This is a genomic window from Candidatus Pseudomonas phytovorans (genome assembly GCA_029202525.1).
GTDB lineage: Bacteria > Pseudomonadota > Gammaproteobacteria > Pseudomonadales > Pseudomonadaceae > Aquipseudomonas > Aquipseudomonas phytovorans.
Genome location: CP119325.1, coordinates 609,870 through 723,495, shown reverse-complemented (window position 1 = coordinate 723,495; position 113,626 = coordinate 609,870). Strand labels below are relative to the sequence as shown.

At 62.8% G+C, this 113,626-nt stretch carries 105 protein-coding genes and 1 other RNA gene (2 of these 106 only partly in view); 54 read left to right on the top strand and 52 right to left on the bottom strand.

From position 1 onward, the window contains the following. The 3 genes in view from ubiH to P0Y58_03195 are tightly spaced (at most 21 nt apart) and all read right to left on the bottom strand, a layout consistent with a single transcriptional unit that may run on beyond the window. Nucleotides 1–70, bottom strand: the 5' end (the start) of a protein-coding gene (gene ubiH / locus P0Y58_03205) for a 2-octaprenyl-6-methoxyphenyl hydroxylase (GenBank protein WEK31214.1). It extends 1,130 nt beyond the left edge of the window; 70 of the gene's 1,200 nt are visible here — the first part of the coding sequence; the start codon lies at nt 68–70; the stop codon falls past the left edge of the window. Continuing rightward, complete coding sequence (gene pepP / locus P0Y58_03200; protein ID WEK31213.1) at nt 67–1,401, bottom strand: Xaa-Pro aminopeptidase; 1,335 nt, start codon at nt 1,399–1,401, stop codon at nt 67–69. The genes ubiH and pepP overlap by 4 nt, the downstream gene beginning before the upstream one ends. Before the next feature lie 21 nt (nt 1,402–1,422). Next, a complete protein-coding gene (locus P0Y58_03195) occupies nt 1,423–1,977 on the bottom strand; it encodes a YecA family protein (GenBank protein ID WEK31212.1) in 555 nt (184 codons plus the stop codon). A gap of 181 nt (nt 1,978–2,158) precedes the next feature. Here P0Y58_03195 and P0Y58_03190 point away from each other — a divergent pair, with 181 nt between their 5' ends. The 4 genes from P0Y58_03190 (at nt 2,159) to P0Y58_03175 (ending at nt 3,544) form a co-directional block, all read left to right on the top strand. Continuing rightward, nucleotides 2,159–2,341 carry a TIGR02449 family protein gene (locus P0Y58_03190; protein ID WEK33264.1) on the top strand — a complete coding sequence of 61 codons (183 nt, stop codon included), beginning with the start codon at nt 2,159–2,161 and terminating at the stop codon, nt 2,339–2,341. Then, nucleotides 2,338–2,658 carry a cell division protein ZapA gene (locus tag P0Y58_03185; GenBank protein WEK31211.1) on the top strand — a complete coding sequence of 107 codons (321 nt, stop codon included), beginning with the start codon at nt 2,338–2,340 and terminating at the stop codon, nt 2,656–2,658. The genes P0Y58_03190 and P0Y58_03185 overlap by 4 nt, the downstream gene beginning before the upstream one ends. A 17-nt stretch (nt 2,659–2,675) precedes the next feature. Beyond that, a non-coding RNA gene (gene ssrS / locus P0Y58_03180) (6S RNA) lies at nt 2,676–2,855 on the top strand. 80 nt (nt 2,856–2,935) lie between these two features. Continuing rightward, nucleotides 2,936–3,544 carry a 5-formyltetrahydrofolate cyclo-ligase gene (locus tag P0Y58_03175; GenBank protein ID WEK31210.1) on the top strand — a complete coding sequence of 203 codons (609 nt, stop codon included), beginning with the start codon at nt 2,936–2,938 and terminating at the stop codon, nt 3,542–3,544. 18 nt (nt 3,545–3,562) lie between these two features. On the opposite strand, the gene P0Y58_03170 is transcribed toward P0Y58_03175, so the two are convergent. Beyond that, the gene (locus tag P0Y58_03170) at nt 3,563–3,715 is read right to left on the bottom strand and encodes a hypothetical protein (protein WEK31209.1); all 153 of its coding nucleotides are present in this window, start codon (nt 3,713–3,715) and stop codon (nt 3,563–3,565) included. A gap of 179 nt (nt 3,716–3,894) precedes the next feature. Between P0Y58_03170 and P0Y58_03165 the strand changes: the two genes are divergently transcribed. The 4 genes from P0Y58_03165 (at nt 3,895) to P0Y58_03150 (ending at nt 9,230) form a co-directional block, all read left to right on the top strand. After that, nucleotides 3,895–4,344, top strand: coding sequence for an EVE domain-containing protein (locus P0Y58_03165; GenBank protein ID WEK31208.1), 450 nt, complete (start codon nt 3,895–3,897; stop codon nt 4,342–4,344). A 95-nt stretch (nt 4,345–4,439) separates the two neighbouring features. Beyond that, a complete protein-coding gene (locus tag P0Y58_03160) occupies nt 4,440–5,399 on the top strand; it encodes an HlyD family efflux transporter periplasmic adaptor subunit (GenBank protein ID WEK33263.1) in 960 nt (319 codons plus the stop codon). After that, complete coding sequence (rbbA, locus tag P0Y58_03155; protein ID WEK31207.1) at nt 5,396–8,116, top strand: ribosome-associated ATPase/putative transporter RbbA; 2,721 nt, start codon at nt 5,396–5,398, stop codon at nt 8,114–8,116. Before P0Y58_03160 ends, rbbA begins: the two co-directional genes overlap by 4 nt. 1 nt (nt 8,117) lies before the next feature. After that, nucleotides 8,118–9,230, top strand: a complete 1,113-nt coding sequence (locus P0Y58_03150) for an ABC transporter permease (GenBank protein ID WEK31206.1) — start codon at nt 8,118–8,120, stop codon at nt 9,228–9,230. A gap of 180 nt (nt 9,231–9,410) precedes the next feature. Here P0Y58_03150 and P0Y58_03145 read toward each other — a convergent pair whose 3' ends face one another. Together P0Y58_03145 and P0Y58_03140 are read right to left on the bottom strand one after the other, a co-directional pair. After that, nucleotides 9,411–9,848 carry a type II toxin-antitoxin system PemK/MazF family toxin gene (locus P0Y58_03145; protein ID WEK31205.1) on the bottom strand — a complete coding sequence of 146 codons (438 nt, stop codon included), beginning with the start codon at nt 9,846–9,848 and terminating at the stop codon, nt 9,411–9,413. Between the two features lie 163 nt (nt 9,849–10,011). Next, nucleotides 10,012–10,416: a flagellar basal body-associated protein FliL gene (locus P0Y58_03140; protein ID WEK31204.1), complete on the bottom strand. Its 405-nt coding sequence runs from the start codon at nt 10,414–10,416 to the stop codon at nt 10,012–10,014. A 169-nt stretch (nt 10,417–10,585) separates the two neighbouring features. Between P0Y58_03140 and P0Y58_03135 the strand changes: the two genes are divergently transcribed. Then, a complete protein-coding gene (locus tag P0Y58_03135) occupies nt 10,586–11,563 on the top strand; it encodes an NADPH:quinone oxidoreductase family protein (GenBank protein ID WEK31203.1) in 978 nt (325 codons plus the stop codon). A 112-nt stretch (nt 11,564–11,675) separates the two neighbouring features. Here the strand turns inward: P0Y58_03135 and P0Y58_03130 are convergent, their stop codons facing one another. The 5 genes from P0Y58_03130 to trxA all read right to left on the bottom strand — a co-directional run bounded on the left by P0Y58_03130 (nt 11,676) and on the right by trxA (nt 17,047). After that, nucleotides 11,676–12,326 carry a gamma-glutamylcyclotransferase gene (locus tag P0Y58_03130; GenBank protein WEK31202.1) on the bottom strand — a complete coding sequence of 217 codons (651 nt, stop codon included), beginning with the start codon at nt 12,324–12,326 and terminating at the stop codon, nt 11,676–11,678. A gap of 245 nt (nt 12,327–12,571) precedes the next feature. Next, complete coding sequence (locus P0Y58_03125) at nt 12,572–13,540, bottom strand: CDP-6-deoxy-delta-3,4-glucoseen reductase (GenBank protein ID WEK31201.1); 969 nt, start codon at nt 13,538–13,540, stop codon at nt 12,572–12,574. Then, a complete protein-coding gene (gene ubiD / locus P0Y58_03120; protein ID WEK31200.1) occupies nt 13,540–15,006 on the bottom strand; it encodes a 4-hydroxy-3-polyprenylbenzoate decarboxylase in 1,467 nt (488 codons plus the stop codon). Before ubiD ends, P0Y58_03125 begins: the two co-directional genes overlap by 1 nt. Nucleotides 15,007–15,129: 123 nt before the next feature. Further along, a complete protein-coding gene (rho, locus tag P0Y58_03115; protein WEK31199.1) occupies nt 15,130–16,389 on the bottom strand; it encodes a transcription termination factor Rho in 1,260 nt (419 codons plus the stop codon). Between the two features lie 328 nt (nt 16,390–16,717). Then, complete coding sequence (gene trxA, locus P0Y58_03110) at nt 16,718–17,047, bottom strand: thioredoxin TrxA (protein ID WEK31198.1); 330 nt, start codon at nt 17,045–17,047, stop codon at nt 16,718–16,720. Between the two features lie 253 nt (nt 17,048–17,300). Here trxA and ppx point away from each other — a divergent pair, with 253 nt between their 5' ends. Then, entirely contained in the window at nt 17,301–18,803 is a 1,503-nt protein-coding gene (ppx, locus tag P0Y58_03105; GenBank protein WEK31197.1) for an exopolyphosphatase, read from the top strand. Here ppx and ppk1 read toward each other — a convergent pair. Next, nucleotides 18,790–21,045: a polyphosphate kinase 1 gene (ppk1, locus tag P0Y58_03100; protein WEK31196.1), complete on the bottom strand. Its 2,256-nt coding sequence runs from the start codon at nt 21,043–21,045 to the stop codon at nt 18,790–18,792. The genes ppx and ppk1 overlap by 14 nt on opposite strands. 213 nt (nt 21,046–21,258) lie before the next feature. Here ppk1 and P0Y58_03095 point away from each other — a divergent pair, with 213 nt between their 5' ends. Both P0Y58_03095 and elbB read left to right on the top strand, forming a co-directional pair. Continuing rightward, nucleotides 21,259–21,843: a DedA family protein gene (locus P0Y58_03095; GenBank protein ID WEK31195.1), complete on the top strand. Its 585-nt coding sequence runs from the start codon at nt 21,259–21,261 to the stop codon at nt 21,841–21,843. A 102-nt stretch (nt 21,844–21,945) separates the two neighbouring features. Further along, a complete protein-coding gene (gene elbB, locus P0Y58_03090) occupies nt 21,946–22,614 on the top strand; it encodes an isoprenoid biosynthesis glyoxalase ElbB (protein WEK31194.1) in 669 nt (222 codons plus the stop codon). Nucleotides 22,615–22,642: 28 nt separating this feature from the next. Here the strand turns inward: elbB and P0Y58_03085 are convergent, their stop codons facing one another. Beyond that, nucleotides 22,643–23,095, bottom strand: a complete 453-nt coding sequence (locus P0Y58_03085) for a YaiI/YqxD family protein (protein ID WEK31193.1) — start codon at nt 23,093–23,095, stop codon at nt 22,643–22,645. 167 nt (nt 23,096–23,262) lie between these two features. On the opposite strand from P0Y58_03085, the gene P0Y58_03080 reads away from it, so the two are divergent. Further along, on the top strand, nt 23,263–26,112 hold the full coding sequence (locus P0Y58_03080) for a class I adenylate cyclase (GenBank protein WEK31192.1): 2,850 nt from the start codon (nt 23,263–23,265) through the stop codon (nt 26,110–26,112). A 163-nt stretch (nt 26,113–26,275) separates the two neighbouring features. Here the strand turns inward: P0Y58_03080 and rnk are convergent, their stop codons facing one another. The 3 genes from rnk to cyaY form a co-directional block, all read right to left on the bottom strand. Continuing rightward, complete coding sequence (gene rnk / locus P0Y58_03075) at nt 26,276–26,686, bottom strand: nucleoside diphosphate kinase regulator (GenBank protein ID WEK31191.1); 411 nt, start codon at nt 26,684–26,686, stop codon at nt 26,276–26,278. A 146-nt stretch (nt 26,687–26,832) separates the two neighbouring features. Continuing rightward, the gene (locus tag P0Y58_03070; GenBank protein ID WEK31190.1) at nt 26,833–27,057 is read right to left on the bottom strand and encodes a DUF1289 domain-containing protein; all 225 of its coding nucleotides are present in this window, start codon (nt 27,055–27,057) and stop codon (nt 26,833–26,835) included. A gap of 1 nt (nt 27,058) precedes the next feature. Next, on the bottom strand, nt 27,059–27,391 hold the full coding sequence (cyaY, locus tag P0Y58_03065; protein WEK31189.1) for an iron donor protein CyaY: 333 nt from the start codon (nt 27,389–27,391) through the stop codon (nt 27,059–27,061). A 190-nt stretch (nt 27,392–27,581) separates the two neighbouring features. Between cyaY and P0Y58_03060 the strand changes: the two genes are divergently transcribed. The 6 genes from P0Y58_03060 to P0Y58_03035 all read left to right on the top strand — a co-directional run bounded on the left by P0Y58_03060 (nt 27,582) and on the right by P0Y58_03035 (nt 32,344). Further along, nucleotides 27,582–27,794, top strand: coding sequence for a lipoprotein (locus P0Y58_03060; GenBank protein ID WEK31188.1), 213 nt, complete (start codon nt 27,582–27,584; stop codon nt 27,792–27,794). Between the two features lie 9 nt (nt 27,795–27,803). Beyond that, nucleotides 27,804–29,051 carry a diaminopimelate decarboxylase gene (gene lysA, locus P0Y58_03055; protein WEK31187.1) on the top strand — a complete coding sequence of 416 codons (1,248 nt, stop codon included), beginning with the start codon at nt 27,804–27,806 and terminating at the stop codon, nt 29,049–29,051. A 4-nt stretch (nt 29,052–29,055) separates the two neighbouring features. After that, on the top strand, nt 29,056–29,886 hold the full coding sequence (dapF, locus tag P0Y58_03050; protein WEK31186.1) for a diaminopimelate epimerase: 831 nt from the start codon (nt 29,056–29,058) through the stop codon (nt 29,884–29,886). A gap of 156 nt (nt 29,887–30,042) precedes the next feature. Further along, on the top strand, nt 30,043–30,753 hold the full coding sequence (locus tag P0Y58_03045; protein WEK31185.1) for a DUF484 family protein: 711 nt from the start codon (nt 30,043–30,045) through the stop codon (nt 30,751–30,753). After that, nucleotides 30,753–31,652 carry a tyrosine recombinase XerC gene (gene xerC / locus P0Y58_03040; GenBank protein ID WEK31184.1) on the top strand — a complete coding sequence of 300 codons (900 nt, stop codon included), beginning with the start codon at nt 30,753–30,755 and terminating at the stop codon, nt 31,650–31,652. Before P0Y58_03045 ends, xerC begins: the two co-directional genes overlap by 1 nt. Further along, a complete protein-coding gene (locus tag P0Y58_03035; protein WEK31183.1) occupies nt 31,649–32,344 on the top strand; it encodes an HAD family hydrolase in 696 nt (231 codons plus the stop codon). Before xerC ends, P0Y58_03035 begins: the two co-directional genes overlap by 4 nt. Before the next feature lie 179 nt (nt 32,345–32,523). On the opposite strand, the gene sutA is transcribed toward P0Y58_03035, so the two are convergent. From sutA to glnK, 3 genes are all read right to left on the bottom strand, one after another. Further along, nucleotides 32,524–32,853 (bottom strand): transcriptional regulator SutA, encoded by a 330-nt coding sequence (gene sutA, locus P0Y58_03030; GenBank protein WEK31182.1) that lies wholly within the window; start codon nt 32,851–32,853, stop codon nt 32,524–32,526. Between the two features lie 430 nt (nt 32,854–33,283). Continuing rightward, nucleotides 33,284–34,615, bottom strand: coding sequence for an ammonium transporter (locus P0Y58_03025; GenBank protein WEK31181.1), 1,332 nt, complete (start codon nt 34,613–34,615; stop codon nt 33,284–33,286). A gap of 46 nt (nt 34,616–34,661) precedes the next feature. Continuing rightward, nucleotides 34,662–35,000 carry a P-II family nitrogen regulator gene (gene glnK, locus P0Y58_03020; GenBank protein WEK31180.1) on the bottom strand — a complete coding sequence of 113 codons (339 nt, stop codon included), beginning with the start codon at nt 34,998–35,000 and terminating at the stop codon, nt 34,662–34,664. A gap of 373 nt (nt 35,001–35,373) precedes the next feature. On the opposite strand from glnK, the gene P0Y58_03015 reads away from it, so the two are divergent. Further along, nucleotides 35,374–35,637: an accessory factor UbiK family protein gene (locus P0Y58_03015; GenBank protein ID WEK31179.1), complete on the top strand. Its 264-nt coding sequence runs from the start codon at nt 35,374–35,376 to the stop codon at nt 35,635–35,637. A gap of 123 nt (nt 35,638–35,760) precedes the next feature. Here P0Y58_03015 and P0Y58_03010 read toward each other — a convergent pair whose 3' ends face one another. Continuing rightward, nucleotides 35,761–37,755, bottom strand: a complete 1,995-nt coding sequence (locus P0Y58_03010) for a DUF4034 domain-containing protein (GenBank protein WEK31178.1) — start codon at nt 37,753–37,755, stop codon at nt 35,761–35,763. Between the two features lie 256 nt (nt 37,756–38,011). Between P0Y58_03010 and P0Y58_03005 the strand changes: the two genes are divergently transcribed. Continuing rightward, nucleotides 38,012–39,502 (top strand): YifB family Mg chelatase-like AAA ATPase, encoded by a 1,491-nt coding sequence (locus P0Y58_03005; GenBank protein WEK31177.1) that lies wholly within the window; start codon nt 38,012–38,014, stop codon nt 39,500–39,502. 43 nt (nt 39,503–39,545) lie between these two features. Here the strand turns inward: P0Y58_03005 and P0Y58_03000 are convergent, their stop codons facing one another. Beyond that, nucleotides 39,546–39,914 carry a response regulator gene (locus P0Y58_03000; protein ID WEK31176.1) on the bottom strand — a complete coding sequence of 123 codons (369 nt, stop codon included), beginning with the start codon at nt 39,912–39,914 and terminating at the stop codon, nt 39,546–39,548. Further along, a complete protein-coding gene (locus P0Y58_02995; protein ID WEK31175.1) occupies nt 39,911–40,903 on the bottom strand; it encodes a response regulator in 993 nt (330 codons plus the stop codon). The genes P0Y58_03000 and P0Y58_02995 overlap by 4 nt, the downstream gene beginning before the upstream one ends. Nucleotides 40,904–41,143: 240 nt before the next feature. On the opposite strand from P0Y58_02995, the gene P0Y58_02990 reads away from it, so the two are divergent. After that, nucleotides 41,144–46,192, top strand: a complete 5,049-nt coding sequence (locus tag P0Y58_02990; protein WEK31174.1) for an AAA family ATPase — start codon at nt 41,144–41,146, stop codon at nt 46,190–46,192. A 116-nt stretch (nt 46,193–46,308) separates the two neighbouring features. Here P0Y58_02990 and ycaC (P0Y58_02985) read toward each other — a convergent pair whose 3' ends face one another. Both ycaC (P0Y58_02985) and P0Y58_02980 read right to left on the bottom strand, forming a co-directional pair. Continuing rightward, on the bottom strand, nt 46,309–46,935 hold the full coding sequence (gene ycaC / locus P0Y58_02985) for an isochorismate family cysteine hydrolase YcaC (GenBank protein ID WEK31173.1): 627 nt from the start codon (nt 46,933–46,935) through the stop codon (nt 46,309–46,311). A 72-nt stretch (nt 46,936–47,007) separates the two neighbouring features. Further along, the gene (locus P0Y58_02980) at nt 47,008–47,370 is read right to left on the bottom strand and encodes an AraC family transcriptional regulator (GenBank protein WEK31172.1); all 363 of its coding nucleotides are present in this window, start codon (nt 47,368–47,370) and stop codon (nt 47,008–47,010) included. Between the two features lie 137 nt (nt 47,371–47,507). Between P0Y58_02980 and P0Y58_02975 the strand changes: the two genes are divergently transcribed. The 3 genes from P0Y58_02975 (at nt 47,508) to P0Y58_02965 (ending at nt 51,465) form a co-directional block, all read left to right on the top strand. After that, complete coding sequence (locus P0Y58_02975) at nt 47,508–48,482, top strand: GlxA family transcriptional regulator (GenBank protein WEK31171.1); 975 nt, start codon at nt 47,508–47,510, stop codon at nt 48,480–48,482. Between the two features lie 237 nt (nt 48,483–48,719). Beyond that, on the top strand, nt 48,720–50,507 hold the full coding sequence (locus P0Y58_02970) for a monovalent cation:proton antiporter-2 (CPA2) family protein (GenBank protein ID WEK31170.1): 1,788 nt from the start codon (nt 48,720–48,722) through the stop codon (nt 50,505–50,507). Between the two features lie 664 nt (nt 50,508–51,171). Beyond that, the gene (locus tag P0Y58_02965) at nt 51,172–51,465 is read left to right on the top strand and encodes a hypothetical protein (protein ID WEK31169.1); all 294 of its coding nucleotides are present in this window, start codon (nt 51,172–51,174) and stop codon (nt 51,463–51,465) included. Nucleotides 51,466–51,815: 350 nt separating this feature from the next. On the opposite strand, the gene ycaC (P0Y58_02960) is transcribed toward P0Y58_02965, so the two are convergent. Further along, nucleotides 51,816–52,445 carry an isochorismate family cysteine hydrolase YcaC gene (gene ycaC / locus P0Y58_02960; GenBank protein ID WEK31168.1) on the bottom strand — a complete coding sequence of 210 codons (630 nt, stop codon included), beginning with the start codon at nt 52,443–52,445 and terminating at the stop codon, nt 51,816–51,818. A gap of 135 nt (nt 52,446–52,580) precedes the next feature. Between ycaC (P0Y58_02960) and P0Y58_02955 the strand changes: the two genes are divergently transcribed. Together P0Y58_02955 and P0Y58_02950 are read left to right on the top strand one after the other, a co-directional pair. After that, complete coding sequence (locus P0Y58_02955) at nt 52,581–53,492, top strand: LysR substrate-binding domain-containing protein (GenBank protein WEK31167.1); 912 nt, start codon at nt 52,581–52,583, stop codon at nt 53,490–53,492. A gap of 197 nt (nt 53,493–53,689) precedes the next feature. Beyond that, the gene (locus P0Y58_02950) at nt 53,690–54,952 is read left to right on the top strand and encodes an OprD family porin (protein WEK31166.1); all 1,263 of its coding nucleotides are present in this window, start codon (nt 53,690–53,692) and stop codon (nt 54,950–54,952) included. 161 nt (nt 54,953–55,113) lie between these two features. Here the strand turns inward: P0Y58_02950 and P0Y58_02945 are convergent, their stop codons facing one another. The 4 genes from P0Y58_02945 to ycaC (P0Y58_02930) form a co-directional block, all read right to left on the bottom strand. Then, the gene (locus P0Y58_02945) at nt 55,114–56,955 is read right to left on the bottom strand and encodes an amidohydrolase (protein WEK33262.1); all 1,842 of its coding nucleotides are present in this window, start codon (nt 56,953–56,955) and stop codon (nt 55,114–55,116) included. A 392-nt stretch (nt 56,956–57,347) separates the two neighbouring features. Further along, nucleotides 57,348–58,166, bottom strand: coding sequence for an alpha/beta hydrolase (locus P0Y58_02940; protein WEK31165.1), 819 nt, complete (start codon nt 58,164–58,166; stop codon nt 57,348–57,350). 39 nt (nt 58,167–58,205) lie between these two features. Further along, entirely contained in the window at nt 58,206–58,772 is a 567-nt protein-coding gene (locus P0Y58_02935) for an antibiotic biosynthesis monooxygenase (protein ID WEK31164.1), read from the bottom strand. A gap of 117 nt (nt 58,773–58,889) precedes the next feature. Further along, nucleotides 58,890–59,519, bottom strand: a complete 630-nt coding sequence (ycaC, locus tag P0Y58_02930) for an isochorismate family cysteine hydrolase YcaC (GenBank protein WEK31163.1) — start codon at nt 59,517–59,519, stop codon at nt 58,890–58,892. Between the two features lie 321 nt (nt 59,520–59,840). On the opposite strand from ycaC (P0Y58_02930), the gene P0Y58_02925 reads away from it, so the two are divergent. Next, nucleotides 59,841–61,268, top strand: a complete 1,428-nt coding sequence (locus P0Y58_02925) for a mechanosensitive ion channel family protein (GenBank protein WEK31162.1) — start codon at nt 59,841–59,843, stop codon at nt 61,266–61,268. Nucleotides 61,269–61,391: 123 nt separating this feature from the next. Here P0Y58_02925 and P0Y58_02920 read toward each other — a convergent pair whose 3' ends face one another. The 3 genes from P0Y58_02920 to P0Y58_02910 form a co-directional block, all read right to left on the bottom strand. Next, nucleotides 61,392–62,285 (bottom strand): RHS repeat-associated core domain-containing protein, encoded by an 894-nt coding sequence (locus tag P0Y58_02920; GenBank protein ID WEK31161.1) that lies wholly within the window; start codon nt 62,283–62,285, stop codon nt 61,392–61,394. A 151-nt stretch (nt 62,286–62,436) separates the two neighbouring features. Further along, nucleotides 62,437–63,723, bottom strand: a complete 1,287-nt coding sequence (locus P0Y58_02915; GenBank protein WEK31160.1) for an FAD-binding oxidoreductase — start codon at nt 63,721–63,723, stop codon at nt 62,437–62,439. Between the two features lie 166 nt (nt 63,724–63,889). Next, the gene (locus tag P0Y58_02910; protein WEK31159.1) at nt 63,890–65,380 is read right to left on the bottom strand and encodes an aldehyde dehydrogenase family protein; all 1,491 of its coding nucleotides are present in this window, start codon (nt 65,378–65,380) and stop codon (nt 63,890–63,892) included. 135 nt (nt 65,381–65,515) lie between these two features. Between P0Y58_02910 and P0Y58_02905 the strand changes: the two genes are divergently transcribed. Together P0Y58_02905 and P0Y58_02900 are read left to right on the top strand one after the other, a co-directional pair. After that, nucleotides 65,516–66,406 carry a LysR family transcriptional regulator gene (locus P0Y58_02905; protein WEK31158.1) on the top strand — a complete coding sequence of 297 codons (891 nt, stop codon included), beginning with the start codon at nt 65,516–65,518 and terminating at the stop codon, nt 66,404–66,406. A gap of 203 nt (nt 66,407–66,609) precedes the next feature. Continuing rightward, nucleotides 66,610–68,004, top strand: a complete 1,395-nt coding sequence (locus tag P0Y58_02900; GenBank protein WEK31157.1) for a VOC family protein — start codon at nt 66,610–66,612, stop codon at nt 68,002–68,004. Nucleotides 68,005–68,116: 112 nt separating this feature from the next. Here P0Y58_02900 and P0Y58_02895 read toward each other — a convergent pair whose 3' ends face one another. Next, complete coding sequence (locus tag P0Y58_02895; protein ID WEK31156.1) at nt 68,117–69,043, bottom strand: LysR substrate-binding domain-containing protein; 927 nt, start codon at nt 69,041–69,043, stop codon at nt 68,117–68,119. A gap of 157 nt (nt 69,044–69,200) precedes the next feature. On the opposite strand from P0Y58_02895, the gene P0Y58_02890 reads away from it, so the two are divergent. After that, nucleotides 69,201–70,589, top strand: a complete 1,389-nt coding sequence (locus P0Y58_02890; protein WEK31155.1) for a NorM family multidrug efflux MATE transporter — start codon at nt 69,201–69,203, stop codon at nt 70,587–70,589. A gap of 100 nt (nt 70,590–70,689) precedes the next feature. Here P0Y58_02890 and P0Y58_02885 read toward each other — a convergent pair whose 3' ends face one another. Next, nucleotides 70,690–72,357 (bottom strand): bifunctional diguanylate cyclase/phosphodiesterase, encoded by a 1,668-nt coding sequence (locus tag P0Y58_02885; protein ID WEK31154.1) that lies wholly within the window; start codon nt 72,355–72,357, stop codon nt 70,690–70,692. 293 nt (nt 72,358–72,650) lie between these two features. Here P0Y58_02885 and rep point away from each other — a divergent pair, with 293 nt between their 5' ends. Both rep and xpt read left to right on the top strand, forming a co-directional pair. After that, nucleotides 72,651–74,660 carry a DNA helicase Rep gene (rep, locus tag P0Y58_02880; GenBank protein ID WEK31153.1) on the top strand — a complete coding sequence of 670 codons (2,010 nt, stop codon included), beginning with the start codon at nt 72,651–72,653 and terminating at the stop codon, nt 74,658–74,660. Nucleotides 74,661–74,724: 64 nt separating this feature from the next. Next, a complete protein-coding gene (gene xpt, locus P0Y58_02875; protein WEK31152.1) occupies nt 74,725–75,297 on the top strand; it encodes a xanthine phosphoribosyltransferase in 573 nt (190 codons plus the stop codon). Between the two features lie 124 nt (nt 75,298–75,421). Here the strand turns inward: xpt and P0Y58_02870 are convergent, their stop codons facing one another. From P0Y58_02870 to dadA, 5 genes are all read right to left on the bottom strand, one after another. Then, nucleotides 75,422–77,278, bottom strand: a complete 1,857-nt coding sequence (locus tag P0Y58_02870; protein ID WEK31151.1) for an acetyl-CoA hydrolase/transferase C-terminal domain-containing protein — start codon at nt 77,276–77,278, stop codon at nt 75,422–75,424. A 145-nt stretch (nt 77,279–77,423) separates the two neighbouring features. After that, nucleotides 77,424–77,828, bottom strand: coding sequence for a c-type cytochrome (locus P0Y58_02865; protein WEK33261.1), 405 nt, complete (start codon nt 77,826–77,828; stop codon nt 77,424–77,426). A gap of 154 nt (nt 77,829–77,982) precedes the next feature. Next, a complete protein-coding gene (locus tag P0Y58_02860) occupies nt 77,983–78,531 on the bottom strand; it encodes a cupin domain-containing protein (protein WEK31150.1) in 549 nt (182 codons plus the stop codon). Nucleotides 78,532–78,640: 109 nt separating this feature from the next. Further along, a complete protein-coding gene (alr, locus tag P0Y58_02855) occupies nt 78,641–79,714 on the bottom strand; it encodes an alanine racemase (protein WEK31149.1) in 1,074 nt (357 codons plus the stop codon). A 145-nt stretch (nt 79,715–79,859) separates the two neighbouring features. Then, entirely contained in the window at nt 79,860–81,164 is a 1,305-nt protein-coding gene (gene dadA / locus P0Y58_02850; protein ID WEK31148.1) for a D-amino acid dehydrogenase, read from the bottom strand. A gap of 156 nt (nt 81,165–81,320) precedes the next feature. Between dadA and dadR the strand changes: the two genes are divergently transcribed. Next, a complete protein-coding gene (gene dadR / locus P0Y58_02845) occupies nt 81,321–81,809 on the top strand; it encodes a transcriptional regulator DadR (GenBank protein ID WEK31147.1) in 489 nt (162 codons plus the stop codon). A gap of 2 nt (nt 81,810–81,811) precedes the next feature. Here dadR and P0Y58_02840 read toward each other — a convergent pair whose 3' ends face one another. Continuing rightward, the gene (locus tag P0Y58_02840; GenBank protein ID WEK31146.1) at nt 81,812–82,165 is read right to left on the bottom strand and encodes a YkgJ family cysteine cluster protein; all 354 of its coding nucleotides are present in this window, start codon (nt 82,163–82,165) and stop codon (nt 81,812–81,814) included. A gap of 130 nt (nt 82,166–82,295) precedes the next feature. On the opposite strand from P0Y58_02840, the gene P0Y58_02835 reads away from it, so the two are divergent. Beyond that, on the top strand, nt 82,296–83,588 hold the full coding sequence (locus P0Y58_02835; protein WEK31145.1) for an FAD-binding oxidoreductase: 1,293 nt from the start codon (nt 82,296–82,298) through the stop codon (nt 83,586–83,588). A 46-nt stretch (nt 83,589–83,634) separates the two neighbouring features. Here the strand turns inward: P0Y58_02835 and P0Y58_02830 are convergent, their stop codons facing one another. Next, nucleotides 83,635–83,865, bottom strand: coding sequence for a DUF1127 domain-containing protein (locus tag P0Y58_02830; GenBank protein WEK31144.1), 231 nt, complete (start codon nt 83,863–83,865; stop codon nt 83,635–83,637). Between the two features lie 178 nt (nt 83,866–84,043). Here P0Y58_02830 and P0Y58_02825 point away from each other — a divergent pair, with 178 nt between their 5' ends. Beyond that, entirely contained in the window at nt 84,044–85,474 is a 1,431-nt protein-coding gene (locus P0Y58_02825) for a PLP-dependent aminotransferase family protein (GenBank protein ID WEK31143.1), read from the top strand. 60 nt (nt 85,475–85,534) lie between these two features. Beyond that, nucleotides 85,535–87,085 carry a phospholipase D family protein gene (locus tag P0Y58_02820; GenBank protein ID WEK31142.1) on the top strand — a complete coding sequence of 517 codons (1,551 nt, stop codon included), beginning with the start codon at nt 85,535–85,537 and terminating at the stop codon, nt 87,083–87,085. Nucleotides 87,086–87,204: 119 nt separating this feature from the next. Here P0Y58_02820 and P0Y58_02815 read toward each other — a convergent pair whose 3' ends face one another. Together P0Y58_02815 and P0Y58_02810 are read right to left on the bottom strand one after the other, a co-directional pair. Further along, nucleotides 87,205–88,344, bottom strand: coding sequence for an MFS transporter (locus P0Y58_02815; GenBank protein ID WEK31141.1), 1,140 nt, complete (start codon nt 88,342–88,344; stop codon nt 87,205–87,207). Between the two features lie 140 nt (nt 88,345–88,484). Beyond that, nucleotides 88,485–89,978 (bottom strand): aldehyde dehydrogenase, encoded by a 1,494-nt coding sequence (locus P0Y58_02810; protein ID WEK31140.1) that lies wholly within the window; start codon nt 89,976–89,978, stop codon nt 88,485–88,487. A 196-nt stretch (nt 89,979–90,174) separates the two neighbouring features. Here P0Y58_02810 and P0Y58_02805 point away from each other — a divergent pair, with 196 nt between their 5' ends. Continuing rightward, entirely contained in the window at nt 90,175–90,534 is a 360-nt protein-coding gene (locus P0Y58_02805) for a cupin domain-containing protein (protein WEK31139.1), read from the top strand. A gap of 72 nt (nt 90,535–90,606) precedes the next feature. Here P0Y58_02805 and rpmG read toward each other — a convergent pair whose 3' ends face one another. Then, the gene (gene rpmG / locus P0Y58_02800) at nt 90,607–90,762 is read right to left on the bottom strand and encodes a 50S ribosomal protein L33 (GenBank protein WEK31138.1); all 156 of its coding nucleotides are present in this window, start codon (nt 90,760–90,762) and stop codon (nt 90,607–90,609) included. Between the two features lie 11 nt (nt 90,763–90,773). Next, a complete protein-coding gene (rpmB, locus tag P0Y58_02795) occupies nt 90,774–91,010 on the bottom strand; it encodes a 50S ribosomal protein L28 (protein ID WEK31137.1) in 237 nt (78 codons plus the stop codon). 361 nt (nt 91,011–91,371) lie between these two features. Here rpmB and P0Y58_02790 point away from each other — a divergent pair, with 361 nt between their 5' ends. Continuing rightward, nucleotides 91,372–92,961 carry an ABC transporter substrate-binding protein gene (locus P0Y58_02790; GenBank protein ID WEK31136.1) on the top strand — a complete coding sequence of 530 codons (1,590 nt, stop codon included), beginning with the start codon at nt 91,372–91,374 and terminating at the stop codon, nt 92,959–92,961. 123 nt (nt 92,962–93,084) lie between these two features. On the opposite strand, the gene radC is transcribed toward P0Y58_02790, so the two are convergent. Continuing rightward, nucleotides 93,085–93,765, bottom strand: a complete 681-nt coding sequence (radC, locus tag P0Y58_02785; GenBank protein WEK31135.1) for a DNA repair protein RadC — start codon at nt 93,763–93,765, stop codon at nt 93,085–93,087. A 128-nt stretch (nt 93,766–93,893) separates the two neighbouring features. Between radC and coaBC the strand changes: the two genes are divergently transcribed. From coaBC to P0Y58_02750, 7 genes are all read left to right on the top strand, one after another. Then, nucleotides 93,894–95,105, top strand: a complete 1,212-nt coding sequence (gene coaBC / locus P0Y58_02780; GenBank protein ID WEK31134.1) for a bifunctional phosphopantothenoylcysteine decarboxylase/phosphopantothenate--cysteine ligase CoaBC — start codon at nt 93,894–93,896, stop codon at nt 95,103–95,105. A gap of 5 nt (nt 95,106–95,110) precedes the next feature. Then, entirely contained in the window at nt 95,111–95,566 is a 456-nt protein-coding gene (dut, locus tag P0Y58_02775) for a dUTP diphosphatase (GenBank protein WEK31133.1), read from the top strand. Nucleotides 95,567–95,677: 111 nt separating this feature from the next. After that, nucleotides 95,678–97,078, top strand: coding sequence for a phosphomannomutase/phosphoglucomutase (locus tag P0Y58_02770; protein WEK31132.1), 1,401 nt, complete (start codon nt 95,678–95,680; stop codon nt 97,076–97,078). A 30-nt stretch (nt 97,079–97,108) separates the two neighbouring features. After that, the gene (argB, locus tag P0Y58_02765; protein ID WEK31131.1) at nt 97,109–98,014 is read left to right on the top strand and encodes an acetylglutamate kinase; all 906 of its coding nucleotides are present in this window, start codon (nt 97,109–97,111) and stop codon (nt 98,012–98,014) included. Nucleotides 98,015–98,093: 79 nt separating this feature from the next. Continuing rightward, nucleotides 98,094–98,774, top strand: a complete 681-nt coding sequence (locus P0Y58_02760; GenBank protein WEK31130.1) for a CsgG/HfaB family protein — start codon at nt 98,094–98,096, stop codon at nt 98,772–98,774. A 27-nt stretch (nt 98,775–98,801) separates the two neighbouring features. Next, nucleotides 98,802–99,170 (top strand): DUF4810 domain-containing protein, encoded by a 369-nt coding sequence (locus P0Y58_02755; GenBank protein ID WEK31129.1) that lies wholly within the window; start codon nt 98,802–98,804, stop codon nt 99,168–99,170. After that, complete coding sequence (locus P0Y58_02750) at nt 99,167–99,826, top strand: DUF799 domain-containing protein (protein ID WEK31128.1); 660 nt, start codon at nt 99,167–99,169, stop codon at nt 99,824–99,826. The genes P0Y58_02755 and P0Y58_02750 overlap by 4 nt, the downstream gene beginning before the upstream one ends. Nucleotides 99,827–99,895: 69 nt before the next feature. On the opposite strand, the gene pyrE is transcribed toward P0Y58_02750, so the two are convergent. After that, nucleotides 99,896–100,537, bottom strand: a complete 642-nt coding sequence (gene pyrE, locus P0Y58_02745) for an orotate phosphoribosyltransferase (GenBank protein ID WEK31127.1) — start codon at nt 100,535–100,537, stop codon at nt 99,896–99,898. An 80-nt stretch (nt 100,538–100,617) separates the two neighbouring features. On the opposite strand from pyrE, the gene P0Y58_02740 reads away from it, so the two are divergent. Beyond that, nucleotides 100,618–101,397, top strand: a complete 780-nt coding sequence (locus tag P0Y58_02740) for an exodeoxyribonuclease III (GenBank protein ID WEK31126.1) — start codon at nt 100,618–100,620, stop codon at nt 101,395–101,397. Between the two features lie 59 nt (nt 101,398–101,456). Here the strand turns inward: P0Y58_02740 and rph are convergent, their stop codons facing one another. Next, nucleotides 101,457–102,179, bottom strand: a complete 723-nt coding sequence (gene rph, locus P0Y58_02735) for a ribonuclease PH (GenBank protein ID WEK31125.1) — start codon at nt 102,177–102,179, stop codon at nt 101,457–101,459. Between the two features lie 228 nt (nt 102,180–102,407). Here rph and P0Y58_02730 point away from each other — a divergent pair, with 228 nt between their 5' ends. Then, entirely contained in the window at nt 102,408–103,271 is an 864-nt protein-coding gene (locus P0Y58_02730) for a YicC family protein (protein WEK31124.1), read from the top strand. A 13-nt stretch (nt 103,272–103,284) separates the two neighbouring features. Beyond that, nucleotides 103,285–103,905 (top strand): guanylate kinase, encoded by a 621-nt coding sequence (gene gmk / locus P0Y58_02725; GenBank protein ID WEK31123.1) that lies wholly within the window; start codon nt 103,285–103,287, stop codon nt 103,903–103,905. Between the two features lie 135 nt (nt 103,906–104,040). Here gmk and P0Y58_02720 read toward each other — a convergent pair whose 3' ends face one another. The 3 genes from P0Y58_02720 to P0Y58_02710 all read right to left on the bottom strand — a co-directional run bounded on the left by P0Y58_02720 (nt 104,041) and on the right by P0Y58_02710 (nt 107,856). Beyond that, the gene (locus P0Y58_02720) at nt 104,041–105,582 is read right to left on the bottom strand and encodes an APC family permease (protein WEK31122.1); all 1,542 of its coding nucleotides are present in this window, start codon (nt 105,580–105,582) and stop codon (nt 104,041–104,043) included. 113 nt (nt 105,583–105,695) lie between these two features. Next, nucleotides 105,696–106,469, bottom strand: coding sequence for a gamma-glutamyl-gamma-aminobutyrate hydrolase family protein (locus tag P0Y58_02715; protein WEK31121.1), 774 nt, complete (start codon nt 106,467–106,469; stop codon nt 105,696–105,698). A 4-nt stretch (nt 106,470–106,473) separates the two neighbouring features. After that, on the bottom strand, nt 106,474–107,856 hold the full coding sequence (locus P0Y58_02710; protein ID WEK31120.1) for a glutamine synthetase family protein: 1,383 nt from the start codon (nt 107,854–107,856) through the stop codon (nt 106,474–106,476). Nucleotides 107,857–108,062: 206 nt separating this feature from the next. Between P0Y58_02710 and P0Y58_02705 the strand changes: the two genes are divergently transcribed. The 5 genes from P0Y58_02705 to P0Y58_02685 all read left to right on the top strand — a co-directional run bounded on the left by P0Y58_02705 (nt 108,063) and on the right by P0Y58_02685 (nt 112,767). Continuing rightward, entirely contained in the window at nt 108,063–108,935 is an 873-nt protein-coding gene (locus P0Y58_02705; protein WEK31119.1) for a LysR family transcriptional regulator, read from the top strand. Between the two features lie 205 nt (nt 108,936–109,140). Beyond that, nucleotides 109,141–109,404: a DNA-directed RNA polymerase subunit omega gene (gene rpoZ, locus P0Y58_02700; GenBank protein WEK31118.1), complete on the top strand. Its 264-nt coding sequence runs from the start codon at nt 109,141–109,143 to the stop codon at nt 109,402–109,404. Nucleotides 109,405–109,463: 59 nt separating this feature from the next. Beyond that, on the top strand, nt 109,464–111,572 hold the full coding sequence (gene spoT, locus P0Y58_02695; GenBank protein WEK31117.1) for a bifunctional GTP diphosphokinase/guanosine-3',5'-bis pyrophosphate 3'-pyrophosphohydrolase: 2,109 nt from the start codon (nt 109,464–109,466) through the stop codon (nt 111,570–111,572). A gap of 23 nt (nt 111,573–111,595) precedes the next feature. After that, the gene (locus tag P0Y58_02690) at nt 111,596–111,976 is read left to right on the top strand and encodes a RidA family protein (GenBank protein ID WEK31116.1); all 381 of its coding nucleotides are present in this window, start codon (nt 111,596–111,598) and stop codon (nt 111,974–111,976) included. A gap of 59 nt (nt 111,977–112,035) precedes the next feature. Further along, nucleotides 112,036–112,767 (top strand): hypothetical protein, encoded by a 732-nt coding sequence (locus P0Y58_02685; protein WEK31115.1) that lies wholly within the window; start codon nt 112,036–112,038, stop codon nt 112,765–112,767. Between the two features lie 126 nt (nt 112,768–112,893). Here P0Y58_02685 and P0Y58_02680 read toward each other — a convergent pair whose 3' ends face one another. After that, nucleotides 112,894–113,626 carry the 3' portion of an SDR family oxidoreductase gene (locus P0Y58_02680; GenBank protein ID WEK31114.1) on the bottom strand. Its footprint extends 137 nt past the window's final position, so 733 of the gene's 870 nt are visible here — the last part of the coding sequence; the start codon falls outside the window, past its right edge — the gene reads right to left on this strand; its stop codon occupies nt 112,894–112,896.

The window sequence follows — 113,626 nt, the reverse complement described above, 5'->3', positions numbered from 1 at the left end:
CCTGCAGGATCAACGCCAGGCTTGCGCCCACCAGGCCGCCGCCAATGATCGCCAGGTTCACGCGGTTCATGCGGCGTCCTTGCGAGCGGCCTGCATCAGCGCCTCGATCTCGGCGACCGTGCGTGGCACGCCCGACGTGAGGATTTCACAACCTTGCCTGGTGACCACTACGTCGTCCTCGATCCTTACACCAATGCCGCGCCATTTTTTGGCCACGGCCTGATTGTCGGCGCCTATGTAGATACCCGGCTCGACGGTCAGCGCCATGCCGGGCTCCAGCACCCGCCACTCGCCGCCCACCTTGTACTCGCCCACGTCGTGTACATCCATGCCCAGCCAGTGTCCGGCACGGTGCATGTAGAAGGCGCGATAGGCCTCGCTGTCGATCAGCGCCTGCACCTCGCCACTAAGCAGGCCCAGTTCCACCAGGCCTTCGGTAATCACCTTCACGGTCGCCTCGTGAGCGTGGTTCCAGTGCTTGCCCGGGGCGATTTCGGCAAACGCTGCGGCCTGGGCCTTGAGCACCAGCTCGTAGATGGCCTTCTGCTCGGGCGAAAAACGCCCGCTGACCGGGAAGGTACGGGTGATATCGCTGGCGTAGCAGTCGATTTCGCAACCGGCGTCGATCAGTACCAGGTCGCCATCCTTGAGCGAGGCGTCGTTCTGCTGATAGTGCAGGATGCAACCATTGCGCCCGGCCGCGACGATCGAGCCGTAGGCCGGCATCTTCGCACCGCCCTTGCGGAACTCGTAGTCCAGCTCGGCTTCCAGGCTGTATTCGTGCAGCCCGGCCCGGCAGGCCTGCATGGCCCGCACATGAGCCTGTGCAGAAATGGCTGCGGCCGCGCGCATCACCTTCACTTCCGCTGCCGATTTATACAGGCGCATGTCGTGCAGCAGATGATCCAGCGCAACGAACTCATTCGGTGGCTGGGCGCCCAGGCGGGCCTTGGAGCGGATCACGTTGATCCAGTCCATCAGCCGCCGGTCGAAATCGGGGTTGCTGCCCATGGCGCTGTACACCCGCTCGCGGCCCTCGATAAGGCCCGGCAGGATCTCGTCGATGTCGGTGATGGGGAAGGCATCGTCGGCGCCAAAATCGCTCACCGCGCCTTCCTGGCCTGCGCGCAGGCCGTCCCACAGTTCACGCTCGGGGTTGCGTTCACGGCAGAACAGCACGTACTCGCCATGCTCGCGCCCGGGGATCAGCGCGATCACTGCCTCGGGCTCCGGGAAGCCGCTGAGGTACTGGAAGTCGCTGTCCTGGCGGTATACGTGCTCGACGTCGCGGTTGCGGATGGCAACTGCGGCGGCGGGCAGGATGGCGATGCTGTTGGGGACCATCTGCGCCATCAGCGCCTTGCGCCGACGGGCATACTCGCCCTTGGGAATGTGGCTCATGGGCAGACTACCCCCGGTTGATCAGTGCAGCGATGGCTTGGACGCGGGTGCGGCCGGCTTGGCCAGCTCGGAGAACAGCAGCAGCGGCGCCACGCGCAGGTATTCCATGACTTCCATGTAGTCGCTCTCGCCGTCTTCGGACTCTTCGAGGGCTTCCTGTACCTGGGAAATGGCTACCAGGTCCTCCAGCACTTCCTTGGCTTCGGTGGACAGGTCCTTGCCGCCGACGTTCAGGCCGAAACCGGTAATGAAGCCCTGGCACCACTGGCCCAGCGCGGTGGCTCGGTCGGTCAGGGCGGCGTCGTCGGTAGGCAGCAGCAGGACGATGGCCATGTCGTCGCTGGTCAGCTCACCCTTGACCATTTCCTGCAGGCCGATCAGGGCGTTGCGCACGGGGTCGCCGGGCTCGGTTTCCAGCAGCTGGGCGGCATCGGCCAGCCAGGCATCGGCGTCGAAACCGGCACCGGCGCAGCTGCGGCCGATCAGCAGGCCGTGCAGTTCGGCCGGGGTGACAGGGTGACCATTGCTCGAGAGCAGCATGGCGAAGGCGATGTAAGGCGATTGGGTATTGGGCATGGGCTGCTAGGCGCCAGACGGCGCAATGACTAGAATGGAGACCTTGTATCCTAGCACCGGCAGGCGCGCCAAGACCATCGGCACTGGCCGTCGTGGGCCAGGGAGAGGCATCATCGCCAGGTGACTCAACGACGGAGCGAATCGAGTGCAACCCACGCAAGAGAACGACCTTCAGGCACTGATGAGCCGATTCGAGTTGCTGATCGAACGCGTCGAGCAACTAAAACGGCAAAATGCACTCCTAGTAGCTCAGGAAAAATCCTGGCGCGAAGAGCGCGCCCACCTCATCGAAAAGAACGAGATCGCCAAGCGCAAGGTCGAGTCGATGATCTTACGCCTCAAGGCTCTGGAGCAAGACTCATGAGTTCAAGCAATAGCGTCACCGTGCAGATCCTCGACAAGGAATATTCGATCATCTGCCCGCCGGAAGAGCGCAACAACCTGGTCAGCGCCGCGCGCTACCTCGACGGCAAGATGCGCGAGATCCGCAGCAGCGGCAAGGTGATTGGCGCCGACCGGATCGCGGTCATGGCGGCATTGAACATTACCCACGAGATGCTGCATCGCCAGGAAGACCGCAGCGAGGCCCCGGCCAGCGGCACCAACCGCGAACAGGTGCGCGACTTGCTGGATCGGGTAGATAAGGCTTTGTCCGACGACACGGATACCAAAATCGGTTGAGATTGGTATACTGGCGCCACTCCCTGGTGGATGCGCCAGTCGGTTATGTCCCTGAGCCGATACGCACAACCACGGGGGTTGCACGCTGGGGCCGGTGTGCATGTCCGCCCGACGGAAAGCCTTAACGCCCCCTGCAATCTCCACCTTGAACTTTCGGGTTCAAGGGCTACACCGACAGCGGTCTGATCGGGGAGCCTGAATTCTCTTGCCCGCCCCTCTGGCGGGCAATTCGTTTTGGCCGACAATGTCGGCCAGTACACCTGGGATCGCCCGTGCCATGACCGACACCGCGCCGCTCACCCGCCCCCAGCTTCGTCGCCTGCTTCGCAATGCACGCCGCGCCCTTACCCCTGCCCAGCAACGCCAGGCCACCCTTGGCCTGTACCGTCAGCTTGCGCAGCACCCGCTGTTCCGCCGCGCCCGGCACATTGCCCTGTACCTGCCCAACGACGGCGAAATCGACCCTTGCCTGTTACTGCGCGAAGCCCAGCGCCGCGGCAAGCGCACCTACCTGCCGGTGCTGCACGCCTGGCCGCGCACGCGCATGGTGTTCCAGCGGTTCGAGCAAGGCGAAAAGCTCAAGCCCAACCGTTTCCGTATTCCTGAGCCTATTACTGAACGCAAACGCCAACGGCCAATCTGGGCACTGGACCTGATCCTGCTGCCGTTGGTCGGTTTTGACGAAGTGGGCGGGCGCCTGGGAATGGGCGGTGGCTTCTATGACCGCAGCCTGGCCTACCAGGCGCGTCGAAAAACCTGGAAGAAGCCTTTGCTGCTGGGGCTGGCGCATGAATGCCAGAAGGTCGAGCGGCTGGCCCAGGCCAGTTGGGATGTACCGCTGCAGGGCACGGTATCGGACCGTGACTGGTACCTGGCGCCGCGTTAAGCGGCGCCAGCGGGGGCATCAACGTTGTGGCTGGCTGGCGTCGACCGGCATCTGATAGGCGTTGTCCAGCTTGCGCTCCCAGAACCCCTGCGCATAACCGGTAGTGACCACACCCAGGCCAAAAATGAACACCAGGATCCACAGCAGATCCGGCTTTTTGCGTTGATTCATTGAAGATTGCCCCCCAGGCAAACTGTTCAGTGCCCGGCGATTTTCTGGGTATCGCCAGCGCATTGCGCTTTAAACGGGGCGCATTTTCCGACAACCTGCGTCCACACGCAAACCTTGACGCCAACCGGCTGTCGGTTTCGTGCAACAGGTTATTTCAAACCTTTTCAGGAGCAGCATCCATGGCCTACTGGCTGATGAAATCCGAGCCCGATGAGCTCTCCATCGAAGCCCTCGGCCGCTTGGGCGAAACGCGCTGGGACGGGGTGCGCAACTATCAGGCGCGCAATTTCCTGCGGGCCATGAACGTGGGTGACGAGTTCTTCTTCTACCACTCCAGTTGCCCGCAGCCCGGTATTGCCGGCATCGGCAAAATCATCCGCGCGGCTTACCCGGACCCGACCGCACTGGACCCACAAAGCCACTACTACGATGCCAAGGCCACAGCCGAGAAGAACCCGTGGAGCGCGGTGGATGTGGCCCATGTGCAAACCCTGCCACGGGTTCTGGAACTGGGCAGGCTGAAGCAGCAGTCCGGCCTGGCCGAGTTGCCGCTGGTGCAAAAGGGCAGCCGCCTGTCGGTGATGCCGGTGACCCCCGAACAATGGGCAGTGATTGTCGCGCTGCGTTGAAACAGTGGCTAAGGTCAAGGGTTTGACCGATATCAACACGCCACGCATGGCCCCACGCCATGATGTGGTGTGCAAGACCGCAAGGATGCAGAATGATGAATCAATTCGCCCCCAGAATATTCGCCACCGCGCTGATCGCCCTGCTCGCTGCTGCCGGAGGGCTGGGGTACTGGAAGTCACTCCACGACCAGTTGCCCGAAGGCCTGAGCATGGGCAACGGCCGCCTCGAAGCCACCGAAGTCCAGATCGCCAGTAAAATCCCCGGTCGCTTGGCCGAAGTGCTGGTCGACGAAGGTGACAAGGTTACCCGCGGCCAACTGCTGGCGCGCATCGACACCCGCACCATGGAAGCCCAGCGTGCCCAGGCTGAAGCCGAAGTGGTGCGCGCCCGGGAAAACTACGCCGCCGCCCAGGCCAGTGTGCAGCTACGCCAAAGCGAACTGTTGCTGGCCAGCCAGGAACTCAAGCGCGTGCGTGAGATTTTCCAGCGCAAATACGCCAGCCAGCAGTTGCTTGACCAACAGCAGGCGCGCTTCGACACGGCCAATGCCGCGGTAGTCGCCTCTCGCGCCCAATTGGCGGCAATCAAGGCCGCCATCGGTGCCGCCGAAGCCCAGGTAGCCCAGCTCACCAGCGAAATCGACGACAGCAGCCTGCGTGCCCCCATCGACGGCATCATCCAGCTGCGCCTGGCCGAGCCTGGCGAAGTGCTGGGTGCCGGCGGCCGCGTGCTGATGCTGATCGACCCCAGCGACCAATACATGAACCTGTACCTACCGGCCTCCACCAGCGGCCGGCTGACCGTGGGCGACCAGGCGCGTATCGTGCTCGACGCTTTGCCCGAACGCGCCCTGCCAGCCAAGGTGGCGTTTGTCGCGGCCAAGGCCCAGTTCACCCCCAAACAGGTAGAAACCCGCGACGAGCGGCAAAAGCTGGTGTTTCGGGTCAAGCTGCGCCTCAGCGACCCAGGTAATGTTCCGCAAGCCAAACCAGGCATGCCAGGCGCCGGCTATGTGCGCACGGCTGAGGTGGACTGGCCGGCCAACCTGCAATGAACGCCCCGGCACTGCTGGCCGAGGGTATCAGCCACCGCTACGGCGACCTGGTGGCCCTGCACACCCTCGGCTTCAGCCTGCCTGCGGGCACCCGCTGCGCGCTCATCGGCCCAGACGGCGCCGGCAAATCGACCTTGCTGGGGTTGATCGCAGGCGTCAAACGCCTGCAAAAGGGCGATCTCCAGGTGCTGGGTGGCTCGATCAGCCAGCGACGCCACCGCGCGGCGCTGTACCCGAAAGTCGCGTTCATGCCACAGGGGCTGGGCAACAACCTGTACCCGGAGCTGTCGATCAGCGAAAACATTCGCTTCTTCGCCACCCTGTTCGGCCTGGGCCGCCGCGAGTGCGAGCAGCGCATGGCCAACCTGCTGCAGGCCACCGACCTGCAACGCTTTGCCGAACGCCCGGCCGGCAAGCTGTCGGGCGGCATGAAGCAGAAGCTGGGCCTGTGTTGCGCACTGATCCACGAACCGGACCTGCTGATCCTCGACGAACCCACCACCGGCGTCGACCCGCTGTCGCGGCGGCGCTTCTGGGAGCTGGTCGAACAGGTTCGCGCACAGCGCCCGCAACTGACCTTGCTGGTGGCTACCGCCTACATGGAAGAGGCCGAACAGTTCGAGCACTGCCTGATGCTCGATGGCGGCCACCTGCTGGCCGCAGGCCCCAGCCACGAACTGGCTGCGGTCACCCCCAGCGGCAAGCTGGACGACGCCTTCACCCACTACCAGGGCGCGGGCAAGGCCCAGCATCAACCCCTGCGCATTCCACCGCGCCCGGCCACGGACGGCCCGGTGGCCATCGAGGCCCACGACCTGACCCTGCGCTTTGGCGATTTCACGGCGGTAAACAAGGTCAGTTTCGCCATTGGCCGTGGCGAGATCTTCGGCTTCCTCGGCTCGAACGGCTGCGGCAAGACCACCACCATGAAAGTGCTCACCGGCCTGATGCCGGCCAGCGAGGGCAGCGCCAGCCTGCTGGGGCGCCCGGTGGATGCCAGTGACCTGGCCACGCGCAAGCGGGTCGGTTTCATGTCGCAAAGCTTCTCGCTGTATGGCGAACTCAGCACCCGGCAGAACCTGGCCTTGCATGCCCGCCTGTTCGACCTGCCCAAGGCAGAAAGCGCCCAGCGCATTGATGAGCTGATCGAGCGCTTCGACCTTGCCGCTATCGCCGACCAGCCGTCCGGCGCCCTGCCCCTTGGCCTGCGTCAACGCCTGTCGCTGGCGGTAGCAGTGCTGCATCGCCCGGAAGTATTGATTCTCGATGAACCGACCTCCGGGGTTGACCCCGCAGCCCGCGACGATTTCTGGCGCCTGTTGGTGGAATTGTCACGCGAACAGGGCGTGACCATTTTCCTCTCCACCCATTTCATGAACGAAGCCCAACGCTGCGACCGCATCTCGCTGATGCATGCCGGGCGGGTTCTGGCCTGCGACACACCGGATGCCCTGCAGCGCCAGTACCAGGGCGACACCCTGGAGGACGCGTTCGTGCGCTGCCTGGAGCAGGCCCAGGAGCTTGCGCCGCAAGCTACGGAGAACGCCGTGCTGGAGCAGGCAGCCACGGCCACCCCGCCCCTGCGCCAGGGCTTCAGCCTGCGCCGCCTGCTGGCGGTGGCCAGCCGTGAGGGCAAGGAGTTGCTGCGCGACAAGGTGCGCCTGGCCTTTGCCCTGCTGGGCGCGCTGTTCATGATGGTGATTTTTGGCTATGGCATTTCGCTGGATGTGGAAAACCTTGCCTTCGCCGTGCACGATCAGGACCAGAGCCCGCAAAGCCGGGCCTACCTCGAAGCCTTCCGTGGCTCACGCTATTTTGCTGAACAGGCGCCGATTACTGACAGCCGCCAGATGCACCAGCGCCTGCAACGCTCGGATATCAAGCTGGCGCTGGAGATTCCGCCCGGGTTTGGCCGCGACCTGTACGCCGGGCGCCAACCGGTGGTGGCGGCCTGGCTCGACGGCGGCATGCCGTTTCGTGCAGAAACCAGCCGCAACTACGTTGAGGCCGTGCACCAGGCCAACCTTGAGCAGCTGGCAAAGGCGAGCCCACAGCCGCAGCCGCGCCAGGACCTTGTGCGCCTGGAAACGCGTTTTCGTTACAACCAGGACGTGGTCAGCGTGAATGCCATCGGCCCGGGCGTGATGGCGCTGATCCTGGCCTTCATCCCGGCCATGCTCACCGCGTTGGGCATTGTCCGCGAGAAAGAACTCGGCTCCATCACCAACTTCTACGCCACCCCCCTCACTCGCCTGGAGTTCCTGCTGGGCAAGCAGATACCTTACCTGGCTGTGAGCCTGGTCAACCTGGCGCTGCTGGTGGCAATGAATCGCTGGCTGTTCGCCGTGCCGCTCAAGGGCAGTGTGCTGGCCCTGGCTTGTGGTGGCGTGGCCTACCTGCTGGCCACCACCAGCCTGGGCTTGCTGATTTCGGCGTTCACCCGCACCCAGATCGCGGCCATTCTGGGCACCATGATCATCACCAGCCTGCCGACCATCCAGTTCTCTGGCCTGATCGTGCCCCGCTCATCGCTGGACGGTGCGGCGGCAGTGATGGGCCAGCTGTTCCCGGCGGGCTACTTTCTCGATATCGCGGTCGGCACCTTCACCAAGGCGCTGGGGCTACGCGAGCTATGGCCGCAATGCTTGATCCTGCTGGGCTTCTTTGCGGCGTTTACCGGCCTGAGCCTGGCCATGCTGAAAAAGCAGGAGGCCTGAGATGTCGCGCCTGAACCACACCCTGCGCCTGGGCCTGAAAGAACTGACCAGCCTGCGCCATGACAGCGTGCTGCTGTTGTTCCTGCTGTATGCCTTCAGCGTGGCGATCTACATGCCGGCAGCCGGCTCGGTGATCGGCGTGCACAACGCCAGCGTCGCGGTGGTGGACGAAGACCGCAGCCTGCTGTCACGCAAGCTGACCGAAGCCCTGCAACCGCCCGAGTTCCAGCCCGCCGTGGCGCTGGCCGCGGAGCACCTGGACCAGGCCATGGACAGCGGCCAGTACACGTTCGTGATCAACGTGCCGGTGAACTTCCAGAGCGACTTGCTGGCCGGGCGCTCACCAGAACTCCAGATAAACGTCGACGCCACAGCCATGAGCCAGGCGTTCATGGGTGCCGGCTACATCGGCCGCATCTTCGAGCGTGAGCTGCTCGATTACAGCCAGCGTGGCAACGCGCAAAGCCCGGTGCTGATCAACCCCAAGGCGCTATTCAACCCCAACCTTGAAGGGGGCTGGTTCCTGGCCGTGATCCAGATCGTCAACAACATCACCATCCTGGCGATCATCCTCACCGGCACCGCGCTGCTGCGCGAGCGTGAACATGGCACGCTCGACCACCTGCTGGTGCTGCCGCTGACCGCACTGGAAATCATGCTGGCGAAGATCGGCAGCAACGCGCTGGTGGTGGTGATCTGCACCTGGATTTCGCTGGTGGTGGTAGTGAAAGGCGCACTGGGCGTGCCACTGTCCGGCTCGATGGGGCTGTTTCTGGCCGTGACTGCGCTGTATCTGTTCGCCAGTACGGCCCTGGGCATTTTCCTCGCCACCCTGGCGCGCTCGACGCCGCAGTTCGGCCTGCTGGCGATTCCGGTGATCATCCCCATGCTGTTGCTGTCTGGCGGCAGCACACCGCTGGACAGCATGCCGCAGTGGTTGCAATGGGTAATGCAGGGATCGCCGTCGACGCACTTTGTCAGCCTGGGGACCGCGATTCTGTTCCGCGATGCCGGATGGACAGTGGTATGGCCGGATATCCTGGCGCTGGCGTTGATCGGGCTGGTGTTTTTCAGCGTGGCCCTGGCGCGGTTTCGCCGTAGCCTGGCGTCATAAGGGAGCGAGACATCATTCCGCCCAGGAAATTGCAAAAGTAGCACAAAGACAAAGGGCGCCTTTCGGCGCCCTAATCACAGACAGGTTGGCTTGTCATCGCCACATACCTGCCCGGCTCTGTAATTGCTGGCTGAGCCAGGATCCACAGAGTCTCGCAAGTCCCTTACGGGAACAGAGCGATTATTGCGTATCCAGCGCACCACTGACAACAGCCGGCACTGTTGCCGGATATGTGAAGCCCAGGCTGAAGCCAACAGCAGCCCTCACGGCCGCGAAATGCTCAGGCCTCATAGTGAAGGTGAGGAATTCCCGACCACCACCATGTCGCGACTTGACCTGACACCTGTCCAGTCTGTTGATCGCAACCGTGTAGATCATGTCGCATTTGGCCCAACATATGAGGGCCGGTCCTGGCAGATAACTCGGCAGCTCAACGTGATGCTTGGCCAAGCGATCAGGTGCTGTGGTGCTCAAAGGAATTATCGTCACCAACTGGCGATTTTGAATGTGCTTGCGAAGGACGACGACGGGCCGCACCTTGATCATCTCAGGCACCTGGAAGCCCGAAAAGTCGCACATCAGCACAGTCGCCGCTTTCGGCTGGTACTTCAAAGGCATTGCCAACACTCTCGAGCAACTGTAGACAAGGCACAATTTAGCTTGGCCATGGCCGCAGAAACCGAAAACTGGCAGGCTTACAGGAAAGACAGAAAGGTCTTACAACCGAGGTAAGCCTGACTTCAGTCATGCTTACCAACGATCGACTTCACCCGGTTTCAGCTCACTGCACAATCAGGTTGTTGAACAGCAAGTCCTCGACAATCGGCTTGCCCTCTTCCGCTTCCAGCACCTGCTGCACCTGCTTCAGCGCTTCTTGGCGAAGGTGTTCCTTGGCCTCGACGTTGCTCATGCTGTCCACGGTCTGTTGGGTGAACAGTGCCACCAGCTGGTTGCGGATAAGCGGCTCGTGGTGCTGCACCGCCTTGGCAGCTTCATCACCGGTTACGCGCAGGGCCACGTCGGCCTTGAACACGCGCAGCCGTGGGCCGCCGTCGAGGGCATAGTTGCCGACAAAGGGCGGGCTCAGGCTGATGTAGGCGACCTTGGGCACCCCTTCCTTGGCTTCTTCGGCCATGGCCGCAGCCGGCAGCAACAGTGCCAGCACCATCAAGATCCACGCTTTCACGAATTCGCTCCTCAATACAGTTGGCGCCAGCTTACCTAGCACGCCGCTCAAACCCAAGCCCGGGCTTGTGCCGCCACTTATGCCTACACATCAGGGCGGACCATGCTCGTTGACCCGGCAAACGGCCCTCCTACACTTATCGGCCATTACCCGCAAAGGAATAGCCCCGATGAAAGCTGTGTTGTGCAAAACCCTGGGTCCGGCGCGCGATCTGGTACTGGAAGACGTGGCCAGCCCGCTGCCGAAGAAAAACGAGATCTTGCTGGATGTGCAGGCCGCCGGTGTCAACTTCCCCGACACCCTTATCATCGAAGGCAAATACCAGTTCCAACCACCGCTGCCGTTCTCGCCAGGCGGCGAAGCAGCGGGAGTGGTGACCGCAGTCGGAGAAAAAGCTGGCGCGTTCAAAGTCGGCGACCGGGTCATGGCACTCACCGGCTGGGGTGCGTTCGCCGAACAGGTAGCAGTGCCGTTCTACAACGTGCTGCCGATCCCGGCGAGCATGGACTTCACCACCGCTGCGGCATTTGGCATGACCTATGGCACCTCGATGCACGCCCTGCGCCAGCGCGGCCAACTGCAAGCAGGCGAGACGCTGCTGGTACTGGGCGCATCCGGCGGGGTCGGTCTGGCGGCGGTGGAAATCGGCAAGGCCCTGGGCGCGCGGGTGATCGCCGCGGCCAGCAGCACCGAGAAACTGGCCGTGGCCAAGGCTGCCGGGGCAGATGAGCTGATCGACTACAGCCAGGCAAGCCTGCGCGAAGAAATCAAGCGCCTGACCGGCGGCCAGGGCGTGGACGTGATCTACGACCCGGTCGGCGGCGAGCTGTTCGAGCAGGCTGTGCGCGGGTTGGCCTGGAATGGCCGGCTACTGGTGGTGGGTTTTGCCAGTGGCAGCATTCCACAGCTGGCGGCCAATCTGGTGCTGCTCAAGGGTGCAGCGGTGCTGGGGGTGTTCTGGGGTGCATTTGCCCAACGTCAGCCGCAAGACAATGCGGCTAACTTCAAGCAGCTGTTTGCCTGGCATGCCGAAGGCAAGCTGAAACCGCTGGTTTCGCAGACTTATCCACTGGCCGAGGCCGGGGCCGCTATTGAACGGCTGGCACAGCGGCAGGCTGTGGGTAAGTTGGTGGTTCTGCCTCATTGATTTTGGGTCTGCTGCGCAGCCCATCGCGACACAAGGCCGCTCCTACAGGATTATGCGTTCCCCTGTAGGAGCGGCCTTGTGTCGCGATGGGCTGCGCAGCAGACCCAAGAACTCAAACTTCACGCAGGTTATGGCAGCGCCTGAACCGTGCCTCCAGGTTACGATCGGGCATCTGGTGGCTACGCAGGGCATTCAAGGTCTGCTCGACATAGTCCCGCGTGGTGCCATAGCGCCCCTTGGCACTGGCAAGAATCTGGCTGAGCAGGGTATCTGGCAGGTTCCCGGCATAGCACGGCAAATGGCGCTCCAGCACAAAGCCCAACGCCTGCACTTTGGTGCCATCGTCCAGCCGGCAGCTGAGCCAGTGCGGCCGGTATGCCGGGTACGGCATCTCCCGTTGCCACAGGGCCATCAACGAGTCATCCAGGCTGCTTTCATCCAACCGATAGGCAAAGCCGCTGCATGAGCCACCACGGTCAAGGCCGAACACCAGCCCAGGCGTTTCCGGGGTGCCGCGGTGTTCGTGCGACCACAGGTACAAGCCGCGGTGATAACCATGCACTCGCGCCCGCTGGCGTTCCACAGAGCTGCACTCCGGGCGCCAGATCAGGGAGCCATAAGCAAACAGCCACACGGGCCCGCCCTGATGCAGGGACATGGTCGTCTTCATGGAGTTGAACAACTGGTCGCGCGTATGTTGCTGACCGAAGTCGAGCGACGGAGGATATGAAACTTCCCAGGACATACTTTCAAGTGCCGACATAAGCTGCCGCCATTATCCCTATGAACTACGGACGTAGCGAGATCCGATTGTGATAAGCCCCAGGCCGCTGTAGCAAGGGCACTTGCAGTAACCATAGGCCAGAACTGCAGGAATACTCAAGCCCTCGCGTCATTGTTTCATGCGCGGTTCCGACGACTGGGAAGTACTGTTTCGGCAACTGTGAAAGTTAGTGGCCAAGGCGGTAACAATTACCGCCTTATACCCACTCGTTCAAACTTCGGTTATTAACCGCGTGGCGCGTAGGCAAACACATCCGCACGCATGCGATGTGCATCCATACCAGCTTCGACCAGGGCGTCGAGGGTGGCATAGATCATGTTCGGTGAACCGCTGGCATACACATGCACGGTGTTGAGGTCGGCGATGTCCTCGCAGACCGCCTCATGCAGCATGCCGCAGCGGCCCTCCCAGCCGCACAGGTCACTGACGACCTGGTGCAGGAACAGGTTAGGCAGGCGCTGCCATTCGTCCCAGTGCTCGATCTGGTAGAAGTCTTCGGGCCGGCGCACGCCCCAGTACAGATGTACCGGGTGCTTGAAGCCGTTGGCCCGGCAATGCTCAAGCAAGCTGTGCATCTGGCCCATGCCGGTGCCGGCGGCAATCAGCACCAGCGGCCCGTCGGGCAGCTCGGCCAGGTGGGTGTCGCCAAATGGCATCTCGATGCGAGCCAGGCCGTCACGCTTCAGTTGGTCAATCAGTTGTACTGCACTGGGCTCACGCGCCAGCACGTGCAGCTCCAGCACGCGCCCGCCGTGGGGTGCGGAGGCCAGCGAGAACGCGGCCGGCTTGCCGCCTTCGCGCTCGATCATCAGGTACTGCCCGGCGTGGTAACGCAGTGGCTTGCCGGCCGGCGCACGCAGTCGCACCCGCCAGACGTCGCCACCAACGTCGACACATTCAATGACGCTGCACGCCAGTTTGCGCACCGGCAGCTCGCCCAAGGCGAGCACACCATCCCAGAGCAACACACAGTCCTCCAGCGGCTCGGCAATGCAGGTGAACAGCTCGCCATGGTCGCGGACTTCGCCGTCCTGGCGTACCCGGCCTTCGACCAACAACGCGGCGCAGACATGGCAATTGCCATTGCGGCAGCTGTTCGGGCAGTCATAGCCCAACCGCCGCGCTCCATCCAGGATCCGTTCCCCGGGTTCAAGCGCCAGCACCGCCCCGGACGGCTGCAACGTTACCTGCATCAATCTATTCCCAACTGATCCCACAGCTCATCGATACGGCGGGTGACGGCTTCGTCCTTGACGATGACCCGCCCCCATTCGCGTGTAGTCTCGCCCGGCCACTTGTGCGTGGCGTCCAGGCCCATCTTCGACCCCAGCCCCGACACCGGCGACGCGAAGTCCAGGTAGTCGATCGGGGTGTTGTCGATCATCACCGTATCACGCTTGGGGTCCATGCGTGTGGTGATGGCCCAGATCACATCGTTCCAGTCACGGGCGTTGATATCGTCATCTGTGACAATAACGAACTTGGTGTACATGAACTGTCGCAGGAACGACCACACACCCAGCATCACGCGCTTGGCGTGGCCCGGGTACTGCTTTTTCATGGTCACTACCGCCATGCGGTAAGAGCAGCCTTCCGGCGGCAGGTAGAAGTCGGTGATTTCCGGGAACTGCTTCTGCAGGATCGGCACGAACACTTCGTTCAGTGCCACGCCGAGAATCGCTGGCTCATCTGGCGGCCGGCCGGTGTAGGTGCTGTGATAGATCGGCTTGTGCCGGTGGGTGATGCGCTCGACGGTGAACACCGGGAAGCTGTCCACTTCGTTGTAGTAGCCGGTGTGGTCGCCGTATGGGCCTTCCGGGGCCATCTCGCCCGGGTGGATCACGCCTTCCAGGATGATCTCGGCGGTGGCCGGCACCTGCAGGTTGCTGCCACGGCACTTGACCAGCTCGGTGCGGTTACCGCGCAGCAGGCCGGCGAAGGCATATTCGGAGAGGCTATCCGGCACCGGCGTCACGGCGCCGAGGATGGTCGCCGGGTCAGCGCCCAGGGCCACGGCCACCGGGAACGGCTGGCCGGGGTTTTTCTCGCACCACTCACGGTAGTCGAGGGCCCCGCCACGGTGGCTCAGCCAACGCATAATGACCTTGTTGCGGCCGATGACCTGCTGGCGGTAGATGCCCAGGTTCTGGCGGTCCTTGTTCGGGCCGCGGGTCACGGTAAGGCCCCAGGTGATCAGCGGCGCCACATCGCCTGGCCAGCAATGCTGGATCGGCAGTGCGCCAAGGTCGACATCGTCACCCTCGACCACCACTTCCTGGCACACCGCGTCCTTGACCACTTTCGGGGCCATCGACACGACTTTCTTGAAGATCGGCAGCTTGGACCAGGCGTCTTTCAGGCCCTTGGGTGGCTCGGGCTCCTTGAGGAAGGCCAGCAGCTTGCCGATTTCACGCAGCTCTTCGACCGACTCGGCGCCCATGCCCATGGCCACGCGCTCTGGCGTACCAAACAGGTTACCGAGCACCGGAATGTCGAAACCGGTGGGCTTTTCGAACAGCAATGCAGGGCCTTTGGCACGCAGGGTGCGGTCACAGACCTCGGTCATTTCCAGGACAGGGGAGATCGGAACCTGGATGCGCTTGAGCTCGCCGCGCTGTTCCAGGCCACGGATGAAGTCGCGCAAGTCGCGATACTGCATGCAAAAGCCTCGTGTTGGCCGTATCGGTCGGGGGTGCAGAGTGTAGCGCCGATAGGGTCGCAATAGCCAAAGTACAGATAGCAAAAAGCCGGGTTTCCCCGGCTTTTGCGTGGTACGACGATCTTACTTGCGCTTCATCGACAAGAAGAACTCGTCGTTGGTCTTGGTCTGCTTGAGCTTGTCGACCAGGAACTCGATGGCGGCGATTTCGTCCATCGGGTGCAGCAGCTTGCGCAGAATCCACATGCGCTGCAGTTCGTCGTCGGCGGTCAGCAACTCTTCGCGGCGGGTACCGGAACGGTTGATGTTGATGGCCGGGAACACGCGCTTCTCGGCGATGCGGCGGTCCAGCGGCAGTTCCATGTTGCCGGTGCCCTTGAACTCTTCGTAGATCACTTCGTCCATCTTCGAGCCGGTTTCAACCAGCGCGGTGGCGATGATGGTCAGCGAACCGCCTTCCTCGATGTTACGCGCAGCGCCGAAGAAGCGCTTCGGCTTCTCCAGGGCGTGGGCGTCGACACCACCGGTCAGCACCTTGCCGGAGCTCGGGATCACGGTGTTGTAGGCACGCGCCAAGCGGGTGATGGAGTCCAGCAGGATGACCACGTCCTTCTTGTGCTCGACCAGGCGCTTGGCCTTCTCGATCACCATTTCGGCAACCTGCACGTGGCGGGTTGGCGGCTCGTCGAAGGTGGAGGCAACCACTTCGCCGCGCACGGTGCGCTGCATTTCGGTCACTTCTTCCGGGCGCTCGTCGATCAGCAGGACGATCAGGTGGCACTCGGGGTTGTTACGGGTGATGTTGGCCGCGATGTTCTGCAGCATGATGGTCTTGCCCGCTTTCGGCGGGGCGACGATCAGGCCACGCTGGCCTTTGCCGATCGGGGCGCACAGGTCGATGACGCGGCCGGTCAGGTCTTCGGTGGAGCCGTTACCAGCCTCCATCTTCAGGCGCTTGTTCGGGAACAGCGGCGTCAGATTTTCGAACAAGATCTTGTTCTTCGCGTTTTCCGGACGGTCGAAGTTGATGGTATCAACCTTCAGCAGGGCGAAGTAACGCTCCCCTTCCTTCGGCGGGCGGATCTTGCCGACGATGGTGTCGCCGGTACGCAGGTTGAAACGGCGGATCTGGCTAGGCGAGACGTAGATGTCGTCCGGGCCGGCCAGGTAAGACGCGTCAGCCGAGCGCAGGAAACCGAAACCATCCTGGAGAATCTCCAGCACGCCGTCACCCGAGATCTCTTCGCCGCTCTTCGCGTGCTTTTTCAGCAGGGCGAAAATCACGTCCTGTTTGCGCGAACGGGCCATGTTTTCGATGCCCATCTGTTCGGCCATTTCCAACAGATCGGTAATCGGCTTTTGCTTGAGTTCAGTCAGGTTCATAAGGGGAGTGACGTAATCATGTAAGAAGGGAGAATTAAGCTTCTGGCTTAATGAGGCCGCGCCGCTAGATGGCGACAGGATCGCGTACTGATTCGAATTAGAGATGCTTCGGCGACGGCGTGTGGAGGGCACTGGAAAAGCAGTGCGAGGCCGAATGTAACACTTGCTTTTTTCGACGTCTAGTGGTTTTGACGGGGTAAATCGTACCCTGTGGGAGCGGGTTTACCCGCGAAGGCGGCAGTGGGTTCACATTGGAGCTCGCGGTTGAACCCGCACCCACGGGCGCCCGTGGCCCAAAAAAAACCCCGCATTTGCGGGGCTTTTCACATCACAGATTGGCGTCGATGAACGCGGCCAGTTGCGATTTTGACAGAGCGCCGACCTTGGTAGCCTCGACATTGCCGTTTTTGAACAGCATCAGCGTAGGGATACCACGCACGCCGTGCTTGGCTGGGGTTTCCTGGTTGTCGTCGATGTTCAGCTTGGCGATGGTCAGCTTGCCCTGGTAGGTGCCAGCGATGTCGTCCAGAACCGGAGCGATCATCTTGCATGGGCCGCACCACTCAGCCCAGTAGTCGACCAGCACTGGGCCTTCGGCCTTGAGGACTTCGGCTTCAAAGGTAGCATCGGTGACGTGTTTGATCAGGTCGCTGCTCATGGATATCTCCAGGGTCATATGCAAAAAACGTGGCCCATCATAGCCGCACCCGCCGTCTACAGGAAGCCGCGGACGATTGAGTGTAACTATAGTTGTGCAAGACGCCGCGAATCGAAACTGTCATACAGCCGTCATAGAATCGAATGGCACATTGCCTTGCATCAAGGCCAGCACATCGGCTGCGTGTCACGCGTTGGCGACAGCCTGCTATCGTGGCACGATTGCCGGGTTAACGACCGAGAACAACCAGATCATGCCGCATACCATCGCGAAGAACCTGTCCCTGATCGCCGCCATCGACCTTGGCTCCAACAGTTTTCACATGGTCGTGGCCAAGGCCCACCATACAGAAATCCGCATTCTCGAGCGGCTCGGCGAGAAAGTTCAGCTTGCCGCCGGCATCGACGAAGAGCGCAAACTCAGCGAAGAGGCAATGGAACGAGGCCTGGATTGCCTCAAGCGCTTTTCCCAGCTGATCAACGGCATGCCGGCAGGCTCCGTGCGTATCGTCGGTACCAACGCCTTGCGCGAGGCGCGCAACCGTAACGATTTCATCCAGCGCGCCGAAGCCATCCTCGGCCACCCGGTAGAGGTCATCTCCGGCCGCGAAGAAGCGCGCCTGATCTACCTGGGTGTCTCGCACACCCTGGCCGACACCCCCGGCAAGCGCCTGGTGGCCGACATCGGCGGCGGCAGTACCGAGTTCATCATCGGCCAGCGCTTCGAGCCACTGCTGCGCGAAAGCCTGCAGATGGGCTGCGTCAGCTTCACCCAGCGCTACTTCCGCGACGGCAAGATAACCCCGGCCCGCTACGCCCAGGCCTACACGGCTGCGCGCCTGGAGCTGATGAGCATCGAGCATGCCCTGCACCGCCTGACCTGGGATGAAGCCATCGGCTCGTCCGGCACCATCCGCGCCATCGGCGCCGCCATCAAGGCTGGCGGCCTGGGCAATGGTGAGGTCAACGCTGAAGGTCTGGCCTGGGTCAAGCGCAAGATGTTCAAGCTGGGTGAGGTCGACAAGATCGACTTCGACGGCATCAAGCCGGACCGCCGTACGATCTTCCCGGCGGGCATGGCCATTCTTGAAGCGATCTTCGACGCGCTGGAGCTGCAGCGCATGGATCACTGTGACGGCGCCTTGCGCGAAGGCGTGCTGTTCGACCTGCTCGGCCGCCACCACCACGAAGACGTGCGTGAGCGCACACTCAACTCGCTGATGGAGCGCTACCACGTTGACCAGGGCCAGGCTGCACGCGTGGAGCGCAAGGCACTGCATGCTTTCGACCAAGTGGCCGACGCCTGGGGGCTGAAAGATGGAAACTGGCGCGACCTGCTGGGTTGGGCGGCGAAAGTGCACGAAGTCGGCCTTGATATCGCCCACTATCACTACCACAAGCACGGCGCCTACCTGATCGAGCACTCTGACCTGTCGGGCTTCTCGCGCGAGGACCAGCAGATGATGGCCTTGCTGGTGCGCGGCCACCGCCGCAACATCCCCAAGGACAAATTCGCCGAGCTGGGTGACGAGGGCATCAAGCTGCTGCGCCTGTGCGTGCTGCTGCGCTTCGCCATTCTGTTCCACCACATCCGTGGCAACCAGCAGATGCCGAAGGTAGTGCTCAAAGCTGGCGATGAAAGCCTTGATGTTGCCTTCCCTGAAGGCTGGCTGGAGCAGAACCAGCTGACCCAGGCCGACTTCGCCAACGAGGCGGAGTGGCTGGCCCGGGTCGGCTTCGTCCTCAGCGTACGTTGAGGACCGGATTGCTCAGGCGATCCAGCAGGGTCGCCTGGGCACTGCGCGGGTTCTGGTTGCCGGTCGGGGTGCTGCGCACGTAGCGCCCGTCTGGCTGCAAGGTCCAAGCGTGAGTGTTGTCGGTCAGGTAGCTTTCCAGCTCCTTCTTCACCCGCAGCAGCAGCTTTTTGCCTTCTACCGGGAAGCAGGTCTCGACGCGCTTGTCGAGGTTGCGCTCCATCCAGTCGGCACTGGACAGGTAGATCTGCTCCTCGCCGCCATTGAGGAAGTAGAACACCCGCGTGTGCTCGAGGAAGCGGCCGATGATCGAGCGCACCTGGATATTGTGCGAAACCCCCGGAATGCCTGGGCGCAGGCAGCACATGCCACGCACCACCAGGTCAATTTTCACACCCGACTGGCTGGCCTTGTAGAGTGCCTTGATGACCTTGGCATCGGTCAGCGAGTTGAACTTGGCAATGATGTGCGCTGGCTTGCCTTCGAGGGCGAACTGGGTTTCCCGCGCAATCATGTCGAGCATGCCCTTCTTCAGGGTAAACGGCGCGTGCAGCAGCTTTTTCATGCGCAGCGTCTTGCCCATGCCGATCAGCTGGCTGAACAGTTTGCCAACGTCCTCTGTAAGGGCGTCGTCAGAGGTCAGCAGGCTGTAGTCGGTGTACAGGCGGGCGTTGCCGGCGTGGTAGTTGCCGGTCCCCAGGTGGGCATAACGCACGATCTCGCCCTGCTCGCGGCGCAGGATCAACATCATCTTGGCGTGCGTCTTGAAGCCGACCACACCGTAGATAACCACCGCACCGGCCGCTTGCAGGCGGCTGGCCATCTGCAGGTTGGACTCTTCGTCGAAGCGCGCGCGCAATTCGATCACCGCGGTGACCTCCTTGCCGTTACGCGCCGCGTCCACCAGGGCATCGACAATTTCCGAGTTGGCCCCGGAACGGTACAGGGTCTGGCGCACGGCAAGCACGTGCGGGTCCTTGGCGGCCTGGCGCAGCAGGTCGACCACCGGGGTGAAGGACTCGAACGGGTGCATCAGCAGAATGTCCTGCTTGCTGATCACGCTGAAAATGTTGTCGGCGTTCACCAGCAGCTTGGGGATCGCCGGGGTGAACGGCGTGTACTGCAGCTCCGGGTGGCTGTCCAGGCCGGTAATGCTGAACAGGCGGGTGAGGTTGACCGGGCCATTGACCTGGTACAGCTCACTTTCGCTGAGGCTGAACTGCTTGAGCAGGTAGTCCGACAGGTGTTTCGGGCAGGTGTCGGCCACTTCCAGGCGCACGGCGTCACCGTAACGGCGCGAGAACAGCTCGCCGCGCAGCGCGCGGGCCAGGTCGTCAACCTCTTCAGAGTCCAGCGCCAGGTCGGCGTTACGGGTCAGGCGGAACTGGTAGCAGCCCTTCACCTTCATGCCCTGGAACAGGTCGTCGGCGTGTGCGTGGATCATCGACGACAGGAACACGTAGTTGGCACCCGGGCCACCCACCTCTTCAGGCACGCGGATGACCCGCGGCAGCAGGCGTGGGGCCGGGATGATCGCCAGGCCCGAGTCACGGCCGAAGGCGTCGACCCCTTCCAGCTCGACAATGAAGTTGAGGCTCTTGTTCACCAGCAGCGGGAACGGGTGGGTCGGGTCCAGGCCGATCGGGGTGATGATCGGGGCGATTTCGTCGCGGAAATAGCGACGCACCCAGGTCTTGAGCTTAGGCGTCCAGTAACGGCGGCGGATGAAGCGGATCTGGTGCTTTTCCAGCTCCGGCAGCAGTACGTCGTTGAGGATCGCGTACTGGCGGTCCACCTCGATGTGCACCAGCTCGCTGATGCGCGCCAGCGCTTGGTGCGGCTGCAGGCCGTCGGCACCGGCCTGTTCACGGGCGAAATTGATCTGCTTCTTCAGGCCGGCAACGCGGATCTCGAAGAATTCGTCGAGGTTGCTGGAGAAAATCAACAGGAACTTGAGGCGTTCAAGCAGTGGGTAGTTCTCGTCCAGCGCCTGTTCCAGCACGCGGATGTTGAACTGCAGCTGCGAAAGTTCGCGATGAATGTACAGGCTGCTGTCGTCCAGGCCTGGGACGTTGATTGCCGGGGCCGGTGCGGGCGTGGGCGCCGCGGCCACAGGCTCGGCCACCTGCTCCTCTACCGATTCCTCTACGGCCTCGGGCGGCAGGTCTGGCGGGGTCTGCACCAACTCTTCCGGGAGCTCCTGGGCATCCTTGATCGCGACAGGGCTGAGCACTTCATTATTCATCTGGCGTTCCTGAGGACGTTAACGCCCTATCATCTATTGAGCGGCAAGATAAGCGCCCATTATGACGCCTGTGTTACACACCAGGGCAAGCCATGGCGCATGGCCTCTGGCATTGTCTGTGTAGGAATTGTTCACGTCGAGACACATTTGGACACTTTCACGAATGCGCGCGAAGGGGTAGGCTGCGCGTTCATTTCGCCAGCACCTCAGAAAATGCTTCAACAATTCCTGCAGGATTTCGGCTACTTCGCCCTTTTTCTAGGCACCTTCTTTGAAGGCGAGACCATCCTGGTGCTTGCGGGTTTCCTTGCGTTCCGTGGGTACATGGACATCAAGCTGGTGTGCCTGGTGGCGTTTTTCGGCAGTTATGCCGGCGACCAGCTGTGGTACTTCATGGGCCGCCGCCATGGGCGCAGGATCCTGGCGCGCAAACCGCGCTGGCAAGCAATGGGTGACCGGGCGCTGGACCACATCCGCCGCCACCCCGACATCTGGGTGCTGAGTTTCCGCTTCGTTTACGGCCTGCGTACGGTCATGCCGGTGGCCATTGGCCTGTCGGGCTACCCTCCACGCCGCTACCTGCTGCTCAACGGCATTGGCGCCGCCATCTGGGCAATTGCCCTGGGCGCGGCCGCGTACCACTTCGGCGCCATCCTCGAAGGCCTGCTGGGTAACGTGAAGCGTTACGAGCTATGGGTGCTCGGTGGCCTGCTGGGGCTGGGCGTCCTGTTGTGGCTGCGGCGGCGCTTTCGCACCTTGCGCGCCGAGCGCAAGGCGGCCAGAGAACCCCAAGACTGAACACCCCGCCCCGTTCGCTATCCAATCAAGCAAGACTGTCACCCGCCGAGCAGTACTGCCAGACTGACGGGTATTGAGCGCTTCGACCCTGGAGTAATGAACATGACAAAAAAAGTAGCGGTGATTCTTTCCGGCTGTGGCGTGTATGACGGCGCCGAAATCCACGAAAGCGTGATCACCCTGCTGCGCCTCGACCAGCGCGGAGCGCAGGTACAGTGCTTTGCGCCGGACATCGCGCAGATGCATGTCATCAACCACCTGACGGGCGAGGAAATGCCCGAGTCGCGCAATGTTCTGGTGGAGTCGGCGCGCATTGCCCGCGGCGAGGTCAAGGACATCCGCGAAGCCAAGGCAGAAGACTTCGATGCGCTGATCGTGCCGGGCGGTTTCGGGGCGGCAAAAAACCTGTCCAACTTTGCCGTGGAAGGCGCCAACTGCAGCGTCAACCCGGACGTTCTGGCCTTGGCCGAAGCCTTTGCCGACGCCTGCAAGCCGGTTGGCCTGATCTGCATTTCACCTGCCCTGGCGGCGAAGATCTACGGGCCGGGGGTGGTTTGCACCATCGGTAGCGACGCAGGCACTGCAGCGGCCGTGGTGAAAATGGGTGGCACCCATGAAGAGTGCGACGTGCACGATATTGTCGAAGATATTCAGCGCAAGCTGGTGACCACCCCGGCGTACATGGAGGCCAAGTCGATCAGCGAGGCTGCCGGTGGTATCTACAAGCTGGTGGACCGGGTGCTGGAGCTGACCCACGCCGACGACAAGTAGCACTTTGGGGCTGCTAAGCAGCCCCGCTTCAGGGTTTGGAAAGTCGGGCAATGATCCGGTCCAGCGCATTGGCAAACGCCTGTTTGTCGCGCTCGCCATAGGCCGCCTGCCCTCCCCCCACCTGGCCCTGCTCACGGAGGTCGGTGAACAGATTACGCGCCGCCAGCCGGTCACCCATGTTGCGCTCATCAAATTCGCGCCCGCGCGGGTCCAGCACTGCCACGCCCTTTTTAACCAGGCGGTCAGCCAGCGGCACATCACTGCAGATCACCAGTTCGCCAGGCACGGCGTATTCAACCAGGTAGTCGTCGGCTGCGTCCATGCCGCTGGGTACCACGATCAGGCGCACGATCGCGAACGCCGGTTTGGCCACGGCCTGCCCCGCCACCATCACCACTTCGAACTTGCGCTTGAGGGCGAACTTGACGATCAGATCCTTGGCCGCCTTGGGGCAGGCGTCGGCATCGATCCATACACGCATCGGAAACTCTCTACATGAACTCAGTGCGCCCATCATGCCTGAAGCGCAGCGAAAGCTGGAGCAGCCCTGCGCCGGGGAAATGGCGCCAAAAAATCCAATTAGCGCTTATCCGACCCCGTCACTCAGGCTAAACTCGCCACAGCTTCACTGGCCTGCCCGAGCGCGCAATGAACCACCCTCACGAAATCCGCCCTGACCTGGACGAAGGCATCGACCGCAAGGTCCTGGCGACATTGCGTGCGCGCTTCCTGCAGCTCAACCAGGGCCGCCTGCAGCGGGCAATGGAAGGCCTGTCGACGCGCCAGCAACAGGTGCTGACACTGCTGCCATTGCTGTTCCATGTGAACCACCCGCTATTGCCGGGCTACGTCTCTGGCAGCACCCCCGCAGGTGTGTCGGGTTACGAACCAGGCGCCGAGCTGGTAGCAGAAGCCCAGCGCCTGGCACGCTCGTTCACCTACAAGGCCCGCCATGGCAACCCGCCACGCCCGATCCACGGCCTGTTCCTGATGGGCAGCCTGGGCTCGCTGGCCCAGGCCGAACACAGCGATATGGACATGTGGGTGTGCCATGTACCCGGCTTGCACGCTCAACAGCTGGAAGAGCTGCGCCGCAAGTGCCAATTGCTGGAGGACTGGGCGGCGAGCCTGGGCGCTGAGGCGCACTTCTTCCTGATCGACACACAAGGCTTTGCCCAAGGCCAGCGCGACGGCCAACTGGGCTCCGACGACTGCGGCACCACCCAGCACTACCTGCTGCTGGACGAGTTTTATCGCACCACCCTCTGGCTGGCAGGGCGTACACCCCTGTGGTGGCTGGTACCCGTCTACCAGGAACACAACTACCACGCCTACACCCAGACCCTGCTGACCAAACGCTTCATTCGCAGCCAGGACGCCCTCGACCTCGGTAACCTGGCGCATATTCCCCCCGGCGAGTTTGTCGGTGCCGGCCTGTGGCAGCTGTTCAAGGGCATCGATTCGCCCTACAAGTCGCTACTCAAGCTGCTGCTGACCGAGGCCTACGCCAGTGAACACCCCGCCGTGCGCTGCCTGAGCCTGGATTACAAGCAGGCGGTGTTCGCCAACCAGCTCGACCTCGACGAGCTGGACCCGTACGTGATGGTGTACCGACGCATCGAACGCTACCTGCTGCAACGTGGCGAGCCGGCACGCCTGGAGCTGGTCAGGCGCAGCCTGTACCTGAAGGTGAACAAGAAACTCAGCGACCAGGGCCGTGCCAGCGGCTGGCAGCGCCGGCTGTTGCATCGCCTGGCAGACGAGTGGGGCTGGGATGAGCGTCAGCTGGCCCTGCTGGACAGCCGCAGCCAATGGAAAGTGCAGCAGGTCGCTGTCGAACGCCGCGAGCTGGTGGCCGAGCTTAACCACAGCTACCGTTTCCTCAGCCAGTTCGCCAGCTCCCAGAACGCCAGCAGCCGTGCCGAACAGCGCGACCTCAACGTGCTGGGTCGGCGCTTGTATGCGGCTTTTGAGCGCCGCGCGGGCAAGGTCGAGGTGATCAACCCCGGCATCGCCCCGGACCTTGCCGAAGGCACTCTGACCCTGGTCCATGCGCCCAACCGCAAGGCGCCCGGCAGCCATCACTGGGAGCTGTACAGCGGCAACCTGAGTACCTCCGAGGTGGAGCACTTCAGCCCGATAAAACGTTGCCGCGAGCTGCTTGAGCTGCTGGCCTGGGCCCATCGCAATGGCGTGACCGACAACAGCACCCGCCTGGCGCTGCACCCGGGCGCCAGCGACCTCAGTGAGTTCGAGCTGTTCAACCTGATGGGTTGCCTGCAGCACAGTATTCCCCTGCCCCTGCCAGTCGTCAGCGAAGTGCGCCTGCTGCAGCCCAGTGTTGCCGACGAGGTATTGTTGCTGGTCAACGTCGCCATCGACCCGCTGCGCCATCACCGCGACCTGAACATCCTGATGACCACCGAGCGTACCGACTCGTTGAGCTACGCAGGCGTGCGCGAAAACCTGGTGCTGACCCTGGACCAGGTCACCCTGAACAGCTGGAACGAGGTGCTGGTCCAGCGCTACGACGGTGAACATGCGCTGGTGCGCTGCCTGCGCGACTTCCTCAACAGCCCGGTACTGCGCGGCCACCGGCCACGGGTGCAGGTGCGCTGCTTTTGCCAGAGCCGCGCGCAGGCCATCAGCCAGCGCGTGGAGGAAATTTTCGACACCGTGCAGCTGCTGCTGGACCAGGGCTTGCACCACCGCTACCTGCTGCAGGTCGCCGAACACACCCATGTGCTGGAACTGCTGCCAGAGCATGTCAGCCTGACCACCCTGGCCGAGCACGAGGCACTGTTGACTTATCTGGGCGAAGAGCGCAGTGCCTACAGCCCGTTGTATCTGGACGCCCACGCTCTGCACGACCATGACCTTCGCCTGGTGCTGGAGCAGGGCCGCCCGGCTTGCATCCAGGTGTTCTACCGCCTGCAAGGTGGTTGGGCCGAGTTGTATGTGCTGGATGAATCCAATGCCCTGTGGCAGCAGCGCCTGCCCCTGCATGACGAAGCTCACCTGCTGCTGCCGCTGCAGCGGTTCCTGCGTTCGGTGGTGATGCGCCGTGACGCTCGGCTGCCGCTGGATACCCAGCGCCCTGCCTCACTGGACATCCACTACGCACAACTGTTGCCTTCCGGCACTGGCAAGGCGCGTGGCATCGAACCGCGCCTTGCCCCGATCGAAGGTAGCGACCAGCCTTACTATGAGGTACAGGCCATCATTCAGGCCGGAGTAGCGGGTGCGGCGCATGTGACGCTGTACTGCGACCAGCAAGAGTTTTCGGAGCTGGAGCATGGGGCGCAGCTGTATACGGTGGTGGCCAGGCAGATCATTGGCCAGCGGCGCGGGGCCGGGCAGTACCGGTGCTACATCACAGACCTGGATCTGTCCGAGTTGCTGGATGACCGGCTTGGGGCGACGCAGGTGTACCTGAGCTATAAGCGGGTGCTGGAGCAGGCGTTGAATGAGGGGTTGGAGCAGGTGCTAAGCGAATGACCGTGACTGCCCCCATCTGGGTTACACAGGGCTAGAGGCCAGCGCAGTACCTGTGGGAGCGGGCGTGCCCGCGAACACCGGCAAAGCCGGTGCCAGTCACCGCGTTGGATTCTTCGCGGGCACGCCCGCTCCCACAGGTGAAGCAAAGCAGCCCCGTTGGGAATTACAGGTCGAAATTGCCGGCGGCTTCCGGCTGGTATTCCACTTCCAGCAGCTTGAGCTTGAGGGTCTTGCCCCCCGGCGCCGGCCAGTCGATCTGCTCGCCCACCGACAGCCCCAGCAACGCGCAGCCAATCGGCGCAAGGACCGAGACATTGCCTTCCGGCCCGGCATCTTTCGGATAGACCAACGTCAGGTGGTAGTCCTTGCCGCTGGCTTCTTCACGGCAATGCACGCGCGAGTTCATGGTCACCACGCCCGCCGGCACTTCCTCGTGACCGACCACCTTTTCGGCGCGGTCCAGCTCGGCCTGCAGAGCGAGCACGCCCGGCGTACTCTCGTCGAGGCTGTCGATCAGACGCTCCAGACGCTGTACGTCCAATCGGGTGAGGGTGAGGGAAGGCTTGGTGCTCATGATCCAGTCAGACTCCTTTGAACAGGCAATTTTCAATGTGCAGATAAAGCAAAACCCCGCCCAAGGGCGGGGTTTGTGAAGGCATTGGCGTCACCGACGCAGAACCCGACACTACCACAGCCGGGTAAATACTCAAGCCCCTGCTATCAGTGTGCCTTCGCCTGGTCGCGTAGGGCCTGGGCCTCGCGGCAGATCTGCCGACGCCGTTCGTCATCGGCTGAGCGCCATTCGCGGATGTGCTCCACATGCCGCTGGCAGCCGGTGCATACCCGCTGTTCGTCCAGCCGGCAAACGCTGATGCACGGCGATGGCACGGCTGGGCTAATGTTGCTGTAGAGCGGCTTGGGCGGCCGGGCCTGGGTGCTGCTCATGTCAGATCTCGTCGAAGTCCAGCTTCTCGCCGGCCCGCTCCCAGACGATGCGCTCGAGCATTTCGCCCAGCAGTTCGTCAGTCTTTTCGCAGGTCCACTTCTTGTTTTCTTCGTCATAATCAAAGTGGAAACCACCTGACTTGTCCGCCAGCCACAACTGGCGCAGCGGCTCCTGTCGGCTGAAAATCAGCGTGCTGCCGTTGTCGAACTTGATGGTCAGTACACCGGCGGAGTTCTCCATGTCCAGGTCCATGCCGCTCTCGTCGAACAGGTCTTCCAGGGCCTGTTGGGTCGCGTCGACCAGGTCATGGAAACGCGCTTCACTCAAACTCATTGCAGGAACCTCGAAATTGGCTGCATTACAGGCAAGCCGGGCAAGATACGGGCGCTTGGCGCCGAATGCAAAGATTAGCCATTGAAGGCGGTAAGAATAGCCCGCCCGGCGGACCGGCCCTTGCATAGGCAAGCCGCCGGTCGCTCGGTATACTCGGGCGCAATACTGCATTTTTCTAAGGATTTCACCCATGAAGCGCCTGATTTCCTCCTTCGCGGCGCTGGTCGCTGTTGCCTGCCTCGTTTCGGCCTGCGGCCAGAAAGGCCCGTTGTATCTGCCTGAAGACGGCGATAACGGCAAAGCGCAGAAGTCGCACCAGCACCAGCCAAAAGCCAAGCCGGCCCCGGCGCAAGCGCAGCAGCCCGAGCTGCAGTCCGAGCCCGAGCAGTCGCCTGCGCAGTAAGGAAACCAGATGAACGCTTTCAACTACCGCGACGGTCAGCTGTTCGCGGAAGGGGTGGCCCTGTCGGCCGTCGCCGAACGTTTCGGCACCCCCACCTACGTGTACTCGCGCGCCCACATCGAGGCCCAGTACCGCAGCTACGCCGACGCCCTGCAAGGCACCGAGCACCTGGTGTGCTTTGCGGTCAAGGCCAACTCCAACCTTGGCGTGCTGAACGTGCTGGCGCGCCTGGGCGCAGGTTTCGACATTGTCTCTGGCGGCGAGCTGGAGCGCGTGCTGGCCGCTGGCGGGCGTGCCGACCGCGTGGTGTTCTCCGGCGTGGGCAAAACCCGCGAAGACATGCGCCGCGCCCTGGAAGTAGGTGTGCACTGCTTCAACGTCGAGTCCGCCGACGAGCTGGAGCGCCTGCAAGTGGTGGCCGCCGAAATGGGCAAGGTTGCCCCTGTGTCGCTGCGGGTCAACCCGGATGTAGACGCCGGTACCCACCCGTACATCTCCACCGGCCTTAAGGAAAACAAATTCGGCATCGCCATCGCCGACGCCGAGGCCATCTACGTACGTGCCGCGCAGTTGCCGAACCTGGAAGTGGTTGGCGTCGACTGCCACATCGGCTCGCAGCTGACCACCGTGGAACCCTTCCTCGATGCCCTCGACCGCCTGCTGGAGCTGGTCGATCGCCTCGCCGACTGCGGTATCCACCTGCGCCATCTGGACCTGGGTGGTGGCGTTGGCGTGCGCTATCGCGACGAAGAACCCCCGTTGGTGGCCGACTACATCAAGGCTATCCGCGAACGTGTGGGCAAGCGCGACCTGGCGCTGGTGTTCGAGCCGGGCCGCTACATCGTGGCCAACGCCGGCGTGCTGCTGACCCGCGTGGAATACCTCAAGCACACCGAACACAAGGACTTCGCCATCATCGATGCGGCGATGAATGACCTGATTCGCCCTGCCCTTTACCAGGCCTGGATGGGCGTCAGCGCGGTCGTGCCACGCGAGGGCGAAGGCCGTGCCTACGACCTGGTCGGCCCGATCTGCGAGACCGGCGACTTCCTCGGCAAGGACCGTGTGCTGAACCTGGCCGAAGGCGACCTGCTGGCCGTGCAGTCCGCAGGCGCCTATGGTTTTGTCATGAGCTCCAACTACAACACCCGTGGCCGTTGCGCTGAAATCCTGGTCGACGGCGACCAGGCGTTCGAAGTACGCCGCCGCGAGACCATCGCCGAACTGTACGCTGGCGAAAGCCTGCTGCCGGAGTAAGCCCATGCTGCTGCGTTTTACCAAGATGCACGGCCTGGGCAACGACTTCATGGTCCTCGACCTGGTCAGCCAGCACGCGCACATCCAGCCCAAGCACGCCAAGCAATGGGGTGACCGCCATACCGGCATCGGCTTCGACCAGTTGCTGATCGTCGAGGCGCCGAACAACCCGGAAGTGGACTTCCGCTACCGCATCTTCAATGCCGACGGTTCCGAAGTGGAGCAATGCGGCAATGGTGCGCGCTGCTTCGCCCGCTTTGTACTGGACAAGCGCCTGACCGCGAAAAAGCGTATTCGCGTGGAAACCAAAAGCGGCATCATCGTGCTGGACGTGCAGAACGACGGCCAGGTGAGTGTCGACATGGGTCCACCGCGCTTGATCCCTGCCGAAATTCCCTTCGTCGCTGATGCGCAGGCGCTGAACTACCCACTGGAAGTCGACGGTCGGCTGCATTCCATTGCTGCCGTGTCCATGGGTAACCCGCATGCCGTGCTGCGCGTCGACGACGTGCATACTGCACCGGTGCATGAGCTGGGCCCGAAAATCGAAAACCACCCACGCTTCCCGCAGCGGGTGAATGCCGGTTTCCTCCAGGTCATCGACCGCCACCGTGCCAACCTGCGTGTGTGGGAACGCGGCGCGGGCGAAACCCAGGCCTGCGGCACCGGCGCTTGCGCCGCGGCCGTGGCAGCGATCAGCCAAGGCTGGATGGATTCCCCGGTATCCCTCGACCTGCCCGGTGGCCGCCTGCACATCGAATGGGCCGGCCCCGGCAAGCCTGTGTTGATGACCGGCCCGGCCGTACGCGTCTACGAAGGACAGGTTCGTCTCTAGGGTCTGTAGGAAAAGTCTTGAGACGAAGGTCAGGCAAGGCGAAAACAGCCGAGGAAGCGGAGTTTACGGGTTGTAAATGAGCATTCCGAGGCTGTTTTCAACGCAGCATCACCGAGTATCAAGGCTTTTCGTACAGAGCCTAAGCGAGTAACCGCCATGAAAGATCAGCCCAAGGTTGTACCCCAGCAGTCCGCCGAGCTCGATGCCGAAGCGGTGGTCGCCTACCTGCGCGCCCACCCTACCTTCTTCGCCGAGCACGACGAGTTGTTGCTCGAACAGCGCATTCCCCATCAGCGTGGCGACAGCGTGTCGCTGGTGGAGCGCCAGCTCAAGCTGTTGCGCGACCGTAACATCGAGATGCGCCATCGCCTGTCGCAACTGATGGACGTGGCCCGCGACAACGACCGGCTGTTCGACAAGACCCGCCGGCTGATCCTCGACCTGCTCGATGCCGGCACCCTGGAAGAAGTGGTGATGGCGGTCGAAGACAGCCTGCGCCAGGAATTCCAGGTGCCCTTCGTCAGCCTTATCCTGTTCGGCGACAACGTCGCGCCGGTCGGGCGCTGGGTCAGCAACGCCGAGGCGCAACAGGCCATCGGTGCCCTGCTGGGCGGCGGCAAGACGGTCAGTGGCAACCTGCGTGAGCATGAACTGGCCTTCCTGTTTGGCGAAGAACAGCGCCGGGAAGTGGGTTCCAGCGCCGTGGCCGCCCTCGATTACCAAGGGCTACATGGAGTGCTGGCGATAGGCAGCCGCGACCCGCAACACTACAAGAGCAGCGTCGGCACCCTGTTCCTCGGCTACATCGCCGAAGTGCTCGGCCGCGTGGTACCACGCGTTACCCAGACTTTGCGCTCGGTACGCTGATGAAAACCCAGCTGGAGGCTTATTGCGCCCACCTGCGCAACGAGCGCCAGGTGTCGGAGCACACCTTGCTGGGTTACCGTCGTGACTTGGACAAGGTCATCGCCTACTGCAATGAACACGGTATTACCGGTTGGCAGGCGCTGCAGATCCAGCAGCTGCGCCAGCTGATCGCCCGGCTACACCACCATGGCCAGTCCTCGCGCAGCCTGGCTCGGCTGCTGTCGGCGGTGCGCGGCCTGTACCGCTACCTCAACCGCGAAGGCCTGTGCCAGCACGACCCGGCCACAGGTTTGAGTGCACCCAAAGGTGAGCGTCGGCTGCCCAAGGTGCTGGACACCGACCGCGCCCTGCAACTGCTTGATGGCGGCGTCGACGACGACTTTATCGCCCGCCGTGACCAGGCCATGCTCGAACTGTTCTATTCGTCAGGCCTGCGCCTGTCCGAGCTGACCAACCTTGACCTCGATCACCTCGACCTTGCTGCCGGCCTGGTGCAGGTGCTGGGCAAAGGTGGCAAAGCCCGCGTGCTGCCGGTTGGCCGCAAGGCCCGCGAGGCGCTGCAAGCCTGGTACCGCCTGCGCGGGATCGGCAATCCGCGCGACCGCGCGGTGTTCATCACCCGCCAGGGCAACCGCATCACGCCACGGGCTGTGCAGCAACGGGTCAAGAAGGCGGGTGAGCGCGAACTGGGCCAGCACCTGCACCCGCACATGCTTCGCCATTCCTTCGCCAGCCATGTGCTGGAATCGTCCCAGGACCTGCGGGCAGTGCAGGAGATGCTCGGCCATGCCGACATCAGCACCACGCAAATCTACACCCACCTGGACTTCCAGCACCTGGCCGCGGTGTACGACAGCGCCCACCCTCGGGCCAAACGCAGCAAAGGCACAGACTCATGAGCATCAAGCTGATCACATTCGACCTCGACGACACCCTGTGGGACACCGCGCCGGTCATCGCCAGCGCAGAAGTCGTGCTGCGCGACTGGCTCCAAGCCAACGCCCCGGTCCTCGGCGGCGTGCCGGTGGAGCACCTGTTCGCCATCCGCGAGCGCCTGGTACAGGCTGAGCCCGGCCTCAAGCACCGCATCAGCGCCTTGCGTCGTCGGGTGTTGTTCCATGCACTGGAAGCAGTCGGCTACAGCGAAAAGCATGCGCAGGAGCTGGCCAATGAAGGCTTTGAAGTGTTCCTGCATGCCCGCCACCAGGTGGAGATATTCCCCGAGGTACAGCCGGTGCTGGAGCTCTTGCGCCATCAATACATTCTGGGCGTGGTCACCAACGGTAATGCCGACGTGAGCCGGCTGGGGCTGGCGGATTACTTCCGGTTTGCCCTGTGTGCGGAGGATCTGGGGATTGGCAAGCCGGACCCGGCGCCGTTTCTTGAAGCGCTACGCCGAGGTGAGGTGGACGCCAGCGCGGCGGTGCATATCGGTGACCATCCCGGTGACGACGTTGCCGGTGCCCAGCGTGCCGGCTTGCGCGCAGTGTGGTTCAACCCGCAGGGCAAGCCCTGGGCAGGTGAGCAGACCCCGGATGCCGAGATCCAGCGCCTGTCGCAGTTGCCCGACGTGCTCGCGCGCTGGCGCTGACAGGGGCCGCTTTGCGGCCCATTCGCGGGCACGCCCGCTCCCACAGGGACCGTGCAGGGCTCAGCCTGGGGTGATCCTGTGGGAGCGGGCATGCCCGCGAAGAGGCCGGCAAGGGCAACACAAAACCCACAGGCACAAAAAAGCCCGCAGCGACGGCGGGCTTTTTTGTGTTCAGCCACTCAGATAGGGCGGCTGCCGTACTTGTTGTCCGGCTTCTTGGGCGGGTCGGCGACCACGTTGGCCTCGACTTCCTGCACCCTGCCACCGCGCGAAAGGAAATCTTCCATCGCCTTGGCCAGCGCATCACGCTCTTTCTGCTTGGCTTCCATGCTCGGCATCTCGTCTACCGAGACCGCCGCCTTGGATTTGCCTTTGGCAGCGGGTGCCGGGCTGCTGTCGTCATCGCCAGAGTCTTCGGCGCCATCGTCAGCCGCAGCCTCAAGGCCTTCATCACCCTCGTCTTCGTCGCCTACTTCGAGGTCGTCGTTTTCCAGATCATCGTCGCTCATGTTCTACCTCATGACTTGCGAAAAGCAGGTTAGTTATAGACCAGTGCAGCCGTAGACCGGCAGCCACCGGTGAAAATTCAACTGGCCGTGGGTTAGGCCACTGCCCTTGGGTTGGCGCTCCTCATGGGAGGCGGCCCCCAGCAGGCCCTGCTCCTGGCACGGCCTGACAAAAATCATTGAACCCTGCTGGCCACACGCTATTGGCAAGCCTAGCAAAGGCTGGGGAAGTGTGTGGACTCCTCGTCAAACACTCTTCGGCGCGCATTCTAGCGCGCCCGTGGAAAAAGCAAAGCTCCATAAACGCCCTACGACTTGTAAGTTTTTTACCTACGCCGCGAACGTGCCGGATAAACCGTTTGCCAAGCGCGAAAAGCTGAAAATCTGGCAAAAAAATGCCCGGCAAGCCGGGCAAGTTTTTACCGCGTCGCAGTTACAGGTTGTAGCCGCGTTCGTTGTGCTGAGCCAGGTCGAGGCCGACCGACTCTTCTTCTTCGTTGACCCGCAGGCCCATCACCACATCCAGCACCTTGAGGATCACGTAGGTGACGATGGCGGTGTAGACCACGGTGAAAATCACGCCTTTGGCCTGGATCCAGACCTGCATGCCAATGTCGGTGACAGTGCCGAAGCCGCCCAGGGCCGGGGCTGCAAACACACCGGTAAGGATGGCGCCGATGATGCCGCCGATACCGTGCACACCGAAGGCATCCAGCGAGTCGTCGTAGCCCAGCTTGCGCTTGAGGGTGGTGGCGCAGAAGTAGCAGATCACACCCGAAGCCAGACCGATCACCAGGGCGCCCATCGGCCCCACGGTGCCTGCAGCCGGGGTAATGGCGACCAGGCCGGCAACCACACCCGAAGCAATGCCCAGGGCACTTGGCTTACCGTGGCCAATCCACTCGGCGAACATCCAGCCCAAGGCTGCTGCTGCGGTGGCGATCTGGGTGACCAGCATGGCCATACCAGCGGTGCCGTTGGCGGCAGCGGCGGAGCCTGCGTTGAAGCCGAACCAGCCGATCCACAGCATGGCCGCGCCGATCAGGGTGTAGCCCAGGTTGTGCGGGGCCATCGGGGTGGTCGGGTAGCCCTTGCGCTTGCCCAGCACCAGGCAGCAGACCAGGCCTGCGATACCAGCGTTGATGTGCACCACGGTGCCGCCCGCGAAGTCCAGTACGCCCCAGTCCCACATCAGTGCACCGTCACCGCTCCACACCATGTGCGCGATCGGCGCATACACCAGAGTGAACCAAATACCCATGAACACCAGCATCGCAGAGAACTTCATGCGCTCGGCGAAGGCACCCACGATCAGTGCCGGGGTGATAATGGCGAAGGTCATCTGGAAGGTGATGAATACCGCTTCAGGGAAGAGTGCGGTGGCCGACGTCAGGTTCTCGGGCGTGACGCCGCTGAGGAAGGCCTTGGAGAAGCCGCCGACGAAGGAGTTGAAGTTGAGCACGCCCTTTTCCATACCGGTGGTATCGAAGGCCATGCTGTAACCGTAGACGACCCAGAGAATGCTAATCAGGCCGGTGATTGCAAAGCACTGCATCATCACCGACAGCACGTTCTTGGAACGCACCATGCCGCCATAGAACAGGGCCAGGCCCGGGATAGTCATGAACAGCACCAGCGCCGTTGCGGTCAGCATCCAGGCGGTGTCGCCGGAGTTCAGCGCTGGGGCAGCTTCCTCTGCCAGGGCAAGCCCGGGCATTACGAGGGACAAAAGGGCTCCTAGCCCTGCGATCTTACGCAGAGTCATGTTGTTTTCTCCTGGGGCGTTGGGTTTGGTGAGGCTTTTTTGCTGCTTAGATCGCGTCGGTATCGGTTTCGCCGGTACGGATGCGGATCGCCTGCTCCAGATTCACCACGAAAATCTTGCCGTCACCGATCTTGCCGGTGTTGGCTGCCTTGGTGATGGCTTCGATTACCCGATCAAGGTCCTTGTCATCGATGGCGACATCGATCTTTACCTTGGGCAGAAAATCGACCACATATTCAGCACCGCGATACAGCTCGGTGTGGCCCTTCTGCCGGCCGAAGCCTTTGACTTCAGTAACAGTGATGCCCTGCACGCCGATTTCCGACAGCGACTCGCGCACGTCGTCCAGCTTGAACGGCTTGATGATGGCTGTGACTAGCTTCATGAAACTCTCTCCCGATTTGGTGGACTTGCCCCAGGAAAACAAACCCGTCTCAAGTCTAAGCGCAGCGGTTGGCTTTGTAACGCGTCGTCGGTATCCGGCTCCGCGTGCGCACTGCTTGGTCACAAGGAACTGCATCAGTGCATGGCTCGTACAGGTCTTTGCAGAAACCTTGCCAGGTCCGGCAAAGCACCGGAAAACAGCGAGTTATGTGAAAGGGTCGGGATTGGCCAGTCGCCAGCATTGAAAACATGCACAGTTTCGGTGCGCACAAGCAGGGCGCATTGCGCGAAAAATGTGCAATCGCTCGCCGTCTGGGGGTCTGAATTGCCCGTGCTACACTGCGGGCCATTTCTCCGTTTCAGTGGACAGCCCCATGCTCGCGCCCAAAGCCCTTCTCGATGCCCTGAGCGACCAGGCCTCACGCCTGTTCAGCAGCGATACCGCCCAGCCCCGTGCAGAACTGGAAAGCCAGTTCAAGGTGCTGATGCAAGGTGCCTTCAGCAAGCTGGACCTGGTCAGCCGTGACGAATTCGACAGCCAGATGGTCGTGCTGGCGCGCACCCGCGCCCGCCTTGAGGCGCTGGAAAAACAAGTCGCCGAGCTGGAAGCACGCATGGCGCCCGGCGCGCAGGAATAACAACCGCTTGAAGGTTAACCTGTGGGAGCGGGCATGCCCGCGAACACCGGCGCAGCCGGTGCCATCCACCGCGTTGCCTGCTTCGCGGGCTTGCCCGCTCCCACAGGGATTCGCGCAAGCCTGCTAGCTCGCGCAGAGCTGTTTCGGCGGCAACTCGCTGGCATGCAAGGTGCCGCGAAACAGGGCTGCACCACACTGGGTAACCAGCGTCTTCATCCGGTTGTGTGAGTTGAGGATCTCGGCCTGGATATCTTCAATGGCCGGATCCCCCGGCTGCAAGGTAACCGCACGATTGGCCCATTCGATGGCTGCAAACCGGCTCTGCTTGCGGGTGCCGCGCCCCTGCATCCAGGCCAGCCCCAGTTCGGCGCTGGCGCGCCCGGCAACCCACGCGTCCGGGTGCTCGACCAGGCTCGACAGGTAGGCGACCGCTTCGGCCCGCTCCTGCGCTTCACCAAACTGGCGCAATAGAATCCCCAGGTGCAAACGCGCGCGGGCATTGGTCTGCGCATTGCCCAACGCGTCGACCAGCAGGCGCCTGACCGCCAGCATGGCGCTTCGCTCATTCAGGTCCTCATCGCCATCCATGCGCAGGCAGGCGAGGTTGTACTTGGCCTGCCTGCTGCCCGCTTCCACTGCACGTTGCAGCCAATACCCCGCCGCCTCGTCATCCAGATAATGCGACGGGGTATTGCCCAGGCCGCCGCTGTGCAGCTCGTACAGGCCGAGGGCAGCCCCAGGCAGGCTCATCTCGGCACAGCGCTCATACAGGTAACACGCCACCTCGTGCCTGTTGGCAGCCCACAGCAGCCGCGCCACCGCGAGCACCTCGAAGCCTGGGGCCTGCCGCGCGCGCTGGCGCGTCACCGCCATCTGCGACCATAGCCTGGCCTGCTCGGCCGAGCGTGGCAGCCCCCACAGGCCGAAGCGGTGCCCGGCAGCTCGCATTGCACAGGCCCCAGCATGCGAGCCGCCTTCACACAGGCGCTCGATGGCAGTGCGCAGCAGTTGAAGGTCATCTGCCATGCCATCGCGCAGTATCAACCCGACCAAACAGCGAAACGGCTCGCCCATCGCAGGGATGGCGCCGTGATCAGCGTTACATGCCATGCTTGCGGCGAAATCGCGCATACCACCGGCATGGTCTTGCAAGGCACTGCTACGTAGCGCGCCTCGCCAAGCCAGCACGACAGCGCTTTCCCTGGGCCTTAGCGGGCGCTGCAACCAGGTATCGAACAGTTGCTGCCAATCGACAACGGCCTGCAACTGGTCGGCATGCGGCAGCTTCAGCCGTTCTTCGACGGCCATCCAGCGCAACGCATTGCGCAACGCTTCGTCCCACGTCTCGCACAACGGCCCATTGGCCAGCAGCTCTAGCGCATCGAAGCTGGCGCCCCAACGGGGCAGCAGGTAAACCGCGAGCGCCTGGATGGCTTCAAAGCAACCGGGGCGGGCCACGAGTGCATGGCGCAACCAGTAATAGCGTGGTGCTGCGTTTTCGTGGTCGACACGCCTGCTCAGGCACGCCGGCAACGCCTGGGGCAGCTCAGCCAGCGGCAACAGCCCGTGCCGGACCAGTAATGGCGCTGCAGCTTCCTGTACCTCCACATCGGCATGGGCACTGGGCCTGAAGCGCGCAGGCTGCCCCTCAAACAGTTCGTTCAACCAGCCAGGCTCGCGCAACTGCGCACTGACACGCAGCATGCCAATGGCCGCTGCCACGGGTTGTGCGCAGCGGTCCATTGCGCGCAAAAGGTGTGCGGTCGCGGTTTCACACATTTGCTCGACGGCCAGCAAGCGCGCCGCGTTGTGTGGGCCACCAGCCTGCACCTGACAGGCCCGGTGCAAGCAGTGCATGCCCATTACCACCTGTGGGTGGTAAGCCTTGGGGCAGGCGTCAATCCAGGCTTTGAGCACCTGGCTCAGGGCCCTGTCATTCTGGTTTTCGAAGTCAACCAGCATGTGCCCTTCGATGGCTGCCAGGTAGGCCGGAAACTCCCCGGGCGGGGCTTGGCGCCATTGCACCTCAAGGCAGTCGAAAAAGCGGGTGAGCTCAATGAAAGAATTGGCCTGCACCAGTTCGCGAATGATCTGGCGCGTGCGGGTGAGCGTTTGCACGGCGCAATACCTCAAGTCCATTTGAAAGAAGACGCGGTGCCATCCCATGGCAACTGCGGTTGCCCAATAACACTAAGCCATGGCAGGTACCTGCGCAAAGTTAATTGGATCCAGTTGTTGTCGAAATTCACAGAAAAACAGGGAAAAACCCTGCGCTGAAAAACCCCGACGCACACTTCTTGCGCCCGCCTTGGCCGCGCTGGCTATTCTGACCCAGCCGCATGAAGCGGCCCTTTCCAGCGACAACGGAGCGTCCATGTCCCTAGCCCTCGTTCACAGCCGCGCCCAGGTGGGTGTACAGGCACCGGCGGTCAGCGTCGAAACTCACCTGGCCAACGGCCTGCCCCATCTCACCCTGGTCGGCCTGCCAGAAACCACGGTCAAGGAAAGCAAGGACCGGGTACGCAGTGCCATCGTCAATTCCGGGCTGAACTACCCACAACGGCGCATTACCCAGAACCTGGCCCCCGCCGACTTGCCCAAGGATGGCGGGCGCTATGACCTGGCCATCGCTCTGGGCATACTTGCCGCCGACGGCCAGGTGCCAGCGGCCAGCCTCGCCGAGGTCGAGTGCCTGGGCGAACTGGCGTTGTCTGGCAAATTGCGTGCGGTGCAGGGCGTACTGCCGGCGGCACTGGCGGCACGGGAGGCGGGCCGGTCGCTGGTGGTTCCACGTGAGAACGCCGAGGAGGCCAGCCTGGCCGGCGGGCTGGTGGTGTATGCAGCAGGGCACCTGCTGGAGCTGGTCGCCCACCTGAACGGCCAGGTGCCGCTACCGCCATACGCTGCCAACGGTTTGATCCTGCATCAACGCCCCTACCCTGACCTGAGCGAGGTGCAGGGCCAAATTGCGGCCAAGCGCGCATTGATGCTGGCGGCGGCTGGGGCGCACAACTTGCTGTTCACCGGGCCACCCGGCACCGGCAAGACCTTGCTCGCCAGCCGCCTGCCCGGGCTGCTGCCACCGCTGGACGAGCACGAGGCGCTGGAAGTGGCGGCGATCCAGTCGGTCAGCGGGCATACACCGCTGAGCAGCTGGCCGCAGCGACCGTTTCGCCACCCCCACCACTCTGCGTCCGGGCCGGCCCTGGTCGGGGGCAGCAGCCGGCCACAACCGGGCGAAATCACCTTGGCCCACCATGGCGTTCTGTTTCTGGATGAATTGCCAGAGTTTGAACGGCGTGTGCTGGAAGTGCTGCGCGAACCGTTGGAATCGGGCGAGATCGTGATTGCCAGGGCCCGCGACAAGGTGCGCTTTCCGGCGCGCTTTCAGCTGGTGGCGGCGATGAACCCATGCCCTTGCGGTTACCTGGGCGACCCTACTGGCCGCTGCCGCTGCAGCACCGAGCAGATCGCGCGGTACCGCAACAAGCTGTCGGGGCCGCTGCTGGACCGCATCGACCTGCACCTGACCGTGGCCCGCGAAAGCACCACGCTGAACAACCAGCCCTGTGGTGAGACCAGTGCCGATGTGGCAGCCCGGGTGGCGCAGGCGCGTGAAGTACAGCAGCGTCGCCAGGGGTGTGTGAATGCGTTTCTCGACCTTGAGGGGTTACGCCGCCATTGCCCATTGGCGGCGGCGGACCAGGCGTGGCTGGAGAACGCTTGCGAGCGGTTGACCTTGTCGTTGCGGGCAGCGCACCGGTTGTTGAAAGTGGCGCGGACACTGGCGGACCTGGAGGGTTGTGAAGCGATTGGCCGGCCACATCTGGCCGAGGCCCTGCAGTACCGGCCGGGGAGCAGTTAGATTGCCGGGGCAGGCGAAGAAAGCATCAAGGCGAACAACTACATCAGGCTTTGCCAGCCAAAGCCTCCTCAACCGCCTTAAGCAATACCTCTTCAGAGAACGGCTTACCCAGGCAGGCCAACGCCCCAAGGCTCATCGCCGAATGCACCGCGCCATCGTCCCAATGCGCCGACATGCAGATCACTGGCAAGCACCGCCCCTGCCCCGCCAGCGCTCGTTGAACGTCCAGCCCACCCATCCCCTGCATCTTCAGGTCGAGCAACACGCAACCCGCCTGCCAAGCCAGATCCGACCCAAGGAACGCAGCCGCTGTAGCAAACGACAAGGTCTCGAACCCGGCTGAACGCAGCAGGTTGGCCAGGCTTTTGCGCACCGAAGCATCGTCGTCGACGATGCACACCCATCTGTTCATGCGCCGCCCAGGCCCTCAGGCCGCGCACCGATAACGTTGTGCATGGCCACCAGTTCGATCAGCGAGCGGGACTGCATCTTGTTCATGATGTTCTTCTTGTGCACCTTGGTTGTCACTTCGCTGGTGCCGATCTGCCTGGCGATCTGCTTGTGCGACAAGCCATCGACCACCAGCGAGAATACCTGGCGCTCACGCGGGGTCAGGCACTGGTATTTTTCCTCGACCTGCCGCGCATGCCGCCATTTGCGCCCATCGGCCAAGGCCCTGTGCCGCACGCCCTGCAGCAGCGTCAGCAGTTGGTCTTCGTCAAATGGCTTGGTCAGAAACTCTACAGCACCGGCTCGCATGGCCTGCACCGTCATCGGGATGGTGCCGAAGCCAGTCATGAACACGATCGGCCAGGGCAGCGCCAGCCGGCGCAACGCGTCTTGCACTTCCAGCCCGGTGGTGTCAGACAGGTGCATGTCCAGCAGGAGGCAGGCATAGGGCGTTTCCAGGCGGGCGTCGAACAACGCCTCGGCACTGGCAAACACATGGTGCGGGATATCCTGTGAGCGCAGCAGGCGGCCCAGCGCCGTACGTACCGACGGGTCGTCGTCCACCACCAGCACCGGCACTCGAGTGCTGTCATCCAACGGTTCAAGGTTGTCGGCGGCGGGACAAAACGGTGATGGCCCCAGCGCCTGGCAAGGGACATCGAAGCTGAGCTCGGCGGCCAGCCGGTAACCCCGACGCGGCACAGTCTGAATCAGCCCGCGGTCGCCAAAAGCTTTACGCAGCAAGGACACCTGCACCTGCAGGTTGTTGTCCTCAACCACCGTGCCGGCCCATACCTGGCTGAACAGCTCATCCTTGCCGACCACCCGGCCCTTGGCCCTGATCAGCGTGGCCAATACCTCGAATGCGCGCCCGCCCAGCAGGATCGGCTTGCCGTCGAGAAACACTTCTCGCCGCTCCAGCGACACTTGGGCATTGCCTATTCGGATCATGGCTTCCTCGCACCGGCATGGGCGTTTGCACCGCCCTGCGCAGCCTAGGCCCACGTACTCATTGAAACAATTATCCCGAGGGATAGGTTGGCTTCATCACTATACAAGTGCGCGCCGGTACTCAGGGTACGATAACGGACAACGGCGTGCCCGTTCCTGCCAAGCGGGCTACAACCCTCAGCCTTACTGGGCTCGCTGCGTATACTCGCGCATCAGGATGTCGCTGCCAGGGGGTGCCGGATGCTCGATGAACGCCTCGCTCACAGGCCCATCGATTTTGACCAGTCGATCGACGAGGGCTGGTTGAATCGGTGCGGTATCACACCGCTGGGCCAGGAAGGCGAGCTCAGCTACTTCCGCCTGCACGACGCTGTCACCGGCCAGTCGTGGATCGCTGCGCGTGCTCCACTCGACGCACCGGCCGCTTGCCAGCGCCTGGAGCGTGACTACCAGCTGGAGCTGGACCCGCAGTGGGCGGTAATCCCCTCGGCGTTCGTGCGTTCAGCCGAGGGCCCGCTGCTGGTATACCCGGCCGGCCACGCGATTGCCGACCTGCTGATCGAAGGCCCGGCGGCCCTGGAGCCGTTTCTCGACATCGCGGTCAACGCCGCCACAGCACTGGCACTGGCCCACGAACGCAACGTACTGCATGGCGCCCTGCAACCCGAGCATGTGTACCTGCAGGGCACTCAGCGGGTGCGGCTGGGCTGCTTTCGCGCAGGGCCGGCACAGCTGTTCAGCGAACAGGGCACCCCGCTCGGTAACTGGGCCTACCTGGCGCCGGAGCAAGTCTGCCCACACGGCAGCAGCAGCGACCGGCGTAGCGACATTTATGCCCTGGGCGCGATCCTTTACCAGCTGTTGCTGGGCGAGCTACCGCTGGCGGGGCGCGACACCCAACACTGGCGCCAGCTGCATGCCGGCGTACAGCCCAGGGCAGCCTGCGAAGTGGACAACAACGTGCCGCAGCCTCTGAGCCGGATACTGGCCAAGGCCCTGGCCAAAGAGCCGGACGCCCGATACCAGAGCGCTCGCGCCTTGGCAGTAGACCTCGCCCACTGCCAGCGGCAATGGGCCAGCAGCAAGACCATGGCAGCTTTCACCCCCGGCTGCGCCGACCCGGTCGCCCCCAACCGCACGCGCCTGTATGGCCGCAATGCGGAACAAAAAGCCATCGCCCTGATGCTCAAGGGCCTGCGCCGCGACAGCACGCCACAAGCGTTGTTCATCAACGGTGCCGCCGGCATGGGCAAGTCCAGCCTGGTCGAGGCAGCGCTCAAGAGCAACGCCCACGGCTACTGGGCCATCGGCAAGTGCAATAGCCTGGGCCAGACCGTGCCCTATGCGCCTTGGGTGGAAATCCTCGGCGCATTGACTACTCAGCTGCTGGCGAAGAACAGCCAGGACCTCGGCACCCTGCGCCGCGAGATCTTGCGCCGCATCAAAGGCCACGGCCGGTTGCTGGGCACGCTGGCGCCAGACCTGCAATTCATTCTGGGCCCGCTACCCACGCTGCCAGCAAAACCCACACGCCTTGCGTTGCAGAAGGAGTTAAGGGCAATCGTTGAATTTCTGCAGGTGTTCAGCCGCCCTGGCCTGCCACTGGTACTGTTTCTCGACGACATGCAGTGGGCCGACGACGCTACGCAGCAGCTGCTGGCACAACTGCTCGTACAGGCGCCCGGCAACCTGCTGCTGATCTTTGCCCGGCGCAATGACATACAAGCCGGCAGTGCACCACCTGCCATGCCAGCAGCCGTGCGCAGCACCACCCTGAACCTGCGCCCGCTGGCCGTTGGCGCGGTGGCCGAGCTGATCGGCGAACGCTACCACGTCGATCCCGACCAGACCTTGCAACTGGCCGGGCTGGTGCATGACAAGACCGCCGGCAACCCGTTTTTCATCAACCAGATCCTCAGGGCTATGGTCGAAGACCAGTTGTTCACCTTCGATACCCAGGCCATGCGCTGGTCATGGTGTCTGCAGGCCGTGGCCCGGCACCGCTATTCCGACAATGTCGCCGACCTGATGATCCACCGCCTGGTGCGCCTGCCTGGGCCCCAGCGCGACGTGCTGCGCATCGTCAGCGCGGCGGGCAGCCGATGCGATGAACGCTTGCTCCGCCAGGTTCTTGCACAAGCGCCGGGCGAACCGTTGCAGGTATTGATTGGCGCGGGCTTCCTGCTGCCGAGCCAGAAGGGCCTGGGCTTTGCCCATGACAGGGTGATGGAAGCGGCTTATCAACTTACCCCCGTGCGCGAGCGCGAATCCCTGCATGCACGCATTGCCCAAGCCATGCTCCAGGTCTGGCCAGAGCACTTGCACGAAGTGCTTTTCGAGGTCGCCCACCAGCTGCAAAGCGCCAACCCACGCGGGTTTGCAGCGGATGACTGCGACGTTTTCCTGCAGCTTTTACGAGAGGCAGCATTGCGCGCGCGCGACAGCGGTGCCTTTGCCCAGGCTGCGGGTTACCTGCACACGGCCGAACAGCTGCTGCACCATGCCAGCACGCTGGAAAGCCGCGCCACGCATGGCTTTGCCATCGCCTACATGGCGGCGGAGTGCGACATGCAACTGTCGCGCATCGCCGCGGCCGAAGCCCAGCTCAGCGAGTGCCGGCAGCGCGCGCGTTCGGCGCTGGACCGTGCTCGGCTTTGCAGGTTGCAGGCCGGCCTGTTCACCTTGCAGGGCGACTATCAGGCGGCCATCGACAGCGCCTTGTCAGGCCTGGAGCTACTGGGTATCGGCCTGGCACGGGGCGTCGACCGGCAACAGGTAGAAGCCAGCCATGCCCGTGTGCTCGCCATGATCGAAAACAAGGGTCGCCACTGCCTGGAGTCACTGCCACGCACCGACTCAGAGCACGTGGAGGCGGCGATCGGCCTGCTGGCCACGCTCTCGTCTTCATTCTCCGTGCAGGACGACCTGCGCTTCCTGCACCTGACCAGGATCATGGAGTTGTCGCTGCTGCATGGCGTTGCCCCAGGCAGCACTTACGCCCTGGCCTGGTTCGGGGTGATGATCGCCGAGCGGTTCGGCGCCTACCACGACGGCCATGCCTGTTGCCTGGCTGCGCTGAAGCTGATCGAGCGGCACGGTTTCGAGGTTGACCTGACCAGCGCGCTGCTGGCCCTGGACCAGGTCAGCGCCTGGACCTCGCCGATGGAGTCCGCCCGCCGCACCGCGCTGGAAGCGGTCGACTCGGCGCGCCTTAGCGGCGACCTGGCGATGGGCTGCCATGCCCGCAACCATCTGGTTTCCGACTCGTTGTTCATGGGCCGTTACCTGCCGGATATAGCTGAAGAAGTGCAACAGGGCCTGGCCGTCGTTCGCGGTTGCGGCTACAGCGATATCGAGCAGACCCTGCAGGCTCAGCAGGGGTTCGTCGCGAGCCTGAGCGGCACAACGTGTGTGGCCTCGGCCACGCCGGTCAACTCAGCGACCACGCTGTTCTTCCGGCACCTGTTCACGGGCATGTCTGCCTTCTACCTGGGCAACATTCCACACGCCCTGCGTAACCTGGCCAAGGCCGGTGACAATGCCTGGGCGGCACCTGCGCACATCAACCTCGCCGACTACCACCTGTTCCGCGGCCTGGCCCTGGGCAGCCCGGAGGCCCCCGAAAGCCTGGCCGAGAAACTGAGCGAGCTGCGCGGCTTGCGTGAGCGATTCGGTCGCTGGGCCAGCTTCAACCCGGCCACCTTCCGCAACAAACTGCTGCTGATCGAAGGCGTCATCGCCAAGCTTGAAGGTGACGGTCTGGCCGCCATCCGTTGTTTCGACCAGGCGCAAATCGCCGCCACCGCAGCCGGCTTCATCCACGAGCAGGCCCTGGCCCACGAACAGCTGGCCGAGGTGTGCATCCCTAGCGGCCTGATTTCCGGTGCCAACCTGCACCTGCGCATCGCCCGCGACTGTTTCCATATCTGGGGGGCAACAGGCAAGGTGCACCAGCTGGAGACCCTGCACCCGTTCCTGCGCACCCAGCCCATCCAGGAGACCTACCGCGCTACCCAGCAGGCCAGGCTCGACCTGGAAGCCGGCATCGAAGCCGCGCGGGCGCTGTCCGAAGAAGTGCTGCTCGAAGGCCTGATCGAAACCTTGATGGGCCACCTGACCCAGCACTCCGGCGCCGACCACGGCGCGCTGCTGATCGTCAGCGGTGCCGAATTCCAGATGGCCGCCCTCGCCTACATCGACGATGCCGGGCTGCACGTCAGCATGGACAACTGCCAGAAGTTCATGACCCAGGCACCGCTGTCGGTCATCAATACCACCATGCACACGCGCAAGCCGCTGGTACTCAACGATGCCCAAAGCGACTGCCCCGAGGCTTTCCGCCAAGAGCTGCAAGCGCGCAATGCACGGTCTGTGCTGTGCCTGCCGCTGGTGATTCAGGGCGTACTGATTGGCTTGGTGTATCTGGAGAACCGCCTGGTACCTAACCTGTTCGGCAGCCAGCGCCTGGCCATGCTGGAAATCCTCGCTTCGCAGGCGGCGGTATCGCTGCAGACCGCCAAGTTCTATACGCGCCTGGCCGAAGACAACCAGAGCCGCGCACAAATGGAAGCCGAATTGCGCCGCTCACGTGCAGAGCTGGCGCGCAGTGCGCACCTGCAGGTGATGAATGAGCTGTCGGCGTCCATCGCCCACGAGATCAGCCAGCCACTGCTGGGCATTACCTCCAACGCCGCCGCCAGCCTGCGCTGGCTGAAGCGTGCCAAGCCCGATCTGGAAGAGGCAATTGCCGGCCTGGAAGACATCCGCAACGACAGCGAACGCGCCGCCAACATCGTGCGTGCACTGCGCTCGCTGGCCAAGCAGTCGCCGATGCAACTCAAGGCCGTGAAGCCGGACGAGTTGATCCGCGAGGTGGTGCGTTTGACTTCGGTCGATGCCGCCAAGGGCACGGTAGACGTGCAGGCACGCTTGCAAGCGGGGGTGAGCGTAATGGCCGACCCGGTGCAGTTGCAGCAGTTGGTGTTCAACCTGATCACCAATGGCCTGGAGGCGCTGGCGGGGTATCGCAGTGATGGCGTACTGCGGATTGCATCGACGGTGGTTGGGAATGGGGTGGAGATCTGTGTAGACGACAACGGACCAGGGATTGCACCCGAGGAGCGGGAGCAGGTATTCGGGGCGTTCTACACCACCAAGAGCGGTGGCATGGGGATGGGCCTGGCGATCTGCAGTTCGGTGGTGCAGGCCCATGGTGGGCAGCTGCAGGCGCTGGTGTCGGAACTTGGCGGGTGCCGGATTCGTTTCACCCTGCCTGTGAGTCCTGCTTAGCCTGTACCGGCCTCTTCGCGGGCACGCCCGCTCCCACAGAGACAGTGCAAATCCCGTGGACTGCGCGGTCCCTGTGGGAGCGGGCGTGCCCGCGAAGAGGCCGGTACAGGTTTACATCAACGCGAGGTCAACGCCGAATAGCTGTTCATCAGGTTGCGGTAGTTGGGAATGCGCTGGGAAAGCAGGTTACCCAACCCTTCAATGTCGTTGCGCCAGTCGCGGTGCAGCTCACAAGCCACCGAGAACCAGTTCATCATCTGCGCACCTGCCTGGGTCATGCGCACCCACGCCGCCTGCTGCACGGTCTCGTTGAAGGTGCCCGAGGCATCGGTCACCACAAACACTTCAAAGCCTTCAGCCAGTGCCGACAGGGTCGGGAACGCCACACACACATCGGTCACCACGCCAGCGATGATCAGTTGCTTGCGGCCGGTGGCCTTGATTGCCTTGACGAAGTCTTCGTTGTCCCAGGCGTTGATCTGCCCTGGGCGGGCAATGTACGGCGCGTCCGGGAACATTTCTTTCAGCTCGGGCACCAGCGGGCCGTTCGGCCCTTGCTCGAAGCTGGTGGTGAGGATGGTCGGCAGGCCGAAAAACTTGGCCAGGTCGCCCAATGCCAGCACGTTGTTCTTGAACTCGTTGGGCGAGAAGTCCTGCACCAGCGAGATCAGGCCGGTCTGGTGGTCCACCAGCAGGACCACGGCGTCGTCTTTGTTCAAGCGTTTGTAATCGGGTTGGCTCATGGGGTGACTCCTTGGGTTGGGAATACGGGCCGGCACTGTCCGCAAGGGCTTATACCGGTGGATAGATTCGGCTTAAGCAATCGCCTGCGCCTGGCGCCAGGCCTTGGGCGGCTGGCCAACCAGGCGGCTGAAGGCGCGGGTGAAATGGGCCTGGTCGCAAAAGCCGCACTCCAGGCTCACATGGGTGATCGGTGCCTCGGTGGCGAGCAGGCGCTTGGCCTTTTCCATACGCGCCAGCAGGCGCCAGGCCTGGGGCGAGAGGCCAGTGTTGACCTTGAAGGCACGGGAGAAATGGCTGCGGGTGAGGTTGCACACGCCAGCGATCTCGATGATCGACAGCGAGCTGCGCAGCATCAGTTCCTTGGCCTGGCGCAAGCGTGCGGGCGTCAATGCGCCGGGGGTTTGCAGCGGCTCCTGGGGCGTGCCGGGGTGCATGGCGACTCTCCTGTTGAATGCAGAAAGTCTCGCCCCCGGCACATGACAAAGTCCTGAGCCAAACCTGAATTGTTCTTAATTGTGGGCCGCTGGATGCCTTAATATGCGTGTTGTATTCAGCTAACGAGCGACGACGTATGCAGGTAACCGCTCACCGCACCGTGGCCATGGTGCTGTTCAACGACGTGCTGTTGCTGGACGTCACCGGCCCGTTGGATGCATTTGCCATCGCCAACCGGTTTTTGCCGGCAGATCGGCAATACCGGCTGCTCACCCTGGCCGAAGGGCAAGCAGCGGTGCGCGGTTCATGCGGGCTGAAGGTGGTGGCAGACCTGCGCCTGGAAGACTTGCCTGAAGCCGTCGACCTGTTGCTGGTGCCCGGCGGCCCCGGCGCGTATGACATCGCCGTGCCAGCGCTGGAGCGCTGGTTGCCACAGGCGGTGCGCAGTGCCCGGCGCTTTGGTGCCATCTGCACCGGGGTATTTCTGCTGGGGCGGGCCGGGTTGCTGGACGGCTACCGCTGCACCACGCACTGGAACTATGTAGAGCGCCTGGCGCGGGCGTTCCCTGAGGCCAAGGTCGAGACCGAGCAGATCTACGTGATCGACCGCTGCCTGATCACCTCGGGCGGGATTACCGCAGGGATCGACCTGGCGCTGGCGGTGGTGGCCGAGGACCACGGCAAGGCGCTGGCCCTGGAAGTGGCAAAGGTGCTGTTGGTCGCCCGCCATCGCCAAGGTGGGCAAACACCTTACGGGCCGTTGCTGGCTGCGGTGCCGCGTGATGATTCGCCGATTGCCCGGGTGCAGGCGTACATCGTCGACCACATCGAGCAGGTGTTCACCGTGCAGAAAATGGCCGACCTGGTGGCCATGAGCAGCCGTAATTTCGCCCGCACGTTTCAGCGGGAAGTAGGAATTACCCCGCTGCAGTACCTGCAGAATGCGCGTATCGACCGGGCGCGCAAGCTGCTTGAATGCGGCGACCTGCCGCTGAAGGTGGTGGCGGCGCAGTGCGGGTTTGGCAGCGACCGGCATATGAGGAAGGTGTTCTGCGAGCGCATTGGCATGACGCCAGCGCAGTATCGGGCGCAGTTTGGTGGTGGTGAATAGTTAAAACTGCGTTGCTCTCTTCGCGGTCGCGCCCGCTCCCACATGGACAACATAGGCCTCAAAATCTGCGCAATACCTGTGGGAGCGGGCATGCCCGCGAAGAGGCCAGCCCAGACTGTCACCTATCCCGAGACAATCTTTCTTCCCTACAGCAGATTGTCTGAGCAGACAGCGCCCCTCAGAATCGTCGGCCAAACTGTTCAAACGCTGCCCCGGCAGCTCATGGAGTACGAGCCAATGCCACACGAAGGCAGCCTTCTGCAAACCGCGGTGATCTTTCTACTGGCCGCCGTCGTCGCCGTCCCCCTGGCCAAGCGCCTGCAACTGGGCGCTGTGCTCGGCTACCTGCTGGCCGGTGTAGCCATCGGCCCGCAAGCGCTTGGCCTGATCCGCGACACGGAAAGTGTGGCGCACATTTCCGAGCTGGGCGTGGTGCTGCTGCTGTTCATCATCGGCCTGGAGCTTTCGCCCAAACGCCTGTGGCTGATGCGCAAATCGGTGTTCGGTGTCGGTACCGCCCAGGTGCTGCTGACCGGCGCGCTGATCGGTGCCATTGCCCTGTTCGGCTTCAGCCAGACACTGCCGGCAGCCATCGTGCTCGGCCTGGGCCTGGCGCTTTCGTCCACCGCTCTGGGCCTGCAGAGCCTGGCCGAGAGCAAGCAGCTGAACGCCCCCCACGGGCGCCTGGCGTTTGCCATCCTGCTGTTCCAGGACATTGCCGCCATCCCGCTGATCGCCCTGGTACCGCTGCTGGCCGCCAGTGGCCCGGACACCAGCCACGGCGACAGCCTGCAACACGGTCTGAAGGTTTTCGCCAGCATCGCTGTGGTGATTGTCGGCGGCCGCTACTTGCTGCGCCCGGTGTTCCGCACCGTGGCCCGCACCGGCCTGCCGGAAGTGTCCACTGCCACCGCGCTGCTGGTGGTGATCGGCACGGCCTGGCTGATGGAAGAAGCCGGCATCTCCATGGCCCTTGGCGCCTTCCTCGCCGGCCTGCTGCTGGCCGACTCGGAATACCGCCACGAGCTTGAATCGCAGATCGAGCCGTTCAAGGGCCTGCTGCTGGGGCTGTTTTTCATCAGCGTGGGCATGGGCGCCAACCTGAGTTTGCTGCTGGAAATGCCGCTGGTGGTGCTGGGCCTGACCCTGCTGCTGGTGGCGGTAAAGCTGATGCTGCTGGTAGGCGTCGGGCGCCTGGTCGGTGGCCTGAACAGCGCCAGCGCCCTGCGCCTGGGCATGGTGCTGGCGGCCGGTGGCGAGTTTGCCTTCGTGGTGTTCAAGCTGGGCAAGGACCAAGGCTTGTTCGACACCCAGACCTACGACCTGCTGCTGCTGACCATTACCCTGTCGATGGCCATTACCCCATTGTTGATGCTGGGTTGCGCCCGCGCCCTCAAACGCCCGCAGCCGGTGCGTGAGGTGCCAGAACAGTACAAGCAGATCCAGACGGATACGCCGCGGGTGGTGATTGTCGGCATGGGCCGCATGGGTCAGATCGTCGCGCGCATTCTGCGGGCGCAGAAAATCCCGTTCATTGCCCTGGAAACCTCGGTGGACACCATCGAGATGACGCGGATGTTCGAACAGGTACCGGTGTTTTACGGCGACCCGCTGCGCCCGGAAGTGCTGCATGCGGCCAAGGTGGGTGAAGCGGAGTACTTCATCATTACCATCGACGACCCTGAAGCTGCCATTCATACCGCAGAGCGGGTGAAACGCCTGTACCCGCACCTGAAGGTGCTGGCCCGGGCACGTAACCGCCAGCATGTGCACAAGTTGGTGGATGCAGGCGCCGAGCCGATTCGCGAGACGTTCTACTCCAGCCTGGAGATGACCCGCCGGGCGCTGGTGGGGTTGGGCTTGAGCGATGAACAGGCGGCGGACCGGATTGCACGGTTTACCCAGCATGACGAGGAGGTGCTGGTGGCCCAGGGGCAGGTGCGTGATGACCGGGCCAAGGTGATGCAGACGGCCAAGGAGGCACGGGTGGAATTGGAGCGGTTGTTTGATTCGGATGCGGATTAAGGCCGTTTGGTGCATGCCGTGAGGGTTGTAGCGCCTGTGAGATCGAGCGCCGCCCGCGCGGCGCTTCGCGGGGCAAGCCCGCTCCCACATTTGTTTCGGGCCAGTCTCTCCTGCCTCCATTGGCGCGCGCACCCTTGGCGCATGGCTGGAGATGGATGATAAGCAACTGCGCAACATGCGATATCGAATGGAACAAACAAGGGGCCGCGCGCCAATGCCTCAGGAATAATTGGCCCGAAACAAATGTGGGAGCGGGCTTGCCCCGCGAAGCGCCGCGCGGGCGGCGCTCGATCTCACAGGCACTGACAACCTATCGGCGGACACCTTGCTGCCATCACGCGGACAGGATTCTCAGAACCTTCCTACTCGCTTCCAAGTCATTTCCTACCTAAGTGTATTACCTGAAGAATTATCCTACACACCGTGTCGACGCCCGTCTGATTGTCCGGGGAAGGCCTGCTCTCTAGGCTAACCGGGTCGCTGTCGGTTCAGCGATCGGGTGTGGAAACCCGGATGTGATGAAGGACTGCCGTAATGGCAGTTGTGCGCGTGTGGCCTTTTGGCCTACCGGCTTGCCTTCTCCCCGGTTTTCCACCTCGCGTACAACTGCCGCCTTCTGCGTGGAAACGGGTGGTTGCAGTTCATTTCTGGAGAAGGAATTGCCATGAAGAGAATCGTCCCCGATCCACCCCTCCCCGACACCACCCAACGCCCTTTCAGCCGCTGCGATGCCGGCCACCCCCCATTGTTCACCGTAAACCCGGGCGTCTCCGCCCACGATGCCCTGGTACATGTCGCCCAGTACCTGCGCGGTGCCTATGACTGTGGCTACAAAGCCTTGGAGCATCTGGATGACACAGGCAAAAGCCTGTTCTGGAGCAACCTGAATGCACTCGAAATGGCAGAAGGGTTGGTTGAGGCATTGCTGGATGGTATTGAGTCACAGCCTATAAATTGAATCGCCTTTACCGGCCTCTTCGCGGGTGAACCCGCTCCCACAGAGTCCGTGGCGACGCAAATATCAGTACCAACCACAGAAAAGGGCCACTGTTTCCAGTGGCCCCTCAAGTGCTTGATATTCATATGCACGCCCTCAAGCCGGGGTGTGGAGGTCTCACCCGACGCTGATGATTCAGCCATCGACGGGGTTCCTGATCCAGTTACTGCCGCTGAATGACAACTGGCTTCGCACTCAGGTGAAACGCTAGCAACGCTATCAATAAAGGTCAACGGCTGGAACAAAGCGCAACAAAAAAGGCCAGCCCCCTACCAAGGGAGCCGGCCTTTTTGCACACAACTACCGGGCTGTTACTTACCCGCAGTCAACGCGTTATAGCTGGTCATCAGGTTGCGATAATCCGGAATATGGTTCGAGCACAGCGCCGCCAGCCCTTCCACATCGTTGCGCCAGTCGCGGTGCAGCTCACAGGCCACACCAAACCAAGTCATCATCTGCGCCCCCGCCTGGCTCATGCGGTCATGGGCAGCATCGCGGGTCATTTCGTTGAAGGTGCCGGAAGCATCGGTCACCACGAACACATCGAACTCTTCTTCCAGGGCCGCCAGGGCCGGAAAGGCTACGCAAACCTCAGTCACCACACCCGCAATGATCAGCTGCTTCTTGCCAGTGGCCTTCACCGCCTTCACGAAATCTTCGTTGTCCCAGGCGTTGATCTGGCCAGGGCGAGCGATGTACGGCGCATCCGGGAACAGCGCTTTCAGCTCTGGCACCAGCGGGCCGTTGGGGCCTTGCTCGAAGCTGGTGGTGAGAATGGTCGGCAGGTTGAAGAACTTGGCCAAGTCAGCCAGGGCCAGCACGTTGTTCTTGAACTTGTCCGGCTCGATGTCGCGCACCAGCGACAGCAGGCCAGCCTGGTGGTCGACCAGCAGTACAGCGGCGTCGTCTTTGTTCAGGCGGTTGTAGGTGAATTTGCTCATGGTCTGTGCTCCTAAGGGTTATGAATTTTTCAGCAATTCGGGGTGTTTCGCGTTGATGGGCACAGATTAAAATCATCACCTTTGCTGCACTAGACTGCGAAAACCGTCCTTAGCGTTCCGTTTGGAGAACGATCATTGGAAGACCTCAACTCCCTCTACTACTTCACCCAAGTCGTGGAGCACGGCGGCTTCGCCCCGGCCGGGCGGGCGCTGGACATGCCCAAGTCGAAACTCAGCCGGCGCATTGCCGACCTTGAAGACCGACTTGGCGTGCGCCTGCTGCATCGCACAAGCAGGCACTGCTCGCTGACCGAGATCGGTCAGGCCTACTACAACCGCTGCCTGGCCATGCGCGTGGAAGCCGAGGGCGCGGCAGAGATCATCGAGCGCAACCGCAGCGAGCCCCGCGGGCTGGTACGCATCAGTTGCCCCACCACGCTGCTGAACTCCTGGGTCGGACCGATGCTGACCCGCTATATGCTCAAGTACCCACAGGTGGAGCTGTTCATCGAGAGCACCAACCGCCGCGTCGACCTGTTGCACGAGGGCTTCGACCTTGCCCTGCGGGTGCGCTTTCCGCCGCTGGAGAACACCGACATGGTGATGAAGGTGCTGAGCAACAGCACCCAGTGCCTGGTCGGCCAGCCGCACTACCTGGCGCAACTGCCCAAAGGCTTCGACCCGCAGTTGCTCGGCACGCTGCCGAGCCTGCACTGGGGCAGTGCCCAGCGTGAGTACCAGTGGGAGCTGTTCCAGGGTGAGGATAACAGCCGCAGCATCGTCATCCCGCATACGCCGCGTATGGTGACTGACGACCTGTTCGCCTTGCGCCATTTCGTGGTAGCCGGGGTTGGGATTGCGCACTTGCCGCGAGTGGCGGTGCGTGAGGATTTGGCTTCGGGGCGGTTGGTGGAACTGCTGCCTGAGTGGCATCCACGGTGTGGCATCGTGCATGCAATCTTCCCGTCGCGGCGGGGGTTGCTGCCATCGGTGCGGGCATTGATCGATCATCTGGCTGAGGAATTTGCGATCAGCGACATGGCTTGACGCCTGTGCCGGCCTCTTCGCGGGCATGCCCGCTCCCACAGGTATTGCACTGGGTTCGGAGCCTGTGGTGATCCTGTGGGAGCGGGCGCGCCCGCGAAGAGGCCGGCACAGGTAAAGCAGAACCTCCCAGCACACGCTTACAAGACTCCCGGCCTATCCTTGCTCCACAGTCCCGGATCATAACCCCCGGAGCCCCCATGATCCGCGCCACCCCCGGACCAGGCCGCGCCCTGCTCGCCACCCTCGCCCTTTGCCCGGCTTTCAGCCAGGCTGACGAACCCGGCTGGTCGCTGCTCAGCCGCAACTACTTCCTGCACAGCGACTTTCGCTCGCCCTCCGGCGGCGGCCAGAACTACCGCCAGGAATGGGCCCAGGGTTTCATTGGCGAGGTCCGCTCGGGCTTCACCGAAGGCCTGGTCGGCGTGGGTATCGACGCCCATGGCTTTCTAGGCCTCAAGCTCGACGGCGGCCGTGGCCATGCCGGCACCGGCCTGCTGCCACGCGACAGCGATGGCCGCGCCGAGTCTGACTACTCCAGCGCCGGCGCAGCGCTGAAGCTGCGCCTGGGCAATACCCAACTGCGCTACGGCGAGATGATGGTGGAAACCCCGGTGTTCGACACCGGCGACAAACGCTTGCACCCGGAATACGCCACCGGCTGGTTCGTGGAGAACACCAACCTGCCCGACTGGCGCCTTCAGGCCGGGCGCTTCACCGCCTTCAATAACCAGGACAACAGCTCCAGCTTTGATGACTTCAGCGGCTACGGTGCCACCACCCACAACCGGGCCATCAGCCTGGCCGGCGCCACCTTCGCGCCCGCTGGCCCGTTCGGTGCTGCGCTTTACGCCGGCCAGCTGGAAGACACCTGGCGCCAGGCCTACCTCAACCTGAACCTGGCCGATGGCAACTGGCGCGTGGACGGCAACCTTTACAAGACCCGCGACACGGGCAGCGCCAGCGCCGGGGCAATCGACACCCTCGCCTACAGCCTGCTGGCCAAGTACAGCTTCGGCGCCCAGGCGGTAAGCCTGGCCTACCAGAAAGTCGAGGGCGACACCCCGTTCGACTTCGTCGGCGGCGATTCCATCTACCTGGCCAACTCGATCAAATACGCCGACTTCAACGGCCCGGGCGAGCGTTCGTGGCAACTGCGCTACGACCTCAACTTCGCCACCCTCGGCGTGCCCGGCCTGAGCCTGATGGGGCGCTACGTCAGCGGCCGTGGCATTGACGGCAGCCATGCGCCGGCGGGCGGTGTCTACGTGGGTCAGTACGGCCAAGGCGGCAAGCACTGGGAACGCGACATCGACCTGAAATACGTGGTGCAGTCAGGTGCCGCCAAGGACTTGAGCCTGTCGTTCTCCCACGTCAGCCATCGCGCCAACCAGGCCCAGGCCGGCGATGACATCGACCGCATCTACCTGATCATCGAATACCCACTCAAAGGCACCTTCTGACATGAGCACTTCCCCTTCAGGCTGTTGGCTGGCGCAGAGCACAAGGCTCAACATTGATGCTGGCATTACCGGCCTCTTTGCGTGACAAGCCCGCGAAAAGGCCGGCACTGAAGGAAAAAAAAAGGGGCCAATAACTGGCCCCTTCTTCACATCAGCTCAGCTTAGAAAGCAAAGCATGAGCAACCCAGCGACCCCCAGAAGCCCTGGAAATCACTCACCGGCACACTGGATTTGCGTGCCTTGTCATGGCTGTGCGCATGCACCCCGCACGGCCCCGAGCACTGGTGCACGGCAGCGGCCAGCGACGGTGTACCCACACGCCAGTGCCCCGGCACCTTGGCAACCGGCGACCACTCCGGCAGCACTGGCACCTGTGGTGGGCCGAGGCGGTCGAACTCACCCGCCGCATACACCACTTTGCCATCGACAATGGTCAGCACCGACTCGATGCCCTTGATCGCCTCTTCATCAACGCTGAAGAAGTCCAGCGACAGCGCCGCCAGGTCAGCCAGCTGGCCCACCTTGATCTGGCCTTTCTTGCCCTGCTCGCTGGAGAACCAGGCGCTGCCCTGGGTGAACAGTTGCAGTGCGGTGTCGCGGTCCAGACCCTCTGGATACAGTTCCATGCCGCCGACGGTCTTGCCACTCACCAGCCAGTACAGCGAGGTCCACGGGTTGTAGCTGGACACACGGGTGGCGTCGGTACCGGCACCCACTGGCACGCCCATGTCGAGCATGCGCTTGATTGGCGGGGTCTGCTCGGCGGCCTTGGCGCCGTAGCGATCGACAAAGTATTCACCCTGGAAGGCCATGCGGTCCTGAACGGCAATACCACCGCCCAAGGCGCGCACGCGCTCGATATTCTGCGGGGTGATGGTTTCGGCGTGGTCGAAGAACCACGGCAGGCCGTTGAACGGGATGTCGCGGTTGACCTTTTCGAACACGTCGAGCATGCGCGTGATCGATTCGTTGTAGGTGGCGTGCAGGCGGAACGGCCAGCGTTGCTCGACCAGGTGGCGTACCACCGGTTCCAGTTCTTCTTCCATGGTCTGCGGCAGGTCCGGGCGCGGTTCGAGGAAGTCCTCGAAGTCGGCGGCAGAGAACACCAGCATTTCGCCGGCACCGTTATGGCGCAGGAAGTCGGTGCCGCTGTGCAGCTTGACACTGGAGGTCCACTTCTTGAAGTCGTCCAGTTCTTCCTTGGGCTTCTGGGTGAACAGGTTGTAGGCGATGCGCACAGTCAGCTGGTTGTTGTCGGCCAGCTCCTGGATCACCGAGTAGTCGTCCGGGAAGTTCTGGTAGCCGCCGCCGGCGTCGATGGCGCTGGTCAGGCCCAGGCGGTTGAGCTCACGCATGAACTGGCGGGTGGAGTTGACCTGATACTCCAGCGGCAGTTTTGGCCCCTTGGCCAATGTGGCGTAGAGAATCATTGCGTTCGGGCGGGCGATCAGCATGCCGGTCGGGTTGCCGAACTTGTCACGCTGGATCTCGCCGCCCGGCGGGTTCGGGGTGCTCTTGTCGTAACCGACAGCTTTGAGCGCGGCGCGGTTGAGCAGCGCGCGGTCATACAGGTGCAACAGGAACACTGGCGTGTCCGGCGCGGCCTGGTTGATTTCTTCCAGGGTCGGCATGCGTTTTTCGGCAAACTGGAATTCGTTCCAGCCACCGACCACGCGTACCCACTGCGGGGTAGGCGTGCGCGCTGCCTGGTCCTTGAGCATGCGCAGGGCATCGGCCACCGACGGCACACCTTCCCAGCGCAGTTCCAGGTTGTAGTTCAAGCCGCCACGGATCAGGTGCAGGTGCGAGTCGTTCAGGCCCGGGATCACCGTGCGCTGCTTGAGGTCGACGATTTGCGTGGTGGCGCCCTTGTGGGCCATGGCCTCGGCGTCGTTACCCACGGCGATGAAACGGCCGTCCTTGATGGCGGCGGCGGTCGCGGTGGGCTTTTCACGGTCAACGGTGTGCAGTTTACCGTTGAACAGAATCAGGTCGGCGGTCATGGAACCTCCTTGGGTGGATGCGTGAGCGGAACCGGCTTGGCCGGTGAAGGGCAATGCAGACCAGAGCGCGCCGGCCGCACCGAGTACGGTGCTGGTGGCGAGGAACTGGCGACGGGTCTTGTCGTTGCGGTCCTGGGACATGGGGCTCTCCGTCTCTGGGCGCGGCGGCGGCAGGCGCGACTGCGGAGCATGCCGGTTGGTGCAGGGCCAAGGCTTGGATGGATGTGCGGTGGGTTGTAGAAGGTTAGCCCTGATCAGGTTTTGTGCTGCCTGGTCTGGCCTCTTCGCGGCGGTTCGACGGCTCGACGCGCCCGCTCCCACAGGGAAATCACAGGTTTCAGACGCTGTGCAGTACCTGTGGGAGCGGGCGAGCCCGCGAATGCCTCCCACAATTACTGCTGGAGGAACGCCAGCAAATCCTCATTCAGTTGCTGCGCATGGGTCACCGCAAACCCGTGCGGCGCCCCGGCATACACCTTCAACTCGGCCCCGCGTATCAGCTCCGCTGCCTGCTTGCCGGTGGTCTCAAACGGCACGATCTGGTCGGCGTCACCATGAATCACCAATGTCGGCACATCGACCTTGGCCATGTCCGGACGGAAATCGGTCTCCGCGAAAGCCGTCACGCAGTCCAAGGCGCCCTTGATCGACGCCATCAGCGCGATGTTCAGGGTTTGTGTCTGCACGCCCTGAGACACCTTCTGCCCTTGGTTCAGGCCGTAGAACGGCGTGGCGAAATCGGCAATGAACTGCGCCCGGTCGGCACGCAGCCCTTCGCGAATACCTTCGAACACCGACAAGTCGACACCCTCGGGGTTGTCGTCACGCTTGCCGAACACCGGCGTCACAGCACCCAGCAGCACCAGCCCGGCCACTCGCTCGCTGCCGTGGCGGGCAATGTAGCGGCTGACATCGCCGCCACCCATCGAGAAGCCCACCAGGGTCACGTCGCGCAGGTCGAGGTGCTCGATCAACTGGGAGATGTCATCGGCAAAGGTGTCGTAGTCGTACCCGCTCCACGGTTGGCTCGAACGGCCGAACCCACGGCGGTCGAAGGCGATGGCGCGGTAGCCGCGGCTGGCCAGAAACTCCATCTGCGAGTCCCACATGTCGGCATCCAGCGGCCAGCCGTGGCTGAACAGCACGGGCTTGCCGCTGCCCCAGTCCTTGAAATAGATCGAAGTGCCATCACGGGTAACGAAGGTGCTCATAACGGTATCTCCTTGAAAGTGTCGAGGTGAAGGCGTGGCTCAGCCGCGCAGCCAGTTGGCGCAGCGGCGTGTTACCCAAGGCATGATGAAGAACACCACGGGCAGGATGACGAACAGGTTGGCGATGAGGTTGCCGGTGATCGGGCCACCCAGTTGCGGGAAGCGTGCGAACAGCGGCGCCAGCAGTTGCGGAATGACCATGGTCATCGGGCAGATCACCAGGTAGGTCAGCAGCGCCTGCTTCCAGCGCGGCGGCTGCGCGGCCGTGGTGCTCGGTGGGGTGAACCAGAACTCTGGGTCATCGTGGACCTGGGTGTGGTCACCACCTTCAAGCAGTGGCAGCACTTCGTTGACCAGCGCCTGGCGCTCGCCCGAGTTGACCCAGGCCTGCAGCAGGCTCGCATCGGCGAAGCGCACCACTGTGGTGAAGTGCAGCCCGCCGTCATCTGGGCGGATGACGTTGACGTCCAGGTGCCCTGGCTGACGGCGAGCGGTGCTGACGGTGCGCTTGAGCCAAGCTTCGTACGCCGCCAGCGAAGCGGCGCGAACCTTGTGCTGAATGACCAGGGTCACCACGTTGCGGTTGTCTTGGAGTGCGGTGTTCATCGGCGTTCCTTGGGATGAGCTTGCCCGCATCCACTGTGCAACGGTGAACGGGCGGAGGATTGGATGGGTGTGCTGCCCTTGGCGGGCACCGACTGGCGGTGCCCGGGGCGCATTGGCTTACTTGCTGGCGTTGAAGGCGTTGTAGCTGGTCATCAGGTTGCGGTAGTCCGGGATGTGGTTGGAGCACAGCGCGGCCAGGCCTTCAACGTCATTGCGCCAGTCGCGGTGCAGCTCGCAGGCCACGCCGAACCAGGTCATCAGCTGCGCACCGGCCTGGCTCATGCGGTCGTGGGCCGCATCGCGGGTCATGGCGTTGAAGGTGCCGGAGGCATCGGTGACCACGAACACTTCGAACTCTTCCTCCAGGGCAGCCAAGGCCGGGAAGGCGACGCACACTTCAGTGACCACGCCAGCGATAATCAGCTGCTTCTTGCCGGTGGCTTTCACCGCTTTCACGAAGTCTTCGTTGTCCCAGGCGTTGATCTGGCCAGGGCGGGCGATGTACGGGGCATCCGGGAACAGCGCTTTCAGCTCTGGCACTAGCGGGCCGTTGGGGCCTTGCTCGAAGCTGGTGGTGAGGATGGTCGGCAGGTTGAAGAACTTGGCCAGGTCGGCCAGGGCCAGCACGTTGTTCTTGAAGGCGTCTGGTTCGATGTCGCGAACCAGCGACAGCAGGCCAGCCTGGTGGTCGACCAGCAGTACGGCGGCGTCGTCTTTGTTCAGGCGGCTGTATTTGAAGTTGGTCATGGGGTAGCTCCTAAGGGGTTTGATCTTTTCAGTAAGTTGGGTGTTTCGCGTTGATGGGAGAAGATTAAAACCATCACCTTTCGAGCGGTAGATAGTGGTTTTTGGCTTTAGCGTTCTGTTTTCGGAACGATGGATTGGCGCTGTACTTGCTGGCCTCTTCGCGGGCTTGCCCGCTCCCACAGGGATTGCACAAGATTCAAAAGCAGCGCAGTACCTGTGGGAGCGGGCAAGCCCGCGAAGAGGCCGGTACAGGCCCCATTGCTTGCAACCCCAACCTGCTCTATTACTACCGACAGCCCTCCCCTCACCCCCGAGACCACCATGCTGGCGTTCATCCAGTCGTCCCCGTTGTTGCTCGGCTCCGCCCTGATCCTGCTCGACCTCGTGCTCTGGCAGCTGATCCCGATCCAGCGCCGTGCCTGGCACATCGGCACGCGCCTGGTGATCTTCCTGCTGTTCAGCTCGGTGCTGGTGGCCGCCGGCATGAGCCCGCTGCAACCGCCACCCTGGCCCGACGATGTCTCGCGCAACCTGATGGCTACGGTGTTGGCCATCGGCTGGTGGCTGTTCGGCGCGCGCACGGTCACGGTGGTGTTCGGCCTGTTGCTGGTCGCGCGGGGCAGCCATGGCGGGCGGTTGCTGCAGGATGTGCTGGGGGCGTTGATTTTCTTGGTCGCGGTGGTCGCTGCCGCGGGCTATGTGTTGCAACTGCCGGTAAAGGGCTTGCTGGCCACCTCCGGGGTGATGGCCATCGTCATCGGCCTGGCGCTGCAAAGCACCCTGGCCGACGTGTTCAGCGGCATCATTCTGAACACCACGCGGCCCTACCAGATTGGCGATTCGATCTCGATCGACGGCACCGAAGGCAAGGTGCTGGAAATCGACTGGCGCGCCACCCGCCTACTCACGAGCACGGGTAGCCTGGCGGTGATTCCGAATTCGGTGGCAGCCAAGGCGCGGCTGCTCAACCACAGCCGCCCCGTCGATGTGCACGGGGTGTCGATCAGCGTGGTGGTGCCGGCCAAGGTGCGGCCCAAACGGGTGTTCGATGCTCTGGAAAAGGCCTTGCAAGGCGTCAGTGCCATTCTTGCCAGCCCAAAACCGAAGGTGACGGTGAAGGTCTCTACGCTGGAGTCCGTGGAGTACGAGGCCAGTGGCTTCGTGGCGGACGCGGCCACCAAGGGTGACGCACGCAATCAGCTGTTCGACCTTGCCCACCGCCACCTGGAAGCCAGCGGAGTGATGTGGAACGTCGACCTGGCCATACCCCCGCGCAGCCGCCAGCGGGAGGTGCTGGACGAGGTGCGGGTGTTCCGCTCACTGAGCGCCGAGGAGCGTGATGCGCTCAGCCAGCGCATGACCGCCGTGGAGTACCTGGCGGATCAGGTGATTCTGGAGGTGGGCGAGCATTCCGACCATTTACTGGTGATTGGCAGCGGCGTGGTCTCCGCTTCGGTACGCGACGGCGACAAGCTGCTGGAAGCCGGGCGCATGGGGCCGGGCGAGGTGCTGGGGATCGAGGGGATCATCGATGAAGACGATTCGTTTGCCGAGTTCCGGACCTTGACCAGTTGCGTGCTGTACCGGATCGACAAGGAACAGGTGAAAAGCTGCCTGATACAGCGTGGCGATGTGCAGACGGCGCTGAGCAAGTTGCAGCGGTTCCGCCGGCAGAGCCGGGAGTCACTTTTGCTGCAGAAGCCGACCGCGATAAAGAAAGGCGGCTTTCTCAGTTGGTTGCACAAGTAGGCCTGTGCTGGCTATTTTGCGGGTAACCATGCTCAGAAAAGTCTATTAGTGCACTTGAAAACGGTGTTCTACCTGCGGGACCGGCCTGCATTGTCTCTTCCGCAGGTGCTGGGCAGGGCCTCTTCAGCGATTTCTGATAGTCGAATTTGAGTCCGTGATTCGAGGAGAAAAATCAAATGGCTTATAATTGAAGCCAGTCCTATATTTCGGTTCCGTCCAGGAGGTGACTTGATGAAATTCATCGCCCCGGAAGACTGCACGCACTGCACCTTCATAACCCCGGACCCGAGAGCCCACCTTGTCCGCAAACTTCTGCGCAAACGACGCGCCTCTGTCATTAGCAGTACCGGCAGAGTAACAGGCAGCAATAATCACCCTATCATATACAGGACGTGTTCTATCTCCCTTTCGCACTTCGAAACTAACGCCTTTTTCCTTAGCTTTTTCGAACAACTGTTCAGGACTAAGACCAACACCATCAAACTTGACTTTAGTGCTATCTAGACTTCCATGCCCAGTGATATACAGCTCTCGTTTTTTCCTGAATACCCCTTTTGTAATTTCAGTAATAGTAGTTTGCTTTATACCACTATATAAAATACGCCTATGCCCACTAGGATCAGACCAGTTAACAGGGTCATTCGAAACAAATGCATAAGGGTTGATGCCCCCATCGCCCATTGGGCTAAGGCTATCTGGGCTACGAAACCTCATTAAGACAGCGCTGTAATCACGATACCCATTTCCCAATGGATAACTGCGACTGAACCTGTTGAACCACTCGCCCTTGAAGCCAATATCTGTGGGGGATAGGGTATGCCCGTATGGGCTATAGTTGCTAACGCCGACAAGCGAATCTCCTCGAGATTCTAGTACCGAGCCAGCTTCGTCAACTTTCAGCAGCGCAGCCTCTGCGCTCCCTACTCCAAGTACCAGGCGTTGATGGCGAAAAAAGGACGTATTGCCTGCGTCCTCGATCAGAGTAACCGGCCAACTTTTGAAGTACATGTATTTCATTGAAATGCCTCCAGTGTCAGGGCTACCACATTATTGCGCGTGGTAGGCAAATGTCACCTGACAGATTTGCCAGGTGACAGATCACTAAGGCTTTGCATTATCGAAACGCTGAGAATGCAATCCATACAGCGGCACCGGAGGAGAAGTCCCGCTACAAGACAACTCTCAGGCACTGCCCTGCGTGGTACAGCGAGAACCCGGACTCGTAGAACGCCGTGCGCAGCGAAGGCGCGCTCACCCCGTTCATCGGTGAGAACGGGATCGGCAGGCTGCCCGCCTCGCCCTTCAGCAAGAACTCGGCAAACGCCCGGCCAATCACGGTACCGGTGGTATTACCCCGCCCGTTATACCCGGTCACCGCCACCAGCCCCGGTGCAGGCTCGAACAGGCGCATCAGGTGGTCAGGGGTGAAGTCGATGCAGCCGGTCCAGTGCATTTCCCACTCAACCTTGCCCAGCTCCGGGTAGTAGTGGCTCTGGATCCGGTCCGCCCAACTGCGCACGAACCACGCCGGCTTGTTGTCGACCCGGCCCAGGCTGCCGAGCAGCAGGCGGCCTTGGTCGTCGCGACGGATACTGCTGAGCACGGTGCGGGTGTCCCACGAGCCCTGGCCATGTGGCAGCACCTTGTCCGCCGCAGCACCCTGCAGCGGCTTGGACGCCACCTGGTAGTAGTAACCACGGAAGTACTGCTTCTGCAGGTTGCTCCAGTCGCCTTCGGTGTAGGCACCGGTGGAAATCACCACCTTGTCGGCGCGTACCGAGCCGCGTGCAGTCTTCACCCGCCAGGCATCGCCATCACGCTCCAGGCCTTCGACCGCAGACTGCTGGAACAGCTTGCCACCCAGGCGTGCCACGGCAGCCGCCAGGCCCTGGGTGTAGCCCATGGGGTTGATGGTGCCGGCGCGGCGGTCGAGCAGCGCGGCGGAAATCTTGTTGGTGCCGCAGTATTCCTGGCACTGCGCGCCGGTCAGCAGCTCGACTTCGGCACCGCGGCGGCGCCACTGTTCGTGACGAGCTTCAAGGTCGGCGATGCCGGTGGCGTTGTGCGCCATGTGTAGCGTGCCTTTGTGCTGGGCCTGGCAATCGATGCCAAGGCGATCGATCATGGCGAACACCTCAGCCGGGGCCTCGCCGAGTACCTTGTTCAGGCGGCTGCCCTGCTTCTGACCGAGGGTGGCCTCGACGTCGTCGGGGCGGATCCAGGTGCCGGCGTTGACCAGGCCGACGTTGCGCCCGGAGCCGCCGTGGCCGATCTTCCAGGCCTCCAGCAGGATCACCGACTTGCCCTGTTCGAGCAGGTGGATGGCCGCAGACAGGCCGGTGATACCGCCGCCAATCACGCAGACATCGGCCTTGTGCTCACCGGCCAGGGCCTGGGCGGCAACGGTCGGTTTGCTGACGAATTCCCACAAGCATTCTTGACGCAATTCGGACATGGCCCGGCTCCAGCAATTTGTTCTTGTTGGGGCTGCTTTGCAGCCCATTCGCGGGCACGCCCGCTCCCACAGGGACCACACAGACCTCAAAGGCAGTGGAGATCCTGTGGGAGCGGGCGTGCCCGCGAACCGGGGGCGAGGCCCCCGGCCCTGCAGCATCAATCGATCAGTCGAACACGATACCCTGCGCCAGCGGCAGCTCGCGCGAGTAGTTCACGGTGTTGGTCTGGCGACGCATGTAGCCTTTCCAGGCATCCGAACCCGACTCACGACCACCGCCCGTTTCCTTCTCGCCACCAAACGCACCGCCGATCTCGGCGCCGCTGGTGCCGATGTTGACGTTGGCGATGCCGCAGTCGCTGCCCGAAGCACTCTGGAAGCGTTCGGCCTCACGGATATCGGTAGTGAAGATGCACGACGACAGGCCTTGTGGCACTTCGTTGTTCAGGCGCAGGGCTTCTTCGAAATCGTCGTAGGCCAGCACGTAGAGGATCGGGGCGAAGGTTTCGTGGCGCACCACGTCGCTTTGCGCCGGCATTTCGGCGATGGCAGGCGACACGTAGTAGGCGTTCGGGTACTGGTCAGCCAGCTTACGCTCGCCACCAAACACCTGGCCGCCTTCGTCGCGAGCCTTGGCCAGCGCGCCTTGCATGGCGTCGAACGACAGCTTGTCGATCAGCGGGCCTACCAGGTTGTCCTTGCGTGGGTCACCGATACGCACTTTGCCGTAGGCAGCTTTGACGCGGGCAACCACTTCGTCCTTGAGCGAGCGGTGCACGATCAGGCGGCGCAGGGTGGTGCAACGCTGGCCGGCGGTGCCGACAGCCGAGAACAGGATGCCGCGCACGGCCAGGTCCAGGTCGGCGCTCGGGGCCAGGATCATGGCGTTGTTGCCGCCCAGTTCGAGGATGCTGCGGCCGAAGCGGGCAGCCACACGTGGGCCGACTTCGCGCCCCATGCGGGTGCTGCCGGTGGCGCTGACCAGCGGTACACGCGGGTCATCGACCATGGCTTCGCCGGCTTCACGGCCGCCGATGACCAGTTGCGCCAGGCCAGCCGGAGCGTCGCCGAAGGCTTTCAGGGCTTTTTCGAACAGCGCTTGGCAAGCCAAGGCGGTCAGCGGGGTCTTTTCAGACGGTTTCCATACCACCGAGTTACCGGCCACCAGGGCCAGAGCGGTGTTCCAGGCCCACACGGCAACCGGGAAGTTGAAGGCGCTGATCACGCCAACCACGCCCAGGGGGTGCCAGGTTTCACGCATGTGGTGGCCCGGGCGCTCGGAGGCGATGGTCAGGCCGTACAGCTGGCGCGACAAGCCAACGGCGAAGTCGCAGATGTCGATCATTTCCTGCACTTCGCCCAGGCCTTCCTGGGTGATCTTGCCGGCTTCGATCGAGACCAGCTCGCCCAGGTCGGCCTTGTGCTCACGCAGCACTTCGCCGAACAGGCGCACCAGTTCGCCACGGCGCGGGGCCGGCACAGTGCGCCAGGCGTCGAAGGCGCTCTGGGCCTGATCGATGCGGGCGATGGTCTCGGCCTTGCCGAGCAATTTCACCGAGGCGATCTGGCTGCCGTCGATCGGCGTGTGAACAGGGTAGTCGCCCTGGGTGTAAGCCTCGGCGGCAACGCCAAGGCGCTCGAGCAATCCAGCAACCATTTGTGCATCTCCTACATCGGTGATGGGGTGGAAAAATGATGTGGATCAGTATTAATCCGATCACATAGGTACAACAAACGACCTTTATTCCGCATATCATTCCGTCAGGTAATGATTTGAGTCGCAGAGACCGCTATGTCCAAACGCCTGGTGCCTTCCATGACCGCCCTGCAGTGCTTTGAAGCTGCAGCCCGCCATTTAAGCTTTACCCGTGCCGCCGAAGAACTGCACCTTACGCAGAGTGCCGTCAGCAAGCAGGTGGCGCAGCTGGAAGACATGCTGCGTCACCACCTGTTCCTGCGCATCCGCCGGCGCCTGCAATTGACCCCGGCAGGCAGCCTGTACCTGGCCGAGGTCAACAAGATCCTCACGCAAGTTGACATGTCCAGCCGCTACGTACTCACCTACGGCGAGCAGACCGAGATATTGAAGGTAGCTACTCAACCGAGTTTTGGCGTGCGTTGGTTGATCCCGCACCTCAAGGGTTTTGGAAAGCGCCACACCAACATCCACCTGGACATCCGCAACGAGATGGAGCCGTTCGCCCTGCTGCAGGGCTCGGCAGACGTGGTTTTCTTCTATGGCCAGGGCACATGGCCGGGAGCCACGTGCGTGGAGTTGTTCCGCGAAGAGGTAGTGCCGGTGTGTGCGCCGGAGCTGCTGGCCGGGCGGGAGCTGGGCGGTGCCGAGGAACTGGCCGATCTGGTGCTGTTGCAGAGTACGTCACGGCCCGAGGCCTGGCATGAGTGGTTCCTGGAGCAGGACCTGCAAAGCGTCAGCGCCTACCATGGGCCGCGCTTCGATACGTTCTATATGGCGTTGAGTGCGGCGCAGGCTGGGTGTGGGGTGGCGCTGGTGCCGCGTTACCTGGCGGCGAAGGAGCTGGCTGACGGTAGCCTGGTGGTGCCGTGGAACCATGCGATGCGCAGTGCGGGGGCGCATTACCTGGCGTATGCCGAACACGCGGCGGAGGTACCCAAGGTGAGGGCGTTGGTTGAGTGGATTCGCGAGCAGCTATCGGCTTGAGGGCCTCTTCGCGGGCACGCCCGCTCCCACAAGGTACTGCACAAGGTTCAGACTGTGCACGGCCTCTGTGGGAGCGGGCATGCCCGCGAAAGGGCCCTTGAGGTCGATCAAAAAAGGAATGACACACCCACTTTTTTTCGCTTGTGAGCCAAGTGCATTCCCAGCTTTCATGTAAGCGTCCGAACCCAACCAGGAAGCTAGCGATGCCCGCCCACGATTTCGTCAGCCCAGACAGCATCCGCGCGCAGTTCTCTGCCGCCATGTCGCTCATGTACAAACAGGAAGTGCCGCTGTACGGCACGCTGCTGGAGCTGGTGAGCGAAATCAACCAGCAGGTCATGGCCCAGCAGCCCCAGGTTGCCGAAGCTCTGCGCTGGACCGGCGAAATCGAGCGCCTGGACCACGAACGCCACGGCGCCATCCGCGTCGGTACCGCCGAGGAACTGGCCACCATCGCACGGCTGTTCGCGGTCATGGGCATGCAGCCGGTCGGCTACTACGACCTCAGCTCCGCCGGCGTGCCGGTGCACTCCACCGCGTTCCGCGCGGTGCACGAGCAGTCGCTGCACATCAGCCCGTTCCGGGTGTTCACCTCGCTGCTGCGCCTGGAGCTGATCGACAACCCGCAGCTGCGCGAGCTGGCCCAGGGCATCCTGGCCAAGCGCCAGATCTTTACCACCCGCGCCCTTGAACTGATCTCCCAGTGCGAGCGCGATGGCGGCCTGAACGCTGCAGATGCCGAAGCGTTTGTGCAGGAAGCGCTGCACACCTTCCGCTGGCACCATGACGCCACCGTCACCGCCCAGCAGTACCAGCAACTGCATGACCAGCACCGCCTGATTGCCGATGTGGTGGCCTTCAAGGGCCCGCACATCAACCACCTGACCCCACGCACCCTGGACATCGATGCGATCCAGCTGGGCATGCCGGCCAAGGGCATCCCGCCGAAAGCCGTGGTAGAAGGCCCGCCCACCCGCCGCCACCCGATCCTGCTGCGCCAGACCAGCTTCAAGGCCTTGCAGGAAAGGGTCGCGTTCAGCGACCAGCAAGGTAGCGAAGGCAGCCACACCGCGCGCTTTGGCGAGATAGAGCAACGTGGCGCGGCCCTGACGCCGAAAGGTCGCCAGCTGTACGACAAGCTGCTCGACGCCACCCGCGCTGCCTTGGGTGGCGCACCGGCCGAGGCAAATGCCGAGCGTTACATGGCATTGCTCAAAGATACCTTTGCCGAATTCCCGGATGACCTGGCGCAGATGCGTGAACAGGGCCTGGCGTACTTCCGCTACTTCGCCACTGAGAAAGGCCTGGCTGCGCGCGACCAGAGTGGCCGCCCGAGCACCCTGCAAGGGCTGATCGACGCAGGCCATGTGCATTTCGAGGCGCTGGTGTACGAGGACTTCCTGCCAGTGAGCGCAGCGGGCATCTTCCAGTCCAACCTGGGCGACGATGCACAGGCCGAGTACGGCAGCAATGCCAACCGCGATGCCTTTGAAACGGCGCTGGGGCTGCAGGTGCAGGATGAGCTGGCACTGTATGCGCAAAGCGAACGCCGCTCGCTGCAGGCGTGTGCGCAGGCGTTGAACCTGGGCTCGATGTAAGGCTTGCCGGCCTCTTCGCGGGCTTGCCCGCTCCCACAGGGACTGTGTCGGTTCAAGGCATACGATAAACCTGTGGGAGCGGGCGAGCCCGCGAAAGGGCCGGGACAGGCGATCAGAGAGGCGGCAGGATTTCCACATCCGGCAAATCCATCGCCGCCACCTCGCCTGCCAGAAAATCACTCAGGCGCTGCAACCGCTCGCCTCCACGCCGGGTGCGCGGCCACACCAGGTAGTAATCCATCCCGCTGGGTACCGCCGTCGGCCAGGGCAGGCTCAAGCGCTTCTGCGCCACGTCATCGGCCACCATCAGCAAATCGCCCATGGAAATTCCGTAGCCCCGCGCAGCGGCAATCATGCCCAGTTCCAGGGTGTCGAAGACCTGCCCACCCTTGAGCGACACCTTGTCGCCAAGCCCCATACGCGCCAGCCATTCCCGCCAGTCACGCTTGTCTACCGTGGGGTGCAGCAACTCGATGCTGGCAAGCCGGCAAACATCCCAAGGCTCTTCGTCGAGCAGGTCCGGTGCACCGACCGGGATCAGCAGCTCCGGAAACAGCTTGCGTACTTCCCAGTCTGCCGGGAACACCCCGTCGCTGAGCAATACAGCGCAATCGAAGGGTTCCTGGTTGAAGTCCACATGGTCGACGTCCATCCAGGCGCTGGTCAGTTGCACTTCATTGCCCGGCTGCAGGTGACGAAAACGGCTCAGGCACGCCAGTAACCAGCGCATGGTCAGGGTCGAGGGTGCCTTCATGCGCAAGATGTCATCTTCGCCGCACAAGGTTTCGCAGGCCCGTTCAAACGCCGCGAAGCCTTCACGCACGCCCGGCAACAGCACCCGCCCCGCTTCGGTCAGCTGCAGGCTGCGGCCACTGCGCACGAACAAGCGGCAGGCAAAATGCTCTTCCAGCGTGCGGATATGCCGGCTGACGGCGCTTTGGGTAATCGACAGCTCCTGGCCGGCACGAGTGAAGGAGCTAAGCCGCGCAGCCGCTTCGAATGCGCGCAGTGCATACAACGGTGGTAGCTGGCGTGACATGAGGCACCTGCAATATAAGCGTGGGAGGTGAATCACCGAGGAGCATATATGCATGAGTCAAACTCATGCTAACTATCGCTTTTATCCTTTTGTGCAAAGTTGACCGAAGCCTCAGAATCGCGATTCGTTCATCACCCCAGGAAGAAGGACAGCCCCCATGCACGTCGCGCCCACCACAGAACTCAAGGCTTTGCTGCGCCTGGCCGGGCCGCTGATTGCCTCGCAGTTGGCGCACATGCTGATGGTGTTGACCGACACCCTGATGATGGCCCGCATCAGCCCGCAGGCGCTGGCCGGTGGCGGCCTGGGCGCGGCGAGCTACTCGTTCGTGTCGATCTTCTGCCTGGGCGTAATCGCTGCGGTCGGCACCCTGGTCGCAATTCGCAAGGGCGCCAACGACATCGAAGGTGCTACCCGCCTGGCGCAGAACGGCCTGTGGTTGGCTTGGGGCCTGGCACTGGTCGCCGCACTGGCGTTGTGGAACCTTGAGCCTGTGTTGCTGATGTTTGGGCAACAGCCCGAAAACGTTGCTTCGGCCGCAGAATTTCTCACCCTGCTGCCACTGGCCTTGCCCAGCTACCTGACCTTCATGGCCTTGCGCGGTTTTACCAGCGCCCTTGGCCGCTCGACCCCGGTGATGGTCATCAGTGTGATCGGCACGGTGCTCAACTATCTGCTCAACGTCGCCATGCTTGAGGGCATGTTCGGCCTGCCCAAGCTGGGCCTGATGGGCATCGGCCTGGTCACTGCGGTGGTGTCGACGGGCATGGCCATCGCCCTTGCGCTGTACATCCGCTGGCATTCGGCCTATGCCGCCTACCCTTTGCGCAAGGGCCTGTCACGCCCGTCGCTCCCAGCGCTGCGTGAGCTGTGGCGGCTGGGCCTGCCGATTGGCGGCACTTATATGGTGGAAGTGGGCCTGTTCGCCTTCGCCGCGCTGTGCATGGGCGTACTGGGCAGCACGGAGCTTGCGGCACATCAGATTGCCCTGCAGATCGTGTCCACGGCGTTCATGGTGCCGACTGGGTTGTCATATGCGGTGACCATGCGCGTGGGGCTGTACTACGGCGCCGGTAACCTGCTGGCGGCGCGCAGCGCCGGGCGTGTGGGCATCAGCTTCGGCGCGACCATCATGTTTGCTTTCGCCGCACTGTTCCTGTTGCTGCCCGATGCGCTGGTGGGGTTGTTTATTGACCGCAACGACCCTGGTTTTGCTGCGATCTACCAGCTGGCGGTGCAACTGGTGATGGTTGCGGCCTGGTTCGAATTGTTCGATGGCATGCAGACCATCGCAATGGGCTCGATACGCGGCCTGAAGGATGCCAAGACAACATTCCTGATCGGCCTGTGCTGCTATTGGCTGGTGGGAGCACCGAGTGCCTGGTTGTTCGCATTCAACCTGGGCGGTGGCGCAGTCGGGATCTGGTGGGGGTTGGCGTTGGGGCTGGCGTGTGCGGCAGTGGCACTGACCTTTGGCTTTGAGTGGCGGATGAAACGGCTAATGCGCAAGGCGGGGATTCGCGCAGAGGCTGCTGCTTCGGCCTGACTTCACGGCCTCTTCGCGGGTGAACCCGCTCCCACAATTACTGCAAAAAATTCAGACCCTGCGCAGTACCTGTGGGAGCGGGTTTACCCGCGAAAAGGCCCTAGAGGACAGCTTCCAGCTTGCGGCCGGGCGCCTGCAGCAAGAACGTCATCAATTCGTCCACCGGCAACGGCTTGCTGACCAGAAAGCCCTGCACCTGATCGCAACCGAACCCGCGCAACAACGCCAGCTGCTCTTCGCTCTCCACCCCTTCAGCCACCACCTCAAGGTTGAGGTTGTGCGCCAGGTTGATCATGGCGTGCACCAGCTTGCGGTTCTCCTCGCGCATTTCCATTTCAGCCACAAAGCTGCGGTCCACCTTGAGCAAGGTGATCGGCAAGCTGTTCAGGTGCACGAACGAAGAAAACCCGGTGCCGAAATCGTCTAGCGAGAAGCGCACACCCAGGCGGCCAAGGGCATCCATGGTCTGGCGCACCAGCTCGTTGCGGCGCATCACCGCCGTTTCGGTCAGTTCGAACTCCAGCCAGCGGGCGTCCACACCATGCTCAAGGATCAGGCGGCTCAGCGTGGCCAGCAGCTGACTGTCCTGGAACTGGCGGAAGCTCAGGTTGACCGCCATGTGCAGCGGTTCCAGGCCACGCTCGCACAGCGCCTGCATATCGCGCAGGGCGCGGGAAATCACCCAGTAGCCCAAGGGCACGATCAGCCCGCTCTGCTCGGCCAGGGGCACAAACTCGCTGGGCGGTAGCAGCCCGCGTTCGGCATGACGCCAGCGCACCAGCGCCTCCAGGCCAACGATGCGCCCGTCGGCCAGGTCGAGCCGCGGCTGATAGTGCAGCTCCAGCTCGTCACGGCGCAGCGCACGACGCAGCTCGCTTTCCAGGTCGGCCAGGCTGCGGGCGTTACGGTTGATGCGTTCGTTGAACACATGGAAGGTACAGCCCTGGCTGCCCTTGGCCTGGCGCATGGCAATGTGCGCATGCCACATCAGCGGGTCGGCACCGCTCTGCGCGCGGGCATGGGCCAAGCCCAGGCTGCAGCCCAGCAGCAGGCTCTCGCCCTCGATCCAGTAGGGTTCGGCCAAGGCCTCGATGATGCGCTCGGCAATCCATTCGGCACGGTTGGCGTCGCGGCGGGTGTCGATCAGCAAGGCGAATTCGTCGCTGCCCAGGCGCGCCAGCTGGTCGCCAGCCTCGAGCTGGTTTTGCAGCCGCGCCACCACTTGCAGGATCAGGCGATCGCCGCTCTGGTGGCCGAGCGCATCGTTGACGTGGCGGAAGTTGTCCAGGTCCAGGTGGCCCAAGGCAATGCCACGGCCCTCGTTCTCGGCCAGGCGCGCGGTCAGCAAGGCCTGAAAGCCCTGGCGGTTGGCGATGCCGGTCAATGGGTCCTGTTCGGCCAGGCGTTGCAAGGTGGCCACCAGTACCCCACGTTCACGCACATGGCGTAGCGAGCGGCGCAAGCTGTCGGCATTGAGCTGGTCGCGTACCAGCCAGTCGCTGACGGCGCTGGGCGCCACCTCGGGCTCGTGGTCAAGCAGCAGGATGGTCGGCAGGTCGCAGCGCCCGGGCACCGGCTGCAGGGCCTGGGTTGCCAGCACCACGGCCTGGCGATCATGGCTGAACAGGCTATCGACCGCATCCCAGTCAGGCGCGGTCAGCAGCACGGCAGTGCCGCTCAGCGCAGGCATGCATGCGTGCAGCAAGGCAGCCCATTGCGGCTCATCAGCCAACAGCAGCAAACGCAAAGGTTCGACAGGCGTGGACAAGCGGGCTCCTTAGGACTTCACGGTGCAACGAGATCTGCCGGTATGCTACTGCATTAATGAAAATGATTTTCACTTTTATACATGTATTGCGGGCGTAGCATCCCGACGTATTTTGTCGTGCATCCTGCTCGAAACGAGAGGAACCGGCAAATATGATTTTTTCCTCTAGTAGCATTAGCCGCACTAATAATGGGAAAGACAAAAGTCTGACCCAGACGTCAGACGGTCGCGCCACAACCGCCCCATGCCTGTTAGAATGCGCGGCTATTTTCTGGCGACCCCCGGTTTCTAGCATGTCCCGACTCAATCCCCGGCAACAGGAAGCCCGTGACTACGTCGGCGGCCCTCTTTTGGTGCTCGCTGGTGCAGGCTCGGGCAAGACCAGCGTGATCACGCGCAAGATTGCCCACCTCATCCAGAACTGCGGCATCCGAGCCCAGTACATCGTGGCGATGACCTTCACCAACAAGGCCGCCCGCGAGATGAAGGAGCGGGTCGCCACCTTGCTGCGCCCGGGGGAAGGCCGTGGCCTGACGGTTTGTACGTTCCACAACCTGGGCCTGAACATCATCCGCAAGGAGCACGACAAGCTGGGCTACAAGCCGGGCTTCTCGATCTTCGACGAGTCCGACATCAAGGCGTTGCTGTCGGACATCATGCAGAAGGAATACTCCGGCGACGACGGCATCGACGAGATCAAGAACATGATCGGTGCCTGGAAGAACGACCTGATCCTGCCACCAGAAGCCCTGGAAAAGGCGCGTAATCCACGCGAGCAAACCGCCGCCATCGTCTACACCCACTACCAGCGCACGCTCAAGGCGTTCAACGCCGTGGACTTCGACGACCTGATCCTGCAGCCGGTCAAGCTGTTCCAGGAGCACCCCGAAGTGCTGGAGCGCTGGCAGAACCGCGTGCGCTACCTGCTGGTGGACGAATACCAGGACACCAACGCCAGCCAGTACCTGCTGGTGAAAATGCTGATCGGCATGCGCAACCAGTTCACCGTAGTGGGCGACGACGACCAGTCGATCTATGCCTGGCGCGGTGCCCGCCCCGAGAACCTGATGCTGCTCAAGGAGGACTACCCCTCCCTGAAAATCGTCATGCTCGAACAGAACTACCGCTCCACCAGCCGCATCCTGCGCTGTGCCAACGTGTTGATCGCCAACAACCCGCACGCGTTCGAAAAGCAGCTGTGGAGCGAAATGGGCGTGGGCGACGAGATCCGCGTGATCCGCTGCAAGAACGAGGAAGCCGAGGCCGAACGCGTGGCCATGGAAATCCTCACTTTGCACCTGCGCACCAACCGCCCATACAGCGACTTCGCCATCCTCTACCGCGGCAACTACCAGGCCAAGCTGATCGAACTGAAGCTGCAGCACCACCAGGTGCCGTATCGCCTGTCGGGCGGCAACAGCTTCTTCGGGCGCCAGGAGGTCAAGGACCTGATGGCCTACCTGCGCCTGCTGGTGAACCCGGACGATGACAACGCCTACCTGCGGGTGATCAACGTACCGCGTCGCGAAATCGGCTCTACCACCCTGGAAAAGCTCGGCAACTATTCCACCGAGCGCGGCATTTCGATGTACGCCGCCAGTGAGGAGCTGGGCCTGGGCGAGCACCTGGAGGCCCGCTACACCGAGCGTTTGCAGCGCTTCAAGCACTGGCTGGACGGGGTGCGCCACAAGGTCGCCCTGGAAGACCCGATTGCCGCGCTGCGCGAGATGGTCCGCGACATCGACTACGAGAACTGGATCCGTCAGCAGACCGCCAGCGACAAAGCGGCGGAGTTCCGTATCAGCAACGTCTGGTTCCTGATCGAAGCGCTGAAAAACACCCTCGAGAAGGACGAAGAGGGTGACATGACCATCGAGGACGCCATCGGCAAGCTGGTGTTGCGCGACATGCTTGAGCGCCAGCAGGAAGAGGAAGAAAACGCCGAAGGTGTGCAAATGATGACCCTGCACGCCTCCAAGGGCCTGGAATTCCCCTACGTGTTCATCATGGGCATGGAAGAGGAAATCCTCCCGCACCGCTCCAGCATCGAGGCCGACACCATCGAAGAAGAACGTCGCCTGGCCTACGTGGGCATCACGCGCGCGCGCCAGACCCTGGCCTTCACCTTCGCTGCCAAGCGTAAGCAGTACGGTGAAATCATCGACTGCACGCCCAGCCGGTTCCTCGACGAACTGCCACCGGACGACCTGGCCTGGGAAGGCCTGGACGACGCGCCGGTCGAGGTAAAGGCCGCACGCGGCAACAACGCCCTGGCCGATATCCGGGCAATGCTCAAACGCTGATCAACCATTACTCTTTAACTGTGCCGCGTTAAGCGGCCACCTTTGTTACATCGAGGAAACAACAGTGGAAGCACTGCATCAGAAGATTCGCGAAGAAGGCATCGTGCTTTCCGACCAGGTTCTCAAAGTCGACGCGTTTCTCAACCACCAGATCGACCCTGCGCTGATGCAGCTGATCGGTGACGAGTTCGCCCGCCTGTTCGCCGACACCGGTGTGACCAAGATCGTCACCATCGAAGCCTCGGGTATTGCCCCGGCAGTGATGGCCGGCCTGAAGCTGGGCGTGCCGGTGATCTTCGCCCGCAAGCACCAGTCGCTGACCCTGACCGAAAACCTGCTGACTGCCTCGGTGTATTCCTTCACCAAGCAGACCGAGAGCACCGTGGCCATCTCGCCGCGTCACCTCAATAGCAGCGATCGCGTGTTGGTGATTGATGACTTCCTGGCCAACGGCAAGGCATCGCAGGCGCTGATCTCGATCATCAAGCAAGCCGGCGCCACCGTGGCTGGCCTGGGTATCGTGATCGAGAAGTCGTTCCAGGGCGGCCGCGCCGAGCTGGACAGCCAGGGCTACCGCGTTGAATCGCTGGCCCGGGTGAAGTCGCTGGAAGGCGGTGTGGTCAGCTTCATCGAGTAAGCCTGTACCGGCCCCATCGCCGGCAAGCCAGCTCCCACAGGAATTTCACAGAGGACGAGCCTCGTGCAGTACCTGTGGGAGCTGGCTTGCCGGCGATGGGCTGCAAAGCAGCCCCCGCAATTCATCAGGAAGCCGCCAACCCCGCCAGCAACAAGCGCTGGTAAAGCTCTTCCTTCAGCCCCTGCGGCTGATCCAGCCCCATCCGCACCAGATGCAGCTCATACCCCTCCGGCCCCGGTGCATCCAGCGCCGCCTTGCCCAGTTCCAGCACCTCACTGAGCTTGAACTTGCTCTTCAACCAGTTCAGCGCCCGCAGCAGATCCCGCTCTTCAGCCGTAAAGTCCGTCCCCATCGGATACTCCGGGAACAGCTGCACATGCCGCACCCTGATCGCCTCCAGCCGCTGCGGTGTATTGTCGGTAAACCGCGCATCCAGCTCAAAGCCCTTGGGCAGCTTGCCGGCCTCTTTTGCCTGCTCGATCAGCCCTTGCTGGAACCGCGAATCACACACCGCCAGCAACCGCGCAATCACCTCGCTGTCGGTCTGCCCACGCAAATCAGCAATACCGTATTCCGTCACCACAATATCGCGAAGGTGCCGGGGGATGGTGCAGTGGCCATAGGTCCAGAACAGGTTTGAGGTCACTTCCCCGCCCGCTTCGCGCCAGCTCCGCAACAGCAGAATCGAACGCCCGCCTTCCAGCGCATGGCCCTGGGCGACGAAGTTGTATTGCCCGCCTACACCGCTGAGCACACGGCCGTCCTCCAACTGGTCGGCCACCCCAGCGCCGAGCAACGTCATGCCGAACGCCGTGTTGATAAAGCGCGCATCGCGTCGCTGGCGGCGTTTCAGTTCTTCCTGCCCGTACAGCTCGTTGATGAAGCTGATGCGGGTCATGGCAAACCGTGCGCGCTGTTCGAGTGGCATCTCCCTTAACCGCTGGTAGAACGCTTGAGGGCCGAGAAAAAAGCCGCCATGCACCACCGGCCCATGCTCATCAGCCGGGCGCCGCAGCAGGCCTGCTTCGGCCAGTACCAGCAGGCCATTGACGAACATCTCGCTGCAGCCGTACAGGCCTTGGGCAAACGTACCCAGCCCGCCTTCCCGCTCGATCAGCGCCTGCCAGGGGTCAGCGTCCAGCTCGTCGAGCACCGCCCTGTAGCCCGCGTTGTCACCCTGGCGTGCCAGCAACGCGGCGGCGACTGCATCGCCCATGGCACCGATGCCGATCTGCAGGGTGCCGCCGTCGCGAACCAGGGTGCTGGCGTGCAAGCCGATACAGTGGTCCTGGGTGCCGACCGGCATGTTCGGCGTGGAGAAAAGGCGGCGCTGTTCGGCTTCGTCGATCAGCAGGTCGAACGCATCGATGGGCAGCTCCGCATCGCCCGGCATGTACGGCAGTTCGGCATGCACCTGGCCGAGCATGAGGATGGTCTCGCCGGCCGCGCGGCGCTTGGCGATCATCGGCAGCAGGTCGAGGGTGATGTCGGGGTTGCAAGCCAGGCTCAGGTGCACAGGCTTTTCCGGCGTGGCGGCCACCAGCTGGGCGATCAGGTTCAGGCCCTTGGCGTTGATGTCGCGGGCGGCATGGCTGTAGTTGCTGCTGATGTAGTCCTGCTGGGCAGCCTCGCTGTGCAGCAGGCTGCCGGGCTGCATGAAAAACTGCTCGACACGGATGTTTGGCGGCAGGCTGTCATTGTGCAGGTCGGCGAGGTAGGCAAGCTCTTCGTAGTCGGCGAAAACCCGCTCGACGAAGGGTTCGAGAAAACGCCGTTGCAGGCCATCGCCCAGTGGGGGGCGGCCCAGGGACAGCGCGGTGTATATGGTCAGCTGCCGCTCGGGCAGTTCGCGCACCCGGGCGTAGAGGGCGTTGACGAAGGCATTGGGCTTGCCCAGGCCGAGCGGCAGGCCCATATGGATGTGGGCTGGCAGGCGTGCCAATACCTGTTCGACAGCATGGTCGATGGAGCAGAGGTGCATCGAGGCCTCCTGTGACATCCATGGGTTCACGGGTTGGACATGCGCTCAAGCGGGTTGGTTGCCTGTACCCGCGAAAGGGCCGGTACAGGCACCACAAAAACAAAGCCCGCCATCAACGGCGGGCCTCGTGCAATTCAACTGTGTCTTACAGCCCGGACATTTTCTTGATCGCCCCTTTGAGGTCGTCATCCGAGCAGTCCGCGCAGGTGCCTTTGGGCGGCATGGCGTTGATGCCGGTAATGGCCTTGGCCAGAATGCCATCCAGGCCGCCCTGGTGGTCTGCGCGTTCTTTCCACGCGGCGGTGTCGCCCACTTTAGGCGCACCAAGCAGCCCCGTGCCATGGCAGGCATTGCAGTGCTTGGCGATGATCTCATCTGGCGTCTTGGCACCCCCGCCCCCCGCTGCAACAGCTACTTCCATGCCTTTGCATTCCTGGCCCTGGACGCACACCTGGCCAACCGGCTCCAGGCGTTTGGCGATATCGTCATTGGTCGCAGCGGTTGCGCTCATTGCCCAGAGGGCGAATACGGCTGCTGGTACGGCCAGCATCTTCTTGATTTGGTTCACGCGAACACCCTCATGGTGGCTAATCACGCTCGCGGCCACGGAACGGCGAGCGTTGAAAAGTATAGCGGGAACCCAGAGGCCGTGAAACGACCCTACACAGGAAAGGGGTATTGCCGAATCAATGCACTGCGCTGGATCAAAAGTTTGAGGGTGTCGCCGCACTGATCAGCCGCGCAGGCTGCTTGAACGGGTTGCGAAAGCGGTGCGGGCGCGTGCTTTCGAAGTAGTAGCTGTCGCCTTCTTCAAGGATGAAGATCTCGTTGCCGACCACCAGCTCCAGCCGGCCTTCGAGCAGAATGCCGGTTTCTTCGCCGTCGTGGGTGAGCATTTCGGCACCGGTGTCGGCACCTGGCGGGTACACCTCGGTGAGAAACGCGATGGCGCGGTTGGGGTGCGACTTGCCGACCAGCTTCATGGTCACCGCACCGTCCGAGATATCGATCAGCTCGTGGGCCTTGTAGACGATCTGAGTGGGGCTTTCAGGTTCCAGCTCGACCGAAAAGAACTCCACCATCGACATGGGAATGCCGCTCAGCACCTTGCGCAGCGAGCTGATTGAAGGGCTCACGCTGTTCTTCTCGATCATCGAGATGGTGCTGTTGGTCACCCCGGCCCGCTTGGCGAGTTCGCGCTGGGAAAGGCCCTTGAGCTTGCGGATGGCATGCAGTCGTTCGCCGACGTCCAAAGCTGGAGCCTCCTGAAACGGTGGAAAGGGGGGTGGATGTGAACGATATCATGGCAATGCCGTTCAGTATTTACAACACACCGCCCCTCAACCTGTCCGCTTCAGCGTGTCATTCGCCGATGTAGTCCCGCGGTACGCGCTTCAGGTTGCAGAAGATCTGGTAAGGAATGGTGCCCGCATGCGCGGCCACTTCGCTGGCCAGCACCTGCTTGCCCCACAACTCGACCGGGCTGCCGACAGTGGCTTGGGGTACGTCGGTCAGGTCGATGTTGAGCATGTCCATCGACACCCGGCCGATTAGCTGGGTGCGCTGACCTGCGACCAGCACCGGGGTGCCGTTGGGGGCCTGGCGCGGGTAGCCATCGGCATAGCCCATGGCGACCACGCCAACACGGGTTGGCCGTGGGCTGATGAACTTGGCGCCATAACCCACCGGCTCGCCGGCAGGCATTTCGCGCACGCTGATGACTCGCGACTGCAGGGTCATGACCGGTTGCAAGCGTTCGGCCTGGGCCTGGGCCACTTCGAACGGCGACGCGCCGTACAGCATCAGGCCTGGGCGTACCCAGTCGCTGGGCGCCTGCGGCCAGCCCAATACGCCGGGCGAGTTGCGCAGGCTGCACTCGGCCGCCAAGCCCTGCCGGGCGGCTTCGAACACCGCAATCTGCTGGGCGGTGGCGTCGGCATCCAGCTCGTCGGCGCGGGCGAAGTGGCTCATCAGCACGATGCGCGAAACCTTGCCGCTGGCCAGCAGGCGCTGGTAGGCGTCGTGGTAGTCCTTGGGGTGCAGGCCGACGCGGTGCATGCCGCTGTCGAGCTTCAGCCAGAGGGTGAGCGGCTTGTGCACCGGGGTTTTCTCGATGGCTTCCAGCTGCCATAGCGAGTGCACCACGCACCACAGGTCGTGCTCGGCAATCAGCGCCAGTTCGCTGGCTTCGAAGAAGCCTTCCAGCAGCAGCACCGGGGCTTTGATACCGGCGGCGCGCAACTCCAGCGCCTCTTCGATGCAGGCCACGGCAAACCCGTCGGCTTCGGCTTCCAGCGCCAGGGCGCAGCGCACGGCGCCATGGCCATAGGCGTCGGCCTTGATCACGGCGAGGGCTTTGGCACCGGTCAGTTCACGGGCCAGACGGTAGTTGTGGCGCAGGGCCTGGAGGTCGATCAGGGCGCGGGCGGGACGCATGGCGGCATGCCTTATGGTGGTTCAGTTTGAAATCGGTGTTGGGTTCTTCGCGGGTGAACCCGCTCCACAGGGACCGCACAATGCCTAGGATTGTGCGATCCCTGTGGGAGCGGCTTTAGCCGCGAAGAGGCCGGTACAGGCGAACTTACTGCTGGTGAGCCGGCGCAGTCTGCCCGTGCTTGGCCACTTCCGGGCTATTGCCATAGCGGGAGATATCCAGGCCTTCGGCACTGATCTGCGGCTTCTTGCGCGCAATCAGGTCAGCCAGCAGGCGGCCGGAGCCACACGCCATGGTCCAGCCCAAGGTACCGTGACCGGTGTTCAGGAACAGGTTGCGGAACTTCGTGGCACCCACGATCGGCGTACCGTCCGGGGTCGCTGGGCGCAGGCCGGTCCAGAAGCTGGCCTGGCTCAAGTCACCACCGCGAGGATAAAGGTCGTTGACGATCATCTCCAGCGTTTCGCGCCGACGCGGGTTCAGCGAGAGGTCAAAACCGGCGATTTCAGCCATGCCGCCAACGCGGATACGGTTGTCGAAACGGGTGATCGCGACCTTGTAGGTCTCGTCGAGAATGGTCGAAGTCGGGGCCATGTCGCCGTTGGTGATCGGCACGGTCAGCGAATAACCCTTCAGCGGGTACACCGGGGCCTTGATGCCCAGCGGCTTGAGCATCTGCGGCGAATAGCTGCCCAGCGCCAGCACGTAGCGATCGGCGGTTTCCAGCTTGCCGTCGATCCACACGCCATTGATACGGTCACCGGCGAAGTCCAGCCGCTGGATGTCCTGGCCGAAGCGGAACTCCACGCCCAGTTTCAGCGCCATGTCGGCGAGTTTGTTGGTGAACAGCTGGCAGTCGCCAGTCTGGTCGTTCGGCAGACGCAGGGCGCCGGCCAGGATGTCTTTCACGCCAGCCAGGGCAGGTTCGACGCGGGCAATGCCGTCGCGGTCGAGCAGCTCGTAAGGCACGCCAGACTGCTCAAGCACGGCAATGTCTTTGGCAGCGGCATCGACCTGGGCCTGGGTACGGAACAGCTGGGTGGTACCCAGGCTGCGGTTTTCGTAGTTGATGCCGGTTTCGGCGCGAAGCTCGTCGAGGCAGTCACGGCTGTACTCGGACAGGCGCACCATGCGCTCTTTGTTAACCGCATAGCGGCTAGCAGTGCAGTTGCGCAGCATCTGCGCCATCCACAGGTACTGGTCGACGTCGCCGGTGAGTTTGATCGCCAGTGGCGCATGGCGCTCCAGCAACCACTTGATGGCCTTCAGCGGCACACCTGGGGCTGCCCACGGTGAGGCATAGCCAGGCGAGATCTGGCCGGCGTTGGCAAAGCTGGTTTCCATGGCCACCGCCGGCTGGCGGTCGACCACCGTCACTTCGTAACCTTGCCGGGCCAGGTAATAGGCACTGGCGGTTCCGATCACACCGCTACCAAGTACCAGAACTCGCATCGTTTTATTCCTCGCACGCGGCGCGCCGCAGACTTTTATTGAAATGGCATGAATGGGCGCAGTATAGGAATTCAAAGCCAGTGCAATTCACTATATAAAAGCCTATTATTGGCGAGAATTCTCGGCAAAATCGCCTTTCACGGAGGGGCATCCCCTATGAGAACCCAGCACCAGAGCAAGCGTGAACTGGACAAGATCGACCGTAACATCCTGCGGATCCTGCAGAATGACGGGCGTATTTCCTTCACCGAACTGGGCGAGAAAGTTGGGCTTTCCACCACCCCTTGCACCGAACGGGTTCGCCGCCTGGAGCGCGAGGGCATCATCATGGGCTACAACGCCCGCCTGAACCCGCAGCACCTCAAGGGCAGCCTGCTGGTGTTCGTGGAAATCAGCCTGGACTACAAGTCAGGCGACACCTTTGAAGAGTTCCGCCGCGCCGTATTGAAGCTGCCCCACGTGCTGGAATGCCACCTGGTTTCAGGTGACTTCGACTACCTGGTGAAGGCGCGCATTTCGGAGATGGCGTCGTACCGCAAGCTGCTTGGCGACATCCTGCTGAAGCTGCCGCACGTGCGCGAGTCGAAGAGCTACATCGTGATGGAGGAGGTAAAGGAGAGCCTCTGCCTGCCGATCCCGGACTGACGTCAGACCAGCACCTGGCGGGTGGTGGCGATGAACTGGTGAACCAGCTGTTCTGTGGCAGGTTCGATCATCGGCTCAGGGCCACGGCCGCGCGGGCAGGCCATGCGCGGGGTGGTGCCAAACAGGCGGCAGATCATCGGGCGTTCTTCATAGACCGTGCAGCCGTTGGGGCCCAAGTGCACGCAGTCCAGGCGCTCCAGCGCGGCTTCCTGCTCGGCCTGGGATTTGCGCGGCAGGCGGGCCATTTCTTCTGCCGACGTGGTTACCGGGCCACAGCAATCGTGGCAGCCGGGCTCGCACTCGAACGAGGGGATGAGTTCGCGCAGGAAATGGATCTTGTGGCGGTTGCAGGACATGGCTGAATACAAAGCAAGGAACTTGGCCAGATTATAGGCCCATTCGCGGGCGCAGCCCTCACCTTGTTGCCCAGCAACTCTACCCCCGCTTATCCTCCTCCCTTAGCCCACCAGCCTCAGGAACGAGCCAATGATCCACAGCGCGCAGCACGCCGCCTCCTACTACGCCGCCAGCAGCGCGCCACACCCCGACTACTCCTTCCTGCAAGGTGAACACAGCGCCGACGTGTGCATCGTCGGTGGCGGATACTCGGGGCTGAACACGGCCATCGAATTGGCTGAACGCGGCTTTTCAGTCATCCTGCTGGAGGCGCGCAAACTTGGCTGGGGCGCCAGCGGGCGCAATGGCGGACAGTTGATTCGCGGCGTCGGCCATGGCCTTGAGCAGTTCCTGCCAGTGGTCGGCGAGGAAGGCGTGCGCAGCATGAAGCTGATGGGCCTGGAGGCGGTGCAGATCGTCCGCGAGCGAGTCGAAAAGCACGCCATCGCCTGCGACCTGACCTGGGGCTACTGCGACCTGGCCAACAAACCTTCCGAGTTGCACGGTTTTGCCGAGGACGCCGAAGAACTGCGTGGCCTCGGCTACCAACACGCGCTGCGCCTGGTCGGCAAGGACAATATCCACAGCGTGGTTGGTGCCGACTGCTATGTGGGCGGGCTGATCGACATGGGCTCCGGCCACCTGCACCCGCTCAACCTCGCCCTGGGTGAAGCCGCTGTCGCCGCGCGACTGGGGGTGAAGCTCTTCGAGCAGTCCGAAGTCACGCGCATCGACTACGGCCCTGAAGTGCAGGTGCATACCGCGCAAGGCCGGGTACGTGCGAAAACCTTGGTGCTTTGCTGCAACGCCTACCTCAACGACCTCAACCGCGAGCTGGGCGGCAAGGTGCTGCCGGCCGGTAGCTACATCATCGCCACCGAGCCGCTGGGCGAAGAACGCGCTCGCGCATTGCTGCCGCAGAACATGGCGGTGTGTGACCAGCGCGTGGCGCTGGATTACTACCGTCTGTCCGCCGACCACCGCCTGCTGTTCGGCGGTGCCTGCCACTATTCAGGCCGCGACCCCAAGGACATTGCCGCCTATATGCAGCCGAAGATGCTCAAGGTGTTCCCGCAACTGGCCGACGTGCGCATCGACTATCAGTGGGGCGGCATGATCGGTATCGGCGCCAACCGCCTGCCGCAGGTCGGCCGCCTGGTCAGCCACCCGAACGTGTACTACGCCCAGGCCTATTCGGGGCACGGGCTAAACGCCACTCACCTGGCCGCCCGCCTGCTGGGCGAAGCCATCAGCGGCCAGGAAAGCGGGCGTTTCGATCTGTTTGCCAAGGTGCCGCACATCACCTTCCCCGGCGGCAAGCACCTGCGCTCACCGCTGCTGGCGTTGGGGATGTTGTGGCACCGGCTGAAAGAACTCGCCTGACAGCTGACGCGGCCGCTCCTACACTGACCGCGTAGCGTCAACTTGATCAGTCTTTCCAGAAGGGTTTACGCCCTTCTGTCCGCGCCTGCTCCCAGCTCAACCCCACATCGCGCAACTCGTCATTACTCAACTGCAGCAGCGCCCTGCGGGTATGCCAGCGATGCAGCATCAGCCCCCAACGCCCCAGCCCCGCCGGCGCATTGAAAACCTTGGTCTGCTGCCCGGCGTCCAGTTCTTTGGCCATCAGTTGCAAACGCACATCGCTCATGCCACCCATCACTGCTATCTCCCACTCAGTTGATACCGTGGAGAAAGCATGCGCGTCGGCAACGCCGGCAATACAGATCCAATACAGCCTTATTATTCCCATACAGAATTGGCCGCCGGCTGACTGAATGCTGTATTTTCAACCCAACTGTACTGGTCGCTATGCCCACGTAGCGCAGGAGTATGCCGTGACCCTCTACCTGAACCTGGCCGAACTGCTCGGCGCCCGCATCGAGCAGGGCCTATACCGCCCCGGCCAGCGCCTGCCCTCGGTACGCGCCCTGAGCGTGGAGCACGGGGTCAGCCTGAGTACCGTGCAGCAGGCCTATCGCATGCTGGAAGACAGCGGCATGGTCTCGCCACGGCCAAAGTCCGGCTACTTCGTCAGCGACCACCGCCACCTGCCGGCGCTGCCCGCAGTCAGCCGCCCAGCCCAGCGCCCGGTGGATATCTCGCAATGGGAGCAGGTGCTGGAGCTGATACGCAGCACGCCGCGCCAGGATGTGGTCCAGCTCGGCCGTGGCATGCCCGACATCAACAGCCCTACCCTCAAGCCGCTGCTGCGCAGCCTGGCGCAGTTGAGCCGGCGGCAGGACATGCCTGGCCTGTATTACGACAACATTCACGGCAACCTGGCCCTGCGTGAGCAGGTGGCCCGGCTGATGCTCGATTCCGGCTGCCGCCTGAGCCCGGCAGACCTGGTCATAACCACCGGCTGCCACGAGGCGCTGTCGTGCAGCATTCGTGCGGTATGCGAGCCAGGCGACATCGTCGCGGTCGACTCCCCCAGCTTCCACGGTGCCATGCAAACCCTGAAGGGTTTGGGCATGAAGGCGCTGGAAATCCCCACCGATCCGGTGACCGGCATCAGCCTGGAGGCACTGGAGCTGGCCCTGGAGCAGTGGCCGATCAAGCTCATCCAGATCACCCCCAGCTGCAACAACCCGCTCGGCTACATCATGCCCGAGGCGCGCAAGAAGGCCCTGCTGAGCCTCGCCCAGCGCTACGATGTGGCGATTCTGGAAGACGATGTGTACGGCGACCTGGCCTACACCTACCCGCGCCCGCGTACGGTCAAGTCGTTCGACGACGATGGTCGCGTGCTGTTCTGCAGCTCGTTTTCCAAGACCCTCGCCCCCGGCCTGCGGGTCGGCTGGGTGGCGCCCGGGCGCTACCTGGAGCGGGTGCTGCACATGAAGTACATCAGCACCGGCAGCAGCGCCAGCCAGCCCCAACTGGCCATCGCCGATTTTATCGCCGGCGGGCACTACCAACCCCACGTGCGGCGCATGCGCAGCCAGTACCAAAGGGGCCGAGACCTGATGAGCGAATGGGTCACCCGCTACTTTCCACCGGGCACCCGGGTCAGCCGCCCCCAGGGCGGCTTCATGCTGTGGGTGGAATTACCCGAACATTTCGATACGTTGCGCCTGAATCGGGCTTTACTGGAGCAAGGCGTGCAGGTTGCCGTGGGCAGCATCTTCTCGGCCTCCGGCAAGTTTCGGCACTGCCTGCGCATGAATTTCGCCGCGCGGCCGACGCCGCAGATCGAGGCCGCCGTGCGTAAGGTAGGTGAAACCGCCCTTCGTCTACTGGATGAAGAAAGCGCCGACGCGTAACTTTGCGCCGCCCGCCACGGTCCAACCCCTAGAGCCCTTGCTGCACAGGACGAACCATCTTTGAGACCCCAGCGAGCCTTGTCTCTGCTGCTGATGCTGCTCGGCCTTACAGGCTGCGCCAGCGTCAGTGCGCCCCGCGAAACCAGCCAGGCGCTGCCCGCCAACGACTCCGCCTTTGGCCGCTCGGTGCTGCGTCAGGCGGCCCCTTACGGTGGCCGCTCCGGCTTTCGCCTGCTGCCCAACAGCAACGAGGCTTTTCGCGCCCGTGCCGAGTTGATCCGCAACGCCCAGGCCAGCATCGACCTGCAGTACTACATCGTCCACGACGGCCTCAGCACCCGCGCCCTGGTGCACGAATTGCTGCGTGCCGCAGACCGTGGCGTGCGTGTGCGCATCCTGCTTGACGACACCACCAGCGACGGCCTGGACACCATCATGGGCACACTCGACGCCCACCCGAACATCCAGATCCGCGTGTTCAACCCGTTGCACCTGGGCCGCAGCACAGGCGTAACGCGCGCCGTGGGCCGGTTGTTCAATCTGTCGCGCCAGCACCGGCGCATGCACAACAAGCTGTTCCTGGTGGACAACAGCATGGCGATTGTCGGCGGGCGTAACCTGGGCGACGAGTATTTCGATGCCGAACCCAACCTCAACTTCACCGACATCGACCTGCTGGGTGTAGGGCCTGTGGCCGAACAGCTCGGGCACAGTTTCGACCAATACTGGAACAGCGCCCTCAGCCGGCCGATCACCGACTTCCTCTGGCGCGACCCCGATGCCGACGACCTGCGTGCCAGCCGTCATCGCCTGGAAGTGTCGCTGGCCGAAGCCAGGACCCGGCGCAAGGCCTTGTACGACCGCCTGATGGCCTACCAGTCCCAGCCGCGCCTGGATGTGTGGCGCAACGAGCTGATCTGGGCCCACGCCCAGGCGCTATGGGATGCACCAAGCAAGGTATTGGCCGACGATGAGCCAGACCCGCAACTGCTGCTGAGCCAACAACTGGCCCCGGACCTGGCCAACGTGCACCGCGAGTTGATCCTGGCATCGGCCTACTTTGTGCCGGGCGAGCCGGGGTTGCTGTACCTGACCGGCCGCGCCGACGCTGGCGTGTCGGTGAAGCTGCTGACCAACTCACTGGAAGCCACCGATGTGCCGGCAGTGCATGGCGGCTACGCGCCCTATCGCCGGGCCTTGCTGGAGCATGGCGTGCAGCTTTACGAGCTTCGCCGCCAGCCAGGCGATCCCAGTGCGGGGCGGTTGAGTTTTCGTGGCAGCTCGGATTCCAGCCTGCATACCAAGGCAATCGTGTTCGACCGGCGCAAGACCTTCATCGGCTCGTTCAACTTCGACCCGCGCTCGGTGCTGTGGAACACCGAGGTCGGGGTGCTGGTGGATAGCCCGGAGCTGGCCGAATACACCCGTGAACTGGCAATTCAGGGTATGGCGCCGGCGTTGAGTTACCAGATCAAGCTGGTGGGGAACAAGCTGGTGTGGGCGACCGAGGACAATGGCCAGCGGCATGTGCTGACCTCCGAGCCGGGTGGGATGTGGCGGCGGTTCAATGCCTGGATCAGCAAGGCGGTTGGCTTGGAGAAGATGTTGTAGCTGAGGGCCTCATCGCCGGCAAGCCAGCTCCCACAGGTACTGCACAAGACCCAGGATTTGCACTGTACATGTGGGAGCTGGCTTGCCGGCGATGGGCCACAAAGCGGCCCCAAAATCGATCAGACAGACACAGCCTCAAAGGCCCCGCGCCGTTGGGTCAACACCACTAACCCCGCAGCCCCAACCGCCATCAGCAGCAGCAACGCATGCCCACTGACCCACTGGCTACCCGCACCTGCCAGCAACGGCCCAAGCAAGCAGCCAATACCCCACAGCTGCGCCACATGGGCGTTGGCCCGCACCAGCGCATCATCCCGGTAGCGCTCGCCAATCAGCACCAGCGACAAGGTGAACAAGCCCCCTGCACTGGCCCCGAACAACACCCACAGCGGCCAGATCGCCGGGGTATGCAGCAGCAGCGGAATCGCCAAGCTGGACACCAGCAGGGTCACCGCACAGCCGGTGAACAGGGTGCGGCGCGACATATGGTCAGCCAAGGCGCCGATGGGCAACTGCAACACCGCGTCACCCACCACCACGGTACTGACCATGAACAGGGCGATCTCGGTGGTAAAGCCCTGCTGCAGGCAATACACCGGCAACAAGGTGAGGATCATCGCCTCGAACGAAGCAAACAGCGCAATGGCCCAGGCAATCACCGGCAAGCGCCGGCAGAACGCGAACAGGTCGCTGAAGGTAACGTTGCAGGCTTCCGTGCTCGGCGCACCGCCACGCCCCAAGAGGATCAGCGGCGCGACCAACAACAAGCCGGTCGCGGCCCAGAAACCGAAGTCGTCATCGGACCCAAGGAAGCCCAGCACCAGCGGCCCCGCCAGCTGGCTCAACGCGTAGCTGCTGCCATACAGCGCTACCAGGCGGCCACGCCATTGCTCGACCACAAGTTGGTTGATCCAGCTTTCGCCGAGGATGAATACCACGGTCAGGGACATACCGATCATCAGGCGCAGCAGCAGCCACAGCGGGTAACTGGGCAGCAGGGCGAGCAGGCCGATCGACAGCGCACCGCCCCACAGGCAAATGCGCATGGCCGAAGGTACGCCGACCCAGCCGGCCAGGCGGCTGGCCAGGCTGGCACCGGCCAGTACACCCAGCGCAGGCATCGCGGCCATTACGCCGATGGCGAAACTGCCATAGCCCCAGCCTTCCAGGCGCAGGGATACCAGCGGCATGCTCACGCCGAGCGCCAGCCCGACACTGAGCACCGATGCCAGTACGGCGAAATAAGTGCCCCAACGCATTGCAGCCTCCCAGGCTGGTTTTTCCAGGCCCATTCGCGGGACAAGCCCGCTCCCACAAGTTCCCCATCCTTTTCAAAGGCAGCGGGGGACCTGTGGGAGCGGGCGTGCCCGCGAATGGGCCGCAAAGCGGCCCCTTGCGATTACAGCTTGATCCAGGTCGCCTTCAGCTCGGTGTATTTCTCCAGCGCATGCAGCGACTTGTCGCGGCCGTTGCCCGACTGCTTGAAGCCACCGAACGGCGCGGTCATGTCGCCGCCGTCGTACTGGTTGACCCAGACGCTGCCAGCGCGCACGGCACGGGCGGTCTTGTGGGCCTTGGAAATGTCCGACGTCCAGATGCCAGCCGCCAGGCCATACGGCGTGTCGTTGGCAATGGCGATGGCTTCTTCGGCGGTATCGAAGGCGATCACCGACAGCACTGGGCCGAAGATTTCTTCCTGGGCGATGCGCATGGCGTTGGTCACGCCGTCAAAGATGGTCGGCTCGACGTAGGTGCCGCCAGTCTCTTCCAGGGTGCGTTTGCCGCCAGCCAGCAGCGTGGCGCCGTCCTTGTGACCGGCCTCGATGTACGACAGCACGGTGTTCATCTGCTGGGTGTCGACCAGGGCACCGACAGTGGTCTGCGGGTCCAGCGGGTTGCCTGGCTTCCAGCCTTTCAGGGCCTCGACCACCATCGGCAGGAACTTGTCCTTGATCGAACGCTCCACCAGCAGGCGGGAACCTGCGGTGCACACTTCGCCCTGGTTGAAGGCGATGGCGCTGGCAGCAGCCTCAGCAGCGGCTTGCAGGTCCGGGGCGTCGGCAAAGACGATGTTCGGGCTCTTGCCACCGGCTTCCAGCCAGATGCGCTTCATGTTCGATTCACCGGCGTACACCATCAGCTGCTTGGCGATCTTGGTCGAACCGGTGAACACCAGGGTGTCGACGTCCATGTGCAGGGCCAGGGCCTTGCCCACGGTGTGGCCGTAGCCTGGCAGCACGTTGAGCACGCCAGCCGGGATACCGGCTTCGATCGCCAACTGGGCAATGCGAATGGCGGTCAGCGGCGATTTTTCGGACGGCTTGAGCACCAGCGAGTTGCCGGTAGCCAGGGCCGGGGCGATTTTCCAGCAGGCCATCAGCAGCGGGAAGTTCCACGGTACGATGGCACCGACCACACCCACTGGCTCGCGGGTTACCAGGCCAAGCTGGTCGTGCGGGGTCGGAGCGACTTCGTCGTAGACTTTGTCGATGGCTTCGGCGGTCCAGTGAATGGCTTGGGCCGCGCCCGGCACGTCGATGCTGGAGGAGTCGCCGATCGGCTTGCCCATGTCCAGGGTTTCCAGCAGCGCCAGCTCTTCGACGTTTTTACGCAGCAGGTCAGCGAAGCGGATCAGCTTGGCCTTGCGCTTGGCCGGGGCCAGTTGCGACCACACGCCTGCGTTGAAGGTGGCGCGGGCGTTTTCCACCGCGCGGTTGGCATCCGCCAGGTCGCAGCTGGCAACCTTGGCCAGGAAGCGTCCGTCGACCGGGCTCAGGCACTCGAAGGTTTCACCGGATGCGGCATCGGTGTATTCGCCGTTGATGAAGGCGCGGCCTTCGATCTTCAGTTGCTGGGCACGTTGTTCCCAGTCCGCACGGGTCAGGGTAGTCATACGAAACTCCTCCTCTTGTTTAGGTGCAACGCCGCACTGAGGACTCACAGGCGTTGTCAGAATTCTGGCCGGGCGACGAGCGCACACGGGCAAGCGATACCCTAAACCAGCCGGTGTAAACTATCAATATATTTGACACGAAAGGCTCAAAAGCCTACTGATGTTCATTTTATTAAACAACAACAGGAGCCGCACCATGAGAATCGACAGCATCATCGACTTCGCGCAGGTCATCACCGAAGCCGAACGCTACCGCCCGGCGGCGGAGAAAATCCTCAAGGGCGAGCCAGACCAAGCGGTCTATAACCACTATTCCAGCCCTTGCGGGCAGTTTGCCGCAGGCGTGTGGGAAGGTGAGCTGGGGCAATGGACGGTGAACTACACCGAGCATGAGTACTGCGAGATCGTGCTGGGCGTTTCGGTGCTGCGCGACCAGGACGGCGGGGCCAAGACCTTGCGTGCCGGTGACCGGTTCGTGATCCCGGCCGGGTTCAAGGGCACCTGGGAAGTGCTGGAGCCTTGCCGCAAGATCTATGTGATGTTCGAGCAGAAATGATCTGAGCCACGCATGGCCAAAAAAAAAACCCGCGTCCTTTCGGAAGCGGGTTTTTTTCAGGTCGCCGATCAATTACTTGATCTTGGCTTCCTTGTACACCACGTGCTTGCGAACAACCGGATCATATTTCTTGATCTCGATTTTGTCCGGGGTGGTGCGCTTGTTCTTGTCGGTGGTGTAGAAGTGGCCGGTACCGGCACTCGAAACCAGACGGATCAATTCACGCATGATGTTCTCCCTTAGACCTTGGCGCCAGCTTTACGGATGTCAACCAGAACGGCATCAATGCCGCGCTTGTCGATGATACGCATGCCTTTGGCGGAAACGCGCAGACGCACGAAACGCTTCTCGGATTCAACCCAGAAACGGTGGTGCTGCAGGTTCGGCAGGAAACGACGACGGGTTTTGTTGTTTGCGTGGGAAATGTTGTTCCCGGTTACTGGACCCTTACCAGTAACTTGACAGACTCTCGACATGACTCAGCCCTCTAAAACCACATGCCCAACCCGGCATGGGTTGGCCGCTTAATCTCTCAGTCTTTGGCGCCTGGGCGCCGTGATTCTGGAGGTCTTATCGACCGGATCCGCTTATGCGACAGGCCGAGCCCCTAGAAAAGAGCGCTGCTTTATACCAGAAAGACTTGGCTGCAACAACAGTAGATACACATTGCCGCACGCCAGAACGCGCCGGGCCAGCATAGCGGCAGGCCCCGGCAGCCGTCGACCGCTCGTCGCAGGATTTGTAAAAAAGGGTGTGGTCATTTGCCGGCGGGCGCACTAGGGTAGGCCTTTTCCAGACTGCACTGGCAGATGGGCCACTGACAGCCAAGGAGCCACCATGCGTGCCGCCGCCCTTTCACTCTTGTTCACCTCCTTGTTCGCTGCCGGCGTTGCCCAGGCCGCCCCGCTGAGCGTTTGCAGCGAAGCCAGCCCCGAAGGCTTCGACGTGGTGCAATACAACTCGCTGACTACGACCAACGCCACGGCCGACGTGCTGATGAACCGCCTGGTTGAGTTCGACGCGGCGCAAGGCAAGGTGGTACCCAGCCTGGCAGCCAGTTGGACGGTATCTGCCGACGGCCTGATGTATGACTTCACCCTGCGTGACGGCGTGCAGTTCCACAATACTCCGTACTTCAAACCCAGCCGTGAACTGAATGCCGATGACGTGCTGTTCAGCTTCCAGCGCATGCTCTACCCAGCCCACGCCTGGCACAAGACTGCACCGGGCGGCTACCCGCATGCCCAGTCGCTGCAACTGGGCAGCCTGATCAAGGCAATCGAGGCGCCGGCGCCGAACACCGTGCGCTTCACCCTGAGCCACCCGGACGCCACCTTCCTGGCCACCCTGAGCATGGGCTTCGCCTCGATCTACTCCGCCGAATATGCCGACAAACTGCTCAAGGCCGGCACCCCTGAGAAGCTCAACAGCCAGCCGATAGGCACCGGGCCATTTGTGTTCCAGCGCTTCCAGAAGGACGCCGTGGTGCGCTACCGCGCCAACCCGGACTACTTCGCCGGCAAGCCGGCGGTCGACCCGCTGATCTTCGCCATCACCACCGATGCCAACGTACGCCTGCAGAAGCTCAAGCGTGGTGAATGCCAGGTTGCCCTGTCGCCCAAGCCACTGGACGTTGCTGAAGCGGGCAAGGACGGCAACCTCAAGGTAGCCACCGCCCCGGCGTTCATGACCGCCTTCGTCGCCATCAACAGCCAGCACCCGCCACTGGACAAGCCGGAAGTGCGCCAGGCGATCAACCTGGCCTTCGACAAGCAGGCGTACCTCAAGGCGGTGTTCGAGGGCTCGGCGGTGGCTGCCAACGGCCCCTACCCGCCCAACACCTGGAGCTATGCCAAGGACCTGCCCGGCTACCCGCTGGACCTGAAAAAAGCCAAGGCCCTGCTGACCAAGGCCGGCCTTGGCGATGGCTTCAGCACCACCATCTGGACGCGGCCGTCGGGCAGCTTGCTCAACCCCAACCCGAGCCTTGGCGCGCAGATGCTGCAGGCCGACCTGGCCAAAATTGGCGTGAAAGCGGAAATCCGCGTGATCGAATGGGGCGAGCTGATCCGCCGCGCCAAGGCTGGCGAGCATGACCTGCTGTTCATGGGTTGGGCCGGCGACAACGGCGACCCGGACAACTTCCTCAGCCCACAGTTTTCCTGTGCGGCGGTGGAGTCGGGGACCAACTTCGCACGCTTCTGCGACAACCGCCTGGACCAGCTGATCAGCGCCGGGCGTACTACCAATGACCAAAGCGTGCGCAGCCGGTTGTACCAGCAGGCGCAGACGCTGATCCAGCAGCAGGCGTTGTGGGTGCCGCTGGCGCACCCGACGGCGGCGACACTGCTGCGCCAGGAGGTCGAGGGGTACCAGGTAAGCCCGTTCGGGCGGCTGGATTTCAGCAAGGTGTCGGTGACCAAATAAAACTGCACCGGCCTCTTCGCGGGCTTGCCCGCTCCCACAGGGACTGCACAACACGTAGGGTGGGTGCGATACCTGTGGGAGCGGGCGAGCCCGCGAAGAGGCCGGCACAGGCAGCACAAAGCCCTAAGCCACAATCCACCCATGCTCGACCATCGATAGCGGCTCCCCGTCACCGATGATGAGGTGATCCAGCACCCGCACATCGATCAACGCCAACCCCCGCTTCAGCGACACAGTCAGATGCACATCGTCCTGGCTCGGCTCACTGTTTCCAGAAGGATGGTTATGGCACAGGATCAATGCCGCAGCGTTATGCACCAGCGCCCGCCGCACCACCTCCCGCGGATAGACACTGGTCCGGTCTATCGTGCCCCTGAACAGGATTTCAAACGCCAACGGCCTATGTTTGGTATCCAGAAACAGGCAGCCGAATACCTCACTGGCCTCATGTCGCAGCATCGCTTTCAAATAGCGCCGCACCGCTTCCGGGCTGTCCATGGCTGATTCACGTTCAATCGAAGTTGCCAGGTGCCTGCGCCCGATCTCCAGCAACGCCTGTAACTGACCATACCTCACCGGCCCCAAACCCAGTTCACCCATGAACGCTTCGCGGTCGGCCTCCAGCAACCGGCGCAAGCTACCGAACTTCACCAGCAAACCTCGTGAAAGCTCCACGACATTGCACCCTCGTACACCTGAACCGAGAAACACAGCCAGCAACTCCGTATCGGTCAGGCTCCCGGCCCCCCGCTGCAACAGCTTCTCCCGCGGCCGCTCTTCAGCCGGCCAATCCCTGATATTCATCCCGCCCCTCTGCCCATGCTGCGGCCCATTTCGGCCCTGTGTTAATCTATTTCGCCTCGTACATGCGACGTACTGCCGCAGGCATATTCAAACGTCGCCGCCCGCTCTCACTGGAAAAAGGCAAGCCTATGCAGCGGCTGTATCGCAAGCGCATCGTTCTCGGCGTAGGGGGTGGCATTGCCGCCTACAAAAGCGCCGAACTGATTCGCCGACTCCTGGAGCACGGCGCGCAGGTGCGCGTCGTCATGACCCGTGGTGGTGCCGAATTCATCACCCCGCTGACCCTGCAGGCGCTGTCGGGCCACCCGGTGCACATGGACCTGCTCGACCCGGCCGCCGAAGCGGCGATGGGCCATATCGAACTGGCCAAGTGGGCCGACCTGGTGCTGATCGCCCCGGCCACCGCCGACCTGATGGCGCGCATGGCCCAAGGCATGGCCGATGACCTGTTGACCACCCTGGTGCTAGCCACCGACGCCACCGTTGCCGTAGCCCCGGCCATGAACCAGGCCATGTGGCGCGATCCTGCTACCCAGGCCAACCTCGATTTGCTCAAAAGCCGTGGCATTCAGGTGTTCGGCCCGGCCTCCGGCAGCCAGGCCTGTGGCGACGTCGGCCTGGGCCGCATGCTCGAAGCCACCGACCTGGCCTGGTGCGCCGCGGAAAGCTTCAAGCGCCAGGCCCTGACCGGCAAGCACGTGCTGATCACCGCCGGCCCGACCCAGGAAAACATCGACCCGGTGCGCTACATCACCAATCATAGCTCCGGCAAGATGGGCTTCGCCCTGGCCGAAGCGGCTGCCGAAGCCGGGGCTCGGGTCACCCTCGTCACGGGCCCTGTGCACCTGCCAACACCGGACCGGGTCAGCCGCATCGACGTGGTCAGCGCGCGGGACATGCTCGCGGCCTGTGAAGCGGCCATGCCGTGCGACCTGTTCATCGCCTCGGCGGCGGTTGCGGACTACCGCCCGGAAGTGGTTGCCGCACAAAAATTGAAGAAAGATCCTACGACCGGCGACGGCATGCTGCTGCAGATGGTGCGCAATCCCGATATCCTTGCCACCATCGCTGGCCGCGCCGACCGCCCGTTCAGCGTCGGCTTTGCCGCCGAGACCGAACACTTGCTCGATTACGCCACGCGCAAGCTCAAGGACAAGAACCTCGACCTGATCGTCGCCAATGATGTGGCCAACCCCAGCATCGGCTTCAACAGCGAAGAAAACGCCTTGACCGTGATCGACCGCCAGCAGCACCAGACACTCTTCGCGCAGACCAGCAAAGGCAAGATCGCCCGGCAACTGGTCGCCTTCATCGCCGAACGGCTCAATCAGGTTCAATAAGTTACATGCACGCTCTTCAAGCCAAGATCCTCGACCCACGCCTGGGCAGCGAATTCCCGCTGCCGACCTACGCCACCCCCGGCTCCGCCGGCCTGGACCTGCGCGCCCTGCTCAAGGAGGACACCGTCCTCGAACCAGGCCAGACCCTGCTGATTCCTACCGGCCTGTCGATCTACATCGGCGACCCGGGCCTGGCAGCAGTGATCCTGCCGCGCTCGGGCCTGGGCCATAAGCACGGCATCGTGCTGGGCAACCTGGTCGGCCTGATCGACTCGGACTACCAGGGCGAGCTGATGGTGTCGTGCTGGAACCGTGGCAACACGCCGTTCACCATCGCTGTTGGCGAACGCATCGCCCAGCTGGTGCTGGTCCCGGTGGTACAGGCCCATTTCGACATCGTCGAAGCGTTCGATGAAAGCCAGCGTGGCGCTGGCGGCTTCGGTCACTCCGGCAGCCACTGAGCCGGCAAATGACCGTTCAGGCCAAGGATGGCGAACTCTCTGGCGAAAGCACCGTCCAAGCGTTCAGTTTGCGCCTGCCCAGAAGGCCTTTGACTTATGGAGCTTCCAGAGATGAACGACATGGCCCACCTGGTCCCCGCCGCGCTGCCAGACAGCATTTTCCGCGCCTATGACATTCGCGGCGTGGTCGGCAGAACCCTCCACGCCGATACCGCCTACTGGATCGGCCGCGCCATCGGCGCGCAGAGCCTGGCCCAGGGCGAACCGCAGGTTTCGGTCGGCCGTGATGGCCGCCTGTCAGGCCCGATGCTGGTCGAACAGCTGATCAAGGGCTTGGTCGATGCCGGTTGCCACGTCAGCGACGTCGGCCTGGTACCCACCCCGGCGCTGTACTACGCAGCGAACGTGCTGGCGGGCAAATCAGGCGTGATGCTGACCGGCAGCCACAACCCGTCGGACTACAACGGTTTCAAGATCGTCATCGCCGGTGACACCCTGGCCAACGAACAGATCCAGGCCCTGCTGACGCGCCTGAAAACCAATGACCTGACCCGTGGTGAAGGCCGCGTGGAAAAGGTCGAGATCCTTGACCGCTACTTCCGGCAGATCGTCGACGACGTGAAGCTTGCGAAGAAGCTCAAGGTGGTCGTTGACTGCGGCAACGGCGCCGCCGGCGTAGTCGCACCGCAGCTGATCGAAGCCCTGGGCTGCGAAGTGATCCCGCTGTTCTGCGAAGTTGACGGCAACTTCCCCAACCACCACCCGGACCCGGGCAAGCCTGAAAACCTCGAAGACCTGATCGCCAAGGTCAAGGAAACCGGTGCCGACATTGGCCTGGCCTTCGACGGTGACGGCGACCGCGTGGGCGTGGTGACCAACACCGGCAGCATCGTCTACCCCGACCGCCTGCTGATGCTGTTTGCCCAGGACGTGCTGGCGCGCAATCCGGGCGCCGAGATCATCTTCGACGTCAAATGCACCCGTCGCCTGACCCCGCTGATCGAACAGCTAGGCGGCCGCGCGTTAATGTGGAAAACCGGCCATTCGTTGATCAAGAAGAAGATGAAACAGACCGGTTCGCTGCTGGCCGGCGAGATGAGCGGTCACATCTTCATCAAGGAACGCTGGTACGGTTTTGACGACGGCATCTACAGCGCCGCGCGCCTGCTGGAGATCCTCAGCAAGGCCGGGCAGAGCGCCGAAAACCTGTTTGCCGCCTTCCCGAACGATATTTCCACGCCGGAAATCAATATTGATGTGACCGACGAGGGTAAATTCAGCATCATTGATGCACTGCAACGCGACGCCGACTGGGGCGAAGCCAGCCTGACCACCATCGACGGTGTGCGGGTCGACTACACCCACGGCTGGGGCCTGGTTCGCGCCTCCAACACCACCCCGGTGCTGGTGCTGCGCTTCGAGGCCGACAGCGACGCCGAATTGCAACGAATCAAGGATGTTTTCCGTACCCAGTTGCTGCGGGTAGAACCTGAGCTGCAACTGCCGTTCTGACCGACTATCTGTTCCTTACAGGAGCCCTGCATGACCCTCGATCGCGATGCCGCTTCCCATGTAGCCGAGGTTTTGTCCGAAGCACTGCCTTACATCCGCCGCTTTGTCGGCAAGACCCTGGTGATCAAGTACGGCGGCAACGCGATGGAAAGCGAGGAGCTGAAAACCGGCTTCGCCCGTGACATCGTGCTGATGAAGGCTGTGGGCATCAACCCGGTGGTGGTCCACGGTGGTGGCCCGCAGATCGGCGACCTGCTCAAGCGCCTGTCGATCGAAAGCCACTTCATCGACGGCATGCGCGTCACCGACTCGGCGACCATGGACGTGGTGGAGATGGTGCTCGGGGGCCAGGTCAACAAGGACATCGTCAACCTGATCAACCGCCACGGCGGCAGCGCCATCGGCCTGACCGGCAAGGACGCGGAGCTGATCCGCGCCAAGAAGCTGACCGTCAGCCGCCAGACCCCTGAGATGACTACCCCGGAAATCATCGACATCGGCCACGTCGGCGAAGTGGTAAGCGTGAACACCGACCTGCTGAACATGCTGGTGAAGGGTGACTTCATCCCGGTGATCGCGCCGATCGGCGTGGGCGCCAACGGTGAGTCGTACAACATCAACGCCGACCTGGTGGCGGGCAAGGTGGCCGAGGCACTGAAAGCCGAGAAGCTGATGCTGCTGACCAACATCGCCGGCCTGATGGACAAGCAGGGCCAGGTCCTGACCGGCCTGACCACCGAACAGGTCAACGAACTGATCGCCGACGGCACCATCTACGGCGGCATGCTGCCGAAGATCAAATGTGCGCTGGATGCGGTGCAGGGCGGTGTGAACAGCTCGCACATCATCGACGGCCGCGTTCCGAATGCAGTGCTGCTGGAGATCTTCACCGACAGCGGCGTGGGCACCCTGATTACCAACCGCAAGCCTCGCTAATTTGCCTGACTGGGGCGTACTGACGGCTTGCCGGCCCTACGCCCCTGCTACAGATTGTTTTATCTATTGGAGAAATCGCGTGAAATACGCATCACATGGACTCGTGCTGGCAGCCGCGCTGGCTGCCGGGTCCCTCGCCGGCTGTGCTACCGAAACATCCACCGCCGTTGCCGTGCAACAGGTCGAAAGTGTCAGCCGCCCCTATAGCGGCGTGCGCGCTCCCATCGCCGTCGGAAAGTTCGACAACCGCTCCAGCTACATGCGCGGCATCTTCTCTGACGGTGTGGACCGCCTCGGAGGCCAGGCCAAGACCATCCTGATTACTCACCTGCAGCAAACCAACCGCTTCAGCGTGCTCGATCGCGACAACATGAGTGAGATCCAGCAGGAAGCTGCAATCAAGGGCCAGGCTCAACGCCTGAAAGGGGCAGACTTCGTAGTAACTGGCGACGTCACCGAGTTCGGCCGCAAGGAAGTCGGCGACCACCAGCTGTTTGGCATTCTCGGACGAGGCAAGACCCAGATCGCCTACGCAAAGGTAGCGCTGAATATCGTCAACATCAGCACTTCCGAAGTGGTCTACTCAAGCCAGGGGGCAGGTGAATACGCGCTGTCCAACCGCGAGATCATTGGCTTTGGCGGCACCGCAAGTTACGACTCGACGCTCAACGGCAAGGTCCTGGATCTGGCCATGCGCGAAGCGGTGAACAAACTGGTGGGCGCAGTCGAAAGCGGCCAGTGGAACCCCAAGGCTCAGTAACAGCCTTATTCCAGGAAGGACTCCTCCATGAGCATTACCCTCCCGGCCATGCGCAGCTGCGCTGGCCTTGTGCTGGGCAGCATTCTGCTGGCCGGCTGCAACGCACCTAAACCGCTGTACCAGTGGGAAAGCTACCAGCCACAGGTTTACGGCTACCTGAAAGGCGACTCGAAAGAAGAGCAGGTGACAGCCCTCGAGCGCGACCTGGAGAAAATCAAGGCAAAGAACGGCGCCGTGCCGCCGGGCTACCACGCCCAGCTAGGCCTGCTGTACTCCGGACTGGGCAAGGATGACCAGATGATTCAGCAGTTGCGCACCGAAAAAGCCTTGTTCCCCGAGTCGGCGGCGTATATGGACTTCCTGATGAGCAATGCCAGCAAGGGAGCCCAGCAATGATCAAGCGCATCACCCAACTGCTGGCAGGCGCCTGCATCCTGGCCCTGTTCACCGGCTGCGCTGAGCGCAAGACCATCGATTACTCGGCCTATAAGCAAAGTCGTCCGAAGTCGATCCTGATCCTGCCGCCGCTCAACGAATCGCCCGATGTGAAGGCGACCTACAGCATGCTGTCGCAGGTCACCTACCCACTGGCAGAGGCTGGCTACTACGTGATGCCAGTGGCGCTGGTAGACGAAACCTTCCGCCAGAACGGCATGACCACCCCGGCGGATATTCATCAACTACCGACTGCCAAACTGCATGAAATCTTCGGCGCCGACGCTGGCCTGTACGTAACGGTATCCGACTATGGCACCCGCTACATGGTCATCAGCAGCGCGACCATTGTCACCGCCAATGCCAAACTGGTCGACCTGAAGACCGGCACCACGCTCTGGACTGGCAGTGCCACAGCCTCCAGCCAGGAGAACCAGCAGAACCAAGGCGGCTTGATCGGCATGCTCGTAGCGGCGGCGATCAACCAGATCATCAGCAGCGTGCAGGACGATGCCGGCTACCCCATTGCCGGCATGGCCAGCGCTCGACTACTCGCGCCTTACCCGAACGGCGGTATCCTCTACGGGCCGCGATCGCCCAAGTACGGCACGGACTGAGGCCGGCACAGGCGACACAAAAAAGGCGACCTTCACAAGAAGGTCGCCTTTTTCATTTCCAGGCCAGGATCAGATCCCGTACTGCGCCCGGTAAGCCTCGACAGCCGGCAGATGCTGCTTGAGCTGCGGGTCATCAGCCAGGAACTCCAGCACCTGGGTCAGCGAAACAATGCTGACCACCGGGATACCGAAGTCGCGCTCTACTTCCTGGATCGCCGACAGCTCGCCATTGCCACGCTCTTCGCGGTTCAGCGCGATCAGCACACCAGCGGCCTTGGCTTGCTGGGCGTTGATGATCTGCATGACCTCACGAATGGCGGTACCGGCAGTGATCACATCGTCGATGATCAGCACATCACCGGCCAGCGGCGCGCCGACAAGGCTGCCGCCTTCACCATGGGCCTTGGCTTCCTTGCGGTTGAAGCACCATGGCACGTCGAGCTGATGCTGGTCGGCCAGCGCCACGGCGGTGGTCGCCGCCAGCGGGATACCCTTGTAGGCCGGGCCGAACAGCACGTCGAACGGGATCTTGCTGTCGACGATGGCTGCGGCATAGCACCGCCCCAGCTCGGCCAATGCGGAGCCGGTGTTGAACAGGCCGGCATTGAAGAAATACGGGCTGGTACGCCCCGATTTCAGGGTGAATTCACCGAAACGCAGTACCCCGCGATCGATGGCAAAACGGATAAAGTCGCGCTGATACGGCTGCATGAATAGTCCCGGACACCACGGATTTAGCTAAATGGGTTGAGCTCGGGTATCATACACGCACGAGATTTTTGGGGCCATTTATGCGGATCATCAGTGTGAACGTAAATGGCATTCAGGCTGCGGCCGAGCGTGGTTTGCTCAGCTGGCTACAAGCCCAGAATGCCGACGTCATCTGCCTTCAGGATACCCGCGCCTCGGCCTTTGAACTCGATGACCCAGCTTTCCAGCTCGATGGCTATTTCCTTTATGCCTGCGACGCGGAGGTGCCCGCCCAAGGTGGTGTGGCCCTTTACTCGCGCATGCAGCCCAAGGCAGTCATCACCGGCCTGGGCTTCGAGACAGCCGACCGTTACGGGCGTTACCTGCAAGCAGATTTCGACAAAGTCAGTATTGCCACCCTGCTGTTGCCTTCGGGCATGAACGGGGATGAAGACTTGAACCAGAAGTTCAAGTTGATGGACGACTTCGCCAAGTACCTGGACAAACAGCGTCGCAAGCGTCGCGAATACATCTATTGCGGCTCGTTCTACGTGGCGCAGCAGAAGCTCGACATCAAAAACTGGCGTGACAGCCAGCAGTCGCCAGGCTTCCTGGCGCCGGAACGCGCCTGGATGGATGCGATCACCGGCGAGATGGGTTACGTCGATGCCCTGCGCGAGGTCAGCCGTGAAGGCGACCAGTACAGCTGGTGGCCGGATAACGAACAGGCCGAGATGCTCAACCTGGGCTACCGGTTCGACTACCAGATCCTCACCCCGGGCCTGCGCCGCTTCGTGCGTAATGCCCGCCTGCCGCGTCAGCCGCGCTTCTCCCAGCATGCGCCGCTGATCGTGGACTATGACTGGACGTTGACCATCTGAGTGCATCAGATACAAAAAAGCCGACATTTATGTCGGCTTTTTTGTTTCTACAGGAACAGTCAGTCAGCCAGAGCGGCCTGCTGCAGTTCGAAGATCTCGTTCATACCCTTTTGCGCCAGCGCCAGCATGGCGTTGAAGTCTTCAGGCTGGAACGGCGCGCCTTCGGCGGTGCCCTGCACCTCGATGAAGCCACCGGCGCTGGTCATTACCACGTTCAGGTCGGTCTCGGCAGCGGAGTCTTCCGGGTAGTCCAGGTCGAGCACAGCTTCGCCCTGGTACATGCCCACAGACACGGCAGCGATCATGTGCTTGAGCGGGTTGCCGCCTTTCAGGCCGCCGCGCTTCTTGATCACTGCCAGGGCGTCGCACAGGGCGACCATGGCACCGGTGATGGACGCGGTACGGGTGCCGCCATCGGCCTGGATCACGTCGCAGTCGACGTACAGGGTGATGTCACCGAGCTTGCTCATGTCCAGCGCGGCACGCAGCGAGCGGCCAATAAGGCGCTGGATTTCCAGGGTACGGCCGCCCTGCTTGCCACGGCTGGCTTCGCGCTGATTACGCTCACCGGTGGAGCGCGGCAGCATGCCGTACTCGGCGGTCAGCCAGCCTTGGCCCTGGCCTTTGAGGAAGCGCGGTACACCGTTTTCCACGCTGACCGTGCAGATGACCTTGGTGTCACCGAACTCGACCAGTACCGACCCTTCGGCGTGCTTGGTGTAGTTGCGGGTGATGCGGATCGAGCGGAGCTGATCGGCGGCGCGACCACTTGGACGTTTCATCTGGGATACCTGTACTGGGACTTTGAATCTGCCGAGCATTATAGAGCCCGCAGCGCGGGGAAGACATGCCTATTGTCGCGAGCGGAGCTGCCCGTCGCCTTTTCCTACCCCTGCAGCCACCCCTCGGTAACATAGGCGGATTGGGCGCCACGGCCTCACTGCGCTACAATCCTGCGCCTTGCAGCCGAGAGGCTCCCACCGTTCATTTATCTACGCGAGGTACTCCCCATGGTGCACAGCATGACCGCTTTTGCTCGTGTCGAGCGCGCCGGTAGCCAAGGCACCCTGGTCTGGGAGCTGCGCTCGGTCAACCACCGCTATCTGGAGCCGCACCTGCGCCTGCCCGAGGCCCTGCGCGACCTCGAAGCCGGCGTGCGTGAAGGCCTGCGCCAGGGCTTGTCGCGAGGCAAGGTGGAATGCACCCTGCGCCTCAACGAAGACAGCAACGGCAAGCCGCTGAAGGTCGACCGCGAGCGCGCCGCGCAGCTGGTGGCCGCGGCCGAGGAAGTGGCCGGCCTGATCAAACAACCGGCACCCTTGAACCCGCTGGAAGTGCTGTCGTGGCCGGGTGTGCTGGTGGCTGACACCAGTGACCCGCAGGCGCTGAACGCCGAAGCCATGGCACTGTTCGACGAAGCACTGGCCGAACTCAAGGCCGGGCGTCAGCGCGAAGGCCAGGAACTGGCCCGGCTGATCAACGAACGCCTGGACAACATGGCCAGCGAAGTCACCACCCTGCGCGCCCTGGTGCCGCAGATGCTGGCCGCGCAGCGACAGAAGATTCTCGACCGTTTCGGCGACATGCAGGCCGAACTCGACCCGCAGCGCCTGGAGCAGGAAATGGTGTTGCTGGCCCAGAAGAGCGACGTGGCTGAAGAGCTCGACCGCCTCAGCACCCACGTCACCGAAGTGCGCCGGGTGCTCAAGGGTGGCGGCGCCGCCGGCCGGCGCCTGGACTTCCTGATGCAGGAACTCAACCGCGAAGCCAACACCCTCGGTTCCAAGGCCTTCGACCCACGCAGTACGCAAGCGGCGGTCAACCTGAAGGTATTGATCGAACAGATGCGTGAACAAGTACAGAACATCGAGTAAGGCCATCCCGACCATGAACCACAGCAGCGGCACCCTTTACATCGTTTCGGCCCCTTCGGGCGCCGGCAAGACCAGCCTGGTAACGGCCTTGACCAAGGACGACCAGCAAATCCGCGTCTCGGTCTCGCACACCACCCGCACCATGCGCCCGGGCGAGCAGCACGGGGTGAACTACCACTTCGTCGTCCACGAAGAGTTCAAGGCACTGATCCAGCAAGGCGACTTCCTGGAGCATGCAGAAGTGTTCGGCAATTTCTATGGCACTTCGCGCAGCGCACTGCAGCAGACCCTGGACCAGGGCTATGACCTGATCCTGGAAATCGACTGGCAAGGCGCCCAGCAGGTCCGCAAGCTGATGCCGCAGGCAATGTCGGTGTTCATTCTGCCGCCAAGCCAGGCAGCGCTCCGCCAGCGGCTGGATGGCCGTGGGCAGGACAGCGAGGAGATCATCGCCGGGCGCATGAAAGAAGCGGTCACCGAGATGGTGCACTACGACGAGTATGACTACCTGATCATCAATGATGATTTCGACGTGGCGCTGGAGGATTTGAAGGCGGTGTTCCGCTCCAATCGCCTGGTGCTGAAGAAGCAGCAACAGCGCAACGGGGCATTGCTGAAACAGTTGGTTGGCTGAAACCGATGGGGCCGCTTTGCGGCCCATTCGCGGGACAAGCCCGCTCCCACAGGACCACCGCTGGCTTCAATGTCGGCGCAGTATCTGTGGGAGCGGGCTTGTCCCGCGAATGGGCTGCAGAGCAGCCCCTTCCAATTACTCCTGCAGCGGCAAGGTAGCCTGCTGGCGCAGGGTAGCCCCCAGGAAGTACGCCGGCGCGCGCATGCGCGACAGCAGCATCAGCCCGATGCCGAGCACCGAAATGATCGCGGCGATCACGAACACCAGCCCCAGCCCGCCCACATGCGAGCCGCTGCCAAAGTCCGGCGAGGCGCTGTCGATGGCGGTGCGCGCGAAGATCACCGAAAGGATCACCCCACCCACCAGCGGGCACATGCCCCGCATGATGAAGTGGCGCAGGCTGCTGAACAGGCTGTCGCGGAAGTACCAGACGCAGGCAAATGCCGTCAGCGAATAGTAGAAGCAGATCATCATGCCCAGCGCGGTGATGGTATCCGCCAGCACGTTCTCGCTCAGGCTACGCATGGTCACGTAGAACAGGCCCGCTGCCACACCGGCGCAAATGGTGGCGTAGCGTGGGGTCTGCGAACGTGGGCAAACGCTGGCGAACTTCGGCGGTACCGCACCGTAGTAACCCATGGCCAACAGGGTGCGAGCCGGCGCCACGAAGGTCGACTGCAGCGACGCCGCCGTGCTGGCCAGCACGGCGATGGACATCAGGATCGCCAGCGGCCCCATGACCGGGCCGGCCAGGTGAGCGAAGACGTTCTCCTGGATGCGTGGGTTGTTCAGGCCCAGCCCGGTTTCGCTGATACCGGCAAACTGCAGGGTGGCGATTGCAGTAAACAGGTACAGGCCAAGGATCAACATCACTGTCCAGGTGGCGGCCTTGCCCGGCACCTCTTCACTGCCCACCGACTCTTCGCTCACGGTCAGGCAGGTATCCCAACCCCAGAAGATGAAGATCGACAGCGACAGGCCGGCGGCAAAGGCCGAGAACGACTCGACACCAAACGGGTTGAACCAGGCGAAATCGAACTCCAGCGGTGGCGTCGCGGCGCTGCCGCCGAATGCGGCGAAGGCAAAGCCGATCAACACCAGCAACTGCAGGGCCACCAGACCATATTGCACCGTCATGGTGGTGGCTATGCCGCGACAGCAGATCCACACCGCCAGGGCGATGAACACGCAACAGGTGGCGATGTTGATCAACAGGTTGTCGGCCAACGCCGCCAGTTCATGTTGGCCGGTGATCTGCCCAAGGAACAGGTAGAAGAAGTCGACCGCCACTCCCGCCAGGTTCGACAGCACGATGGTGGTGGCAACCACTAGGCCCCAGCCGCCGATCCAGCCGATCATCGGCCCGAAGGCGCGGGCCGACCAGGTAAACGAGGTGCCGCTGTCCGGCTCTGCCGAGTTCAGCTCACGGTAGCCCAAGGCTACCAGCAGCATCGGCAGGAAGCCGACGATGAACACGGCCGGCAGGTGGGCACCCACCTCGCGCACGGTCGGGCCAAGGGCGCCGGTCAGGGTGTAGACCGGGGCGATGGTGGAAATGCCCAGTACCACGGTGGCCAGCAAGCCCAGCCGGCCTTTGGCCAGACCCTTGCTGCTCTGGGTGTTACCCGCGTCGGCCGCCACATCGGGTGGGCGGCCGGTTTCTGTGTAATTGCTCATGAGTATTTGCCGTAAATTTTGGAATTGTTTTCGCGGGCCTTGCGCACAAGGCCCGCTTTCACTCATTGAAAGCTTGCTGCCGGGAACACGTCATCCGAGACCTTAGGCTGACGTCAGAATGCCTCCTGCCGTGCGCCCTCCCGTGCTGCGTAAGCAATGCAGGCCTCGCGAAACGCCTGGAACAGGCGCAGCGAGACCGGGTTTTCGGTGAAGCGCCACTCCGGGTGCCACTGCACGCCAAGCACAAAGCCCGGCGCCGCGGGCATGGACACCGCTTCGATAAGGCCATCCGGGGCCCGTGCCTCGACGCGCAGGCCCGGGGCCAGGCGGTCGATGCCCTGGCTGTGCAGCGAGTTGACCTCGAACTGCGCCGCCAGGCCCAGGCGCTCGAACAACCCGCCTGGCTCGATGCCGACTGGGTGACGAGGGCCGTATTGCACCTCCAGGGGTGCGTCTTCAGGTTCGCGGTGGTCAAGGTAGCCAGGCATTTCCTGCACACGCTGGTGCAGGCTGCCGCCAAGCGCCACATTCAGCTCCTGGTAGCCACGGCAGATGCAAAACACCGGCACACCGGCGGCAATCGCCGCCTGCAGCAGCGGCAGGGTCAGGCGATCACGCGCCAGGTCATGCCGGGTACCGGCCGCACTGGGGGCGCCATTGTAATGATGCGGTTCGATATTTGAAGGCGAACCGGTAAAAACAATGCCGTGCAGACGGGCCAGCAGCGCTTGCGTGTCGCTGCCGCCGTCACGGGCAGGCAAGATCAGCGGCAAACCGGCAAAACCGGCAGCCTCGACATACTTGTCGCCAACCGTGTGCGACGAGTTCTTCCCCACCTGCTGGCGGCAGGCGCTGACACCGATCAAGGGGACCGCAGTTGCGCTCATGGGCTTACACCGTGTGCAGGTACCAGTTGTACTCAAGGTCGGAAATAGACACTTCGAACTCGGCCAGCTCGCTTTCCTTGCAGGCCACGAAGATATCGATGTAGTCCGGGCTGATGTATTGGTTGAGCACTTCGCTGTCGTCCAGCGCACGCAGGGCATCACGCAGGTTGTTCGGCAGGCTCTGTTCAAGCTGCTCGTAGGAGTTGCCTTCGATCGGGGCATCCGGCTCGACTTTGTTGGTCAGGCCGTGATGCACGCCGGCCAGGATTGCCGCCAGCATCAGGTACGGGTTGGCGTCAGCGCCCGCCACGCGGTGCTCCAGGCGCACGTTGTCGCTGCTGTCGGTCGGTACGCGTACGGCTACGGTGCGGTTGTCCAGGCCCCAGCTCGGTGCATTGGGCACGTAGAACTGCGCGCCGAAGCGGCGATAAGAGTTGATGTTCGGGCAAAGGAAGGCCATCGACGCCGGCATGGTCTCCAGCACGCCACCAATGGCGTGGCGCAGCGTGTCACTTTGCAGCGGGTCATCGCTTGAGAAAATATTCTTGCCGGTTTTCTTGTCCAGCAACGAAATGTGCACGTGCAGGCCGTTGCCTGCCTGGCCCGGGTACGGCTTGGCCATGAAGGTGGTGTCCATTTCATGGTCGTAGGCAACGTTCTTGATCAGGCGCTTGAGCAGGATGGCGTAGTCGCAGGCCTTCAGCGGGTCGGCCACGTGGTGCAGGTTGACTTCGAACTGCGCCGGGGCGCTTTCCTTGACGATGGCATCGGCCGGCAGGCCCTGCTCCTTGGCCGCTTCGAGCATGTCTTGCAAGCAGTCGGCATATTCGTCGAGGTCGTCGATCAGGTACACCTGGGTCGACTGCGGGCGTTTGCCGGAAATCGGCGAGCGCGGCGGTTGCGGGCGGCCGTTGAGGTTGTCCTGGTCGATCAGGTAGAACTCCAGCTCGAACGCCGCGCAGATGGTCAGGCCCAGGTCGTCGAACTTGCTCACTATCTGGCGCAGCACTTCACGCGGGTCGGCGAAGAACGGCTCACCTTCGATCTCGTGCATGGTCATCAGCAGCTGGGCAGTGGGGCGCTTTTGCCACGGCTCATTACAGAGCGTGCCGGGGATCGGGAAGCAAATACGGTCAGCATCGCCGATGTCCAGGCCAAGGCCGGTGCTCTCGACGGTGGAGCCGTTGATGTCCAGGGCGAACAGCGATGCCGGCAGGTTGATGCCCCTTTCGTAAACCTTGTGCAGGCTGGCCCGCTCGATGCGTTTGCCACGTACCACGCCGTTCATGTCGGAGATCAGCAGGTCGACGTACTGCGTGTCCGGATGGGCCTGGAGGAAGTCACTCATCTCGCTGGAAGAACTGGCGCACGGGGTTACCGACGTCATGGCTGTACATCCTTTGATTTGCTGCGGCGATGTGGGGATACGGCTGGCGCCTCACGGGCGACGATGGTTGCAGCTGTTGTTTTTTTCACTTTCCCATCGTGGGGATTGGTAACCCGACCGGGCGCATTGATTCCGGGGGGCCTTTTCACTATAAAATGGCCCTGACGCAACAGACATTGGCAATTCGGCAAGCAGAGCGTGCACCAATGCAATATCAGATCACCCATGCCGACCTCTCACTGGTCCTGGCCCTGGAACGTGGCCGCTCGCTGGCCAAAGCCGCCGAGCTGCTAAAAGTCGACGTTTCGACCGTATTCCGTTCGATCCGCCGGCTGGAGTCAGCGCTGGGCACCGCCTTGTTCGTCAAGAGCCGCAAAGGCTACCTGCCGACCGACACCGCCCAGGCCCTGGCCGAGCAGGCCGAGCGCGCCGAGCAGGCGCTGGAGGCGGCACGCATTGCCATGACCAGTGGCGAGCAGGTTGTAAGCGGCACGGTGCGCGTGACCTGTACCGAGGCGGTGATGCATAGCCTGCTGCTGCCGGCGCTGGCCGAGTTCATGCCCAACTACCCGGCCTTGTCGCTGGAAATGGGCACCTCCAACACTTTTGCCAACCTCAGCCGGCGCGACGCCGACATTGCCCTGCGCCTGACCAACACGCCGCCGGAGCACCTGGTCGGCCGCAACCTGGGCTCTACCTCTTATGTTATCTGCGGGCAGCCGCAGTGGCGCGAGCGCCTGGCCGAGTCGCCCGTCAGCGTGCCATGGATCGCTCCCGACGACTCGATGCAGGACCACCCCACCGTGGTCTGGCGCAACCAGCAACACCCAGGGTTGAGCCCGCGCTACCAATGCAGCGGCATGTCGACCATCGCCCAGCTGGTGACCGCTGGCCTGGGCGTGGCGGCGCTGCCGGATTACATGGTGCACGCCCTGCCTGGCGTGGATGCGCTGAGCGGGCCGCTGCCCGGTTGCGATACCCAACTGTGGCTGCTGACCCGACCGGATTGCCGGGCGTTGCGCTCCGTACAGACCTTGTTTGAAGAGCTGACGCCGCGGTTGCGCGGCGCGATGCTCTGAGGTTATCGTCAGGCTCAAGCGGTGGGGGTGTCTGTTCCGGCCCTTTCGCGGGTAAACCCGCTCCCACAGGGTGCGGCGGCAGGCCCGGGGATAAAGCGGCCCGGCAAAACAGCGCTTCCCTATTGGCTGGTGAATTTTTATACTATCGAGTCCGCCTGCCCATTACTGGGCTGCACGCCCACCGCATTTGCTACTGAGGAAGACCATGGCCCGCGTAACTGTTGAAGACTGCCTGGAACACGTGGATAACCGCTTCGAGCTGGTCATGCTCTCGACCAAGCGCGCTCGCCAACTGGCGACCGGCGGCAAAGAGCCACGCGTCGCGTGGGAAAACGACAAGCCGACCGTTGTTGCCCTGCGTGAAATCGCCGAAGGCATCATCACCAACGAATTCCTTGCCGCTGAAGAGATCGTCACCGAGGATCCGGTGTTCGCCGCGTTCGAGGACGAGAACAACGAGGCTGTCTGATTGATGCCAGGTCGACGTCGCACGGCGCAAGGCCCTCTTCCTCCGCAGGAGGTTAACCCATGCCGGGTATAGAAGCCTTGGCCGAACGGCTGTCGACCTACCTTGGCCCCGAACAGGTCAACCTGGTCCGGCGCGCCTATTTCTACGCCGAACAGGCCCACGACGGGCAGCGCCGCCGCAGCGGTGAGCCCTACGTGACCCATCCGCTGGCCGTGGCCAGCATCCTCGCCGACATGCACATGGACCATCAAAGCCTGATGGCGGCCATGCTGCACGACGTGATCGAAGACACCGGTATCGCCAAGGAAGCCCTCAGCCAGCAATTTGGCGAGACCGTGGCCGAACTGGTCGATGGGGTCAGCAAGCTGACCCAGATGAACTTCGAAACCAAGGCCGAGGCGCAGGCCGAAAACTTCCAGAAGATGGCCATGGCCATGGCCCGCGATATTCGCGTGATCCTGGTCAAGCTGGCCGACCGCCTGCACAACATGCGCACCCTGGAAGTGCTGTCCGGCGAAAAGCGCCGGCGCATCGCCAAGGAAACCCTCGAAATCTACGCCCCCATCGCCAATCGCCTGGGCATGCACACCGTGCGCGTCGAATTCGAGGACCTTGGCTTCAAGGCCATGCACCCGATGCGCTCGTCGCTGATTCACCGAGCGGTGAAAAGCGCACGCGGCAACCGTAAAGAGATCGTCGCCAAGATCGAGCACTCGCTGGCCAACTGCCTGGCTGCCGACGGCATCGAAGGCGAGGTCAGCGGCCGGCAGAAACACCTCTATGGCATCTACAAGAAGATGCGCGGCAAGCGCCGTGCCTTCAACGAGATCATGGACGTGTACGCTTTCCGCATCATCGTCGACAAGGTCGACACCTGCTACCGCGTGCTCGGCGCCGTGCACAACCTGTACAAGCCGCTGCCCGGTCGCTTCAAGGATTACATCGCAATCCCCAAGGCCAACGGCTACCAGTCGTTGCACACCACGCTGTTCGGCATGCACGGCGTGCCCATCGAAATCCAGATTCGCACCCGCGAAATGGAAGAGATGGCAAACAACGGCATTGCCGCGCACTGGCTGTACAAGTCCAACGACGACGAGCAGCCCAAGGGCAGCCACGCCCGCGCCCGCCAGTGGGTCAAGGGCATCCTTGAACTGCAGCAACGTGCCGGCAACTCGCTGGAATTCATCGAGAGCGTGAAGATTGACCTGTTCCCGGACGAGGTCTACGTGTTCACGCCCAAAGGCCGCATCATGGAGCTGCCCAAAGGCTCCACGGCGGTGGACTTCGCCTACGCGGTGCACACCGACGTTGGCAACAGCTGCATCGCCTGCCGCATCAACCGCCGCCTGGCGCCGCTTTCCGAACCGCTGCAAAGCGGCTCGACGGTAGAAATCGTCAGCGCCCCGGGCGCCCGGCCGAACCCGGCCTGGCTCAACTTCGTGGTTACCGGCAAGGCACGCACGCACATCCGCCACGCGCTCAAGCAACAGCGCCGCTCCGAGTCCATCAGCCTGGGCGAACGCCTGCTGAACAAGGTGCTCACCGGTTTCGACAGCAGCCTGGAGAAAATCCCCCAGGAGCGTATCCAGGCGATTCTCGCCGAGTACCGCCTGGAACTGATCGAAGACCTGCTCGAAGACATCGGCCTGGGCAACCGCATGGCCTATGTGGTCGCACGCCGCTTGCTGTCGGCCGACGGCGAGCAGCTGCCTGCGCCGGAAGGCCCGCTGGCGATCCGCGGCACCGAAGGCCTGGTGCTGAGCTACGCCAAGTGCTGCACGCCAATCCCTGGCGACCCGATCGTCGGCCACCTTTCGGCCGGCAAGGGCATGGTCGTGCACCTGGAGAATTGCCGCAACATCAGTGAAATCCGCCACAACCCGGAGAAGTGCGTGCAGCTTTCCTGGGCCAAGGACATCACCGGTGAGTTCAATGTCGAACTGCGTGTCGAGCTGGAACACCAACGCGGCCTCATCGCCCTGCTGGCCAGCAGCGTCAATGCCGCCGACGGCAACATCGAGAAGATCAGCATGGACGAACGCGACGGCCGTATCAGCGTGGTCCAACTGGTGGTCAGCGTGCACGACCGCGTGCACCTGGCGCGTGTGATCAAGAAGCTGCGTACCCTGACCGGTGTGGTCCGCATCACCCGCATGCGTACGTAGTCCGCCAACCGCAAGGAGTCATCATGAGCAAGACCGTCATTACCAGCGACAAGGCCCCAGCCGCTATCGGTACCTACTCGCAGGCGATCAAGGCCGGCAACACCGTTTACATGTCTGGCCAGATCCCGCTGGACCCGAAGACCATGGAACTGGTTGAAGGCTTCGAAGCCCAGACCGTGCAGGTATTCGAGAACCTCAAGTCCGTGGCTGAAGCCGCTGGCGGTTCGTTCAAGGACATCGTCAAGCTGAACATCTTCCTCACCGACCTGAGCCACTTCGCCAAGGTGAACGAGGTGATGGGCCGCTACTTCGAGCAACCGTACCCGGCTCGCGCCGCCATTGGCGTTGCCGCGCTGCCGAAAGGCGCCCAGGTTGAAATGGACGCCATCCTGGTCATCGAGTGATGCCCCCGGTGACGGGCAACCTGCCCGTCACCTTCCCTCCTCTGCAAGGTTACCCCGTCATGCGTCAAGCATTGCCCCTCGCGCTGGCAGCCCTGCTACTGGGCGGCTGCGCCAGCCACAAACCCGAAGATTTCAACGGCACCTGGATCAACCAGGAGGCCATCACTGCTGCGGTCAAGGGCGGCAGCCTGCGCCAAGCGCTGAATGAGCACGGCCCGGTGTTCGAGTGGAAGCTCGACGTTGCCAGCCAGCAGGCCAGCTACAGCAATGGTTTCGAGGCCGCTGACGGCCAGTTGAGCGCCAATGACAAGCAATGGCAGGCCAGCTTCGACGGCGGCCAGACCGAGCAGCTGTCGCTGGATGGCGACGAACTGCAAGCGATCGACCAGCGCGGTGCCAAACAGACGTTTGTGCGCGCCAAGGCACCGACAACTGCCAATGCACCCCTGGGCAGCAGCTTCGAGAAAGCGCTCTACCAGGCGTATCTGGGCGGCAACTGGAAGGTCGTCGAAGGCGAAGGCAAAGGTGCCAGCGTGCGCTTCAGCGACACCGGTAACGTGACCGGCTTACCGGGACCGGACCGTTTTGCACTGTGCCTGGCAGGTGACTGCGCGAGCATGGGCGGCAGCAATGACAGCCTGTGGCTGGAGCGTAACCAGCGTGGTGCACCGTTCATCATCAAGCGTGATGGCGACAAGCTGGAGATTTTCCAGGCCGTGAACCGTGCGCAGCCGGATGACATGCCGGAGCTGGCGGCGGGCAAGCGGCAGTGGGTGCTGGAGCTAAACTGAAGCACTTCTTCAGTGGTTTAGGCATTCCTTGTGGGAGCGGGCTTGTCCCGCGAACACCGGCGCAGCCGGTGCCAGGCAACGCGTCGCCTGCTTCGCGGGGCAAGCCCGCTCCCACAGGGTTGCGCATCAATCCTGGAGTTGGTCTTTCCCTTCCAGAATGGCGGCATAGCCTTCCTTGTAACTCGGATACACCGGCGCCCACCCCAACGCCCGCGCCCGGGCATTGCTGCAGCGTTTGCTGCCAGTACGCCGCACACGCTGCTCATCAGACCACTCGGTAACGCCCATGTAGGTCCGCAGCCAGGCCACCACGTCGGCCAGCGGCGCCGGGTCGTCATCAACGCCAATGTAGTAGTCGTCCAGCACCTTGCCATCCGCATCGGCCTGCAGCAGAAACGCCAGCAGGCTGGCAGCATCCTCAGCATGGATCCGGTTGCCATACAGCGGCGGCTCCTCGGCCACACGGTAACCTTGCCGCACCTGGCTCAACAGCCATTCACGGCCCGGGCCATAGATGCCGGTCAGACGCACCACGCTCGCCGCCAAACCACTGTCCAGCGCCAGCTGTTCGGCCTCCAGCATCACCCGCCCGGAATAACCTTCAGGCTCGGTGGCCGCGCCTTCCTCGATCCACTCGCCATCTTTTTGCGCATACACGCTGCTGCTGGAAACGAACAACAGGCGACGTGGGCGCTGGCCACGCTCGGTCAGCCAGGCCAAGACATGGCGCAAGCCATCCACATAGGCCGCCTGGTAACCCGCCTCATCGTGCTGGCTGGCCGCCACGCAGTACACCAGATAGTCCAGCGAACCCTGCGGCCAGTCTTGCGGGATCGACGGTTCATCCAGGTCTGCGGCA

Coding starts and splice junctions, on each gene's coding strand:
- pepP (WEK31213.1), bottom strand. CDS start 1,401: ATGAGCCACATTCCCAAGGGCGAGTATGCCCGTCGGCGCAAGGCGCTG.
- P0Y58_03195 (WEK31212.1), bottom strand. CDS start 1,977: ATGCCCAATACCCAATCGCCTTACATCGCCTTCGCCATGCTGCTCTCG.
- P0Y58_03190 (WEK33264.1), top strand. CDS start 2,159: ATGAGCCGATTCGAGTTGCTGATCGAACGCGTCGAGCAACTAAAACGG.
- P0Y58_03185 (WEK31211.1), top strand. CDS start 2,338: ATGAGTTCAAGCAATAGCGTCACCGTGCAGATCCTCGACAAGGAATAT.
- P0Y58_03175 (WEK31210.1), top strand. CDS start 2,936: ATGACCGACACCGCGCCGCTCACCCGCCCCCAGCTTCGTCGCCTGCTT.
- P0Y58_03170 (WEK31209.1), bottom strand. CDS start 3,715: ATGAATCAACGCAAAAAGCCGGATCTGCTGTGGATCCTGGTGTTCATT.
- P0Y58_03165 (WEK31208.1), top strand. CDS start 3,895: ATGGCCTACTGGCTGATGAAATCCGAGCCCGATGAGCTCTCCATCGAA.
- P0Y58_03160 (WEK33263.1), top strand. CDS start 4,440: ATGAATCAATTCGCCCCCAGAATATTCGCCACCGCGCTGATCGCCCTG.
- rbbA (WEK31207.1), top strand. CDS start 5,396: ATGAACGCCCCGGCACTGCTGGCCGAGGGTATCAGCCACCGCTACGGC.
- P0Y58_03150 (WEK31206.1), top strand. CDS start 8,118: ATGTCGCGCCTGAACCACACCCTGCGCCTGGGCCTGAAAGAACTGACC.
- P0Y58_03145 (WEK31205.1), bottom strand. CDS start 9,848: ATGCCTTTGAAGTACCAGCCGAAAGCGGCGACTGTGCTGATGTGCGAC.
- P0Y58_03135 (WEK31203.1), top strand. CDS start 10,586: ATGAAAGCTGTGTTGTGCAAAACCCTGGGTCCGGCGCGCGATCTGGTA.
- P0Y58_03130 (WEK31202.1), bottom strand. CDS start 12,326: ATGTCGGCACTTGAAAGTATGTCCTGGGAAGTTTCATATCCTCCGTCG.
- P0Y58_03125 (WEK31201.1), bottom strand. CDS start 13,540: ATGCAGGTAACGTTGCAGCCGTCCGGGGCGGTGCTGGCGCTTGAACCC.
- ubiD (WEK31200.1), bottom strand. CDS start 15,006: ATGCAGTATCGCGACTTGCGCGACTTCATCCGTGGCCTGGAACAGCGC.
- rho (WEK31199.1), bottom strand. CDS start 16,389: ATGAACCTGACTGAACTCAAGCAAAAGCCGATTACCGATCTGTTGGAA.
- trxA (WEK31198.1), bottom strand. CDS start 17,047: ATGAGCAGCGACCTGATCAAACACGTCACCGATGCTACCTTTGAAGCC.
- ppx (WEK31197.1), top strand. CDS start 17,301: ATGCCGCATACCATCGCGAAGAACCTGTCCCTGATCGCCGCCATCGAC.
- ppk1 (WEK31196.1), bottom strand. CDS start 21,045: ATGAATAATGAAGTGCTCAGCCCTGTCGCGATCAAGGATGCCCAGGAG.
- P0Y58_03095 (WEK31195.1), top strand. CDS start 21,259: ATGCTTCAACAATTCCTGCAGGATTTCGGCTACTTCGCCCTTTTTCTA.
- elbB (WEK31194.1), top strand. CDS start 21,946: ATGACAAAAAAAGTAGCGGTGATTCTTTCCGGCTGTGGCGTGTATGAC.
- P0Y58_03085 (WEK31193.1), bottom strand. CDS start 23,095: ATGCGTGTATGGATCGATGCCGACGCCTGCCCCAAGGCGGCCAAGGAT.
- P0Y58_03080 (WEK31192.1), top strand. CDS start 23,263: ATGAACCACCCTCACGAAATCCGCCCTGACCTGGACGAAGGCATCGAC.
- rnk (WEK31191.1), bottom strand. CDS start 26,686: ATGAGCACCAAGCCTTCCCTCACCCTCACCCGATTGGACGTACAGCGT.
- P0Y58_03070 (WEK31190.1), bottom strand. CDS start 27,057: ATGAGCAGCACCCAGGCCCGGCCGCCCAAGCCGCTCTACAGCAACATT.
- cyaY (WEK31189.1), bottom strand. CDS start 27,391: ATGAGTTTGAGTGAAGCGCGTTTCCATGACCTGGTCGACGCGACCCAA.
- P0Y58_03060 (WEK31188.1), top strand. CDS start 27,582: ATGAAGCGCCTGATTTCCTCCTTCGCGGCGCTGGTCGCTGTTGCCTGC.
- lysA (WEK31187.1), top strand. CDS start 27,804: ATGAACGCTTTCAACTACCGCGACGGTCAGCTGTTCGCGGAAGGGGTG.
- dapF (WEK31186.1), top strand. CDS start 29,056: ATGCTGCTGCGTTTTACCAAGATGCACGGCCTGGGCAACGACTTCATG.
- P0Y58_03045 (WEK31185.1), top strand. CDS start 30,043: ATGAAAGATCAGCCCAAGGTTGTACCCCAGCAGTCCGCCGAGCTCGAT.
- xerC (WEK31184.1), top strand. CDS start 30,753: ATGAAAACCCAGCTGGAGGCTTATTGCGCCCACCTGCGCAACGAGCGC.
- P0Y58_03035 (WEK31183.1), top strand. CDS start 31,649: ATGAGCATCAAGCTGATCACATTCGACCTCGACGACACCCTGTGGGAC.
- sutA (WEK31182.1), bottom strand. CDS start 32,853: ATGAGCGACGATGATCTGGAAAACGACGACCTCGAAGTAGGCGACGAA.
- P0Y58_03025 (WEK31181.1), bottom strand. CDS start 34,615: ATGACTCTGCGTAAGATCGCAGGGCTAGGAGCCCTTTTGTCCCTCGTA.
- glnK (WEK31180.1), bottom strand. CDS start 35,000: ATGAAGCTAGTCACAGCCATCATCAAGCCGTTCAAGCTGGACGACGTG.
- P0Y58_03015 (WEK31179.1), top strand. CDS start 35,374: ATGCTCGCGCCCAAAGCCCTTCTCGATGCCCTGAGCGACCAGGCCTCA.
- P0Y58_03005 (WEK31177.1), top strand. CDS start 38,012: ATGTCCCTAGCCCTCGTTCACAGCCGCGCCCAGGTGGGTGTACAGGCA.
- P0Y58_03000 (WEK31176.1), bottom strand. CDS start 39,914: ATGAACAGATGGGTGTGCATCGTCGACGACGATGCTTCGGTGCGCAAA.
- P0Y58_02995 (WEK31175.1), bottom strand. CDS start 40,903: ATGATCCGAATAGGCAATGCCCAAGTGTCGCTGGAGCGGCGAGAAGTG.
- P0Y58_02990 (WEK31174.1), top strand. CDS start 41,144: ATGCTCGATGAACGCCTCGCTCACAGGCCCATCGATTTTGACCAGTCG.
- ycaC (WEK31173.1), bottom strand. CDS start 46,935: ATGAGCCAACCCGATTACAAACGCTTGAACAAAGACGACGCCGTGGTC.
- P0Y58_02980 (WEK31172.1), bottom strand. CDS start 47,370: ATGCACCCCGGCACGCCCCAGGAGCCGCTGCAAACCCCCGGCGCATTG.
- P0Y58_02975 (WEK31171.1), top strand. CDS start 47,508: ATGCAGGTAACCGCTCACCGCACCGTGGCCATGGTGCTGTTCAACGAC.
- P0Y58_02970 (WEK31170.1), top strand. CDS start 48,720: ATGCCACACGAAGGCAGCCTTCTGCAAACCGCGGTGATCTTTCTACTG.
- P0Y58_02965 (WEK31169.1), top strand. CDS start 51,172: ATGAAGAGAATCGTCCCCGATCCACCCCTCCCCGACACCACCCAACGC.
- ycaC (WEK31168.1), bottom strand. CDS start 52,445: ATGAGCAAATTCACCTACAACCGCCTGAACAAAGACGACGCCGCTGTA.
- P0Y58_02950 (WEK31166.1), top strand. CDS start 53,690: ATGATCCGCGCCACCCCCGGACCAGGCCGCGCCCTGCTCGCCACCCTC.
- P0Y58_02945 (WEK33262.1), bottom strand. CDS start 56,955: ATGACCGCCGACCTGATTCTGTTCAACGGTAAACTGCACACCGTTGAC.
- P0Y58_02940 (WEK31165.1), bottom strand. CDS start 58,166: ATGAGCACCTTCGTTACCCGTGATGGCACTTCGATCTATTTCAAGGAC.
- P0Y58_02935 (WEK31164.1), bottom strand. CDS start 58,772: ATGAACACCGCACTCCAAGACAACCGCAACGTGGTGACCCTGGTCATT.
- ycaC (WEK31163.1), bottom strand. CDS start 59,519: ATGACCAACTTCAAATACAGCCGCCTGAACAAAGACGACGCCGCCGTA.
- P0Y58_02925 (WEK31162.1), top strand. CDS start 59,841: ATGCTGGCGTTCATCCAGTCGTCCCCGTTGTTGCTCGGCTCCGCCCTG.
- P0Y58_02920 (WEK31161.1), bottom strand. CDS start 62,285: ATGAAATACATGTACTTCAAAAGTTGGCCGGTTACTCTGATCGAGGAC.
- P0Y58_02915 (WEK31160.1), bottom strand. CDS start 63,723: ATGTCCGAATTGCGTCAAGAATGCTTGTGGGAATTCGTCAGCAAACCG.
- P0Y58_02910 (WEK31159.1), bottom strand. CDS start 65,380: ATGGTTGCTGGATTGCTCGAGCGCCTTGGCGTTGCCGCCGAGGCTTAC.
- P0Y58_02905 (WEK31158.1), top strand. CDS start 65,516: ATGTCCAAACGCCTGGTGCCTTCCATGACCGCCCTGCAGTGCTTTGAA.
- P0Y58_02900 (WEK31157.1), top strand. CDS start 66,610: ATGCCCGCCCACGATTTCGTCAGCCCAGACAGCATCCGCGCGCAGTTC.
- P0Y58_02895 (WEK31156.1), bottom strand. CDS start 69,043: ATGTCACGCCAGCTACCACCGTTGTATGCACTGCGCGCATTCGAAGCG.
- P0Y58_02890 (WEK31155.1), top strand. CDS start 69,201: ATGCACGTCGCGCCCACCACAGAACTCAAGGCTTTGCTGCGCCTGGCC.
- rep (WEK31153.1), top strand. CDS start 72,651: ATGTCCCGACTCAATCCCCGGCAACAGGAAGCCCGTGACTACGTCGGC.
- P0Y58_02870 (WEK31151.1), bottom strand. CDS start 77,278: ATGCACCTCTGCTCCATCGACCATGCTGTCGAACAGGTATTGGCACGC.
- P0Y58_02865 (WEK33261.1), bottom strand. CDS start 77,828: ATGCTGGCCGTACCAGCAGCCGTATTCGCCCTCTGGGCAATGAGCGCA.
- alr (WEK31149.1), bottom strand. CDS start 79,714: ATGCGTCCCGCCCGCGCCCTGATCGACCTCCAGGCCCTGCGCCACAAC.
- dadA (WEK31148.1), bottom strand. CDS start 81,164: ATGCGAGTTCTGGTACTTGGTAGCGGTGTGATCGGAACCGCCAGTGCC.
- dadR (WEK31147.1), top strand. CDS start 81,321: ATGAGAACCCAGCACCAGAGCAAGCGTGAACTGGACAAGATCGACCGT.
- P0Y58_02840 (WEK31146.1), bottom strand. CDS start 82,165: ATGTCCTGCAACCGCCACAAGATCCATTTCCTGCGCGAACTCATCCCC.
- P0Y58_02835 (WEK31145.1), top strand. CDS start 82,296: ATGATCCACAGCGCGCAGCACGCCGCCTCCTACTACGCCGCCAGCAGC.
- P0Y58_02830 (WEK31144.1), bottom strand. CDS start 83,865: ATGGGTGGCATGAGCGATGTGCGTTTGCAACTGATGGCCAAAGAACTG.
- P0Y58_02815 (WEK31141.1), bottom strand. CDS start 88,344: ATGCGTTGGGGCACTTATTTCGCCGTACTGGCATCGGTGCTCAGTGTC.
- P0Y58_02810 (WEK31140.1), bottom strand. CDS start 89,978: ATGACTACCCTGACCCGTGCGGACTGGGAACAACGTGCCCAGCAACTG.
- P0Y58_02805 (WEK31139.1), top strand. CDS start 90,175: ATGAGAATCGACAGCATCATCGACTTCGCGCAGGTCATCACCGAAGCC.
- rpmG (WEK31138.1), bottom strand. CDS start 90,762: ATGCGTGAATTGATCCGTCTGGTTTCGAGTGCCGGTACCGGCCACTTC.
- rpmB (WEK31137.1), bottom strand. CDS start 91,010: ATGTCGAGAGTCTGTCAAGTTACTGGTAAGGGTCCAGTAACCGGGAAC.
- P0Y58_02790 (WEK31136.1), top strand. CDS start 91,372: ATGCGTGCCGCCGCCCTTTCACTCTTGTTCACCTCCTTGTTCGCTGCC.
- radC (WEK31135.1), bottom strand. CDS start 93,765: ATGAATATCAGGGATTGGCCGGCTGAAGAGCGGCCGCGGGAGAAGCTG.
- coaBC (WEK31134.1), top strand. CDS start 93,894: ATGCAGCGGCTGTATCGCAAGCGCATCGTTCTCGGCGTAGGGGGTGGC.
- dut (WEK31133.1), top strand. CDS start 95,111: ATGCACGCTCTTCAAGCCAAGATCCTCGACCCACGCCTGGGCAGCGAA.
- P0Y58_02770 (WEK31132.1), top strand. CDS start 95,678: ATGAACGACATGGCCCACCTGGTCCCCGCCGCGCTGCCAGACAGCATT.
- argB (WEK31131.1), top strand. CDS start 97,109: ATGACCCTCGATCGCGATGCCGCTTCCCATGTAGCCGAGGTTTTGTCC.
- P0Y58_02755 (WEK31129.1), top strand. CDS start 98,802: ATGAGCATTACCCTCCCGGCCATGCGCAGCTGCGCTGGCCTTGTGCTG.
- P0Y58_02750 (WEK31128.1), top strand. CDS start 99,167: ATGATCAAGCGCATCACCCAACTGCTGGCAGGCGCCTGCATCCTGGCC.
- pyrE (WEK31127.1), bottom strand. CDS start 100,537: ATGCAGCCGTATCAGCGCGACTTTATCCGTTTTGCCATCGATCGCGGG.
- P0Y58_02740 (WEK31126.1), top strand. CDS start 100,618: ATGCGGATCATCAGTGTGAACGTAAATGGCATTCAGGCTGCGGCCGAG.
- rph (WEK31125.1), bottom strand. CDS start 102,179: ATGAAACGTCCAAGTGGTCGCGCCGCCGATCAGCTCCGCTCGATCCGC.
- P0Y58_02730 (WEK31124.1), top strand. CDS start 102,408: ATGGTGCACAGCATGACCGCTTTTGCTCGTGTCGAGCGCGCCGGTAGC.
- gmk (WEK31123.1), top strand. CDS start 103,285: ATGAACCACAGCAGCGGCACCCTTTACATCGTTTCGGCCCCTTCGGGC.
- P0Y58_02720 (WEK31122.1), bottom strand. CDS start 105,582: ATGAGCAATTACACAGAAACCGGCCGCCCACCCGATGTGGCGGCCGAC.
- P0Y58_02715 (WEK31121.1), bottom strand. CDS start 106,469: ATGAGCGCAACTGCGGTCCCCTTGATCGGTGTCAGCGCCTGCCGCCAG.
- P0Y58_02710 (WEK31120.1), bottom strand. CDS start 107,856: ATGACGTCGGTAACCCCGTGCGCCAGTTCTTCCAGCGAGATGAGTGAC.
- P0Y58_02705 (WEK31119.1), top strand. CDS start 108,063: ATGCAATATCAGATCACCCATGCCGACCTCTCACTGGTCCTGGCCCTG.
- rpoZ (WEK31118.1), top strand. CDS start 109,141: ATGGCCCGCGTAACTGTTGAAGACTGCCTGGAACACGTGGATAACCGC.
- spoT (WEK31117.1), top strand. CDS start 109,464: ATGCCGGGTATAGAAGCCTTGGCCGAACGGCTGTCGACCTACCTTGGC.
- P0Y58_02690 (WEK31116.1), top strand. CDS start 111,596: ATGAGCAAGACCGTCATTACCAGCGACAAGGCCCCAGCCGCTATCGGT.
- P0Y58_02685 (WEK31115.1), top strand. CDS start 112,036: ATGCGTCAAGCATTGCCCCTCGCGCTGGCAGCCCTGCTACTGGGCGGC.